The following is a 113,835-nucleotide window of genomic DNA, read 5'->3' as shown; positions in this document are numbered from 1 at the left end:
GTCAACCTGGGCATCAAGCAGCCGGTCTCGGCGATCCTGGACGCCGCCCAGGAGCACCGGGCGGACGTCATCGGGATGTCCGGACTGCTGGTGAAGTCCACCGTGATCATGAAGGAGAACCTGGAGGAGCTGAACCAGCGCAAGCTGGCCGCGGACTACCCGGTGATCCTCGGCGGCGCCGCCCTGACCCGCGCCTACGTCGAGCAGGACCTGCACGAGATCTACGAGGGCGAGGTCCGCTACGCCCGGGACGCCTTCGAGGGCCTGCGGCTGATGGACGCGCTGATCGCGGTCAAGCGCGGCGTGCCCGGCGCGACCCTGCCGGAGCTCAAGCAGCGCCGGCACGCCAAGGTCGAGGTGGAGGAGCCGGAGCCCGAGGTCAACCTCGGCCAGATCCGCTCGGACGTGGCGCTGGACAACAAGCTGCCCACCCCGCCGTTCTGGGGCGACCGGATCGTCAAGGGCATCCCGTTCGCCGACTACGCCACCTGGCTGGACGAGGACGCGCTGTTCAAGGGCCAGTGGGGCCTGAAGGCCGCGCGCAGCGGCGAGGGGCCGTCCTACGAGGAGCTGGTGGAGACCGAGGGCCGGCCGCGGCTGCGGGCCTGGCTGGACCGGCTGCAGACCGAGGGCTGGCTGGAGGCGGCGGTGGTCTACGGCTACTACCCGGCCAACTCCAAGGGCGACGACCTGATCGTCTTCCACGAGGACGGCTCCGAGCGGACCCGCTTCACCTTCCCCCGCCAGCGGCGCGGCCGCCGGCTCTGCCTGGCGGACTTCTTCCGCCCGGAGGAGTCCGGCCAGCGGGACGTGGTCGGCCTCCAGGTGGTCACCATGGGCAACCGGATCTCGGAGGCGGCCAACGAGCTGTTCGCCGGGAACTCCTACCGCGACTACCTGGAGCTGCACGGCCTCTCGGTGCAGCTGGCCGAGGCGCTGGCCGAGTTCTGGCACGCCCGGGTCCGCTTCGAGCTGGGCTTCTCCGGCGAGGACCCGCAGGACGTCAAGGACATGTTCGCGCTCAAGTACCGGGGCGCCCGCTTCTCGCTCGGCTACGGGGCCTGCCCCGAGCTGGAGGACCGGGCCAAGATCGCCGACCTGCTGCGGCCGGAGCGGATCGGCGTGGTGCTCTCCGAGGAGTTCCAGCTGCACCCGGAGCAGTCCACCGATGCGATCGTGATCCACCACCCGGAGGCGAAGTACTTCAACGCCCGGTAATCCGCACGTCCTTCTCCGTTCGCTCTTTCCGGGCGAAGCGGGCGTATCCTTGATGATCCTGAACGGGCCGGTCCGCCTACCAGCGGGCCGGCCCGCGCCATCCCCGGGGGACCCCTGGGCCAGTACGGAAGGACCCGCCATGACCACCAGCTCCACCGCCGCCCCGGCACTCGACCTCGGGGACGACCGCGGCCTCCAGGCGGTGCTGCTGGACATGGACGGCACGCTGGTGGACACCGAGGACTTCTGGTGGCAGGCCGAGGTCACGCTCTTCGCCGAGCTGGGCCACCAGCTGGACGAGCAGGACCGGACGCACGTGGTCGGCGGCCCGATGACCCGGGTGATGGACTACCTGGTCGCCCGCACCGGGGTGGACATCGCCCCGGCCGACCTCGGGGTGCTGGTCAACCAGCGCTTCGTCGACCTGCTGGCCGGCGGCGTGCCGCTGATGCCGGGTGCCGAGCGGCTGCTCAACACCCTTGCCGCGCACGGCGTTCCGGCCGCGCTGGTGTCCGCCTCGCACCGGCACGTGATCGACATCGTGCTGCGCTCGCTGGGCGCCGAGCGGTTCGCCTTCACCATCGGTGGGGACGAGGTGCCGCGTACCAAGCCGTTCCCGGACCCGTACCTGGAGGCGGCCCGCCGGCTGGGCGCGGAGCCGGCCCGCTGCGTGGTGGTGGAGGACACCCCGACCGGGGTGCGGGCGGGCGAGGCGGCCGGTTGTCCGGTGATCGCGGTGCCCTCGGTGGCGCCGATCGAGCCGGCCCCGGGGCGGCTGGTGCTGCCGTCGCTGGAGCGGGTCGACCTCGAACTGCTGCGCTCGTTGGTCGCTTCGCGGGTGTGATTGTCATCTCATTGTAGGCGGGGCCTACTCGCCGGTAAGCGCCTCGTCGCGAGGGCTCCGGGGGAGAAAACGGGCATTGGCTGACAACTCGTCGGGCGCGCCGGGATTCCCTCAACCACCGTGTCCCAAACGTCATCTGCACGGGTATCGGTCGTGCGTGTTCGATATGGCACGCTACTCGGGTTCGCGACACCCCCGAAGGACGCTCCCGTGAAGACTTCAGCTGAACGCCTGGCAGCTCTCGGCTGCGCCGGACTGGTCGCCGTGACGGTGGCCGGGTGCGGATCGGTCACCGATGCCGTCAAGGGGGACAGCGGCGGCAAGTCCATCACCATGGGGACCTCACAGCTGACCGGCTCGCTCGACCCCGCGGTCGCCTACGACCTGGGCTCCTGGCTGGTGCTGCGCAACACCTTCCAGTCGCTGCTGACCTTCCCGGCCGCCGCCAGCACGCCCTCCCCGGACGCCGCGAAGTCCTGCGAGTTCACCAACGGCGAGGCCACCGAGTACCACTGCACCCTGCGGCCCGGCCTGAAGTTCTCCAACGGCCACCCGCTGACCGCCGAGGACGTGGTGTTCTCGATCCAGCGGACCAAGAAGATCGACGACAAGAACGGCCCGAACGGCCTGCTCTCCTCGATCAAGGGCGTCGAGGCCAAGGGCGACAGCGAGGTGGTCTTCCAGCTGTCGACCCCCGACGCCACCCTGCCGGCCAAGCTGGCCGGCCCGGCCGGCGCCATCGTCGACCACCAGGTCTACCCGGCCGACAAGGCGCTGCCCAACGACAAGCAGGTCGGCTCCGGCCCGTACCGCTTCGACTCGGTCGAGGCCCTGGCCGGCAGCAAGCAGCTGGGCAAGGTCGTGCTGGTGCCCAACGACAAGTACAGCGGCGACGCCAAGCTGCGGAACAGCAAGTTCACCGTCCGGTACTTCGACAAGCCCACCGACCTCAAGGCCGCGCTGGACAAGGGCGACGTCGACCTCACCGACAACAGCCTGGAGCCGAACACCGCCGCCCAGATCCAGTCCGAGCAGCAGGGCGGCAAGACCGACCTCCAGGTGGTCGAGGGCGACAGCAACGACACCCGCTCGCTGGTCTTCAACACCAAGGACCCGGGGGTCGCCAACGTCGGCGTCCGCCAGGCCGCCGCCGCGCTGCTGGACCGCAAGGCGCTCGCCCGCGACGTCTTCGCCCGTACCGTCCAGCCGCTGTACGCGATGGTGCCGGCCGGCGTCACCGGCCACACCACCGCCTTCTTCGACCGCTGGGGCGACCAGGACGTGGCCAAGGCCCGCAAGGCCCTGACCGACAACAAGGTCCAGATCCCGGTCAAGCTCACCCTCACCTGGTCCCGTTCGCGGGCCGGCAGCGGCGAGGCCGACACCCTCAAGAAGCAGCTGGAGACCGGCGGCCTGTTCCAGGTGACGGTCCAGCAGGAGCCGGACTGGGACGCCTTCCGCAAGGGCTGGGTCGACGGCAAGTACCAGGCGTACATCATCGGTTGGTTCGCCGACTACCCGGACCCGGACAACTACACCGCCCCGCTGCTGGTCGACGGCGGCGCCTACCACACCGGCTGGGACGACCCGAAGATCAGCCAGAAGCTGATCCCGGACGCCCTCAAGCAGACCGACCGCAGCGCCGCCTCGGGCGCCTACGCGCAGATCCAGCAGATCGTCGCCGACAACGTGCCGCTGATCCCGCTGTACCAGAACAAGGCCTTCTACGCGGCCCGTTCGAACATCACCGGCGTCGAGTCCACCGTCGACACCACCGGCTTCTTCCGCTTCTGGGAGATCAGCCGCAGCAGCAAGTAGCGCACCACGTAAGGCGGCCCGCCCGCTTCCCCCGTACCGTCGGGGGAAGCGGGCGGGCCGCCGTCACGTCCGCGCCCGCCGCAGCGCTACAGCGCGCCCGGCCGCACCAGTCCGCTCTCGTAGGCGTACACCGCCGCCTGCACCCGGTCGCGCAGCTGGAGCTTGGTCAGCACATGGCCGACGTGGGTCTTCACGGTGGTCTCGCTGACGAACAGCTCGGCAGCGATCTCCGCGTTCGACAGCCCGCGCGCCACCAGCTTCAGCACCTCCAACTCCCGCTCGGTCAGCGCGCTCAGCGCCTGCGGCGGCGCCTCCTCGCCCGAGGGCAGCTTGGTGGCGTACATGTCCAGCAGCCGGCGGGTGATGCTCGGCGCCAGCATCGCCGCGCCGTCCGCGACCACCCGGATCGCCTGCACCAGCTCCTCCGCCGGGACGTCCTTCAGCAGGAAGCCGCTGGCGCCCGCGCGCAGCGCCTCCACCACGTACTCGTCCAGGTCGAAGGTGGTCAGCACCAGCACCTTGGCCGGGCCGTCCCGGCCCGGGCCGGCGATCCGGCGGGTCGCCTCGACGCCGTCCATCCGCGGCATCCGGATGTCCATCAGCACCACGTCGGGCTGCAGCGCCCGCACCTGGTCCAGCGCCTGCTGGCCGTCGCCGGCCTCGCCGACCACCACCAGGTCGGACTCGGCCTCCAGGATCATCCGGAAACCGGTGCGCAGCAGCGGCTGGTCGTCGACCAGCAGCACTCGGATCGTCACTGGGACTCCTTGCTCATCGGATCCCCCGTGGGATCGCTCTCATCCGACGTACGGGCCAGCGGCAGCGGGTACGGCGGCGGGGTGCCGCCGAACTCCGGGCAGCTGGCCTGGTGGTCGCACCAGTCGCAGAGCCGGTTGCGGGTCGCCGGGAAGTCCCCGGTGGCCACCGCCTCGGCGATCCGCTCCCACAGTGCCTGCAGCTTGCGCTCCACCGCGAGCAGGTCGGCCTCGTCCGGGTCGTAACTGACCACGTCCCCGCCGCCGCCCAGGTAGACCAGCTGGAGGCGCTTGGGGATCACGCCCTTCCAGCGCCACACGACCAGTGCGTAGAACTTCATCTGGAACATCGCCTTGCCCTCGAAGTCCCGCGAGGGCGCCCGGCCGGTCTTGTAGTCCACCAGCCGGACCTCACCGGTCGGGGCGACGTCGACCCGGTCGATGTAGCCGCGCAGCAGCAGCCCCGACTCCAGGGCCGTCTCCACGTAGAGCTCGCGCTCCACCGGGTGCAGCCGGGTCGGGTCCTCCAGCCGGAACCACTGGCCGACCAGCTTCTCGGCGTCCGCCAGCCAGCGGGTCAGCGCCGCGCCGTCCGGGTCGTCCGGGAACAGCGAGGCCAGCTCCGGGCGCTCGCCCAGCAGCCGCTCCCACTGCGGGCGCAGCAGGCCCAGCGCCCGGTCCGGGGTCCGCTCGGCCGCCGGGCTGTCGAACAGCCGCTCCAGCACCGCGTGCACCAGCGTGCCCCGGGTCGCCGCCGCGCTCGGCGGCTCGGGCAGCCGGTCGATCACCCGCAGCCGGTACAGCAGGGGACAGGTCAGGAAGTCCCCCGCTCGGGACGGGGACAGCCCGGTCGGGGGCGCCGCCGGGCGCGCCGGGGCCCCGGCGGCGCGGCTGGTGTCGGTCTGCTGCATGGCTACGACCCTATTGCCCTTTCCTGTCATCCCGCTGCCACGGTGCTGCCACACCGCTCCGTGCGGCCCCGCCCGGGCCGGTCCCGGAGCCGGTCCAGTGGGTATGAAGGCCGACAGAGGGGCGCGCGGCACCAAGTGGCCGCGATCACGTAGCGTGGGCGCACCGGGGGCACCACGGGCGGGACGACCGAAGGGAACACGGTGAGCGACACCAGGGGGCAGCAGACCTCCGACCAGCCACCGCAGGACGGCGGGCGCCCGACCGGGCCGCCCCCCGAACGCGGCGGCGGCCTCCTGATGGGGCGCCCGTTCGGCGTGCCCATCTACGTCACCCCGTCCTGGTTCGTCATCGCCGCCCTGATCACCTGGGTGTTCGGCGGGCAGCTCGGCGACGTCCTGCCCGAACTCGGCAGCGGCCAGCGCTACCTGCTCGCGTTCTTCTTCGCGGTCGCCTTCTACGCCTCGGTGCTGGTGCACGAACTCGCCCACACCCTGGTCGCGCTCCGCTACAAGCTCGGGGTGCGGCGGATCCAGCTGCAGTTCTTCGGCGGCGTCTCCGAGATCGAGAACGAGGCCGAGAGCCCCTGGCGGGAGTTCTGGCTGGCCTTCGTCGGCCCGCTGCTGTCGCTGGTGCTCGGCGGGGTCTTCTACCTCGCGCTGCGCGCCGTCGAACTGTCCAGCGTGCCCGGGGTGCTGCTGACCGGCCTGATGGTCTCCAACCTGGTGGTCGCCGCCTTCAACCTGCTGCCCGGGCTGCCGCTGGACGGCGGCCGGATGCTGCGCGCCCTGGTCTGGGCGCTCACCGGCCGGGCGATGACCGGCACGGTGGCCGCGGCCTGGATCGGCCGGGCGCTGGCGGTCGCGGTGCTGTTCGGCCTGCCGCTGATCAGCGCCTCCCGGGGCGACCAGCGCACCACCACCGACACCCTGGTCGACGCGGTGCTGGCCGCGGTGCTGGCCGCGATCATCTGGAACGGCGCCACCGGCAGCCTGCGCAACGCCCGGCTCAAGGAGGCGCTGCCCGCGCTGCGGCTGCGCGACCTGGCCCGCCGCACCGTCGAGGTCACCGCCGACACCCCGCTCGGCGAGGCGATGCGCCGCGCCCGCGAGGCCCAGGCCGGCGCGGTCGTGGTGGTGGACGGCCGGGGCGAGCCGATCGCCATCGTCCGGGAGTCCGCGGTCCGGGCGGTGCCCGAGCACCGCCGCCCCTGGGTGGCCGTCGGCCCGCTCGCCCGTGACCTCGAACCCGGCCTGCGACTGGACGCCGACCTCGGCGGCGAGGACCTGCTGCGGGCCATCCAGGCCACCCCGGCGGGGGAGTACCTGGTGGTCGAGGCGGACGGCCGGGTCTACGGCGTGGCCGCGCTCAGCGACATCGAGCAGCGCCTCACCGCCGCCGTCTCCGGCCGCTGAACCGGCCCCGGCGGCCCTGGTGAGGCGGTGCGCTCCGCTTCCCTTAGGATTGGCCGCATGTCCGAACCGACCGGTGCCGCCCGCCGACGCGGGCCCTTCCAGGTCGGGGACCAGGTCCAGCTGACCGACCCCAAGGGTCGCCACTACACGTTCACGCTCCAGGCCGGGAACCAGTTCCACACCCACAAGGGTGCGTTCCCGCACGACGAGCTGATCGGCGCTCCCGAGGGCACGGTCGTGCGCACCACGGGGAACGTCCCGTACCTCGCGCTGCGCCCCCTGCTCCCCGACTACGTCCTGTCCATGCCGCGCGGCGCGGCCGTGATCTACCCCAAGGACGCGGGGCAGATCCTGGCCATGGCCGACATCTTCGCGGGCGCCCGCGTGATCGAGGCGGGTGTCGGCTCGGGCGCGCTCAGCATGTACCTGCTGCGCGCCGTCGGCGAGCACGGCATGCTGGCCTCCTACGAGCGCCGACAGGACTTCGCGGACATCGCCCAGGGCAACGTCGAGCGCTACTTCGGCGGCTCCCACCCGGCGTGGAAGCTGACCGTCGGCGACCTCCAGGACAACCTGGTGGAGACCGACGTCGACCGCGTCATCCTGGACATGCTGGCCCCCTGGGAGTGCCTGGACGTCGCGTCCAAGGCGCTCGTCCCCGGCGGCCTGATCTGCTGCTACGTGGCCACCACCACGCAGATGTCCAAGACCGTCGAGGCGCTGCGCGACCACGGCACCTTCACCGAGCCGCAGGCCTGGGAGACCATGGTCCGCACCTGGCACCTGGAGGGCCTGGCGGTCCGCCCGGACCACCGGATGATCGGCCACACCGGCTTCCTGCTCACCGCCCGCCGCCTGGCGGACGGCGTCGAGCCGCCGCTGCGCCGCCGTCGCCCGGCCAAGGGCGCCTACGGCGAGGACTACGACAACGGGGCGCCCGAGCCGTCCCTGCAGGAGCGCGCCGCGGCCCGCAAGGCCGCCCGCGCCGACGAGTCCGAGCAGCCCGACCTGGGCTGAGCCCGAATTCCGGACAAGGGGTGGTGCGAGCGCCGAGCTCGCACCACCCCTTTCGCTTTCCGTGCACCGGCGTGTGGGACGATGCACGCACACGCAGACCAGCTCCTGGAGCTCTGGAGGGGACGCCTGGTGGAGACCGCGGTCGGGACGACGGCGACGGCTGGACAGCAGACACCGCGGGGCCGTTCCCGGCCCGGTCACGCGCGCACCGCGCCCTGGCACTGGGCCCTCGCCCTGGCCGGCTGCGGCGCGGTGGTGGCCGCCGCCCTGGCCGCCTCCCCGGCGACCGGCACCCCGCTGCCGACCCGTGCCGCCGGCACCCCCAAGGCCCTCGCCGCGAGCGCCGCCCCCGACCCGGCCAAGGCCCAACTGCCCATGGACTGCGGCCCGTTCCCGGTCCGGACGGTGCTCAGCGTGCCCGCCGATCTGGGTGACGGACAGCCCGGTACGGTCGTCGCCGCCCAGTGCGCCGCCGACACCGGCAACCCGCCGGAGTCGGTGTACCTGCTCGGATTCGGCAGCGGTGGACGCCCGGTGGTGGTCGCCACCCTGCTGACCGAGCGCGAGAACCTCACCCTGAGCCGGCTCGCGGTGCGCTCCGACGGCGCCATCACCGGCCGCGCGCAGGGGTATTCGAGCGACGAGGTGCCGCGCTTCCGGCCCGACCTCTCGCTCGACCTCACCTGGACGCACCGGGGCGGCGGCTGGGAACGCTCCCAGACCGCCGCCCCGGCCGCCGCGACCTGACCGGTCGCGGTTGCCCCAACCGCTAGTCCGCGTCCGGCCCGTAGACCTCGACCCGGTCGGCGACCCGGCGCACGTGGATGCAGTCGCCGGGGCACTCCTTGGCCGAGTCCACCACGTCCTGAAGGAGCGTCAGCGGCACCGGGGCGGTCTCCCCGGGCTGCTGGCGCAGTTCGTCGTCCGCGCCCTTCACGTACGCGAGTCCGTCGATGTCCAGCTCGAAGACCTCGGGCGCGTACTGGACGCAGATGCCGTCACCGGTGCACAGATCCTGGTCGATCCACACCTCCAGTTCCTCGGTCGCTGCCGCGCTCTGCTCGCTCACCGACATGGTCCCCTGCCGTTTCTGTCCCGGGTCGCCCCTATTCCTGGAGCAATCCCGCCATTCGTACAACGATCGGAGCCGGCACCGCCGGTCGCGATCGGATATCACTTCGCTCGACGATACATCTGGCCCGCTTTGGGTGGTGCGCGGTGGGTATCCCCTTAGCAGAGGGGAAGCACGCTGGGGCGAAGATCGGACACGCCCGTTCCATCTTTCTTGATCTAGGGGTTTACGGACCCCTGGTCCCAGGTAGGGTCTGGAAGCGTCCAGCTCCCCGGAGGAGGTGAGGACCGTGGCAGCCCACGATGACGACTACAACCGCAGCACCGGCAGGCCCGCTCGTGGTTCCGACGAGGCCGCTCAGGTCTCGTACCTTGAGCAGGAAATCGCCGTTCTGCGCCGCAAGCTCGCCGACTCGCCGCGCAATTCGAGGATCCTCGAAGAGCGGATCGTCGAGCTCCAGACCAACCTGGCGGGCGTGACCGCCCAGAACGAACGACTCGCCTCCACCCTGCGCGAGGCCCGCGACCAGATCGTGGCCCTCAAGGAGGAAGTGGACCGGCTGGCACAGCCCCCGGCCGGATTCGGCACCTTCCTGGTGGCGAACGAGGACGGTACCGCCGACATCTTCACCGGCGGTCGCAAGCTCCGCGTCAACGTCAGTCCGAACGTCGCCCTCGACGAACTGCGGCGCGGCCAGGAAGTGATGCTCAACGAGGCCCTCAACATCGTGGACGCGATGGACTTCGAGCGCATCGGTGAGATCGTCACCCTCAAGGAGATCCTGGAGGACGGCGAACGCGCCCTGGTCGTCGGCCACACCGACGAGGAGCGGGTGGTGCGCCTCGCCGAACCGCTGCGCGAGGTCACCATCCGGGCGGGGGACGCACTGCTGCTGGAGCCCCGCTCCGGCTACGTGTACGAGGTGGTGCCGAAGTCCGAGGTCGAGGAGCTGGTCCTCGAAGAGGTCCCGGACATCGACTACCGCCAGATCGGCGGCCTGAGCAACCAGATCGAGCTGATCCGCGACGCGGTCGAGCTGCCGTACCTGCACGCCGACCTGTTCAAGGAGTACGAGCTGCGCCCGCCCAAGGGCGTGCTGCTGTACGGCCCGCCCGGTTGCGGCAAGACGCTGATCGCCAAGGCGGTCGCCAACTCGCTGGCCAAGAAGGTCGCCGAGGTCACCGGCCGCCCCCAGGGGAAGAGCTACTTCCTCAACATCAAGGGCCCCGAGCTGCTCAACAAGTACGTGGGCGAGACCGAGCGGCAGATCCGTCTGGTCTTCCAGCGGGCCCGGGAGAAGGCGAGCGAGGGCACGCCCGTCATCGTCTTCTTCGACGAGATGGAGTCCCTGTTCCGCACCCGCGGTTCCGGCGTCAGCTCGGACGTGGAGAACACCATCGTCCCGCAGCTGCTGGCCGAGATCGACGGCGTGGAGGGCCTGGAGAACGTCATCGTCATCGGCGCCTCGAACCGCGAGGACATGATCGACCCGGCGATCCTGCGGCCCGGCCGGCTGGACGTCAAGATCAAGATCGAGCGCCCGGACGCCGAGGCCGCGAAGGACATCTTCTCCAAGTACCTCAAGGACTCGCTGCCGTTCCACCCGGACGACCTCAAGGAGCACGACGGCTCCGTCGAGACGACGGTGGCGGCGATGATCCAGTCGGTCGTGGAGCGGATGTACTCCGAGACCGAGGAGAACCGCTTCCTGGAGGTCACCTACGCCAACGGTGACAAGGAGGTCCTGTACTTCAAGGACTTCAACTCCGGTGCCATGATCCAGAACATCGTCGACCGGGCGAAGAAGATGGCCATCAAGGACTTCCTCGACCACGGTCAGCGCGGTCTGCGCGTCTCCCACCTGCTCGCCGCCTGCGTGGACGAGTTCAAGGAGAACGAGGACCTGCCGAACACCACCAACCCGGACGACTGGGCCCGCATCTCCGGCAAGAAGGGCGAGCGGATCGTCTTCATCCGCACGCTGGTCACCGGGAAGCAGGGTGCCGAGTCCGGCCGCTCCATCGACACTGTCGCCAACACGGGGCAGTACCTGTAAGCACGCGGTTGTCCGGGCCGGCGACGGTCCCCGGAGCTGTACGCACACCGTCCGGCTGTGGCGCCTCGCGGCCCCGCAGCCGGACGGCGCGTCTCCGGGCCCGTCGGTCGGCGCCGGGAAATAGGCTCGACCCACCGTCCGCGGGCAGACGTCCGGCGCCGGTGTTGTTCAGCGGTACGTCAGCGTGTTCCGCCCGTCGGGGGCGGGGCACCGGGCAAGGAGGGCCGCATGACCGTACGGCGCGTGATGGGCATCGAGACCGAGTACGGGATCTCCGTGCCCGGGCACCCCAACGCCAACGCCATGCTCACCTCGTCCCAGATCGTCAACGCGTACGCGGCGGCGATGCACCGGGCACGGCGGGCCCGCTGGGACTTCGAGGAGGAGAACCCGCTGCGCGACGCGCGGGGCTTCGACCTCGCGCGCGAGGTGGCGGACGCCAGCCAGCTGACCGACGAGGACATCGGCCTCGCCAACGTCATCCTGACCAACGGGGCCCGGTTCTACGTGGACCACGCGCACCCCGAGTACAGCTCGCCCGAGGTGACCAACCCGCGCGACGCCGTGCTCTGGGACAAGGCCGGCGAGCGGATCATGGCGGCCGCCGCGCAACGCGCGCTGGAACTGCCCAACGGGCAGACCATCCACCTGTACAAGAACAACACCGACAACAAGGGCGCCTCCTACGGCACCCACGAGAACTACCTGATGAAGCGGGCGACGCCGTTCGCCGACATCGTCCGCCACCTCACCCCGTTCTTCGTCTCCCGCCAGGTGGTCACCGGCGCCGGCCGGGTCGGCATCGGCCAGGACGGCTCGGCCAACGGCTTCCAGATCAGCCAGCGGGCGGACTACTTCGAGGTCGAGGTCGGCCTGGAGACCACCCTCAAGCGACCGATCATCAACACCCGGGACGAGCCGCACGCCGACGCCGAGAAGTACCGCCGGCTGCACGTGATCATCGGGGACGCCAACCTCTCCGAGATCTCCACCTATCTCAAGCTGGGCACCACCTCCCTGGTCCTGTCGATGATCGAGGACTCCTTCATCGCCTCCGACCTCGCCGTCGACCAGCCGGTGCGCACCCTGCACCGGGTCTCCCACGACCCGACGCTCAAGCACCTGATCACCCTGCGCAACGGGCGCAAACTCACCGCCGTCCAACTGCAGCTGGAGTACTTCGAGCTGGCCCGCAAGTACGTCGAGGACCGCTTCGGCACCGACGCCGACGAGCAGACCGTGGACGTGCTGACCCGCTGGGAGGACGTCCTGGGGCGGCTGGAGCGCGACCCGATGTCGCTCTCCAAGCAGCTGGACTGGATCGCCAAGCGGGAGATCCTGGAGGGCTACCGCAGCCGGGACGCCCTGGAGTGGGACAACCCGCGGCTGCACCTGGTCGACCTCCAGTACAGCGACGTACGGCCCGAGAAGGGGCTCTACAACCGCCTGGTGGCCCGTGGCCGGTTCGAGCGGCTGCTGACCGAGGAGGAGGTCGAGCGGGCCGTCACCAAGCCGCCGGAGGACACCAGGGCGTACTTCCGCGGGCGCTGCCTGGAGCAGTACGCGGAGCACGTCGCGGCGGCCTCCTGGGACTCGGTGATCTTCGACCTGCCGGGCCGGGACTCGTTGCAGCGCGTGCCCACCCTGGAGCCGCTGCGCGGCACCCGCAACCACGTCAAGGAGCTGCTGGACCGCTGCCGCACGGCCGAGGACCTGCTGCGCGTGCTGTCCGGCGGGTAACTTTTCGATCACCACGGGTGAACGTCCGCCGAATGGGAATCATTCGGGGTGGCGGCGGGTGTTGGACAGGAAGCGCCACCGGCAAACCGGGAGCGGCAGTCGCACCTTGTGTATAGGGTCGGTGCCAACCGGCAACGACCGACCGACCAAACCGTGCCAGACGATTCGAGCGGGGTGAGGGAAATGGCGAGCAAGGACACCGGCGGCGGCCAGCAGCGGGCAAACCGCTCCTCCGAGGAGGTCGAGGAGCAGGTCGCGGAAACCCAGAATTCCGACGACCTCAAGGAGCGCCAGGAAAAGCTGAGCGACGACGTCGACGCGGTCCTGGACGAAATCGACGAAGTGCTCGAGTCGAACGCCGAGGATTTCGTCCGCGGATTCGTGCAGAAGGGCGGGCAATAGCCCCTCCCCGGCGAACGGGAATTTCACGGTCGCGACCGTTCCGGGCGGTCGGGCGGCATTGTCCGCCCGGCCGCCCGGCACCGGCCCCTCCACGCGTGGACAGTGATCGTCGGCGGGTAGGGTGCGGGCAATGCGCGCTTCAAGCTACCTGGAAGGAATCGTGTGGAAGCCAACATCCGTGGCACCGGGCGTCTACCGGCTGCCTTCCTGACCCCGGGGTCCTCCTCGTTCCTGGACTTCCTCGCCGAGCACAAGCCGGAGCTGCTGCCCGGCCACCACGGGCTCCCCGAGGGAACCGTGGTCGAGGCCCCGCACGGGACGACGATCGTGGCGGCGATCTTCGACGGCGGCGTCGTGATCGCCGGTGACCGCCGGGCGACCATGGGCAACGTCATCGCCCAGCGCGACATCGAGAAGGTCTTCCCGGCCGACGAGTACAGCGCGGTCGGCATCGCCGGCACCGCCGGGCTCGCGATCGAGATGGTCCGGCTGTTCCAGCTGGAGCTGGAGCACTACGAGAAGATCGAGGGCACCACGCTCTCCCTGGAGGGCAAGGCCAACCGGCTCACCAGCATGATCCGGGGCAACCTCGGCATGGCGATGCAGGGCCTCGCGGTGGTGCCGGTCTTCGCCGGCTACGACGTGGACCTCGGCCGCGGCCGGATCTTCAACTACGACGTCACCGGCGGGCGCTCCGAGGAGCGCGGCTTCGCCGCCACCGGCTCCGGATCGGTCTTCGCCCGGGGCTCGTTGAAGAAGCTGTACCGGGACGACCTGACGGCCGAGCAGGCCGTCACCCTGGTCGTCCAGGCGCTCTACGACGCGGCGGACGACGACTCCGCCACCGGCGGACCGGACCTGGCCCGCAAGATCTTCCCGATCGTCTCGCTGATCACCGAGGACGGCTTCCGCCGGCTCACCGACGCGGAGGTCGCGGAGACCGCGGTCGCCATCACGGACGAGCGCCTGAGCCGGCCCAACGGCCCGCAGGCCCCGCTGATCTAGCCATCACCTCACAGGAAAGGGACGACCGCCGGTGTCGACACCGTTCTACGTCTCGCCCCAGCAGGCCATGGCGGACCGCGCGGAGTACGCCCGCAAGGGCATCGCGCGAGGCCGCAGCGTGGTCGTGCTCACCTACGCCGACGGCATCGTCTTCGTCGCGGAGAACACCTCCCGGGCGCTCCACAAGGTCTCCGAGATCTACGACAAGATCGCCTTCGCGGCGGTCGGCCGCTACAACGAGTTCGAGAACCTGCGGATCGGCGGCGTCCGCTACGCCGACCTGCGCGGCTACTCCTACGACCGGGCCGACGTCACCGCCCGCGGCCTGGCCAACGTGTACGCCCAGACCCTGGGCACCGTCTTCTCCTCGGTCGGCGAGAAGCCGTACGAGGTCGAGCTGATCGTCGCCGAGGTCGGCCGCGGCGCCGACCAGGACCAGATCTACCGGCTCACGCCGGACGGTTCGGTCGTCGACGAGAAGAACTACGTCGTGGTCGGCGGCAACGCCGACTCGATCGGCAACTACCTGGGCCAGCGCCACCGGGTCGGCCTCAGCCTCACCGAGGCGGTGAAGGTCGCGGTCGACTCGCTCGCCCGCGACCCCAACGGGGGCAGCCCGCGGGCCCTCACCCCGGAGCAGCTGGAGGTCGCGGTCCTCGACCGTCAGCGGTTCCAGCAGCGCAAGTTCAAGCGGATCCTGGGCAACCAGCTCGGCCGGTTGCTCGACGGGGACCAGTCCGCCGAGGCGGACGACGAGGACGACCCGGCGGCCAGCGCGCCGGAGTAGCAGTGCCTGCGGAATCCCGTACGGCGGCCGGACCGCCGTCGTGCGGGGTTCCGGTGCCCCTGCGGCGGCCCAGTCGTCGTGGAGGCGGTTTCGGACAGCTCCGACAAGAATGGAGTGCTCATGGACCGCCGGATCTTCGGGCTGGAGAACGAGTACGGCGTGACCTGTACGTTCCGCGGGCAGCGGAGGCTGTCGCCGGACGAGGTCGCGCGGTACCTGTTCCGCCGGGTCGTCTCCTGGGGCCGCAGCAGCAACGTCTTCCTGCGCAACGGTGCCCGGCTGTACCTCGACGTCGGCTCCCACCCCGAGTACGCCACCCCCGAGTGCGACGACGTCACCGAGCTGGTGACCCACGACAAGGCGGGCGAGCGGATCCTCGAAGGACTCCTGGTGGACGCCGAACGGCGGCTGCACGAGGAGGGCATCGCGGGGGACGTCTACCTCTTCAAGAACAACACCGACTCGGCCGGCAACTCCTACGGCTGCCACGAGAACTACCTGGTGGCCCGGCACGGCGAGTTCTCCCGGCTGGCCGACGTGCTCATCCCGTTCCTGGTGACCCGCCAGCTGATCTGCGGCGCCGGAAAGGTGCTGCAGACCCCGCGCGGCGCGGTCTACTGCGTCAGCCAGCGGGCCGAGCACATCTGGGAGGGCGTCAGTTCCGCCACCACCCGCTCCCGCCCGATCATCAACACCCGGGACGAGCCGCACGCGGACGCCGAGCGCTACCGCCGGCTGCACGTGATCGTCGGCGACTCCAACATGTCGGAGACCACCACCCTGCTCAAGGTCGGCTCCACCGACCTGGTGCTGCGGCTGATCGAGGCCGGCGTGGTGATGCGCGACCTCACCCTGGAGAACCCGATCCGGGCGATCCGCGAGGTCAGCCACGACCTCACCGGCACCCACCAGGTGCGCCTCGCCAACGGCCGGGAGGCCAGCGCGCTGGACATCCAGGAGGAGTACTACACCAAGGCCCTGGAGTTCGCCGACCGCAAGGGCATCAACACCGGCACCATCGCTCAGGTGCTCGACCTGTGGGGCCGCACCCTGGAGGCGGTCCGCAGCGAGCGGCTGGACGGGGTGGCCACCGAGATCGACTGGATCATGAAGTACAAGCTCATCGAGCGCTACCGCGAGAAGCACCAGATGAGCATGTCCAACCCGCGGGTGGCCCAGATCGACCTGGCCTACCACGACATCCACCGTCGCCGCGGCCTGTTCTACCTGCTCCAGGGCAAGAACCAGGCGAAGCGGGTGACCACCGACCTCAAGACCTTCGAGGCCAAGTCGATCCCGCCGCAGACCACCCGGGCCCGGCTGCGCGGGGACTTCATCCGCCGGGCGCAGGAGCAGCGCCGGGACTTCACGGTGGACTGGGTGCACCTGAAGCTGAACGACCAGGCGCAGCGCACGGTGCTCTGCAAGGACCCGTTCCGTTCGGTGGACGAGCGGGTGGAGAAGCTGATCGCGGGCATGTGACCGTGCGGCGTGTGCCGTGCCCCACGCGTTGACCGGCCCCGGTGGTGTCTACCGGGGCCGGACGCATGCCGGGCATACGCTGTCGCTCGATTCGGGGGGAGCCGAGTTCGACCGACAGTTAGGACCACCGTGCGCCGCACCGCCGGTTTGCTTCTCACCCTGCCGCTGTTGCTCGCCGTCGCGTGCACCAGTTCGCCCAAGGCGGCCGGACCGGCGACGCCGTCCACGGCGAGTGCCGCTCCGACGGTGCCCGCACCGGTGGGTGAGGCGTCCCCGATGCCCACTCTTTCGGGTGGCGGTTTCGGCAGCAAGGCCACCATCACCATCCCCGAGGGGCAGCAGCCCAGCGGCCAGTTCGTGGTGAACACCGTGGTCGACGGGGAGCGCTCGACGGTCGGCAAGGGCGACTGGGTGACCGTCAACTACACGGCGAAGGACTGGACCACCGGCAAGGACCTGGCCAGCTCGTACGACCCGAGCGGCAAGCCGCAGCTCTACCAGGCCGGCAGTGGGCAGTTGGTGCCCGCGTTCGACCAGACCGTGATCGACAAGAAGGTGGGCACCCGGCTGCTGGTGGTGGCGCCGCCGGCGGCGGCCTTCGGCGAGCAGGGCTCCAGCCAGCTGGGCGTGAACAAGGGCGACACCGTGGTCTTCGTGCTGGACATCGTGGAGAGCCTGCCGCAGGACTCCACGCTGACCGGCGCCATGACCCAGGCGGCCGCGACGCTGCCGCAGGTCAAGGACAACGGCAAGGCGCCGGTGGGGATCACCGTGCCGGCCGGGCAGGCCGCGCCCACCGACCTCCAGCAGGCGGTGCTGATCAAGGGCGAGGGCAAGCAGGTCAAGAGCGGACAGACCCTGGTGGTGCAGTACACCGGGGTGCTGTGGAGCAACGGGCAGCAGTTCGACGCCTCCTGGACGCACGGCGGCGCGCAGGCGGTGCAGATCGGCACCGGCAGCGTGATCGAGGGCTGGGACAAGGGGCTGGTCGGGCAGACCGTGGGCAGCCGGGTGCTGCTGGTGGTGCCGCCGGCGCTCGGGTACAAGGACCAGGCCCAGGGGGCGGTTCCGCCGAACTCCACGCTGGTCTTCGTGATCGACATTCTGGAAGCCGTCTAGCAGACGGTCTAGGAAGTCGTCGGGAGGATTCCGTACGCTTGGGCGGACGCTCGTACAACGAAGCGTCCGCCCTCATCCTGAGCTGTCATACTGCCCTCGCACTGTGGCAGGCGCCGCCCGGCGCCGAGGTCCGGGGGCGGACCGTGCGGCGGCAGACCGGCGGGAACCACGCCGGTCGCAGACCTGGAAGACCTCGTGGCGAGATGGATGGGGAGTCATGACTGAGAAGACGCCGAGCCCGGGCGGGGCCGGCACCGCGGCGAACGACAGCCCTGCGGGTGACCCGGCCGCCTCCCGCCCCGGCGGCCAGGTCGCCGCGGACCGTGAGTCGATCGTCGTCCCCCCGGCGATCCTGGCGCAGCAGGCCGGCTGGGCACAGCCCGGCGAGAAGCCGCGGCCGGCCGGCGGGACCAAGACGGACGAGGACGACGCCCCGCAGATCTTCGCCAGCAACGTCCGCAAGGCCGACAGCTCGGAGGCCGGGTACGACGAGAACCCGCCCGGCGTCGGCCGGCTGGGCGTGATCCTCGGCACCGTGATCGCCCTGCTGCTGGTCGGCAGTGGCGTCACCCTGTACATGGTCAACAAGGACGGCTCCAAGGACGACGCGGCGGCGGCCAAGCCGGACGCCACCAAGAGCGCGCCGCCCACCCCGACCGCCGAGCCGGTGCCGCCGATCAAGGACAGCGCCAAGGTGCTGCCGACCGTGGTCGGGGACTTCGGCAAGAAGGCCGACATCCAGGTGCCGGGTGAGGCCTCCGACGGCTCCTTCGTGGTGAAGGTGCTGTCCGAGGGCAACGGCCCCAAGGTGGACAAGAACACCTGGACCTCGGTGGACTACACCGCCAAGGACTGGAACACCGGCAAGGACATCCCGAGCTCGTACGACGACAAGGGCAAGCCGCAGATCTTCCAGGCCGGCACCGACTCGCTGATCCCGGCGCTGGACCAGGCCGTGATGGGGAAGAAGGCCGGCAGCCGGGTGCTGGTGGTGGCCCCGCCGGCCGCCGCCTTCGGCGCCCAGGGCAAGCCGGACATGTCGATCGGCGCCAAGGACGACCTGATCTTCGTGATCGACATCCGCAACGCCAGCGCGCCCGACGCCGTGGTGAGCGGTACCGTCACCCCGCCGCCGGCGGACTTCCCGCAGGTCAAGGACAACGGCAAGAAGCCGGCCGAGATCACCCCGGTGGCCGGCGCCAAGGACCCGACCGAGCTGAAGACCCACGTCCTGATCAAGGGCACCGGGCCGGCGGTGGAGAAGGGCGAGAAGGTCGTCGTCCAGTACACCGGCGCGCTGGCCAAGGACGGCAAGGTCTTCGACTCCTCGCTCAGCAAGGGCCAGGCGTTCTCCTTCCCGGTCGGCGGCGGCCAGGTCATCCAGGGCTGGGACCAGGGGCTGGTCGGCCAGACCGTCGGCAGCCGGGTCGAGCTGGTCATCCCGGCCTCGCTGGGCTACGGGGACAAGGGCCAGGGCGACATCCCGCCCGGCGCGACCCTGGTCTTCGTGGTGGACATCCTCGACGCCGGTCAGGGCTGATCCGCTTTTCGGGTGACAATGGTGGGCGTGTGACCTTCGGGACCGGCCGCGTGGCCGGTCCTGACGGGCGGCGGGCGCCCGTACCGTGGTCCTGACCGGACCTGGTGCGGGCGCCCGCCGCTTGGTCGTGTGTGGAATTGCGAACGTGAGAAGAGGGACCATGGCTGTGAACCTGAACGAGAAGCCCGAGATCGACTTCCCGATCGGCGACGCCCCGACCGAGCTGCAGATCCGCGACATCGTCGTCGGTGACGGCGACGAGGCCAAGTCGGGCCAGATGGTCAGCGTCCGCTACGTGGGCGTGACCTTCGAGACCGGTGAGGAGTTCGACGCGAGCTGGAACCGGAGCCCGAACGAGTTCCGCTTCCCGCTGGGCGGCGGCCGGGTCATCAAGGGCTGGGACCGGGGCGTCGTCGGCATGAAGGTCGGCGGCCGTCGCGAGCTGACCATCCCGTCGCACCTGGCGTACGGCGCCCAGTCGCCGACCTCGGCCATCCCGCCGCACTCGACCCTGATCTTCGTGGTCGACCTGCTGGCCGTCTGAGCCCGCCGGAACGGTGCCCCGAACCCCGCCCGGGGTCCGGGGCACCGGTGTTTCGGGACGCGGCTTTTGCAGTGCGTACCGCTACCGGTACGGTCGGTCCCGCCGGGTGAGGATCTCCCGGTTGGCGCACCCCGCGCGCGGCGCGGCACACCGGAAGGGTCAGCGATGGCGATCGCCAAGGCAGAGCGGCTGATGAATCTCGCCCTGTGCCTGATGAACACCAGACGTCCGCTCTCCAAGAAGGAGCTGCGGGAATCCATCGAGGCGTACCGCGAGGCCTGGCAGAACAGCAGCGAGGACGCCTTCAACCGGATGTTCGAGCGGGACAAGGACGACCTGCGCGAGCTCGGCCTGGTGATCGACGTCGACGAGAGCACGCTGGACGGCGAGCTCGGCTACCTGGCCCGCGCCGACCGCAACCGGCTGCCGGAGATCGCGCTGGACGCCGAGGAGGCCGCCGCGCTGACCCTGGCGGCCCGGGTCTGGCAGCAGGCCAAGATGTCCGGCGCGGCCAGCGGCGCGCTGCAGAAGCTGCGCGCGGCCGGGGTGCCGTTCACCGAGGCCGAGGGCCGGACCGCCCTGGAGCCGCGGATCCCCGCCCGGGAGGCCGCGTTCGAGCCGCTGCTCACCGCCGCCCGCGACCGCCGTCCGGTCACCTTCGAGTACCGCAAGGCCGGTGCCGCCGCCGTCGAGCAGCGCAGCGTCGAGCCGTGGGCGCTGGAGTGCTGGCGCGGGCACTGGTACCTGGCCGGGTACGACCGAGACCGCGGCGACGCCCGGGTGTTCCGGCTCAGCCGGATCACCGGCAGGGTGAAGGCCAGGACCGGGGCCTTCCTCGGCACCGTGCCGGAGCACGTGGACGTCCGCGCCACCGTGGCCAAGTTCGCCGGTGAGGGGGCCACCGCCACCGCGACCGTCCGGGTCCGCCGGGGCGCCGGCTTCCCGCTGCGCACCAAGGCGCTGAGCAGCGCCCGGGTGGACGAGGGCTGGGACGAGCTGGAGATCCCGTACGGCAACGGGCTGGGCGCCGATCTCGCGGAGTTCGGGCCGGACGTGCTGGTGCTCGGGCCGGAGGAGCTGCGGGCGGATGTGGTCGACCGGCTGCGGGCGGTCGCGGGGCTTGAAGGAGCGGACGCATGAGCAACGCCATCGACCAGACGCGACGGATGCTGTCGTTGGTCACCTACCTGCGCGAGCGGCCGGGGGCCGAGGTCGCCGAGGTGGCCCGGGCGTTCGGGATCAGCGAGCGCGAGCTGATCGGGGACCTCAACGTGCTGCCGATGTGCGGCACCAGCTTCCGCGGCGGCGACCTGCTCGACATCGACACCGACGGCGAGCGGATCTGGTGGCACAACGTCGACGACGTGGCCCAGCCGCTGCGGCTGGCCGCCGACGAGGCCACCGCGCTGCTGGTCGCCGCACGGGCGGTGGCCGGGCTGCCGGGCCTGCGGGCCGGGGACCGGGAGGCGCTCACCCGGGCCGTCGCCAAGATCGAGAACGCGGCGGGGGAGAGCGCCGAGGGCAGCGCCCGGGTCGGCGTGACCTTCGAGGCCGAGAGCCACGTCTTCGCCGACATCGACCGCGCGCTCAGCGAGGGCCGCCGGCTCTGGCTGCGCTACTACTCGCACGGGCGCGGCGGGATGACCGAGCGCGAGGTCGACCCGATCCGGCTGCTCACCGAGGGCCACACCTACCTGGAAGCCTGGTGCCGCACCTCGGAGGACCACCGGATGTTCCGGCTGGACCGGGTCGCCGAGATCCGCGTCCTGGACGTCCCGGCCGACCCGCCCCGGCGCGAGCCGCGCGACCTGAGCGGCGGGCTGGTCAACCCGGCGGCGGACGACCCGGAGGTGGTGGTGGAGGTCTCCTCCGGCGGCCGCTGGGTCGCCGAGTACTACACCCACGACCGGGCCGAGGAACTGCCCGACGGCGGACTGCGGATCACCCTGCGCAGCGCCGACCCCTCCCAGCTGCGCCCGCTGGCGTTGCGGCTGGGCCGGGACGGCCGGATCGTCTCGCCGCCCGAACTGGCCGAGCAGGCGCGCTCGGCCGCGCGGGAGGCGCTGGCCGCCTACGGGGAGGGGCGGGTCTGAGCGGTGGAGCCCGGGACGAGATTCAAGGTGTACTGCTCGCAGTGCCGGGAGAAGATCGAACTCCCGGCCGAGGAGTTCCGGCTGACCCTCGGCCGGACCCCGGCGCAGGCCCACTACAGCTTCGGCTGCCCGCTCTGCGGGGCGGCGGTGCGCAAGCCGGCCGGGGAGAAGATCGTCGAGGCGCTCACCGCGGCGGGCGTGCGCACCATGCGGCTCGTTCCGGCGGAGGGCTAGGGCCTGTCCGGCCGGACAGGCCCTGGCGTCCGTGGGGGCCGTTTTTCCGGCCCGTATAGGGTGGGCGCATGTCCTGGATGCTCGTCGCCGCCGTCCTGCTCGCCACCGCGGGCCTGCTGGTCCTCGGGGTCCTCGCGATCCGGCTCTGGCTGGACGTGCGGGCGCTCGCCAAGGGCGTGGACGCGGCCGCGCGGGCGCTGACCGAGGCGGCGGGGGAGCTGGCCTCGGCGGTACCGGCGGCGCAGCCGAACCGCTAGGGCCGGTCCGGCACGACGTGCTGTTCGGTCCGGCACGGCGGAACCGTTAGCACAGCGAGGACGTCGGCGGTACGGGGGCTGCTGCTCGGAGGTAGGGGCGGGTTACGCTCTCAAGTGGCTCCTGAACTGCGAACCGGGGGCCGCTGTCCTGTTCGGGCGGCCTTCGTCGGGACGTCACCCGCAGCGGTTACCATCCGCGACGGGCGGCCCTGCCGGGCCGCGGATGCAGAAGGTGGTCGGCGCATGCGCTTCTCGATGACCGCGATCGTGGTGGTCGTGGTGGTTGCCATCGTGCTGTTCGGAGCCAAGCGGCTGCCCGAGCTGGCACGCTCGTTGGGGCAGTCGATGCGGATCCTGAAGAGCGAGGCCAAGGCGATGCGCTCGGAGAACGAGCCGGACGGCGGCGCGCAGTCCGCGCCGCCCGCCCAGCCGCAGGTCTCGGCGGAGCCCACGGCGAGGACCGTCCAGTCCGCTCCGGGGGCCTCGGCCACGGCCCGTCCGGTGGCCGAACCCGGCAGCGGTCCGGGAACGCCCGGCGGCGACCGCCCGCACTGAGCGTGCCGCGGGTGAGGTGCCCGACGTACCCGAAGCACCTGGCGCACGCGGCGCACGCGACGTACGCGACCACGGAGGCCCGTCGACCGGCGGGCCTCGACGCACGAGTTGAGGACCGGGGTTGAGCAAGCTCTCCAAGGCGCCGCAGAAGGCGCCCAAGGATCCTGAGGGGCGGATGGCCCTCGCCGACCACCTGCGGGAACTGCGCAACCGCGTGGTCAAGTCGGTCCTGGCGATCGTGGTGATCACCATCATCGCGGCGATCTACCACAAGCAGATCGAGGACTTCCTGCTGGAGCCGCTGCCGCGCTGCACCGTGGAGACGGCGAGCCAGTACCACGGCAAGTGCGCCCAGGTCTCCAACATCGGTCTGACCGCCGGTTTCACCTGGATGTTGAAGGTCTCGCTGACGGCCGGCGTGGTGGCGACCGTGCCGATCTGGCTGTACCAGGTGTGGGCCTTCATCGCGCCCGGGCTGCACAAGCACGAGAAGAAGTACGCGATCGTCTTCATGGCCTGCGGGGCGCCGCTGTTCCTGGCCGGTGTGTCCGTGGCGATCCTGGTGCTGCCGACCACGGTCGACGTGCTGATCTCGTTCACCCCGAACAACACCACGCCGATCCTGCCGCCCGAGGACTACCTCGACATCGCGACCCGGATGGTGCTGGTCTTCGGCCTGGCCTTCGAGTTCCCGCTGCTGCTGGTGATGCTGAACCAGGTCGGGATGATCACCGGCAAGCGGCTGCTCGGCTGGTGGCGCGGCATGGTCATGGGCATCACGGTGTTTGCGGCCTTCGCCACCCCGAGTGCCGACCCGGTGAGCATGCTGACGCTGGCCGCGCCGATCTGGGCGCTCTACTTCGTCGCGGTGGGCATCGCGATCATGAACGACCGGCGCAAGCGCCGGAACAACCCGGACGCCGACCTGGACGACGAGGAGGCCTCGCACGTGGACCTGTCGGTGCAGCCGGTGGCCGGTGCGGAGCTGGTCCAGGCCTCCTCGACCCCGGCGGCGGGTGCGGCCCCGGTGCCGACCGCGCGCCGGGAGCAGATGGACGACATCACCTGAGCCGGGTGACCGGGTGACCGGTTGGGTCCGGCGGCCCCGGTCCTTCGCCTCGTGCGGAGGGCCGGGGCCGTTTCCGTCTCCCGGGCTTCCTGCTCCCGGGAGGGCGGTTCCTTTGGGGTTCATTTCGGGGGATCTGTGCTCTTGGCACGGTGGATGGCATGTGACATATTACTGACGTGCTGAAGACCCACAGACCTCCCCTGGACGTCGTCGTGGTCGGCGCCGGAGTGGTCGGCGCCGCCTGCGCCTACTACGCCGCCCGCGCCGGGCTCGCCGTCGCCGTCGTCGACCGCGGGCCGGTGGCCGGGGGCACCACCGGGGCGGGCGAGGGCAACCTGCTGGTCTCGGACAAGGAACCCGGCCCCGAGCTCGACCTCGCCCTGCTCAGCACCCGGCTCTGGCGCGAACTCGCCGAGGACCTCGGCCCGGCGATGGAGTACGAGGCCAAGGGCGGCGTGGTGGTCGCCTCGACGGCCGCCGGGCAGCAGGCGCTGCGGAGCTTCGCCGCCGGACAGCGGGCGGCCGGGGTCGAGGCCGAGGAGGTCCCGGCCGAGCGGCTGCGCGAGCTGGAGCCGCACCTCGCCCCCGGACTGGCGGGCGGCTTCCGGTACCCGCAGGACGCCCAGGTGCAGCCCGCCCTGGCCGCCGCCCACCTGCTGCGCGAGGCCCGTCGGATGGGCGCCGAACTGTTCACCGGGGAGAGCGTGACCGCCGTCGACCGGGGGCCGGACGGCGCGGTGCGCGGGGTGCGGACCGACCGGCGCCGCCTGGCCGCGCCCGCCGTGGTCAACGCGGCCGGCACCTGGGGCGGTGAGCTGGCCGCGCTCGCCGGGGTGCGGCTGCCGGTGCTGCCCCGGCGCGGCTTCGTCCTGGTCACCGAGCCGCTGCCGCGGCTGGTCCGGCACAAGGTGTACGCCGCCGACTACGTGGCCGACGTGGCCAGCGGCTCGGCCGGGCTGCAGACCTCCGCCGTGGTCGAGGGGACCCCGGGCGGTCCGGTGCTGATCGGCGCCAGCCGGGAGCGGGTCGGCTTCGACCGCACCCTCTCCCAGGAGGTGCTGCGCCGGCTCGCCGTCCAGGCCGCGGAGCTGTTCCCGGTGCTCGCCGAGGTCGTCGTGATGCGCACCTACCGGGGCTTCCGCCCGTACCTGCCGGACCACCTGCCGGCCGTCGGGGAGGATCCCCGGGTGCCCGGGCTCCACCACGCCTGCGGGCACGAGGGCGCCGGGATCGGGCTGGCGCCGGCCACCGGGCTGCTGATCAGCGAGCAGCTGACCGGGAAACGGCCGGAGCTCGACCTCGCGCCGTTCCGGGCGGACCGGTTCCCGGCCGCCTGAGACCCCTCGTACCGTTCCATGGATTGGAGAAGCCGGTGACGCGTCGCCGCACCCCCGCCGGGCTGGTCGAGGCCGCACCCGGCCCCGCCCACCACATCGAGTTCGACGGGAGGCCCGTCCGGGCCCTGCCCGGGCAGTCGATCGCCGCCGCGCTCTGGGCCGACGGCGTGCTCGCCTGGCGCACCACCAGGGTCGGCGGGCGTCCGCGCGGGGTGTTCTGCGGGATCGGGGCCTGCTTCGACTGCCTGGCCACCGTGGACGGCCGGCCCAACCAGCGCACCTGCCTGGTGCCCGCCGAGCCGGGCACCGTCGTTACCACCCAGGAGGGCCACGGCCGTGCCGACCTCGCCGTCTGAGTCGTTCGAACCGTCGGAGCCGTCCGGGCTGTTGGAGCCGTCCGGGCCGTCGGAGTCGTCCGGGCCGTCGGGGGCCTACGACCTCGCCGTGGTGGGTGCCGGGCCCGCCGGGCTGGCCGCCGCCGTCACCGCCGCCGACCTGGGGCTGCGCTGCGTCCTGCTGGACGGCGGGCAGAGCACCGGCGGGCAGTACTACCGGCACCCGGCGCCGGGCCTGGGCGCGGCCCGGCCGGACCGGCTGCACCACGGCTGGTCGGTCTACGCCGGGCTGGCCGGGCGGCTGGCCGCCCACGACCGGGTGGACTTCCGCGGCGGCCACCAGGTGTGGGCCCTGGAGCGGACCGACGACGGCTTCGCGGTGCACGTCACCCGCGGGCCGGAGAGCGGCGACCGGGCCACCGTCCGGGCCCGGACCGTGCTGCTCGCCACCGGGGCCTACGAGCGGCAGCTGCCGTTCCCCGGCTGGACCCTGCCCGGGGTGGTCACCGCGGGCGGCGCCCAGGCCATGCTCAAGGCCGGGCTGGTGCTGCCCGGTCGGCGGATCGTGGTGGCCGGCAGCGGGCCGCTGCTGCTCGCGGCCGCCTCCTCGCTGGTCACGGCCGGGGCCGAGGTCCCGGCCGTGGTCGAGGCGACGGACTACCTCGGGTACGCCCGGCGCCCCGACGTGCTGGCGGCCGTCCCCGCCAAGCTGGTCGAGGGCGCCGGGCACGGCCGCGCGCTGCTGCGGCACGGCGTCCGGCTGCGGCCGCGCAGCGCGGTGGTGGAGGCGCACGGGACGGACCGGGTCACCGGCGTCACGGTGGCCCGGCTGGACGCCGACTGGCGACCGCTGCCCGGCACCGAGCGGCGGATCGACTGCGACGCGCTCGCCGTCGGCCACGGGCTGCTGCCGCAGATCGACCTGGCCACCGAACTCGGGGCGGCCACCGTCACCGGGGCGGACGGCGCGGTCGCGCTGCGGGTCGACGCCCGGCTGCGCAGCTCGGTGCCCGGCCTTTGGTCCGCGGGGGAGACCAACGGCGTCGGCGGCGCGGACCTCGCGCTCGCCGAGGGGGAGTTGGCCGCGCACGCGATCGCCGCGGAGCTCTCCGGGCGGGTCGGGGAGCCGCCCGAGCGGTCGTTGCTGCGCCGCCGGGCGCGGCTGCGGGCCTTCGCCGCGCTGATGGCGGCGGCGCACCGGCCGGGGCCCGGCTGGACCGGGTGGCTGCGGCCGGACACCGACGTGTGCCGCTGCGAGGAGGTGCCGGTCGCCCGGATCCGGGAGGCCGTGGAGGAGCTGGGCGCGGGCGACCCCCGCACCGTCAAGCTGCTCACCCGGGCCGGGATGGGCTGGTGCCAGGGGCGGATGTGCGGTCCGGCCGTGGCCTGCCTGTCCGGCTCGGGCGAGCCGGGCGCGGACCGGCGGCCGTTCGCCTGCCCGGTGCCGCTCTCCCAGCTGGCGGCGGGGGTCGCTGACTCCGCCCCCGCCGCCTCCGGCCCTTGCCCGGCCACGGACGTCTAGGCCTCCTCGGGGGCGTCCCGGGCCGACCCGGGACGGCCCGTCGAACGCGCGGGCCGGGGACTCTTGTCTCCGGCCCGTCTCCTCTAATAAAATGTCACACCTCACCAAGGAGTACACCGTGTCCATCACCCCCCGTGACACCACCCGTCCCTGGCGCGGCATCATGGTCGCCACCACGATCCCGCTGCGCCCGGACCTCTCCGTCGACTACGAGGCCTACGCCGAGCACGTCCGCTGGTTGATCGAGTCCGGCTGTGACGGCGTCGTGCCCAACGGCTCGCTGGGCGAGTACCAGACGCTCACCGCCGAGGAGCGCGCCCGGGTCGTCGAGGTGGCGGTCGAGGCGGCCGGCGACGGCGCCCGGGTCATGCCCGGCGTCGCCGCGTACGGCAGCGCCGAGTCCCGCCGCTGGGCCGAGCAGGCCGCGGAGGCCGGGGCGGGCTCCGTCCTGCTGCTGCCGCCGAACGCCTACCGGGCCGACCACGACTCGGTGCGCGCCCACTACGCGGAGGTCGCCAAGGCGGGCCTGCCGGTCGTCGCGTACAACAACCCGATCGACACCAAGGTCGACCTGGTGCCCGCGCTGCTCGCGCAACTGCACGGCGAGGGCTCGATCGTGGCGGTCAAGGAGTTCAGCGGGGACGTCCGCCGGGCGTACGAGATCGCCGAGCTGGCCCCCGGGCTGGACCTGCTGATCGGCGCCGACGACGTGCTGCTGGAGCTGGCGATCGCCGGGGCCGTCGGCTGGATCGCGGGCTACCCCAACGCGCTGCCGGAGGCCTCGGTCGCGCTCTACGACGCCGCCGTCTCGCGGGACCTGGAGACCGCGCTGCCGCTGTACAAGTCGCTCCACTCGCTGTTCCGTTGGGACTCCAAGACCGAGTTCGTCCAGGCCATCAAGCTCTCCATGGACATCGCCGGCCGCCCCGGCGGGCCGGTCCGGGCGCCGCGTCAGCCGCTGCTCCCGGAGATCGAGGCGGCCGTCCGTGCGGCCACCGAGAAGGCGCTGGCCGAGGGTCTGGCGTAGCCTTCCCCCGTCCGGGCCGGCTGTGCGGGCAGCCGGCCTCAACCGACCGTTCATCAGAGGGAGTTGTGAGGCCATGCGGAGCCGTCACGTGTTCCACGCCGTCGACTCGCACACCGAGGGCATGCCGACCCGGGTGATCACCGGCGGCTTCGGCGTCATCCCCGGGGCCACCATGGCCGAGCGCCGGGTGCACTTCCAGCAGCACCTGGACCACTTCCGCACCCTGCTGATGTACGAGCCGCGCGGGCACGCGGCGATGAGCGGCGCGATCCTGCAGCCGCCGACCCGGCCGGACGCCGACTTCGGGGTGCTCTACATCGAGGTCTCCGGGCTGCTGCCGATGTGCGGGCACGGCACCATCGGAGTCGCCACCGTGCTGGTCGAGACCGGGATGGTGCCGGTGGTCGAGCCGGTCACCACGGTGCGGCTGGACACCCCCGCCGGGCTGGTGGTCGCCGAGGTGCGGGTCGAGGGCGGCGCCGCCAAGGCGGTCACCATCCGCAACGTGGCCTCGTACTCCGTCGCACTGGACCGCAAGATCGAGGTGCCCGGCTACGGCACGGTCCGCTACGACCTCGCGTACGGCGGCAACTTCTACGCGATCCTGCCGCTCGCCGAGTTCGGGCTCCCCTTCGAGCGCGAGCGCAAGCAGGAGATCCTGGACGCGGGCCTGGCCATGATGGACGCGATCAACGCGGGCCCGGACCGGCCGGTGCACCCGGAGGACCCGTCCATCCACAGCTGCCACCACGTCCAGTTGCTCGCCCCCGGCTCCACCGCCGAGCACTCCCGGCACGCGATGGCCATCCACCCCGGCTGGTTCGACCGCTCGCCCTGCGGCACCGGCACCTCGGCGCGGATGGCACAGCTGCACGCCCGCGGCGAACTGCCGCTCGGGCGCGACTTCCGCAACGACTCCTTCATCGGGACCACCTTCACCGGGCGGCTGGTCGAGGAGACCGAGGTCGCCGGGCGGCCCGCGGTGGTGCCGACCGTCACCGGACGGGCCTGGGTCACCGGCACCGCCCAGTACTTCCTCGACCCGGACGACCCGTTCCCGGCGGGCTTCCTGCTCTGACCCCCGCTGTCCAACCTGCTGTGAACTCGCTCTGAAGGGCTGGTAGTTGTGAGCATCACCTCGTACAACCCCGCCGATCCGACCGACCTGGTGGTCGCGGTCGGGGCACCCGGCGCCGAAGCCGTGCGGGCCGCCGTCGGACGGGCCCGGGCCGCCCAGGGCGGCTGGCTCGCGGCCGGGGCGGGGGCCCGGTCGGCGGCGCTGGGGCGGCTCGCGGAGGCGGTCGAGGCGCACGCCGGGGAACTGGCCGCGCTGATCGTGCGCGAGGTCGGCAAGCCGCTCGCCGAGGCGCGCGGCGAGGTCGCCCGGACCGCGGCGATCTGGCGGTACTACGCGCAGGCGCCGTACGCGCCGTCCGGGGCGGTGCACGAGACCGCCGCCGGGCCCGGGCTGCTGCTCACCCGGCGGCGCCCGTACGGGGTGGCCGGGCTGATCGCGCCGTGGAACTTCCCGCTGGCGATCCCCAGTTGGAAGGCCGCGCCGGCGTTGGCGGTCGGCAACACGGTGGTGCTCAAGCCGGCCCCCGAGGCGACCGCGTGCGCGCTGCGGCTGGCGGAGCTGGCCGGAACGGCCGGGCTGCCCGCGGACGTGTTCACGGTGCTGCCCGGCGGGGCCGAGGAGGGCGAGGCGCTGGTCGACGCCGCGGACGTGGTGTCCTTCACTGGTTCGACCGGGGTCGGGCGTGCGGTGGTCCGCGCCGCCACCGGGCGCGGGGTGCCGGTGCAGGCCGAACTCGGCGGCCTGAACGCCGCGTTGGTGCTGCCGGATGCGGACGTGGAGCTGGCCGCCGGGCACATCGCGGCCGCCGTCGCCGGCTACGCCGGGCAGAAGTGCACCGCCACCAGCCGGGTGATCGCGGTCGGTGCGGCGTACCAGCCGCTGCGCGAGGCGCTGGTCAAGGCGCTGGCATCGGTCGACGACGCGGTGTGCGGGCCGGTGATCAACGCCGCCGCGCGGGAGCGGCTGACCGTCGCCGTCGCCTCGGCGGTGGCGGCCGGGGCCGAGCTGCTGACCGGCGGGCGGGTGCCCGAGCGGGACGGCTGGTACCTCGAACCCACCCTGCTCGCCGACGTGCCGGCCGAACACCCGCTGGCCCGTGAGGAGTTCTTCGGACCGGTCGCGGTGCTGCACCGGGCGGCCGACCTGGACGAGGCGATCGCGCTGGCCAACGACACCCCGCACAGCCTCGCCACCTCGGTGCACACCCGCAGCCTGGACGTGGCGCTGGCCGCCGCCGACCGGTTGGACGCGGGCATGATCCGGGTCAACGCCCCCTCCAGCGGCGTCGACTTCCACCTGCCCTTCGGCGGGGCCAAGGGCGCCGGCCACGGCGACCGCGAACAGGGCCAGGCCGCACTGGACTTCTACACCGTCAGCCGTACCGTCAGCGTGCTGCCGGGCGGGGGCGCGTGATGGGCGCCCGCACGGTGGACCTGCTCGACACCGTCGACGCGGTCGACTACCACACGGCCGGCGAGCCGTTCCGGATCGTGCTGGGCGGGCTGCCCCCGATCCCCGGCGACAGCGTCGCCGAGCGCCGGGCGATCGTGCTCGGCGCGGGCGGCAGTGCCACCGCGCCCCGGCCCGGTGCGCTGGACACCGTCCGGCAGCTGCTGGTCCGGGAGCCGCGTGGGCACGCCGGGATGTACGGCGGCTTCCTGGTGCCGCCGGACGACGACGAGGCGCACCTGGGCGTGCTGTTCTGGCACAAGGACGGCTACTCGACGGCCTGCGGGCACGGCACCATCGCGCTCGGCGCCTGGGCGGTGGACTCCGGGCTGGTCAAGGCGCCCGCCGACGGCACGGCCCGGGTGCGGATCGACGTGCCCTCCGGGCGGGTCACCGCGCTGGTGCACCGGGCCGGCGGGCGGACCACCGGGGTCACCTTCCGCAACGTGCCCAGCCGGGTCAGCGCCCTGAAGCTGCCGCTGACCACCTCGCGCGGGGTGGTCGAGGTCGCGGTGGCGCACTCCGGTGCGTGCTACGCCTCGGTGCCGGCGGCCGCGCTCGGCCTCGCGGTCGAGCCGGCGCAGCTGCCCGAACTCACCGCTGTGGGGCGGGAGATCAGGGAGCTGCTGGCCGGCACCGAGGCGGTCGTCCACCCCGAGGACGGGCGGCTGTCCGGGGTGTACGGGGTGGTGCTGTACGACGAACTGCCCTCCGTCGACGGTGTGTTGAGCCAGCGGAACGTCACCGTGTTCGCGGACGGGCAGATCGACCGCTCGCCCTGCGGCTCCGGCACCTCCGCCCGGCTCGCGGTGCTCGCGGCCGAGGGGCGGCTCGCCCCGGGGGAGGAGCTGCGGCACGAGTCGATCATCGGCACGGTGTTCACCGGGCGGGTCCTGGCCGGCGGGGACCCGCTGGCGGAGGGCGTGGTGACCGAGGTCAGCGGGACGGCGCACCGCACCGGGGAGCACCGGTTCGTGCTGGAGTCGGGGGACGGGCTGGGGACGGGGTTCCTGCTGTGAGTGCTGCTGTGTCGTCCGGTTCCGTTGCGTCCGGTGTCGTTGCGCCCGGTTCCGACCTGACCGGTACTGATCTGCCCGGCGCGGCGGCTGAGCCGCTCCAGTACGCCGTGCCGGGGGTCGGCGGTGTCGGGCCCGCCGACGCGGTGCGGGCGATCGAGCGGGTGCTGCTGGACGGGTTCGACCCGGAAGCGGCACCCGCCCGGTCGGCCGTACCGGTACCGGCCGGGGAGCTGCTGATGATGCCGGCCGCCGCCGGGCCCTACGCGGGGGTCAAGATCGCCGGGGTGGCGCCGGCCAACCCCGCGCTCGGACTGCCCCGGATCACCGGCAGCTACCTGCTGCTGGACGGACCGACCCTGCAGCCGCTGGCCGTCCTGGACGGCGCGGCCCTCACGGCCCTGCGCACGCCCGCCGTGACGGCGGCGGCGCTAGCGCGGCTTGCGGTGCCGGAGGCCGAGCACCTGGTGGTGTTCGGCTCCGGGCCGCAGGCGTACGGGCACCTGGACGCGCTGCTGGCCGTCCGGCCGCTCCGGCGGGTGACGGTGGTGGCGCGCGACGCCGGTCGGGCGGCCGCACTGGCGGCGTACGGACGCGGGCTCGGGCTCTCGGCGGCCGTGGGCGCGCCGGAGGCCGTCGCCGGGGCGGACCTCGTGGTCTGCTGCACCACCGCGCGCACCCCGCTGTTCGACGGCGCGCTGGTGCCCGGGCACGCGGCCGTCGCGGCGGTCGGCTCGCACGAGCCGGACGCCCGTGAGGTGGACGAGGTGCTGGTCGGGCGGGCCGAGCTGTACGTGGAGGCGCGCGGCGTCGCGGCCCGGGAGGCCGGGGACCTGCTGATGGCGGGTGCGCTGGGGCAGCGGCAGGTGTGGAACCTGGCCGAGCTGGTGCGCGGCGACGCGCTGGTGCCGGACGGGCGGCCGCGGTTCTTCAAGAGCGTCGGGATGGCCTGGGAGGACCTGGCGGTGGCGGCCGAGGTCTACCGGTCCGGGCGGTCCCAGTCGCCGTAGTGGGTGAGTCGGCTGCCGGGGGTGTCGCCCCCGGCGGAGGTCGGCAGTCGTGGAGCCGGAGTCGGCTCGGTGGGAGGGGATCCCCCACCGGGCCGGCTCCTTCGCGTTTCAGGCGTCCGGCGCGGTCCGGTCGTAGGTGGAGAGGATCGGCGAGCTTCACGTCGCTGGTGGGGAGGTTCCGGGCGGCGTAGCCAGATCGTGTGCCGTCGGCCGTTGTCAGGGCCGACGGCCGCTGCCACGATGAGCATCGGCGGGGTTGACGGGGCGTCCGGATCCCGGATTGTTGCGCGCTCAACGTAACGTGACATTGTACGCTGGTGTTCTGCACCCACCCGGAGGAACACCATGGCCGAGCTCAAATCCCGCACCCTGATCTCCGTGCAGGAGCGGCTCCGCGACCAGGTCGCCCACGCCCTCCGGGCGGCCCTCATCTCCGGCGAACTGCGCCCCGGAGTCGTCTACTCCGCGCCCGCGCTCGCCGCCGACTTCGGCGTCTCGGCGACCCCCGTCCGCGAGGCCATGCTCGACCTCGCCCGCGAGGGGCTGGTCGAGGCCGTCCGCAACAAGGGCTTCCGGGTCACCGAGCTCACCGAGCGCGACCTCGACGACTACACCGGGATCCGCGCCCTGATCGAGGTCCCGACCGTCGGCCTGGTCACCCGGACGGCGACCAAGGAGCAGCTGGAGCGGCTGCGCCCGGAGGCCGAGGCGATCGTCGCGGCCGCGCGCAAGCACGACCTGATCGGCTACCTGGAGGCGGACCGGCAGTTCCACCTCGACCTGCTGGGGCTGGCGGGCAACGCCCGGCTGGTGGAGGTGGTCGGCGACCTGCGCAAGCGCTCCCGGCTGTACGGGCTGACCCGGCTGGACGAGCTGGGGCAGCTGGTGTCCTCGGCGGAGGAGCACGTGGAGCTGCTGGACCTGATGCTCACCGGCGACGCGGAGGCGGCCGAGGCCTGCATGACCCGGCACCTCAGCCACGTCCGGTCGCTCTGGGCGGGCCAGGACGAGGAGGCCGAGCCGGAGCGCCCGGCTCTGCGGCTGCGGGCTCGGTAGGGGCTAAACCACCCATTTGGGTGAAGAGTGGGAATCGGGGGACGGAAGGCGCCCGCGTTCTACGATGATGATCTCGACATCGGCAGCCAGGAGGAACTCCATGTCCGCCGCAGCAGTGGAAGAGCCCTTTGAGCAGCGCCCGCTGCTCAGAGCCGTTGAGCAGCCGACGCTGCTTGAGGCCGCCGAGCTGATCTCCAACCAGTTCGTCGGGCACCGGGTCGAGATCGTCGGGAGCCAGATCACCGTGACGCCGCCGCCGAATGCTTCGCACGGTAAGTCGCTGAGCCGCCTCATGCGTGTGCTGTTCGCGGCCGGCCTCGACGGGGACGAGGTCGACGTTCTGCAGAACGTCGGTATCTGGTTGCCGAGCGGACCTTCGGACTACGCGGTACCGGACCTGTCGATCGTTGACGCCGACATCGACGACCATGTGATCGAGTACAACTGCTACGACCCGGAAGTCTTCCGTCTCGTGCTTGAGGTCACGTCATCGAATCTCAGCGACGACCTGAAGAAGAAGCCGGCCGCCTACGCCTCGGCCGGCGTGCCGGTCTACGTCATCGTGGACCGGACGAATCAGCGGGTCATGATGCTGACCGAGCCGCAGGACGACGAATACCAAGTGCACGTCGTCCACCACCCGGGGCAGTCGTTCACACTGCCGGAGTCGATCGGGGCGTCGGTGACGCTTTCGGTGGACGACGTGCTGGCGGCGAAGAAGTAGCTCAGGCCACCGCCGCCGGGAGCGTCAGGCGGCCGTCGTGGACCTCGGCGATCTGGTCGACGGCCGTCAGGTGGGTGCGGTCGTGGGTGACCAGGACGGTGGCCGTGGCCCGGCGGTGGGTGAGGTCGGTGATCAACTCCAGGACGGCGGCGCCGCGTTCGTGGTCGAGGGCGCTGGTGGGCTCGTCGACGAGCAGCACGGTGGGGTCGTTCATCAACGCCCGGGCGATGTTGACCCGTTGGCGCTGGCCGCCGGACAGCTGGTGCGGCCGGCGGGCGGCCTGGTCGCGGAGGCCGACGGCGTCGAGGAGTTCCAGGGCGCGGCCGCGGGCCTCGCGGGGGGAGCGGCCGTCCAGGTGGGCCATCACCTGGAGCTGTTCGGCGGCGGTGAGCGAGGGCAGCAGGTTGGCCTGCTGGAAGACGATGCCGATCCGGTCGCGGCGCAGTGCGGTGAGCTCGGCGCGGCTCAGGCCGGTGGTGTCGGTGCCGTCGACCACGACCCGGCCGGAGTCCGGGGTGATCAGGGTGGCGGCCACCGCCAGCAGGCTGGACTTGCCGGAGCCGGAGGGGCCGACCACGGCGGTGATGGAGCCCTCGGGGACGGTCAGTGAGACCTCGTCCAGGGCGGTCAGCCGGCCGTCGCCGTCGGGGTAGGTGAGGGTGATGCGGTCGAGGGTCAAGCTCATCGGGCGCTCCCCAGGGCGGTCAGCGGGTCGACGGAGGTGATCCGGCGGATGGACAGGGCCGCGCCGACCGCGCCGAGGGCGATCATGACGACGGCGGGCAGCAGGACGGTCGGGGCGTCCAGGACGAAGGGGACGGCGGAGCCGATCAGCGCGCCGAAGCCGGCGGCGATCGCGGTGCCCACGGCCGTACCGAGCACCAGCAGCAGCACCGCCTGGCCGAGGGCGTCCCGCAGCAGGTAGCGGGTGGAGGCGCCGAGGGCCTTCAGCACGGCGATGTCGCCGCTGCGCTGGATCGTCCAGACGGTGAAGAAGGCGCCGATCACCAGGGCGGAGATGGCGAACAGGAAGCCGCGCATCAGCTGCAGCGAGCCGTTCTCGGAGGTGTAGGAGCCGATCGCGGCCAGCGCGTCGTCGCGGGTGCGGGTGACGGTGCCGTGCCGGGCGTCGGCGGCGGCGAGGTCGGCGCCCTTGGCGGTGTGCAGGGCGATGACGGTGGCGTGGCCGGTCCCGCCGGGGGCGAACCGCTGCCAGTCGGTGAGGCTGGTCCAGATCACCGGGGTGTGGCTGTACGCGGCGTCGCCCTCGACGGCGGCGACGTGCAGCGGGTGCCCGGCCATGGTGAAGTCGGCGCCGGCGGTGAGGTTGCCGAGCTTCTCGGCGGCGGTGCGGGAGAGCACGGCCTGGCCGGGGGCGATCCGGTCGCCCTGCGGGGCCAGGTCGGAGCCGTCCGGGACGCCGAAGGCGGACAGCGCGGCGGTGCGGGTGCCCGCGGCGGCCTTGGTGGTGGTGATGCCGAGCGGCTGGGCGGAGGTGACGCCCGGCTCGCGGGACCAGGCCTGCCACTGGTCGGGGGTGAGCTGGGAGTCGGTGAAGCTCAGCTGCTGCCCGTCGGCGGGCTTGGAGAACACCAGGTGGTCCGCGGGCAGGCCGGTGATCGCGGAGATGTTCTGCCGGCCGAGCCCGGCGGTCAGGCCGGACAGCAGGCCGACCAGCACGGTGATCAGCACGATGACGGTTCCCATCAGGGCGAACCGCCCCTTGGCGAATCGGAGATCCCTCCAGGCGACGAACACGGTGGGCCTTCCTGCGGCAGCGGGACTGGTGACGCTGCCAACATTCGTCGAACCGGGGGGCCGCGGGCATCGCGCCGGGGATTGCATCCTGGGCATCGAAGGGCAGAAGCGGAGTTCAACCTTTTGATTGATGCCGCCGTGCGCGGGCGGAACCTAGGCTGGAGGGATGGCGACCGAACGTTCCCGAATCACCCCCGTCGCCCGCGTCCTCCGGCTCTGCCTGCACCTGCTCGTGGCGGGCCTGCTCGTCCTCGCCGTCGCCCGGGCCGCCTCCGTCGACCGGGGCGGCGATCCGGCGGCCGTGGCCGCCGCGGCCTCCGCGATGGCCGCCGTGTACGCCGTCGGGCCGAAGCTGGCCGCCGTGCACCGCTCCCGCCGGGGCGCCGCGCTCTGGCTGGCGCTGCTCGGCGTCACCTGGGCGGGCCTGCTGGTCGCCACCCAGGACGGGGTGTGGCTGGCCTTCCCGCTGTACTTCCTGGAACTGCACCTGCTCGGGCGGCGCGGCGGGCTGACGGCCGTGGCCCTCACCGCGGCCGGGGCGATCGCCGCCTGGTCCTGGCACCAGCACGCCTTCAACCTGGCCGCCTCGATCGGGCCCGCGCTCGGCGCCGCCGTCGCCACCGCCACGGTGCTCGGCTACCAGGCGCTGTACCGGGAGAGCGAGGAACGGCGCGGGCTGATCGACGAGCTGACCGCCGCCCGCGCCGACCTCGCCGCCGCCCACCACGCGGCCGGGGTGCTCGCCGAGCGCGAGCGGCTCGCCCGGGAGATCCACGACACCCTGGCGCAGAGCCTCAGCTCGATCCAACTGCTGCTGCGGGCGGCCCAGCGGGCGCTGCCCGAGCGCACCGAGGCCGCCGCCGGGTACGTCGAACAGGCCCGGCAGGCCGCCCAGGACAACCTGGACGAGGCCCGGCGGTTCGTCCGGGCGCTCACCCCGCCCGCGCTGGACGGCGATCCGCTGCCGGTCGCCCTGGAACGGCTGTGCGCGACCACCACGGCGCACAGCGCCTTGCCCGTCCACCTGCACGTCTCCGGGCACCAGGTGCGGCTGCCGGCCGCGCAGGAGGTGGCGCTGCTGCGGATCGCGCAGTCGGCGCTCGGCAACACCGTGCGGCACGCCGAGGCCTCGCGGGCCGAGGTGACACTCAGCTACATGGAGGGCGAGGTGGCGTTGGACGTGTTCGACGACGGGGCCGGGTTCGACCCGGCGGCGGTGGCCGGCCGCACCGGCGGGGACGGCGGCTTCGGACTGCCCTCGATGCGGGCCCGGGCCCGGGCGCTCGGCGGCAGCTTCACCGTGGAGTCCGCGCCCGGCGAGGGCACCGCGCTGGCCGTGCAACTGCCGATCACCCCGGAGGCCGGCTCGTGATCCGGTTGCTGATCGCCGACGACCACCCGGTGGTGCGGGCCGGACTGCGGGCGGTGCTGGAGAGCGAGCCGGACTTCGCCATCGTGGCGGAGGCGGCCACCGCGGAGCGGGCCGTCGAGCTGGCGACCGAACCGGGTGTCGACGTGGACGTGGTGCTGATGGACCTGCAGTTCGGTCCCGGCTCGGCGATGAACGGGGCGCAGGCCACCGCGGCGATCACCGCCCGGGCGGGCGCGCCGCGGGTGCTGGTGGTCACCACCTACGACAGCGACGCGGACACCCTGCCCGCGCTGGAGGCGGGCGCCACCGGGTACCTGCTCAAGGACGCGCCGCCGGAGGAACTCGCCCAGGCCGTCCGCTCGGCCGCGGCGGGGCGCAGCGCGCTCGCGCCGAGCGTGGCGGACCGGCTGCTGGAGCGGATGCGGACGCCCGCGGCGGCGCTCAGCGCGCGGGAGACCGAGGTGCTGGGGCTGGTCGCGGACGGGCTGACCAACCAGCAGATCAGCCAGCACCTGCACCTGAGCCAGGCCACCGTGAAGTCCCATCTGGTGCACATCTACACCAAGTTGGGGGTCGACTCGCGTACCGCGGCGGTGCGGGAGGCACGCGGGCGCGGGCTGATCCGCTGAGCCCGCCGGGCGTAGGGTGGGGGCGTTCCGTGCCCGCGGCAATGTGAGGAGCGCCCGATGACCGTACGCCTCGCCGACCTGGACCTTCCGGTGATCGGGGCCCCGATGGCGGGCGGCGCCTCGACGCCCGCGCTGGTGGCCGCGGTCAACCGGGCCGGCGGGCTGGGGTTCCTGGCCGCCGGCTACCGCAGCGCCACCGGGATGGCCGAACAGATCGCCGAGGTACGGAAGTCGACCGACCGGCCGTACGGCGTGAACCTCTTCGTGCCCGGCCCGCCCGGGGATCCGGCGGCGGTCGCCGCCTACCGGGAGCGGCTGCGGCCCGAGGCCGAGCGGTGGGGGGTGGAGCTGCCGGAGCTGATCGGGCCGGACCGGGACGACTGGGAGGCCAAGCTCGACGTGCTGCTCGCCGACCCGGTGCCGGTGGTCTCGTACACCTTCGGGCTGCCGACGGCCGGGCAGGCCGCCGCGCTGCGGGCGGCGGGAGTCCTCCAGATCGGCACGGTGACCACGCCGGAGGAGGCCCGGGCGGCCCAGGCGGTCGGGATGGACGCCCTGGCCGTGCAGGGCCCGGAGGCCGGCGGGCACCGCTCCACCCACCGGATCACTGACCTGCCGGGCGAGCTGCCGCTGCCCCGACTGCTGGCCGCGGTACGGGCGGTGACCTCGTTGCCGCTGATCGCCGCGGGCGGGCTGGGCGACGGCCCGGCGATCGCGGCGGCGCTGCGGGCCGGGGCGGACGCGGTGCAGCTGGGCACGGCGCTGCTGCGCTCCGACGAGTCCGGCGCCTCGGCCGCCCACCGGGCCGCGCTCACCGAACTGCCGGAGACCGTGGTCACCCGCGCCTTCACCGGCCGCCCGGCCCGCGGCCTGCGCAACGCCTTCATCGACCGCCACGGCCCGTACGCCCCGCCCGCCTACCCCGAGGTCCACCACCTCACCGCCCCGCTGCGCGCGGCCGCCACCCGCCGCGCCGACACCACCGCCATGCACCTCTGGGCGGGCACCGCCCACCACCTGGCCCGCACCGGCCCGGCGGCGGCGATCGTCACGGACCTGTGGCGGAGCGCGCGGGAGGGCTGAGCGGGGGCTCACCCCAGGAGGTCGGCCATCCAGGACTCGATGGCGGGGGCCGTGCGGGGGAGGGCGGCGGACATCAGGTGGGCGCCGTCCTCGGTGATGACCAGGTCGTCCTCGATGCGGATGCCGAGGCCGCGGAGTTCGAGGGGGAGGGTTTCGTCGTCGGGCTGGAGGTAGAGGCCCGGTTCGACGGTGAGGACCATGCCGGGTTCCAGGGTGCCGTCGAGGTAGCGGTCGGCGCGGGACTTGGCGCAGTCGTGGTAGTCGAGGCCGAGCATGTGGCCGCTGCCGCAGAGGGTGTAGCGGCGGTAGAGGCCGTTGTCCTCGTCGAGGGCCTGCTCGGCGGGGATGCGCAGGACGCCCCAGTCGGCGAGGCCTTCGGCGATGACGCGCATGGCGGCGCGGTGGAAGTCCCGGAAGCGGGCGCCGGGGCGCAGGGCGGCGATGCCGGCGCTCTGGGCGGCGAGGACGAGGTCGTAGGCCTGGCGCTGGACCGGGGTGAAGGTGCCGCTGAGCGGGAGGGTGCGGGTGATGTCGGCGGCGTAGAGGGTGTCGGTCTCGACGCCGGCGTCCAGCAGGAGCAGGGAGTCGGGGTCGAGGGCGCCGTCGTTGCGGATCCAGTGCAGCACGCAGGCGTGGGCGCCGGAGGCGGCGATGGTGGTGTAGCTGGTGCCGTTGCCCTCGGCGCGGGCGCGCAGGTCGAAGACACCCTCGATCCAGCGTTCGCCGCGGTGGTGGCGCAGTGCGGTGGGCAGGGCGCGGACGACGTCCTCGAAGCCGGTGACGGTGTGGTCGACGGCGAGTTGCAGCTGTTCGACCTCCCAGGTGTCCTTGACCAGGCGCAACTCGGAGAGCACGGCGGCGAGTTCGGTGTCCTGGGGGAGGGTGCCGCGGCCGGTGGCCCGGTCGACGGCGGGGTCGGTGCCGGCCAGTACCCGGGTGGGCGGCTGCGGTCCGGTGAAGAGCTTGCCGAGGTCGTCGAGGTGTGCGGTGCGGATGCCGGTGAGCTGCGCGGCTTCGGCGAGGTCGGGGCGGCGGCCGACCCAGAACTCGCCGTAGCGGCGGTCGCGGTAGAACTCGCCGCCGCTGCGCGGGGACCGGGGGTGGACGTGGAGCACCGGTTCGTGGCCTTCGGGGCCGGCGGGTTCGAGCACCAGGACGTGGTCGGCCTGGTCCTCGCCGGTGAGTCCGGTGAGCCAGGCGTACGCGCTGTGCGGACGGAAGCGGTGGTCGAGGTCGTTGCAGCGGACCTTGAGGCGGCCGGCCGGGATGACCAGCCGCTCGCCGGGGAAGGCGGCGGAGAGCCGGGCGCGGCGGCCGGGGAACCGGTCGTGACCGGGGACGCGGTGGTCGGCGGGGAGCGGGGTGGCGGCCCAGCTGGTGCCCATGAAGGCCGCCAGGGCGGGGGAGACCGGGAGGTCGTGGCTCCCGGTGTTGAGGCCGGTCTGCGGGTGGGTCACCGGTGAACTCCTAAGCGGCGCGGGGGAGGTGAGGTGCACGGACACAGCTGGGTAACGGACGGCGTCACCCCTTGTGCAGTGCAATTTCACATTACTATGTTACGGGTCACACAGCGGAGCGGCCGGAGCAGGCCCCCCACAGCGGAGTTGCACATGACCAGGCGCACCCATGCCGCCCTCGCGGCGGCCCTCGCGGCGACCCTCACCCTCGGACTCGGGGCCTGCAAGAACGACAAGAGCGACAGCGGCGGCGACGCCGGACCCGCCAACAGCCAGGGCCCGGGCGCCGCGTCCGGCTCGATCGTCGGCGGCACCCCGGTCAAGGGCGGCACCCTCGACATCCTGACCAACCAGGACTTCGCCCACCTCGACCCGGCCCGCAACTGGACCGTGCCGCACATGGACTTCGGCACCCGGCTGATCTACCGCACCCTGACCACCTTCAAGTCCGAGCCGGGCGCCGCCGGCAGCGAGATCGTCCCGGACCTCGCCACCGACCTCGGCAAGTCCTCCGAGGGCGGCAAGGTGTGGACCTTCACCCTCAAGGACGGCCTCAAGTACGAGGACGGCAGCCCGATCAAGTCCGCCGACATCAAGTACAACGTCGAGCGCTCCTTCTCCCCGGACCTCACCGGCGGCCCCGACTACGCCGTCCAGTACCTGGCGGGCGGTGAGAACTACAAGGGCCCGCTGACCGGCGAGCACCTGGCCAGCATCGAGACCCCGGACGAGAAGACGATCGTCTTCCACCTCAAGCGCCCGGTGGCCGAGTTCTCCGACACCGTCACCCTGCCGACCTTCTCCCCGGTGCCGCAGGCCCAGGAGAAGGGCACCCTGTACGACTCCCGGCCGTTCTCCTCCGGGCCGTACAAGATCGAGACCTACGACCGGGGCAAGCAGCTGGTGCTGGTCCGCAACACCAGTTGGGACCAGGCCACCGACTCCGTCCGCAAGGCGTACCCGGACCGGATCGTGGTCACCGAGGGCATCAAGGGCGGCCAGGCCGACGACCGGATCATCGCCAGCGACGGCGCCGACGCCAACGCCATCAACATGCCCTGGATGCAGCACGAGTCGGCCGCCAAGGTGCTGCCCAAGCCGGACGTGAAGGCCCGCATGGTGGCGGAGTCGACCGGCTGCACCGACATGCTCTACCTGAACACCGCCAAGGCGCCGTTCGACGACCCGAAGGTGCGCGACGCGATGATGTGGGCGGTCGACCGGGAGGCCCAGGTCACCGCGTTCGGCGGCCCGGCGATGACCGACACCGCCACCTCCTTCCTGCCGCCCTCGCTCACCGGCGGCGTCAAGTCCGACCCGCTGAAGATCCCGCCGGCCGGCGACCCGGAGAAGGCCAAGGCGCTGCTCAAGGAGGCGGGCAAGACCGACCTCAAGGTCTCGCTGCTGGTCTCGCTCAACGACAAGACCCGCGGCGAGGCGATCCAGCAGTCGCTGTCCAAGGTCGGCGTCCAGGTCACCGTCAACACCGTGGACCCGTCCGCCTTCACCGACACCCTGGGCGACACCAAGAACGCCCCCGAGCTGACCATCAACGGCTGGTGCCCGGACTACCCGTCCGCCGCGACCTTCTTCCCGTTCCTGTTCGACGGACGGACCATCAAGGAGAAGGGCAACCAGGGCAACTACAGCCAGTTCCGGGACCAGGCCACGATGGACCGGATGGACCAGATCGCGGCCATGACGGACGTCGACGAGGCCAACAAGGCCTGGCAGCAGCTGGACGCGGACCTGATGAAGAAGGCCCCGGCCGTCCCGCTGATGTGGCAGCGCCGCCCGCTGCTGGTCGGCACCAACGTGGCCGGCGCCTTCGGCAACGTCGGCTTCGCGGGCATGATCGACCTGGCCACGGTCGGCCTCAAGGACCCTGCCAAGGGCAAGGGCTGAGGGGCCGGCACCGATGAGTGCAACCACTGAGCCTGTCGCTATGGCGGCGGCGGGCCCCGCGAAGGGCGCCGGGCGCGGGCCGTGGCGGCTGGTCTGGGACCAGCTGTGGGCCCGCGGCTCGGCCCGGTTCGGGCTGATCACGGTCGGCGTGCTGATCCTGGCGGCCGCGCTGGCCGGCCCGCTCAGCTCGCTCGGCGGCTGGTCCCCCGAGGAGTTCGACAAGCGCGCCGTGGACCCCTACCTGGGCGGCATGCCCCGCGGCGACTTCGGAGGCATCAGCACCCGGCACTGGCTGGGCGTCGAACCGATCACCGGGCGCGACCTGTTCGCCCGGGTGCTGCACGGCGGCCAGGTGTCGCTGCTGATCGCGTTCACCGCGACCGCGGTCGTCGTGGTCACCGGCACCCTGGCCGGCATCGCGGCGGGCTACTTCGGCGGCCGCACCGACACCGTGCTGTCCCGGCTGATGGACCTCACGATGTCCTTCCCCTCGCTGATCTTCATGATCGCGATGATGTCGGTGGCCAAGGACGTCAACCGGATCCTGCTGATCACCCTGGTGATCGGCCTGTTCACCTGGCCCGGCATCGCCCGGGTGGTGCGCGGCCAGACCCTCTCGCTCAAGCACCGCGAGTACGTCGAGGCCGCCAAGGTCGGCGGCGCCCGCTCCTGGCGCATCCTCACCCGGGAGATCCTGCCGAACGTCTCCGGGCCGGTCATCGCGTACACCACACTGCTGATCCCCGGCATGATCGCCACCGAGGCCGCGCTCAGCTACCTCGGCGTGGGCGTGCGCCCGCCGACCGCCTCCTGGGGCCAGATGATCGCCGAGAGCATCGTCCACTACGAGACCGACCCGACGTACTTCCTCATCCCGACGGTCTTCCTGTTCCTCGCCGTGCTCGCCTTCACCCTGCTCGGGGACGCGCTGCGCGACATCCTCGACCCCCGGGGAGGCCGGTCGTGATCCTCTACCTCGGCCGCCGACTGCTCGGCGTGGTGGGCATCCTGCTCGCCATCTGCGCCATCACCTTCACCATCTTCTACCTGCTGCCCAACGACCCGGCCGCGGCCGCCTGCGGCAAGACCTGCAGCCCCGAGCGCCTCGCCGACGTCAAGGCCGCGATGGGCCTGGACAAGCCGGTCTGGGACCAGTTCCTCGCCTACCTCGGCGGCATCTTCGCCGGACGCGACTACGGCAGCGGCTCCAGCGCCGTGCACTGCGGCTTCCCCTGCCTCGGCTACTCCTACGAGTACGGGATGCCGGTCTGGGACCTGCTCACCGACCGCCTGCCGGTCTCGATCTCGCTGGCCCTCGGCGCGGCCGTGCTCTGGCTGGTCCTCGGCCTCGGCGCGGGCGTCACCTCGGCGCTGCGCAAGGGCCGTCCGCTCGACCGGATCCTGATGGTGTTCTCGGTCGGCACCGCCTCGCTGCCGGTCTACTTCACCTCGGTGATGCTGATCTGGGGCGTCGTCCGGACGGCCGGGTTGCTGCCCTACCCGGCGTACCACCAGTTCACCGAGAACCCCTTCGCGTGGGCCTCCAACCTGCTGCTCCCGTGGATCGCCCTGGCCCTGCTGTACGCGGCCATGTACGCCCGGCAGAGCCGCAATTCGATGATCGAGGCGATGGCCGAGCCGTACATCCGCACCGCCCGCGCCAAGGGACTGCCGCCGCGCACGGTGACCGTCAAGCACGGGCTGCGCTCCGCGACGACACCGATCCTGACCATCTTCGGGATGGACCTCGGCGGCCTGCTGGCCGGCGCCGTCATCACCGAGTCCATCTTCGGCCTGCCCGGCGTCGGCCGGCTGTTCTACGACGGCCTGCTCCGCTCGGACCAGCCCGTCATCCTCGGCGTCACCCTGCTCGCGGCCTTCTTCATCGTCGTGGCGAACCTGCTGGTCGACCTGCTCTACGCGTTCGTCGACCCGAGAGTGAGGTACTGATGGCCCTCCTGGAGGTGGAAGACCTCGGGGTCTCCTTCGACACCCCGCGCGGCACCGTCCGCGCCGTCGACGGCCTCTCCTTCGCGGTCGAGGCCGGGCGCACCCTCGGGCTGGTCGGCGAGTCCGGCAGCGGCAAGTCCGTCACCTCGCTCGCCGTCATGGGCCTGCACCGCGGCGCCGCCGTCAGCGGCTCGATCCGGCTCCACGGACAGGAGCTGAACGGGCTGGGGGAACGGGAGTTGGGCACCGTCCGGGGCCGGCGGATCGCGATGATCTTCCAGGACCCGCTGTCCAGCCTGCACCCCTTCTACACCGTCGGCGAGCAGATCGCCGAGCACTACCGGGTGCACTTCAAGGCCGGCCGCAAGGCCGGACGGGCCCGGGCGGTGGAGATGCTGGCCGAGGTCGGCATCCCGGAACCGGCCCGCCGGGTCGACGAGTACCCGCACCAGTTCTCCGGCGGCATGCGCCAGCGCGTCATGATCGCGATGGCGCTCGCCTGCGAACCCGAACTGCTGATCGCCGACGAGCCGACCACCGCCCTGGACGTCACCGTCCAGGCGCAGATCCTCGACCTGATCGCCCGGATCCAGCAGGAGCGCGGCCTCGGCGTCGTGATGATCACCCACGACCTGGGCGTGGTCGCCCGGGTCGCCCACGAGGTGCTGGTCATGTACGGCGGCCGGGCGGCCGAACAGGCCCCGGTGGACCGGCTGTTCGCCCGGCCAGCGCACCCGTACACCCGCGGCCTGCTGGACTCGCTGCCGCGCCTGGACGACACCGACGACGCCCCGCTGCGGGCCATCCCCGGCAGCCCGCCGTCGCTGATCGCCCCCGCCCCCGGCTGCTCCTTCGCCCCGCGCTGCGCCCGCACCACCGCCGCGTCCGCCGAGGAGCACGCCCGCTGCCGGGCCGAACGACCCACGCTCGGCCCGCTCGCCCCCGGCCACCAGGCCGCCTGCCACCTGCCGCTGGTGCCGGAAGGGGTGTCGTGATGACCGAACCACTGCTGTCGGTACGGGACTTGGTGAAGACCTTCCCGGGCCGGCGGAGTCGCACCGGCCGGGCCGGCGCACCGATCCGGGCCGTCGACGGGGTCGGCTTCGACCTCGGCGCGGGCGAGACGCTCGGCCTGGTCGGCGAGTCCGGCTGCGGCAAGTCCACCACCGGCCGGATGATCGTCCGGCTGCTCGACCCGACCTCGGGCACCGTCACCTTCGACGGCACCGAGATCGGCGGCCTCTCGCAGAGCCGACTGCGGCCGCACCGGCGGAACCTGCAGATGGTCTTCCAGGACCCGTACTCCTCGCTCAACCCTCGGCAGACGGTGGCCCGGATCATCTCCGAACCGCTGCTGGTCCAGGGCGGGAGCGCGGCGGACGCGCGCAAGCGGGCCGCCGAGCTGATGGAACTGGTCGGGCTGATCCCCGAGCACCTGGACCGCTACCCGCACGAGTTCTCCGGCGGCCAGGCGCAGCGGATCGGGATCGCCCGCTCGCTCGCCACCTCGCCGAAGCTGGTCGTCGCGGACGAGCCGGTGTCCGCGCTGGACGTCTCCATCCAGGCCCAAGTGGTCAACCTGATGGAGCAGTTGCAGCGCGAGCTGGGGCTGGCGTACGTGTTCATCGCGCACGACCTCTCGGTGGTCAAGCGGGTCTGCGACCGGGTCGCGGTGATGTACCTGGGCCGGATCGTCGAGATCGGCGACAAGGCCGAGGTGTACGGCGGCCCGGCGCACCCGTACACCAGGGCGCTGCTGTCCGCGGTGCCGCTGCCGGACCCGGCGGCCGAGCGGGCCCGGGAGCGGATCGTGCTGCTCGGCGACCCGCCGAGCCCGGCCGACCCGCCGCCCGGGTGTAGCTTCCACCCGCGCTGCCCGAAGGCGCAGCCGGTGTGCCGGACCGAGCGGCCGCTGCTGCGGATCGTCGGGACGGGCGGGCGGGAGGCCGCCTGCCACTTCCCGGAGGCCTGACGGCCGACCCGAAACCCCCGGTCGGGCGCGGCGGGGAACCTCACGAGGGCCGCGTCCGACCGGGTTCCACCGTGCTCACTGCTCGTCGGTCGGCAGCAGCAGGCGCGGGCCGGGGCCCTCGGTGGCCAGCTCGTCGCCCGGGTTGAGCACCCGGCAGCGGCGCAGTGACACGCAGCCGCAGCCGATGCAGCCGGTCAACTCGCCCTCCAGCCGCTCCAGTTCGGTCCGCCGGGCGCGCAGTTGCTCGGCCCAGCGGCGGGAGATCCGCTCCCAGTCGTGCTTGCCGGGCATCCGGTCCTCGGGCAGGCCGGTGAAGACCTCGGCGACCTCGGCGAGCGGGATGCCGAGCCGCTTGGCGACCAGGATCAGCGAGATCCGGCGCAGCACGTGCCGCCGGTAGCGGCGCTGGTTGCCGGCCGAGCGTTCGGAGGAGATCAGCCCCTGGTCCTCGTAGAAGCGCACCGCGGAGGTGGCGATGCCGGCCCGCCGGGCCACCTCCCCGACGCTCAGCAGGTCGACCGGTGCCGCGCTGTCGCCGCTCATGGCTGCTCCTCGCACTCCTTGACTTCAAGTTCTGTTGAAGTCCTAGCGTACCGGACGTGACCGAATCTTCCGCCGTCAAGGCCCCCACTGCCCTTGCTGACCAGCCGAGTTACGCTCCGGAGTCACCGCCGGACGGCACCGGCGGCGGCTGGGGCGAACTGTTCTCCCGCCGATTCGCGGCCGCCGCGTCGATCCTCGCCGGGGGCGTCGCGCTGTACGCGATGAACCTGTACTTCACCGCGGCGCTGATGCCCTCGATCGTGGCCGACATCGGCGGCGAGCGGTACTACGCCTGGGTGGCCACCGGCTTCCTGATGGCCGCCGTGATCGCCTCGATGCTGGTCAGCCGGCTGCTGGCCCGGCTGGGCGCCGCGCGGGCCTATGTGCTGGGCTTCCTGGTGTTCGGCGCCGGCGCGGTGCTCAACGCGGCCAGCCCGTCGATGATCGCGCTGATCCTCGGCCGGGTGGTGCAGGGCCTCGGCGGCGGGCTGGTGGCCGGGCTCGGCTACGCGGTGATCCGCAGCGCGCTGCCGGAGCGGCTGTGGACCCGGGCGGCCGGGCTGGTCTCCGCGATGTGGGGCGTCGGCACCCTGGTCGGGCCCTCGCTGGGCGGGCTGTTCGCCCAGTTCGGCGCCTGGCGCTGGGCGTACGTCCTGCTGCTGCTCGCCGCGCTGGTGCTGGCCGTGCTGGCCCGCCGGGTGCTGCCCGGCCCGTCCGGCCCGGGGGCGGGTGCGGGGCCGGTGCCGCTGCCGTCCCTGCTGCTGCTCACCCTGGCCGCGGCCGTGTTCAGCATCAGCTCGACCGTGCCGGTCGGCTGGGCGACGGCGGCCTGCATAGTCGCCGGCCTGGTGCTGCTGGCGGGCTTCGTGGCGGTCGAGCGGCGCGGCGCCGCGACCGTCCTGCCGCACCGGACGTACCGGGCCGGGAACGGCCTGAAGTGGCTCTACCTGACCGTCGCGGTGCTCTGCGCGGGCGTGGTGGCGGAGAACTTCATCCCGCTGTTCGGCCAGGGGCTGGGCGGGCTTGGCCCGCTGGTGGCCGGTTTCCTCGGCGCCGCGACCTCGGCGGGCTGGACCACCGCCCAGCTGTTCAGCGTGGGCATCGAGTCCGCCCGCGGCCGGGCCCGGGCGATCCGGACCGCGCCGGTGGTGCTGGTGGCGGGCCTGGTGGTGTACGCGCTGACCCAGACCGCCCATGCCTCCGGGCCGCGGGTGGTGGTGTGGGCGGTGGCGCTGTTCGTGGCCGGCACCGGGATCGGGCTGGCGTTCCCGCACCTGAGCGTGGCCGCGATGCGCAGCAGCACCGACCCGGTCGAGGGCGGCAAGGCGGCCGCGGCGATCAACACCACCCAGCTGATCGCCTTCTCGGTCACTTCGGCGCTGGCCGGGACGCTGGTGAACCTGGGCGGGGACAGCCTGCTGGCGTCGGCCCGGTACATGACCTTCGGGATCGCCGCGATCACCGTGCTCGGGGTGGGCACGGCGGTGCTCACCGCCCGCCGCCTCGGGCGGTGAGGCGGGCTCGGACCGGCCCCGGATCCCTTTTCGTCGGGGGGATCCGGGGCCTTCGCGCCGCCCCGACGGGGTCGGTTCGAAGGATCACCCCAAAGACGCCCGCAGGAAGGCGAGTTCGGCCATGGTGACCTGCTCGTTCGTCCCGCCCGGGGTCATGTGGGTGACGCCCGGCAGCGGTAGCACGCTGTGCGGCCGCCCGGCCCGGGTGAGCGCCTGGGAGAGCAGCAGGGTGTGCGAGGGGTGGACGTTGTCGTCGGCCAGCCCGTGGATCAGCAGCAGCGGCCTGGTCAGGCCCGGGGCGTCGGTGAGCAGGCAGTCGTCGGCGTAGCCCTCCGGGTTGCCCTGCGGCAGGCCGAGGTAGCGCTCGGTGTACGCGGTGTCGTACTGCCGGAAGTCGGTGGGCGGGGCGCCCGCGCAGGCGGCGTGGAAGACGTCCGGGCGGCGCAGCACGGCGAGTGCGGCGAGGTAGCCGCCGTACGACCAGCCGCGCACGCCGACCCGGCCCAGGTCGAGGTCGGGGTGGTCGGCGGCGAGCGCGTGCAGGGCGTCGACCTGGTCGTCCAGGCCGACCTGGGAGAACCGCCGGAAGATCGCCCGGGTGAACCCGGGGGAGACGAAGGGGGTGCCGCGGTTGTCGGTGGTGACCACGGCGAAGCCCTGGTCGGCCCACCACTGGCGGAGCTGCCAGCGGCGCGGCTCGGCGACCACGGCCTGGAAGCCGGGCCCGCCGTAGACGTCCAGCAGCACCGGCAGCCGGCGGCCGGGGACGTGCCCGCGCGGGTACACCACGGCGGTGGGCAGTGCGCGGTCGGTGACCCGGGCGAGCCGGGGGCGGACGACGTACGGGAGGGCGGCGCTGAGGTCGGTGACCCGGTGGCCCTGCGGGAGCAGTCGGCGGGTGACCCCCTCGGCGGTGGCGGAGGTGAGCAGCACGGTGTCGGCGGCGGCGAGTGCGGAGTGCACGCCCGGTCCGGTGCTGAGGAGTTCGGGCGCGCCGCCGTCCGGGTCGATCAGGTGGACGTACTGGTCGGCCGGGTCGCCCCGGCCGGTCTCGCAGAGCAGTCGGTCGCGGTGGCGGCCGACCACCCGGCGGATCTGCAGCCCGGTGGTGTCCAGCGGCTTGCCGTCCACGGCGAGGCCGCGGGCCTGCGGGGTGTCGTGGACGGTGAGCAGCCGGCCGTCGGGCAGCCGGGCGGGGGTGCCGGGCAGCTCGTCCACCCAGAACTCGTCGGTGGTGCGCGAGAGTTCACGGGTCTCGCCGGTGGCCGGGTCGGCACCGAGCAGCAGGACGCGCTGCTGCAGCCGGTCGGCGACGGTGAGCAGCACCTCGTCGTCGGAGGCCCAGGAGGCGGCGCAGAGGTACGGGAACTCGGCGCTGTCCCAGCGCAGTCGGACCCGGCTGCCGTCCAGGCCGAGCACCCAGAGCCGGACGTCCGCGTTGGGGCCGCCGGCCTGCGGGTAGGCGAAGTCCTCGCCGGGTTCGCCGGGGCGGGCCGGGTCGGCGAAGTACCGCCGGGGGAGGGCGGATTCGTCCACCCGGGTGGCCAGCAGCGCGCCGCCGTCGGGGCGCCACCAGTGGCCCCGGGAGCGGCCGAGCTCCTCGGCGGCGGCGAACTCGGCCACGCCCCAGCGGGCGCCGTCGGCGGGGGAGAGTGGGGTCGGGTCCGGGGTGACGTACAGGGCGTCGTCGGCGACGTAGGCGACGCGCCGGCCGGTGGCGTCCGGGCGGGGGTCGAACGCCGGTCCGGCGACCGGGAGTTCGTCGGTGGTGCCGGTGGCGGTGTCGGTGCGGAAGAGCCGCCCGTCGAGGGTGAAGACCGCGACGGCCAGGTCGGCGGTGGCCGCGTAGCCGCCGATGCCGGCCGCGACCAGCCGGGTGCGTTCGCGCAACCGCCGCTCCAGGACCGGCAGTCGGTCGCGGTGGCCGGTGCGGCCGGGGAGCAGTGCGGCGGGGTCGGCGACCAGGCGTTCCGCGCCGGTGGTGGTGTCCAGCAGGTGGAGGCGGTCGACCGGGTCCTCCGGACCGGTCGAGCGGAGCAGCAGCAGCCGGGTACCGTCCTCGGCGAGGATGTACGCGCGCGGGGCGCCGTGGCCGAACCGGCCGGTGCGGGCGCTGAGGGCAAGGAGGGCGTCGGTGATGGTCACGGCCCGATGGTGGTCGTGCGGTGCGTGCCCCGACCAGTATTCTGCCATGTGAAATGTCACACACCACGACGTGTCGCCATGCGTCGCGACCAGGGGAGGAACCTCATGAACCGCGTGAACGGCATGCCCGAGGACCTGTGGACCGCCGAGCCGCCGACCCCGCTCGCCGCCGCGGACGGCCTGTTCGCCGTCTCACCGGACGCCGCCCACCTGAACCACGGCTCGTACGGGGCCGTGCCCCACCCGGTCCGCCGGGTGCAGGAGGAGCTGCGGACCGCGCACGAACTCGACCCGGACGGCTTCTTCGCCGACCTGCCCGCCCGGGTCGGCGCGGCCCGGACCCGGATCGCCGCCGAGCTGGCCGTCGACCCCGACCGGCTCGCCCTGGTCTCCAACGTCACCGAGGCGGTCGCGATCGCCCTGGACAGCATCGTGTTCTCCCCCGGCGACCGGATCCTGGTCACCGACCACGGCTACGGCGTGGTCAACCGCGCCGCCGAGCGGCGGGCCGCCGAGACCGGGGCCGAGGTGGTCACGGTCGAACTGCCGCTGGACGCCCCGGACGAGCGGGCCGTCCGGGAGGCGGTGCTCGCGGCCGTCGACGACCGCACCACCGTCGCGGTGCTGGACCAGATCACCTCGCCCACCGCCCGGCTGGTGGCCGGCCCGGCCCTCCTCGCCGAGCTGCGGGCACGCGGGGTGACCACCGTCGTGGACGGCGCCCACGCCCCCGGCATGCTGCCCGACCCGATCGACCCGAACGCCGACTTCTGGTTCGGCAACCTGCACAAGTGGGCCTTCGCCCCGCGGGCCACCGGACTGCTGGCCGTCCGCCCCGAGTGGGTCGGGCGGGTCCGGCCGCTCACCTTCTCCTGGGAGCACGACCGGGGCTTCCCCTGGCACGTGGAGTGGCGCGGCACCTGCGACTACACCGCCTGGCTGGCCGCCCCGACCGGCTTCGAGCTGCTGCGCGAGCTCGGTCCGGCGGCGGTGGCCGCGCACAACGCCGCGCTCGCCGCCTACGGGCAGCGGGCCCTGGTCGAGCGGGCCGGCCTGCGGGCGCTGCCGGCGACGCCCGGGGTGTCGATGCGCACCGTCCGGCTGCCGGTCGGCTGGGCCGAGGCGGAGGAGGACGTGCGGCCGCTGATGGGCGAGGTGTGGCGGCGGCTCGGCACCCGGATCGCGGTCCGGCCGTGGGACGGCGGCGGGCTGCTGCGGATCAGCGCCCAGCTGTACAACCGGGCGGCGGAGTACGAGCGGCTCGCGGACGGGCTGGCGGAGCTGCTCAAGGAGTGACGCGAGGAGTGACACGAGGTGTGGCTCAAGGTGTGACGCGAGGTGTGACCGGCCGGTGCGCGGCGCGGCCCGGCGCTCCCGGGAACGGCTGCTCCCCGGCCGTCCCCGGGAACGGCTGCTCGCCCGCCGCCCGGAGCTCGGCGAGCAGCACGCTCCGGTCGGCGAGCAGCCCGGTGAGGATCCGCCGGGCCGCCCGCAGCAGGTCGGCGACGTCGGCGCCGGCCAGCGCGTACACCACCGTGCTGCCCTCCCGGGTCGCGGTGACGATGCCCGACCGGCGCAGCACCGCGAGCTGCTGCGACAGGCTGGAGGGCTCCACCTCCAGCTCGGCGAGCAGGCCGCGGACGGGCGTCGGCCCGTGCTGGAGCAGCTCCAGCACCCGGATCCGGACGGGATGGCCGAGCATCCGGAAGAACTCGGCCTTGACCTGGTAGAGCTCCCCCAGCCGGCGGCCGGGAGGTACTCCCGTCGTCACGGGTCCCCCCTTCCCTGGTGTCGGTGGGCTCAGATCTCCAGCGCGAGTTCGATCCGCCGGAGCTGGTGGCGGGCCATCGCCAGGTTGGCGCGGCTGCGGTGCAGCACCATGAAGAGGAACAGGCCGCGTCCGCTGGGCGTCGTGATCGGCCGGACCATGTGGTACTGGTGGGTCAGCGTGATCAGGATGTCCTCGATCTCGTTGTCGAGCAGGTTGAGCGCCTCCATCGCCCGCATCTTGGCGCGGACCACGTCGGTGTTCCCGGCGGCGGCGACGTTGAGGTCCAGCTCGCCGCCGTCGCCGAGGGTGCCGAGGGCCATGCCGCTGCCGTAGTCGACCAGGGCGACGCCGATCGCGCCGTCGATCGACATGGCCTCCTTGAGGGACGTCTCCAGGTTCGCCATCGTCGCTGTCCTCCCGTGAGTTGGTGGCTGTGGCACCCGAAGGTAGGGAGCTCCCGGTGTGCTCCACCGGGAATGACCGGAGACGTTCGAAGCTGGTCGAAGTCCGATCAGTTGAAGACATTTGCAACTATGGATCTGAGAGGGGAGTGTTCCCGTGACGATCCCCGGGCGACCGTTCGCCGATCCGGCGGCGACCGCCCGGCGCTCCCGCGGCGACCCTTCGGCCCGGAAAAGGGTGCTATCGATGTCACTCCTCCCGGGTAACCTCTCGCTGAGATGCGAGATCACACCAACCACACCCGGACGGCGATGAACACCCCCGATCCAGAGCCCCAGGACGTCCAGGAGCTCAGCCCCGCCGAGGCGTACGCGGCCAGCCGTCGCCGGGCCAAGGAGGAGGCGGCCGCCCTCCACGGCTTCCGGCAGCTGTACGACTTCCCGCTGGACGACTTCCAGGTGGAGGCCTGCGAGGCGCTGGAGGCCGGATCCGGCGTCCTGGTCGCCGCCCCGACCGGCTCCGGGAAGACCATCGTCGGCGAGTTCGCCGTGCACCTGGCCCTGGCCGCCGGGCGCAAGTGCTTCTACACCACGCCGATCAAGGCCCTCTCCAACCAGAAGTACGGGGACCTGGTCAAGCGCTACGGCGCCGCCAAGGTCGGCCTGCTCACCGGTGACAACACCGTCAACGGCGACGCCCCCGTGGTGGTGATGACCACCGAGGTGCTGCGCAACATGCTCTACGCGGGCTCCAGCACCCTCGACGGCCTGGGCTACGTGGTGATGGACGAGGTGCACTACCTCGCCGACCGCTTCCGCGGCGCCGTCTGGGAGGAGGTCATCATCCACCTCCCCGAGTCGGTCACCCTCGTCTCGCTCTCCGCGACCGTCTCCAACGCCGAGGAGTTCGGCGACTGGCTGGACACCGTCCGCGGCGGCACCAAGGTGATCGTCTCCGAGACCCGCCCGGTGCCGCTGTGGCAGCACGTGATGGCCGGCAACCGGATGTACGACCTGTTCGCCGACCCCGACCGGGACGGCCGCCCCAAGGCGGGCCAGCGCAACCCCGGCAAGCTGGTCAATCCCGAGCTGGTCCGGCTCGCCCGCTCCGAACTCGACCGCAACCCGCGCGACCGCTTCGGCCGCGGCCGGGGCCGCTCGATGCCCAACGGCCGTCCCGGCCGGGTCTGGACCCCGGGCCGGGTCGACGTCATCGACCGGCTCGACGCCGAGGGCCTGCTGCCCGCGATCACCTTCATCTTCAGCCGGGCCGGCTGCGAGGCCGCCGTCCAGCAGTGCCTCAGCTCCGGCCTGCGGCTCAACAAGGACTCCGACCGTGCCCTGGTCCGGGCCGTCGTCGAGGAGCGCTGCGCCGACATCCCCGACGAGGACCTGCACGTCCTCGGCTACTTCGAGTGGCTGGACGGGCTGGAGCGCGGCATCGCCGCCCACCACGCCGGGATGCTGCCCCGGTTCAAGGAGGTCGTCGAGGAGCTCTTCGTGAAGGGCCTGGTCAAGGCCGTCTTCGCGACCGAGACCCTGGCGCTCGGCATCAACATGCCCGCCCGCTCGGTGGTCATGGAGAAGCTGGTCAAGTGGAACGGCGAGACCCACGCCGACATCACCCCAGGCGAGTACACCCAGCTCACCGGCCGGGCCGGGCGGCGCGGCATCGACGTCGAGGGCCACGCCGTGGTGCTCTGGCAGCGCGGCCTCGACCCGGAGGCGCTGGCAGGCCTGGCGGGCACCCGGACCTACCCGCTGAAGTCCTCGTTCCGGCCCTCGTACAACATGGCCGTCAACCTGGTCTCCCAGTTCGGCCGGCACCGCTCCCGCGAGCTGCTGGAGACCTCCTTCGCCCAGTTCCAGGCGGACCGCTCGGTGGTCGGCATCGCCCGCCAGGTGCAGCGCAACGAGGAGGGGCTGGAGGGCTACCGCGAGTCGATGACCTGCCACCTCGGCGACTTCGACGCGTACATGGAGCTGCGCCACCGGCTCAAGGACCGCGAGAACGAGCTCGCCCGCGAGGGCAGCAGCCAGCGCCGGGCCGCCGCCGTCGAGTCGATCGAGCAGCTCAAGCCGGGCGACGTCATCCACGTCCCCACCGGCAAGTTCGCCGGCCTCGCCCTGGTCCTCGACCCGGGCCTGCCGCCGGTCAACCGCTCCGGGCGGGGCGGCCCGCGCCACCCCGACTTCCAGGACGGCCCGCGCCCGGTGGTGCTCACCGCCGAGCGGCAGGTCAAGCGGCTCGCGATGATCGACTTCCCGCACCCGGTCGCCGCGATCGAGCGGGTCCGGATCCCCAAGTCCTTCAACCCGCGCAGCCCGCAGTCCCGGCGCGACCTCGCCTCCGCACTGCGCACCAAGGCCGGCCACCTCGAACCCGAGCGGTTCCGGCGCGGCCGCGCGGCCGCCGCCGACGACCCGGAGATCACCCGGCTGCGCACCGAACTGCGCCAGCACCCGTGCCACGGCTGCTCCGACCGCGAGGACCACGCCCGCTGGGCCGAGCGCTACCACCGGCTGCACCGCGACACCGAGCTGCTGGAACGCCGGATGCGCTCCCGCACCCACACCATCGCCCGCACCTTCGACCGGGTCTGCGGGCTGCTCACCGACCTCGGCTACCTCCGGGGCGACACCGTCACCGACGACGGCAAGCGGCTCGGCCGGCTCTACGGCGAACTCGACCTGCTCGCCTCGGAGTGCATCCGCGAAGGCGTCTGGAGCGGCCTCGCCGCCGCCGAACTCGCCGCCTGCGCCTCGGCGTTGGTCTACGAGTCACGCCAGTCCGACGACGCCGGCGCCCCCCGGGTGCCGGAGGGCGCGGCCAAGGAGGCGCTCGGCAAGATGATCCGGATCTGGGGCCACCTGGACGCCCTGGAGGAGCAGCACCGGATCAACACCGCCGAGGGCGTCGGCCAGCGCGAACCCGACCTCGGCTTCGCCTGGGTCGCCTACCGCTGGGCCCTCGGCCACAGCCTGGACCAGGTCCTGCGCGAGGCCGAGATGCCGGCCGGCGACTTCGTCCGCTGGACCAAGCAGCTGATCGACGTCCTGGGCCAGATCCAGGACGCGGCCGGCGAGGACGGCGACCTCCGCAAGACCGCCCGCAAGGCCGTCGACGGCCTGCGCCGCGGCATCATCGCCTACTCCTCGGTGGGCTGAGCCGCACGACGAGGGGCCCGCACGTTCGCGTCGAACGTGCGGGCCCTTCGGTGTTTCTGGCAACCTTCTGGAGATGAGCAGGGGGTAGTAGCGGCCAGGCCCGAGGTCGTGGCGGCTACCACCCCCCACCCCCCACCCCCACCCCCCACCCCCGTGCGGCTTCGGCTTCGCCTCGCTGCTGGGGTTCCACGACGTTGCGCAGGAAGTCGGCCCAGCTGACTTCCTGCGCATCAGAATGCCTATGCCCCCGTCATCGGCGGGGGCATACGCATTCTGATGACAGAAGAGATATTCCAAGCCGTTGCCGCTTCGGCGCGGCCGAAGCGGCAACGGAATTGTGCGGGTGGCGAAGGAATTTGGTTCGGCCGAGGTCGATCAGTCATGTGAGTGAATGAGGGTCAGCGTGAGACCGCATATTTCCCCTGACGCGGGTATCCCGAGGGCGGTCCCTGATGCCGCACCTTGCCGGATCGAACACATGTGGCCCGAATATTTCATCGATACTCGTAATAAATTTTGAAACATTCTTCGCGGAAGTCAACCGCGCGCGAACCTGTCCTTGTTTGCAGGCAATCTGCACCTTAGTCTCCTGTGTGTCCAATGAGATGGAAGGGGGTCTGCGGTAATGAGCGTGGATGTTTTCGAGGAAGGGCAAAATTCGCGCGAGTATCGGCGAATTGCGACGCCAGAGCAAGAGCATTTCCTGCAAGAGGATTACCGACGGAGGGTCAAGGAATTTGACCAGCTGGAGGTGGATCTCCGAGGGTCGAGGATCACCCAGCGGGTCTTCCTGCTGACCATGCTCGGTGCGATCGGGCTGGTTCTCCTGCTGGGCTATGCCGTGATCGTCGGAGTTTGGGATGCGAAGCCAGTGATCGCGAGGTATGTGGGGCTGGTGACGGTCGGAGCGTTGGCGGTCGCGATGGCCCGACTCTTCATGGTCGGCCGTAAGGAGATTGCCGCCAAGTCTGGCGAGCTGCGCAATGCGCTGCAGGATCGCCAGACCGCCGCAGCTCGACTTCCACTCGACTCACCGTCCGGGCTGCGGATCTATCGCGAAGCATCGCTGGAGATCGTCGACCAGTACAGGAAGAGTGCCAATCGGAATCGCAGGGTCCACAACTTCTTCCAGGTGATTATCATCACCGGGGCAATCGTCACATCATCCCTCACTGCAATGAATACTGGCGAAAGCGTTGTGCTCAGGCTTGGAACTGCATTCCTTAGTGGATTTGTGGGAGTGTCGGCGGGCGTGACCGGGTATTTCAAGTTCCGGGAGCGAGGTTACAACCTCCAGTCGACTGCCGATGAGATTGAGAAGCATTACAATGCTTCTCAATTTATGCTCGACGAATACGCTGGGAGTGACCCGAGCAAGCCTCTCTCCGAGGATGATCGGTTGCGAATGTTTGCTCGATATGTCGAGCGCCTGAAGGAAGAGCAGCGGAAACGGGAGCTGCAGCTTGAGCAATCAAGCTCAGCGAGCGAGGAGCATGGCGGCTGATGAGCTCGGGGCGCAGAGCGATCTGGCCGGACTCACGTTTCCTGCTTGCACCGATCCAGCATTGGCGTACTCGGCGGTTGATGGGGGCGCACGGCTCGATCTCGTACGCGACCGCCTGGTGCCTGGTGGAGCTGGCCCGATCCCCATACGAGCTCCCGTATGTTCACAACGTCGCTGTTCGGATGGGGCTGTTCGGTATACCGATGCAAGGAGTCTCTCTCGATTCCTGGGATGCCCTGGACTCAGTAGAGCAGCGTCGCCGCCTCGCTTGGCTGGAGCGTCATGGTGCAACTCCGCTTGCCGCACTGGGTGTGACGCGCGGAGCGGTCGAACGGGCGAAACTACACGTTGTGGAGTGGGGCCTGCCGGCCGGGCATCAGGCCATTGCGGTCGCGGCTAGCCGGGGCTCAAGGTCGGAGTAGTGGGGGTGGATGTGGGACTTGTGGTTGATGAGCCTGGAACGGGAGCTGGGTGGTCGTTTCTTGTGGGCTCGAATCCGTGGCCAACGACCTCTCGTGACCTCGTTGGGTTGAGATGGATACGCGAAGGGGCCCGCACGTTCCGTTGGAACGTGCGGGCCCCTGTTGCGCCCGGCGCCTACTTGAGGGTGGGCAGGGCGGAGTAGCAGCCGTAGTAGTCCTTGGTCGCCTCGATCATGACGTCTCCGGTCTTCGGACCGACGACGCCGTCCGGGTCCAGACTCGCCCACTTCTGGATCGCGACGATTGCCCCGTAGGTGTCCTTGCCGAACGCGCCGTCCACCGTGACCGTGTGGTAGCCAGTCTGGTAGTGCAGGCTGTTGGATATCTCCTGCACGCACTTCACGCTGGCGTACGTATTGCTCTTGCCGTAGCCGACCCACAGCGAACCGGAGTTGGGCACGGCCTGGGCTGTACCCGCGACCCCGACCGTGGCCAGGGCGGCGGCCGCGAACAGGAATGTGCCGCGCCGCTTGATGGAGATGCTGCTCAATGGGACCCCGGTTTCGGAACGCAACTGATCGTCAGTTCCACGAACCATACCGCCGCCCACTGACAGGTCGCCGGTGGTCCGCTGGCTGGCCGGCAGGCGTGGAGCGGGATCAGCGGGTGGCCAGGACCTCCAGGACGCGGTGGAGGGAGGTGCCGAGGCCCCAGCGGGCGGAGAGGTGTTCGAGGGTCATCGGGTCGACGGGCTCGCGGGGGAGGGCCGGGTCGAAGGCGGGCAGCGGGGCGTCGTCGGCGACGCGGACGACCTTGGGGGCGACGTCGAGGTAGCCGGCGCCCTCGACGATGTTGCGGCGGCGGGCCGGGGTGAGCCTGGAGCCGACGTCGAGGGCGGCGGCGCGGATGGCGGCCAGGTCGCCGTACTCGTTGATGAGTTGGGCGGCGGTCTTCTCACCGATGCCCTTGACGCCGGGCAGGCCGTCGGACGGGTCGCCGCGCAGGGCGGCCATGTCGGCGTACTGGGCGCCGCGCACGCCGTACTTCTCCAGCAGCAGCGCGTCGTCGGTGACCTGGAGGTTGCCCATTCCCTTGACCGGGTACAGGACGGTGATCTGCCGTGCGTCGTCGACGAGTTGGAAGAGGTCGCGGTCGCCGGTGACGATCTGCACCGGGCCCTTCGCCCGGGCGGTGAGGGTGCCGATGACGTCGTCGGCCTCGTAGCCGGGGGAGCCGATCCGGGCGATGCCGAGGGCGTCCAGTACCTGCTCGATCACCGGGACCTGCGGGGCGAGGGTGTCGGGCACCTCCTCCTCGCCGGCCTCGGCGGCCTCCTGCTCCTCGGCGACCCGGTGGGTCTTGTACGAGGGGATGAGGTCCACCCGCCACTGGGGGCGCCAGTCGGCGTCCATGCAGGCGACGAGTTCGTCGGGCCGGTGGTCGTGGACCAGCCGGGCGATGAAGTCCAGCAGGCCGCGGACGGCGTTGACCGGCTCCCCCTGGGGGGAGCGCAGGGAGTCCGGTACGCCGTAGTAGGCCCGGAAGTACAGGCTGGCGGAGTCGAGGAGCATCAGTCGCGGTGCGGTCACGCGTCAGATCATGCCGCACCGCGCTGACGAAGGCCCGGTTCTCAGTGCTCGTGCGGGCCGGCGCGGTGCACCGGGCCGTGGGCGTCGGCGCAGTGTTCGGCGCCGGGCTCGCCCGGGCCGGCGATCTGCAGCAGCGCCCCGGCCTCGTCCTCGCCGACGTGGTCGACCTGGAGGGTGCTGTGGGTGATGCCGTACTCCTTGGCCAGTCGGCGCTGGAGTTCGCGCCGGACGGCGTGGCAGTCGCCGCCGGGGGTGACCAGGATGTGCGCGGACAGGGCCGGCTGGTTGGAGGTGATCTCCCAGATGTGCAGGTCGTGGATCTCCTCGACCAGCGGCTCGGTGACCAGCCGGTCGGCGACCGTGTCCGGGTCGATGCCGGCCGGGGCGGCCTCCAGGAAGATCCGTCCGGAGTCCCGGACCAGGCCGATGCCCGCCTTGAGCATCAGGACGACGACGATCAGCGAGGCGATCGCGTCGGCCCGGGCGAAGCCGGTGACCAGCATGACCGCACCGGCGACGGCGGTGGCGATGAAGGCGTACAGGTCGGTGAGGACGTGCTGGAAGGCGCCCTCGACGTTCAGCGAGCTGCGGTTGGCCTTCGACATGCACCAGGCGGCGGCGAGGTTGACCACGATCCCGATCAGCGCGGTGATCAGCACCAGTGAGCCGGTGACCTCGGGCGGCGAGATCAGTCGACTGACGGCCTCGTAGCCCAGCCAGGCCGACAGCACCAGCAGGGTCACGCCGTTGGCCTGGGCGGAGAGGATCTCGGCGCGCTTGAGCCCGTAGGTGTAGCCGCCGCGGGCCGGTCGGGCCGCGAGCCGCATGGCGACCAGGGCCAGCACGATCGAGGCGGCGTCGGTGAGCATGTGCGCCGCGTCGGAGATCAGGGCCAGGGACTGGGCGGCGAAGCCGACGACGACCTCGCCGGCCATGAAGACGACGATCAGGGCGAGGGCGCTGACCAGCCAGCGGCGGTCGGCGTCGGCGGCGACGCCGTGCGAGTGTCCGCCGTGGCCGTGGCCGTGGCCGTGGCCGTGGCCGTGACCGCCGCCCCCGTGTTCATGTTCGTGGCCGGGCGAGTTCTGGTGGTCATGCGCATGATCATCGTGGGAATGCTCGTGCCCGGCCATCGAAGTCCTCTCTGGACGCACGGGGTGGAAGGTGGCAGGGGGCGATCGCCCCGCACTCGAAGTGAACCGCAGAATCGACAAAGATCCAAAGGCTGTACTGGTGACCGTTGTCGTTGCCGAACAGGGGCTCCGCCGGACGGCCCGATCGACCTCAGGACAGCGGCCGGCGCCCCGGTGCATCCGGGGCGCCGGCCGACGAGCGGGCCTGCGGGAGGGGGAGGGTCGGGGCTCAGCCCAGGGCCACCGAGTCCAGGGCGGCCGCGGTGGCGGCGCGGACGAGGGCCTGCATGACGCGGAGGTCGGTGCCCTGTTCCGGGTGCCACTGGACGCCGACGGTGAAGCCGGCGCCCTCGACGGCCTCGATCGTCCCGTCCGGGGCGAGGGCGCTGACCCGCAGGCCGGTGCCGAGGCGGTCGACGGCCTGGTGGTGGAAGGTGGGGACGCGGAGTTCGCTCTCCGGCAGGAGGCCGCCGACCAGGGTGCCGGGGACCGGCCGCACCACGTGGCTGCCGTAGCAACCCGGCGTCCCCGCATGGACGTCGACGTCGAGCACGTCGGGCAGGTGCTGGACGAGCGTGCCGCCGCAGACCACGTTGAGGACCTGCATGCCCCGGCAGATGCCGAGCACCGGCATGCCCGCCGCCAGGGCGCCGCGCAGCAGGGCGACCTCCCAGGCGTCGCGCGCCGGGGAGTCGACGTCCGTCAACGGGTGGGCGGGCTCCCCGTAGTAGGCCGGGTCGATGTCCGGGCCGCCGGCGATGACGAGGGCGTCGAGCCGGGCGAGGACTTCGGGTGCGCGCTCGGGGGCGTCCGGCGGGAGGAGGACGGCGATGCCGCCGGAGTCCTGCACGTAGGCGGTGTACTCCTCCGGCACCAGGGCGACGCGACGGCCCCGCCAGTCGCTCCAACTCACGTCCACCAGGTAGGTGCTGACGCCGATGAAAGGCCTGCGATCCATGGCGGGCATTCTCCTCCCGTACCGTCCGGTACCCCGTCAAACACGCGCATCGGCGCGCCACACCCGTCCGCCCTCTTCCGCCCCGTGAGGCGCAGGCCGTACGGTTCGCTGTGTACATGAAGCTGTGATCGCTTGATCTCGAAGAGTGATCGAAGAGTGAGCAGAGTGATCGAGGAGGAGGGTTCGGCATGTCCGAGAACGCCCCCGCGGGTTCGCGGCCCCGGCCGCCACTGACCCTGGACGAGCTGCGCACCCTGGTGGACGCGGGCGAGGTGCACACCGTCGCGCTCTCCTTCACGGACATGCAGGGCAGACTGCAGGGCAAGCGGTTCGCCGCCCGCTTCTTCCTGGACGAGGTGGCGGAGAACGGCGCCGAGGCCTGCGACTACCTGCTGGCCGTGGACGTGGACCTCAACACCGTGGACGGCTACGCCTTCTCCTCCTGGGCCACCGGCTACGGCGACTTCGCGATGCGCCCCGACCTCGCCACCCTGCGGCTGACCCCCTGGCAGCCCGGCACCGCCCAGGTCACCGCCGACCTCGCCCGGCACGGCGGCCACCCGGTGGACGCCGCCCCCCGCCAGCTGCTGCAGCGGCAGATCGCCCGGCTCGCCGAGTACGGGCTGGCCGCGGACATCGGCACCGAACTGGAGTTCCTGGTCTTCCGCGACACCTACGAGCAGGCCTGGCTGGGCGGTTACCGCGGGCTGACCCCGGCGAACCTCTACAACGTGGACTACTCGATGCTGGGCACCGCCCGGATCGAGCCGCTGCTCTCCCGGATCCGCAACGAGATGGCCGGCGCCGGGCTGACGGTCGAGTCCGCCAAGGGCGAGTGCAACCTCGGCCAGCACGAGATCGCGTTCCGCTACTCGGACGCCCTCACCACCTGCGACCAGCACAGCGTCTACAAGACCGGCGCCAAGGAGATCGCCGCCCAACAGGGCTGCGCGCTCACCTTCATGGCCAAGTACGACGAGCGCGAGGGCAACAGCTGCCACATCCACCTGTCGCTGCGCGACGCCGTCGGCGCCCCCGCCTTCGCCGACCGGGACGGCCGGATGACCGACACCATGCGGCACTTCCTGGCCGGACAGCTGGTCGCACTGCGCGAGTTCAGCGTGCTGTACGCGCCGAACATCAACTCCTACAAGCGCTACCGCCCGGGCTCCTTCGCCCCGACGGCCGTGGCCTGGGGCCGGGACAACCGCACCTGCGCCTACCGGGTGGTCGGCCACGGCCCGGGCCTGCGGATGGAGAACCGGGTGCCCGGCGGCGACGTCAACCCGTACCTCGCCGTGGCCGGGATGATCGCGGCCGGACTGTACGGCCTGCAGCACAAGTTGGACCTGCCGACGCCCTGCCTGGGCAACGCCTACGCGGCCGAGGAGTACGCCCGGGTGCCCGGATCGCTGCGCGAGGCCGCCGCGTTGTGGGCGCAGAGCGAACTGGCCCGGACGGCCTTCGGGGACGACGTGGTCGAGCACTACCTCAACATGGCCCGGGTCGAGCAGGCCGCCTACGACGGGGCGGTCACCGACTGGGAGCGCTACCGATCCTTCGAACGGATGTGAGCCATGAGCGACCCGACCAGCAGCGAGGTCCGCAACCCCGCCACCGGTGAGCTGCTCGCCACCGTCCCGGACACCACCGCCGAGCAGTTGGACGCGGCCGTCCAGCGCGCCGTGAAGGCCCAGACCGGCTGGGCGGCCCTGGCGCCCGCCGACCGGGCCCGGCTGCTTCGCCGCTTCGCCGACCAAGTCGAGGTGCACGTCACGGAGTTGGCCGAACTGGAGGTGACCGAGGCCGGCCACACCCTGGGCAACGCCCGCTGGGAGGCCGGAAACGTCCGCGACCTGCTGGAGTACGCGGCCGGGGGAGTGGAGCGCCTGACCGGTCGTCAGATCCCGGTCCCGGCGGGCCTGGACGTCACCTTCCACGAACCGATCGGCCTGGTCGGGGTGATCGCGCCGTGGAACTTCCCGATGCCGATCGCCGCCTGGGGCTTCGCCCCCGCCCTCGCGGCCGGCAACGCCGTGCTGCTCAAGCCCGCCGAGGCGACCCCGCTGACCGCGCTGCGACTGGCCGAACTCGGGCTGGCGGCCGGACTTCCCGAGGGACTGTTCCAGGTCGTCCCCGGGGCCGGCGGCACGACCGGGCGGGCGCTGGTCGACCACCCGGCGGTGCGGAAGATCGTCTTCACCGGGTCGACCGTGGTCGGCAAGGAGGTCGCCGCCCGCTGCGCGGCCCGGGCCAAGCGGGTCACCCTGGAACTCGGCGGCAAGAGCCCCAACATCGTCTTCGCCGACGCCGACCTGGCCCGCGCCGCCGACCCGATGTCCTTCGCCGACAACAGTGGCCAGGACTGCTGCGCCCGCAGCCGGATCCTGGTCCAGCGCGAGGCCTACGACGACTTCCTGGCCCTGCTGCTGCCCGCCGTCGAGGCGCTGCGCACCGGGGACCCGCACGACCCGGACACCCAGCTCGGCCCGCTGATCTCGGCCGCCCAGGTCCGCCGGGTCGCCTCCTACGTGACCCCCGACCTGCCCGTGCTGGCCCGCGGCGAGGTGCCGGACGGGCCCGGCTACTGGTACCCGCCGACGGTGCTCGCACCCGCCGCCCCGGAGGTCCCGGCGGTCACCGAGGAGATCTTCGGCCCGGTCGCCGCCGTGCTGCCGTTCACCGACGAGGCCGACGCCCTGCGCCTGGCCAACGCCACCCGCTACGGCCTCTCCGGCTCGATCTGGACCAGGGACGTCGGCCGGGCACTGCGGCTGGCCCGGGGCGTCCAGGCGGGCAACCTGTCCGTCAACTCGCACTCCTCGGTGCGCTACTGGACGCCCTTCGGCGGCTTCGGCGAGTCCGGGGTGGGCCGCGAGCTGGGGCCGGACGCGCTGCGCCACTTCACCGAGACCAAGAACGTCTTCATCCACAGCGAGGAGTGACAGTCCATGACCGGACCGGACGAGATGGTCTGCCGCCGCCTGGTCGGCCGCACCGCCGTGGTCACCGGCGCGGGCAGCGGGATCGGCCTGGCCGCCGCCCGCCGGCTCGCCGCCGAGGGCGCGAAGGTGGTCTGCGCGGACCTGGACGAGGAGACCGGCCGGGCGGCCGCCAAGGAGGTCGGCGGGCTGTTCGTGCACACCGACGTCACCGACCCGTACATGGTCGAGGCGCTGTTCGACGAGGCCTACGAGACCTACGGCGGCGTGGACGTCGCGTTCAACAACGCCGGCATCTCGCCGCCGGAGGACGACTCGATCCTGACCACCGGCCTGGACGCCTGGCGCAAGGTCCAGGAGGTCAACCTGACCTCGGTCTACCTGTGCTGCAAGGCCGCGCTTCCGTACATGCGCCGGCACGGGCGCGGCTCGATCATCAACACCGCCAGCTTCGTGGCCCGGATGGGTGCGGCCACCTCGCAGATCTCGTACACCGCCTCCAAGGGCGGGGTGCTGGCGATGTCCCGCGAGCTGGGCGTGCAGTTCGCCCGGGAGGGGATCCGGGTGAACGCGCTGTCGCCCGGGCCGGTGGACACCCCGCTGCTGCGCGAGCTGTTCGCGGCGGACCCGGAGCGGGCCGCCCGCCGGCTGGTGCACATCCCGCTCGGCCGGTTCGCCCGGGCCGAGGAGATCGCCGCCGCGGTGGCCTTCCTGGCCAGCGACGACTCCTCGTTCATCACCGCGAGCGAGTTCCTGGTGGACGGCGGCATCTCCGGGGCGTACGTCACGCCGCTGTAGGCCGGTGGGCCGCCGCTGTGGGGCTTCTCACCGTAATCTCATCGAAAACACCCCGAATTCCCGGCTGCGCTGATTTCGCGTTTATCCGGCTACCTTTAGATTCTTTGCTGTGAGTGAGCAGATCCCCGCCGGGTGGTACCCGGACCCGAAGGACACCACCGGCGACCCGAGGCAGCAGCGCTGGTGGGACGGCAAGGGCTGGACGGCCGACACCCGGCCCGCACCCTCGGACGCCCCGCAGCCGGAGCCCCCGGCCGCCGCGGCTCCGGGGCCGGAGACGTCCGAGCAGCCCCGGGTGCTGGAGGGCGAGGTCCTGGACAGCGGACCGACGGTCCGGTACCCGGAGCCGCCGCCCTTCGGGGCCGCGTACGGCGCGCCCGGCGGGCCACTGCCGCGCAAGCCCCGGCGCAAGCCCTCCAAGCTGGTGGTGGCCACCGTGGTCGCCGCCGTGCTCGGTCTGGGCGCGGGCTCGGGCATCACCTACCTGGCGATGGACGGCCACAACGACTCCCGCCCGCAGAGCAGCGCCCGGCAGCAGCCCGCGCCGAACGACGGCGGCGGACTGTTCGGCTTCCCCGGCCTCGGCGGCGGGAACGGCGGTGACGGCAGCAGCGGCGGCGGTGGCAACGGCGGCGGTACCGGTGGCGGTACCGGTGGGAACGGCGGCAGCGGCGGCGGAAAGGCGAGGCCGGGCGCCAACAAGGCGATCGACCTGGTCAACGGCCTCACCCTGCCCACCCCCTCCGGCTGGCAGGCCGGCACCACCAACGACGGCTACGCCGCGCTGTCCATCGGCGCCTACAAGTGTCCGGACGGCAGCGACAACTGCACCCTCGGCGGGGTGAACACCGGCCGGATCACCGGAGGCGGCACGGACGTCCAGGCGGCGGCCAAGGCGGACATGGACGCGGCCGTCAAGAGCTCCTACGGTGACGTCAGCGGACACCAGGAGCTCAAGTCCGAGGCGGTGAAGGTCAACGGCCAGGACGGCTACCTGATCCGCTGGAAGGTGAACGCGGCCAAGGGCAACAGCGGCTACGTGCAGACGGTGGTCTTCCCGACCACCGACGGCAAGGCGCTGGTCTCGGTGCACTTCGGCTTCGACATCGCCGACAAGGCGCCGGACGTCTCCGTGATGGACAGCATCGTGAAGGGCATCGCCGACTTCAAGGGCAAGATCCCGGGCATCCCCGGCCTGCCGGGCACCGGCGGTGGCGCCGGGTCCGGCTCGTCGGGTTCCTCCGGCGGCTCGGCCGGCCCCGACGGCTCCGGGACGTCCAGCACCTGAGCCGCCCCGCTCCTCACACCACGACGGCCCGCCCGGGAGACCTCCTCCCGGGCGGGCCGTCGCCGTTGCCTTCGGCACTACTGGGGTCGCGGAGCCGGACCGGACGGGGGTGGGGCCGGTCCGGCCCCGCGTCGTCCGGCGTCAGGCGTCGCGTCGAACAGCCTCGATGCGACGGCGCCGGAGCACCATGCCCGCCCAGCCGACGCCGAGCGCGGCCGCACCGGCGAGCAGCAGCGGACCAGTGGCGGAGGAGGGGGCCACCGCCGCGGAACTGGTCGGGATCGGCTGGCCCGCCGGGGCGTTCGGGTCCCCGCCGTGCCCGTGGTGGGCGACCGTGGACTTCGACGCGTCGGCGGCGATCTGGGCGTCGCTGGGCGCGGCCGGGGCGGCGAGCGAGGACACCGCCGGGGCGCCGGCGGTGGTGGCGGCGCCGAAGTCGACGTCCGAGCAGCTGTAGAACGCCTCCGGGCTGTCGCTGCGCTGCCAGACCGTGTACAGCAGCTGGCGGCCGGTGCGCTGCGGCAGGGCGCCCGAGTAGGTGTAGTACCCGTTGACGGCGCTGCGGTCGGTCTGCACCTGGGCGACCGGGGTCGGGTCGAGGTCCGACCACTTCAGCGGCTTGGTGGGGTCGTAGCCCGGCTTGGTGATGTAGACGGTCTGGGTGCCGGCGTGCGGCGCGGTGGTGCGGAACTGGAAGGTGAAGTTGCCCGCGCTGACCGGGGTGGCCGGCCAGTCGGTGCGCGGCCAGTCCAGGGCCGCGTACTTGTCGCGGTTGGCCGAGCAGAGCTTGCCGTCCGGGATCAGGGCCTGGTGGTTGCCGTTGGCGTTGGCGATGTTGACCTCGTTCCAGTCGTACAGCGGCTGGGTGCCGCTCGCGGCGACGAGGTCCTTGCACACCTGGGACACCGGGTACTCGGGGCCCTCGGCGTAGCAGGCGCCGACCCGGCTGACCGGGCCGGTCATGGTGCCGTGGGCGCTGGCGGTGCCGGCGGTGGTCGCGGCCACCGCGAGGACCGCGGCGCCGACCACGCCGACGGACAGGGCGCTTCGCTTGATGGACATGGGGTGGGGACTCCTTGACCGTCGTTCCGGGCGGGTGTGGGGGAGCGGACACGCCTGCCCGTTCGGGGGCCGCCGGCCCGGATCGCGGCCCCCGGGCAGAGCGTAGGATTGGTCTGGACCAGATGGCAATAGCCGCGCGTGATGCGGTTATTGACGGACTGTAGGCCCCCGAACAGCGCAAAGGCCCGACGGGACACCGGGGTTAGGTGTTCCATCGGGCCTGCTTAAGGCTGGGGAAAGGTCAGAAGTTCAGATCACCGTTGATCGTCTCGACCTGGGCCACCTTGCCGTGGCCGACCTGGATGACGGTGCCGTGGACCGTCATGTCCTTGAGCTCGTTGTGGTAGACGGTGGTTCCCGGCTCGGCCTGCTTGGGGCCGAACTCATCGAGGATGGATCGGAGTTCGGCGACCAGAGCCGGGTCGGCGGCCAGTAGCCGGCGCAGCTTCGGCTCCCACTCGCCCTGTGCGCTGAGAGCGGCGGACTCGGTGTCGCCGGGCTGGGCGGCGACCAGTTCGTCCCGGGTCGCGTCCAGTTCCTCGGAGACCGACTCCGCCTTGCGGCCGAACATCGCGGCGACGCGCGGCTTCACCCGCTCCCAGGCCGAGGTGACCATGAGACCGGCCAGAGCCGTCGCGCCCCTCGTTGCAATCTCGGTGATCTCGGCGTCCATGCCACCCCTCCGTCAACGTCCCCGGTACTGGCACCACGGTAGGGCAACAGCGGACGAACCGTCAGAGAAACGTCTTCCCCTCACCCCGGTACGTCGGCACCGTCCGCACCACCCGGTCCCCCTCGATCAGGTGCAGCTCCGCGAAGCGCTCGCACAGCTCACCCGCCTTGGCATGCCGGAACCACACCCGGTCGCCGATCAGCAGGTCGTCGGCCGCCGGGCCGATCAGCGGGGTCTGCACCTCGCCCGCGCCCTCCATCGGGTCGTAGTGCAGCCCCGGCGGCAGGTACGGCACCGGGGAGCGGTCCGGTCCGGCCGCGCCGGAGGCCGGGTAGCCGCCGCCCAGCACCGTGACCACCCCGACGCCGGGGCGCCGCACCACCGGCTGGCCGAAGAGTGCGGCCGGACGGCCCCGGAACCCGCGGTAGTTGTCGAACAGTTGCGGCTGGTAGAGCCCGGAGCCGGCGGCCACCTCGGTGACGGCGCGTTCGGCGGCGGTGGACTCCACACTGCCGGTGCCGCCGCCGTTGACGAACTCCAGCTCCGCCACCTGCCGCAGCCGCCGCACCACCGCGGCGCGCCGCTCGGCCAGTTCGGTCCGCGCCTTGGTCTGCATCAGCCGGATCACCTGCGAGCGGACCGGCCGCCCGGGCACACGGTCGCCCACCCCGGCGACGTGTCCCTCGTACGCCATCAGCCCGACCACCCGGAACCCCGGGCGGCGCTGGACGAGTTCGGCGAAGGCGCTCAGCTCCTCCGGGGTGCGCAGCGGCGAGCGCCGGGCGCCGACCCGGACCCTCCCGCCGAACAGGTGCAGGGCGGTGTCCAGTTCGAGGCAGACCCGCACCTCGGCGTCGCCGCTGCGCGCCTTGTCGATCAGGTCCAGCTGGGCCGGGTCGTCCAGGACGACGGTGACCCGGTCGGCCAGCTCGTCGTCGGCGGTCAGTTCGGCGTAGCCGGTGCGGTCGGCGGAGGGGTAGGCGAGCAGCACGTCGCGGATGCCGGTGCGGGCCAGCCAGAGCGACTCGTCCAGGGTGAAGCTCATCACCCCGAGGAAGCCGTCCACCGCCAACGCCCGCTCCAGCAGGGCCCGGCAGCGCAGCGACTTGCTCGCCACCCGGATCGGCTTGCCGCCCGCCCGGCGGACCAGGTCGGCGGCGTTGGCGTCGAAGGCGGCGAGGTCCACGACGGCCACCGGCCCGTCCAGGTGGGCGGTGGCCCGGTCGTACCGGTGCCGGTCCGTGACAGGGGTGCGCGATACGAGGATGACCATGCGCGCAGGCTGCCACAGCGCGGTACCGCCCGGTAGGGGGCGCGTGCGGGGAAATGCGGGCGGCGACGTCCGGTGGCATAGGGTCGGCCGGGTGGACCGCAAAGACTTCTCCAACCCGGCGTTCGTCGGCAAGAGCATCCCGAACCCCGGCTTCTCCGACGACGACGGCACGGCGGACCCGGCGTTGACCGCGGCCCTCGCCCGCTGGTCGCAGGACCGCGCGGTCGAGCCCGAGGTGCTGGCGGCGCTGACCCCGACCCGGCTGATGGTCCCGATCGTGGCCGTCCTCGGCGAGGTCGAGGTGGACGAGCACGGGCACAAGCACGACAAGACCAGTGACATGGCCGTCCCGGTGCTGGAGGCCCCGGACGGGCGCCGCGCGCTGCCCGCCTTCACGTCGCTGGAGACGCTCACCCGCTGGCGCGCCGACGCCCGCCCGGCGCCGACCGCGGCGCCGCAGGCCGCGATGGTCGCCTTCTCCGAGCGCGCCGACACGCTGCTGATCGACCCGGCCGGGCCGGTCCCCTTCCTGCTGACCGGGGCCCGGCTGCGGGCGCTGGCGGAGAACCGCCGCTACCTGCCGCCGGTGCGCGACCCGGAGGTGCGGGAGGCGGTGCGGGCGCTGCTGGCGGCCGAGCCGCAGGTGGTCAGCGGGCTGCTGGCGCCGTCGGAGGACTCGGACGGGGTGCTCGCGGTGGTCCTCGACCCGGCGCTGGACCAGTCGGGGCTGCAGGAGGCGGCCCAGCGGGTCGGCCGGGCGGTGGCCGGTGACCCGGTGCTGCGGGTCCGGCTGGACCGGGGGCTGGACCTCGCGGTGCTGCCGGCCGACGCGCAGCTGCCGGGGGAGGCGCTGTACCGGCGGTAGTCGACACGAAAAAGACCACCTACGAAATTTCGTAGGTGGTCTTTTTGATCTCGACTAGGAGTAGACCGGCCCGGTGAACTTCTCGCCCGGCCCGGTGCCCGGGGCGTCCGGCACCAGCGAGGCCTCGCGGAACGCCAGCTGCAGCGAGCGCAGCCCGTCCCGCAGCGGGGCCGCGTGGAAGTTGCTGATCTCCGGGGCGCCGGCCGTGACCAGCCCGGCGAGCGCGGTGATCAGCTTGCGGGCCTCGTCCAGGTCCTTGTCCTTCTCGCCGCCCTCGGCCAGGCCGCACTTGACCGCGGCCGCGCTCATCAGGTGCACCGCGACGGTGGTGATCACCTCGACGGCCGGGACCTCGGCGATGTCGCGGGTGAGGTCGTCGAAGCCGATCGCGTGGTCGTCCGCGTCGGGGGTCTGGGTGGGCTCGCTGCTCAAGGGGGGCTCGTTCCGTCGTGCGGTGTGGGTACAGGTGGAGCGTACAAGGGGCCCGGGAGGCGGACGGAGGGCAGTGTGCGGGGGCGGAATGGCGTTCGACCCCGTGACGCTGTAAGCTTCGAGACTGACCGGCCGGGATCCCGCATGGGCGCTCGGCCAGCAAGTGGAGGCTCCACTGCGAGGAGGCCCGAGAGGGCAACCGCGAAAGTCTCCCACCTGAGCGGCCTCACGGTCGACGGGTCCGGTCCGCGACGGGCGCCACGGCGCCGAGTCGCCCGCAGCGTCCCTCACCGGATGCCGCCCCCGGTTGTGTGGAGCCCCGCTTGTACCGAGCGGGGCTTTTTTCGTGTCGCGGGTGCCCGCGGTGCCGACAGGTACCGGGCAGCGCAGCACGAATGAAGCCCCGCCCAGTGGTCGAGTCCACTACGTGCGTCCGCCGTCCGACGGCCGCATCGCAGAAGGTGCAACCGAGGAGGCCCCATCAGCACCGAGCCCCGCATCAACGACCGGATTCGCGTTCCGGAGGTGCGACTCGTCGGTCCCAGCGGCGAGCAGGTCGGCATCGTGCCGCTTGCCAAGGCGCTGGAGCTCGCGCAGGAGTACGACCTCGACCTGGTCGAGGTCGCGGCGACCGCCCGGCCGCCGGTGTGCAAGCTCATGGACTACGGCAAGTTCAAGTACGAGTCGGCCATGAAGGCCCGTGAGGCGCGCAAGAACCAGGCGCACACGGTCATCAAGGAGATGAAGCTCCGGCCGAAGATCGACCCGCACGACTATGACACCAAGAAGGGTCACGTCGTCCGGTTCCTCAAGCAGGGCGACAAGGTCAAGATCACGATCATGTTCCGCGGTCGTGAGCAGTCCCGCCCCGAGCTGGGCTTCCGTCTGCTGCAGCGGCTCGCCGACGACGTCCAGGACCTGGGCTTCGTCGAGTCCTCGCCGAAGCAGGACGGCCGAAACATGATCATGGTTCTTGGCCCGCACAAGAAGAAGACCGAGGCCATGGCCGAGGCCCGCGCCCTCGCCGACGCCCGTAAGGCCGAGCGGCTCGGCCGGACCCCCGGGTCCGACGACGCCGCCGCCGCGGACGACGCCGACCTGATCGACGACGTCGACGTGATCGACGACGACGCCGACGTGATCGACGAGGTCGCCGAGGTGCAGGACGCCCCGGCCGAGGTCGAGGCCCCCGAGGCCGAGGCTCCGGTCGAGCAGCCGGCCGCCCCCCAGGGCGCCTGAGCCGCAAGGCTCACGGCAGTCCGGGGTCGGCCCCCACGGTGACGGGGCACCCGCCCGGTCACCGCAGATCCATCCAGTTCACGCCCGCCGGCGCAGGCCGAGCGGGCGTGAACGGGACCGACGAGGAGATACGGCGAAATGCCGAAGCAGAAGACGCACAGTGGCGCCAGCAAGCGCTTCAAGATCAGTGGCTCTGGCAAGGTGCTGCGCGAGCGCGCCGGTCGCCGCCACCTCCTGGAGCACAAGCCCTCGACGCTGACCCGCAAGCTGGCCGGGACCGTCGAGCTGGCCCCCGCTGACGCCAAGAAGATCAAGAAGCTTCTCGGCAAGTGATCGCCCTCCCGCCCGGCGCGAGCCGTGTGCGGGGCAGCTGATCCTTCCCGACCCATTCGAATGACGGACCACGTGAAGTAGTCCGTGGTCCAACCCAAGGAGTAATCAAGTGGCACGCGTCAAGCGGGCAGTCAACGCCCACAAGAAGCGCCGGGTCATCCTGGAGCGCGCCAGCGGCTACCGGGGCCAGCGCTCGCGCCTGTACCGCAAGGCCAAGGAGCAGGTCACCCACTCGCTGGTCTACAACTTCAACGACCGCAAGAAGCGCAAGGGCGACTTCCGTCAGCTGTGGATCCAGCGCATCAACGCTGCGGCCCGTGCCAACGGCATCACCTACAACCGCTTCGTGCAGGGCCTGAAGGCCGCCAGCGTCGAGATCGACCGCAAGATGCTGGCCGACCTGGCCGTCAACGACCCGGGTGCGTTCGCCTCCCTGGTCGAGGTCGCCCAGAAGGCGCTGCCGGCCGACGTGAACGCCCCGAAGGCCGCCGCCGACGCCGCCTGATCTTCCGAGATCGGTTGAGCTCTGACCGGACCCGCAGGCTCTCCTGCGGGTCCGGTTCTGCGTTCGCCCCCACAGCACCACCAGCGTCAGCACCTCCAGAGTCAGCGCCTCCAGAGAACGAGACCATGCCGAGCACCGAGACCCCCCTGCTCACCTCCCTGCGCTCGCCGCGCGTCGTCGCCGCCCGCCGGCTGGCCAAGCGGAACCAGCGGACCAAGGAGCGCCTCTTCCTGGCGGAGGGCCCGCAGGCCGTCCGGGAGGCCATCGCGTTCGGCAAGCTGCCGGGGACGGCCGAGCACGCCGTGGTCGAGGTGTACGTGGGCCTGGAGGCCGCCGAGCGGCACGCGGACATCGTCGAGGCCGCGCTGGCCGAGGGGCTGCCGGTGCTGACCGCCACCGACGAGGTGATCGCCGACATCTGCGACACGGTGACCCCGCAGGGGATCGTGGCGCTCTGCCGCTTCATCGACACCCCGTTCGCCGAGGTGCTGGCGGCCCGGCCGAAGCTGGTGGCGATCCTCGCCCACGTGCGTGACCCCGGCAACGCCGGCACCGTGCTGCGCACCGCCGACGCGGCCGGCGCGGACGCCGTGGTGCTCACCGACGCCTCGGTGGACCTGTACAACCCCAAGGCCGTCCGGGCCTCCGTCGGCAGCCTGTTCCACCTGCCGGTGGCGGTCGGCGTGCCGGTCGAGGAGGCGGTCGGGCAGCTGCGCGCGGCCGGCGTCCGGGTGCTCGCCGCGGACGGCGCGGGGGAGCGCGACCTGGACCAGGAGCTGGACGAGGGCACCCTGGGCGCCCCCGGCGCGTGGGTGTTCGGCAACGAGGCCTGGGGGCTCCCGGAGGAGACCCGCGCGCTCACCGACGAGGTCGTGCGCGTCCCGATCCACGGCCACGCGGAGAGCCTCAACCTGGCCACCGCCGCCGCCGTCTGCCTGTACGCCTCGGCCCGGGCCCAGCGTTCGCCCGGCGGCTGCCGCGCCGACGGCTGACCCCTCCGGCCCGAACGGTCGACCCGTACCGATCGAACGGCCGACACGCCCCCGGGCGCGCCGGGATCACCACGTTGCAAGCCCTACTGCCGGGGCCTGCGAGGCGCTAGGGTCTGCCTCGGTGGGGGGAACGGCACGGTGGGTAATCGGGGAGGCAACCCATGGTCGGCAGCGGACCCGAGCTCGACCCGGACGACCTGCCGGACGGCCTGGTGGTCGCCGACGCGCTGGGCCGGGTGGTCTGCTTCAACCGGGCCGCGGCCCGGCTCACCGGTGTGCTCCCGGCGGCCGCGCTCGACAGCGCCCTGGAGGACGTCCTGCCGCTGGAGGACCTGGACGGCCGCCGCTGGTGGCAGCTGACCGACCCGTACGGCGGCCTGGCGATCCGTACCGGCCAGCCCGAGCGCAACCTGCTGCTGCCCGGCGGCCGTGAGGTGCTGGTCTCCGCCCGGTACGTGCGGGCGGTGCCGCTCGGCCCGCTGGAGCGCCTGGTGGTCGCCCTGCGCGGCACCGAGGCCCGGCGCCGCACCGAGCGCAGCCACGCGGAGCTGATCGCCACCGTCGCGCACGAGCTGCGCTCCCCGCTGACCAGCGTCAAGGGCTTCACCGCGACGCTGCTGGCCAAGTGGGAGCGGTTCACCGACGGCCAGAAGCGGCTGATGCTGGAGACCGTGGACGCCGACGCGGACCGGGTCACCCGGCTGATCGCCGAGCTGCTGGACATCTCCCGGATCGACGCCGGCCGGCTGGAGCTGCGCAAGCAGGTGGTCGACCTGGCGGCCGCGGTGCGCCGGCACGTCGAGCGCAAGGTCGCCACCGGCATCCCCGAGGAGCGCTTCGACATCCGGATCACCGAGCCGCTGACCGTGCTCTGGGCGGACCCGGACAAGGTCGACCAGGTGCTGGCCAACCTGCTGGAGAACGCGGTCCGGCACGGCGAGGGAACCGTCACCATCGAGGTGGCACCGGCCAAGGAGGTCGTCGAGGCCCCCGTCTGGGAGCGCCCCGGCACCCCGCCCCGCATCGTCGAGGGCACCGCGGTCACGGTGAGCGACGAGGGAAGCGGCATCCCCGAGGAGTCGATCCCGCGCGTCTTCACCCGCTTCTGGCGGGGCTCCAAGCGCGGCGGTACCGGCCTGGGGCTCTACATCGTCAAGGGCATCGTGGAGGCCCACGGCGGCTCGATCAGGGTCGACCGCGCGCCCGGCGGCGGGGCCCGGTTCCGGTTCATCCTGCCCGCCGGGGTGCCCGACTTCATGCTCTGAAAGAGCATGGACGACAAGCGCAGCATGCTCTGAAAGAGCATGGACGACAAGCGCAGCATGCTCTGAAGGTGCTCCGGGGTCCCGCCGGACGGGCGTCCCGCCGGTGGCGCTACACGCTGCGACTACACTCGACCTTTGGCGTTGGCCCACAGACCTGAGCACGGACGAGCAGGAGCACGGGAAAGATAGAGATGTCGGCACCCAACAAGTCGTACGACCCGGTCGAGGTCGAGGCCCTCAAGCCCGAGGTGGTGGAGCAGGCGCGGGACGAGGCGATCGCCGCCTTCGCCGCCGCCGGCTCCCTGGACGAGCTGAAGCAGGTCAAGGTCGCGCACACCGGCGACCGTTCCGCGCTCTCGCTCGCCAACCGCGAGATCGGCGCCCTTCCCCCGCACGCCAAGGCCGCGGCCGGCAAGCTGATCGGCCAGGCCCGCGGCGCCGTCAACCAGGCGCTCGCCAAGCGGCAGGCCGAGCTGGAGGCGGAGCGGGACGCCCGTGTGCTGGTCGAGGAGGCGGTGGACGTCACGCTGCCGTACGACCGCACTCCGCGCGGCGCCCGGCACCCGCTGACCACGCTGGCCGAGCGCATCGAGGACACCTTCGTCGCGATGGGCTACCAGGTCGCCGAGGGCCCCGAGGTCGAGGCCGAGTGGCTGAACTTCGACGCCCTCAACCTGGGCCCGGACCACCCGGCCCGCTCGATGCAGGACACCTTCTTCGTCCAGGCCCCGGACGGTTCCGCCGACTCCGGCGTGGTGCTGCGCACCCAGACCTCCCCGGTCCAGGCCCGCACCCTGCTCGACCGCGAGCCCCCGGTCTACGTGGTCTGCCCCGGCCGGGTCTACCGGACCGACGAGCTGGACGCCACCCACACCCCGGTGTTCCGCCAGGTCGAGGGTCTCGCGGTGGACGAGGGCATCACCTTCGCCGACCTCAAGGGCACCATCGAGGTGCTGGTCGAGAAGCTGATCGGCGGCGGCCTGGAGCTGCGCTGGCGCCCCTCGTACTTCCCGTTCACCGAGCCGAGCGCCGAGATCGACCTGCAGTGCTTCGTGTGCCGCGGCGAGAGTGTCGGCAACCCGGACCGCCCGTGCCGCACCTGCTCCTCCGAGGGCTGGATCGAGCTCGGCGGCTGCGGCGTGGTCAACCCGCGGGTGCTGGTCGCCTGCGGCGTGGACCCGAACCGCTACAGCGGGTTCGCCTTCGGCCTGGGCCTGGAGCGGATCCTGATGAATCGTCACAACGTCGCCGACATGCGCGACATGGTCGAGGGTGACGTCCGCTTCACCCTCCCGTTCGGGATGGAGATCTGATGCGCGTCCCGCTTTCCTGGCTGCGCGAGTACGTCGACCTTCCGGCCGGGGAGACCGGCCGCGACGTGGCCGAGCGCCTGGTCCGGGCCGGCCTGGAGGTCGAGACCGTCGAGCAGATCGGCGCCGACCTCAAGGGCCCCCTGGTGGTCGGCGAGGTGCTCTCCATCGAGGAGCTGTCCGGCTTCAAGAAGCCGATCCGGCACTGCTTCGTGAACGTCGGCGACGCGAACGGCACCGGCGATCCGCAGGAGATCGTCTGCGGCGCGACCAACTTCGCCGTCGGCGACAAGGTCGTGGTGGTGCTCCCGGGCGCGGTGCTGCCCGGCCCGTTCCCGATCGCGGCCCGCAAGACCTACGGCCAGACCTCGGCCGGCATGATCTGCTCCGCCCGCGAGCTCGGCATGGGCGACGACCACGCCGGCATCATCGTGCTCCCGCCGGAGTTCGAGGCCGGTACGGACGCCATCGAGCTGCTCCAGCTGGTCGACGACGTGCTGGACATCGCCGTCACCCCGGACCGCGGCTACTGCCTGTCGATGCGCGGGGTGGCCCGTGAGGCCGCCGCCGCGTACGGGCTGCCGCTGGCCGACCCGGCGCTGCTGGACGTGCCCCCGGCCAACTCCTTCGGCTACCTGGTCAAGGTCAACGACCCGGTCGGCTGCGACCGCTTCGTGGCCCGTACGGTCGTCGGCGTGGACCCGGCCGCCAAGTCCCCGATCTGGCTGCAGCGCCGGCTGCAGAAGGCGGGCATCCGGCCGATCTCGCTGACCGTCGACATCACTAACTACGTGATGCTGGAGGTCGGCCAGCCGCTGCACGCCTACGACAAGCAGCGGGTCTCCGGCCCGATCACGGTCCGCCGGGCGGCCGAGGGCGAGACCCTCACCACCCTGGACGGGGTCGAGCGCAAGCTCGCCGCCGAGGACCTGCTGATCTGCGACACCAGCGGCCCGATCGGGCTGGCCGGGGTCATGGGCGGCGCCTCCACCGAGATCCTCGACCCGGCCGCCGGCCCGGGCACCACCGAGGTGATCATCGAGGCCGCGCACTTCGACCCGGTCGTCATCGCCCGCACCGCCAAGCGGCACAAGCTGCCCTCCGAGGCGTCCAAGCGCTTCGAGCGCGGCGTCGACCCGGAGGCCGCCCGCGCCGCCGCGCAGCGCGCCGTCGACCTGCTGGTGCTGATCGCCGGCGGCACCGCCGAGGCCGGGGTCACCGACATCGCGGCCCCGCACCCGGTGCGCACCATCACCATCGCGGCCGACCTGCCGGACCGGGTGGCCGGTACGGCGTACGGTCGCGAGACCGTCACCCGGCGGCTGCAGGAGATCGGCTGCTCGGTCTCGGGCGCCGACGTCCTGGAGGTCACCCCGCCGACCTGGCGCCCGGACCTCACCGACCCGTACGACCTCGCCGAGGAGGTCATCCGGCTGGAGGGCTACGACAACGTCCCCGCCCGGATGCCGAACGTCCCGCCGGGCAAGGGCCTGACCGAGGCCCAGCGGGTGCACCGCCGGATCGGCGTGGCGCTGGCCGGGGCCGGTTACGTCGAGGTCAACAACTACCCGTTCCTCGGCGAGTCCGCCTTCGAGGCGCTCGGCCTGGAGCCGGAGGACCGCCGCCGCCGTACGGTCAAGCTGGTGAACCCGCTCAACGACGAGGAACCGTCGCTGCGCACCACCATGCTGCCGGGCCTGCTCGGCGCGCTGCGCCGAAACGTCGGCCGGGGCAACACCGACCTGGCGGTCTTCGAGACCGGCACCGTCTTCCTGCCGAAGGACGAGCGGACCGTGGCCCCGCGCCCGGCCGTCGACCGCCGGCCGAGCGACGCGGAGCTGGCCGAGCTGGACGCCGCGCTGCCGGACCAGCCGCGCCGGGTCGCCGTCGCCCTCGCGGGCGAGCGGCTGCCCTCCGGCTGGTGGGGCAAGGGCGACCAGGCCTCCTGGGCGGACGCGATCGAGGCGGCCCGCACGGTGGCCCGCGCGGCCGGCGTCGAGCTGACCGTCCGTCCGGGCCGGCTGGAGCCCTGGCACCCGGGCCGCTGCGCCGAGCTGGTCGTCACCGGCACCGACCGGGTGGTCGGCCACGCCGGTGAGCTGCACCCGCGGGTGGTCAAGGCGCTCGGCCTGCCGGCCCGTACCGCGGCGATGGAGCTGGACGTCGACCTGCTGACGGCGGACGGCTCGCGGCCGGTCGACGGCCCGGCGGTCTCCGGCTTCCCGGTGGCCACCCAGGACGTCGCGCTGATCGTCGACACCGCCGTCCCGGCCGCCGAGGTGGAGGCCGCGCTGCGTTCGGGCGCGGGCGAACTGCTGGAGGCCATCCGGCTGTTCGACGTGTTCACCGGCGAGCAGGTCGGCGAGGGCAAGAAGTCGCTGGCCTACGCGCTGCGCTTCCGCGCGGCCGACCGCACCCTGACCGCCGACGAGGCCACCGCCGCCCGCGAGGCGGCCGTCGCCGAGGCCGTCAGCCGCACCGGAGCGGTGCTCCGCGGGGCCTGATCCCGTAGCGGGCCCGGTCCCGTCGCACCCGACAGCGGGCCCCGTCCCTGCCGAGAGGCAGGGGCGGGGCCCGTTTCCGTTGTGCCTGGAGTTCGTCGTGCTTGACGTCGTCTTTGAAGTGTTTTGTCAAAACCCTTGCGCGGTACCGGAGTCGGGGCGTTAATTCCTGGTTAGGAAGGTTTCCTAACCCTCAGGAAACGGAGCGTCCCCATGCGTCCCCAGCCCTGTCGTGCCCTCCGGATCGCCCTCGTCGCCGCCTTGCTGGCCGCGCCCCTCACCGTCGCGGCCACCACGGCCGCCCAGGCCACCCCCACGGCCGCAACCTCCGTCCAGGCCAAAGGAGTCGGCCTCGACGACCCGCACAAGAAGGACATCGCGATGCAGCTGGTGTCCAGTGCCGAGAACTCCTCGCTGGACTGGCGGGCCCAGTACGGGTACATCGAGGACATCGGCGACGGCCGCGGCTACACCGCGGGCATCATCGGCTTCTGCTCCGGCACCGGCGACATGCTCGACCTGGTCCGGCACTACACCGACCTCAAGCCCGGCAACATCCTCGCGAGGTACCTGCCCGCGCTGGAGAAGGTCAACGGCAGCGCCTCGCACTCCGGCCTCGGCACCCCGTTCGTCCGGGACTGGGCCAAGGCCGCCAAGGACGCGACCTTCCAGCAGGCCCAGAACGACGAGCGCGACCGGGTGTACTTCGGCCCCGCCGTCCGGCAGGCCAAGGCCGACGGCCTGCGCGCCCTCGGCCAGTTCGCCTACTACGACGCGATCGTGATGCACGGACCGGGCGACGGCTCCGACAGCTTCGGCGGCATCCGCGCGGCCGCCATGAGGAAGGCCAGGACGCCCGCCCAGGGCGGCGACGAGGCGACCTACCTCAAGGCCTTCCTGGACGCCCGCAAGGTGGTCATGAAGAAGGAGGAGGCGCACTCCGACACCAGCAGGGTCGACACCGAGCAGCTGGTGTTCCTGAAGGCGAAGAACTTCGACCTCACCCCGCCGCTCAAGTGGAAGGTCTACGGCGACAGTTACAGCATCAGCAGCTGACCCGGAAACGTCGGGGCCCGGGAGCCGTGTTCGGCTCCCGGGCCCCGACGCACCCGCCCGACGGCGTCAGGCGCTCGCGGTGTAGTCGTAGAAGCCGCGACCGGACTTGCGGCCCAGCAGACCGGCGTCGACCATCCGGGACAGCAGCGGGGGAGCGGCGTACAGCGGCTCCTTGTACTCGTCGTACATCGACTCGGCGATCGAGACGATGGTGTCCAGGCCGATCAGGTCGCACAGCCGCAGCGGGCCCATCGGGTGGGCGCAGCCGGCCTCCATGCCCTTGTCGATGTCGGAGGCGGTGGCCACGCCCGACTCGAACATCCGCACCGCGGAGAGCAGGTACGGCACCAGCAGCGCGTTGACCACGAAGCCGGCCCGGTCGCGGGCGCGGATCGGCTCCTTGCCGAGCACCTGGGTGGCGAAGGCCTCGACCCGCTCGGTGGTGGTCGCCGAGGTGGTCAGGGTCGGGATGACCTCGACCAGCTTCTGCACCGGCGCCGGGTTGAAGAAGTGCAGGCCGATGACCTGCTCCGGGCGGGAGGTGGCGGCGGCCAGCTTCACGATCGGGATCGAGGAGGTGTTGGAGGCCAGGATCGCGTCCCGGCGCTGGACCACCTGGTCCAGCGTCTGGAAGATCCGGACCTTGATGTCCTCGCGCTCGGCGACCGCCTCGACCACCAGGTCGCGGTCGGCGAAGTCGGACAGCTCGACGGTGAAGGAGAGCCGGGACAGCGCGTCGTCCCGCTGCTCGGCGGTCAGCTTGCCGCGCTTGACCGCGGTCTCCAGCGAGTTGGTCAGCCGGGTGCGCCCGAACTCCAGCGCCTCGCCGCTGGCCTCGGCCACCAGGACGTCCAGCCCGGCCCGGGCGAAGACCTCGGCGATGCCCGACCCCATCAGGCCGCAGCCGATCACTCCGACGCGCGCGATGTCAGTCACTCAGTTGCCCTTCGGTGGTGCTGGGGGTCGCCCAGCGAACTGGTCACCCAGCGAGCTGCTGGTCAACGGGCCGGTGCGCCGGAACGGGTGCACCGGTCACCGCCCCCGACGACGTTACTACTCCGTACTGGCCAGTAGGTCACCCCCTCCCCGGTGGGGTGTCACCGGCGGCACGCCCCCGATCGGGTGAGGCCGGGCGGCCCGCGCGTGTGCCCGGGCCCGCCGCCGCCCGGCGCCGGACAGAATGCCGCAGACGGGGGCCGGGGACGGGAAGGGAGCACGAGGTGCCGACGGGATCGCTCACAGGACAGGTCGCCCTGGTCAGCGGCGGCGGCCGGGGCATCGGCCGGGAGATCGCCATCGGCCTGGCCGCCGAGGGCATGGCCGTCGGCCTGGTCGGCCGCACCCACGAGACGCTGACCGACACCCTCAAGGAGTGCGTCCGGCGCGGCACCCGGGGCGTCGCCGTCACCGCCGACGTCTGCCGTCCCGGCTCGGTGCGCGAGGCCGTCCGGCTGGTCGAACGCGACCTCGGCCCGATCGACCTGCTGGTCAACAACGCCGGACTGGTCGACCGCGCCGAGGTGCCGCTCTGGGAGACCGACCCCAACCAGTGGTGGCAGGTGATCGAGACCAATCTGCGCGGCCCCTACAACCTGCTGCGCTGCGTCCTGCCCGGCATGGTCGCCCGCCGCCGCGGCCGGGTGGTCAACCTCAACTCCGGCTTCGCGCTGCGCCCGGACGGCCACTACACCGCGTACGCGACGTCCAAGGGCGCGCTGCTCCAGCTCTCCGACAACATGGCGGACTCGCTGGCCGACCACGACGTGGTGGTGCTCGACATCAGCCCCGGGGCGGTGGCCACCGACATGACGGCCGCGATGCCGATGTTCAGGGACATGAAGGCCTGGGGCTCGATCCCGTACGTGGTCGCGGTCACCGTGGACGCCGCCCGCGGCCGCTTCGACGCGCTGCACGGGCGGTTCATCCACGCGGGCCGGGACGACCTGGAGGAGCTGGTCGCCCGGGCCGACGCGATCCGGGCGGCGGACGCCAGGACGCTGCGGCTGCGGCCGTACAAGGAGGACGACCCGATGGCCTGAGCCGCCTCCGCCCAACCGCCTGAGCCCAGCCGCCTGAGCCGCCTGATCGGCGGCTCAGGCGCAGAGCTGGCTGGCGGTGACCGGCTTGAGCCCCGCCTTGGTCAGCCCGTCCAGGATCGCCGGCAGCGCGTCGATGGTGCACTGGTGGCTCATGTGCAGCGCCACCACCGAGCCGCCGCGCACCGCGTTCAGCACCCGGCGCTGCAGCTCGGCGGCGCTCGGGTCGTTGTAGTCGCGCGGGTCGACGTCGAAGGAGAGCACGTGCTCGTAGCCGACCGCCTTGGCCTGCTCGCGCACCATCGAGGTGGCGTACTGGGCGGCGGAGGGCCGGAACCAGCGGCCGATCGAGCCGGTCAGCCGCTGCAGCCGCTCGGCGCACTGGGCGATCTCGGCGCGGGCCTGGTCCGGGCTCATCGCGGAGATGTCGAGGTGGTTCTGGGTGTGGTTGCCCAGTTCGTGGCCGGCGTCCAGGATCCGCCGGACCATCTGCGGCTGCTGGTCCAGCCAGCTGCCGACCGCCATCACGGTGAGTTTGACGCCGCGTTGCTCGGCGGCCTCCAGCAGGGCGGTGGCGAGCTTCGGGTCGCCGCTGCCGTGACAGGTGAGCGCCACGAGCTTGCCGGTGCGCGAGCCGTGCACCACCTCGTACGGGGTGCCGGCCGCCAGCGGGGGCAGTACGGGCGGGGTCGGCGGGGCGGGGGCGGTGGCCGTGGCGGCGGCCGGGGCCGCTTCGGCCGGGGTCGCCTCGGCGGTGGCGGTCGGGCTGGGGGAGGCGGGTCCCTCGCCGCCGTTCCAGGCCGGGTCGGTGGTGTGCTGGGGGTCGATACTGCCGGGGTGCGCGGCGAACGTCCCGGTCTCGGCGCGCCGGGGCGTGCCGGTGCCGCAGGACGAGAGGAGCCCGCCGGCGGCGGTAAGGGCGGCCAGCTTGGCGGCGGTGCGCAGTACGGTGCGGCGGTCGGCAGTCATCGGCAGTCAGCATAGAGAGGCCGGACCCGCCGGGCGATCCGGTGCCGCCATCCGGTGCCGCGGTCCGGGATCGGGACCGGGGGCCGGCCCGGGCCGCGCCCGACACCCTCCTTGACGTGCACACATCCTGCTCCTCGGGTGTTGCGGAAACCTGAACTACCGCTGTTTCCACGGCGTGTCCTTGGATACGATCACCGCGCACCGCGTGTTACGGGGCAGTAGGCACATTCCGGCATTGCGCATTGGGGGCGGAACAGGATGCACGAGGACACCGCGGCCATCGACCAGGACACCCGCACCGGCTGGGAGTGGGCCAGAGCCGACGACTGGCAGCCGCCGAGCGAGCTCGACACCGGCATCCCGCACACCGCCCGGATGTACGACTACTACCTGGGCGGCAAGGACAACTTCGAGGCGGACCGCAAGGCCGCCCAGGCCGCGATAGCCGCCTACCCCGCGCTGCCGCTGCTGGCCCGCACCAACCGGCAGTTCCTCGGCCGGGCCGTCGAGTTCGCGGCGGGCCGGGGGATCCGCCAGTTCATCGACATCGGCACCGGCATCCCGGCCGTGGGCTCCACCAACGAGGTCGCCCAGCGGGTCGCCCCGGACGCCCGGGTGGTCTACGTGGACAACGACCCGATCGTCGCCACCCACGCCCGCGCCCTGCTGGCCGGCCACCCGGCCGGGCACACCTCCGTGATCGAGGCCGACCTGCGCGACCCGGAGGCGATCCTGGGCCACCCCGCGCTCGCCGCCGCCGTCGACCTCGGCCGGCCCGTCGCGCTGATGCTGGTCGCCGTCCTGCACTTCATCCGGGATGAGGAGGGCGCCCAGCGGATCGTCCGCACCCTGCGCGAGGCGCTCGCCCCCGGCAGCGCCCTGATCCTCTCCCACGGCAGCCCCGACTTCGCCTCCCGGGAGAGCGCCGCCGAGGGCACCCGGATCTACCGGAGCGCCAGCGCCCCGCTGGTGCTGCGACCCCGGGCCGACGTCGAACCCTTCTTCGGCGACTTCGAGTTCGTCGGCCCCGGGCTCGTCCAACTCCCGCTCTGGCGCCCCGACGCGGGCCACATCCGCACCACCGAGCTGCCCGAGGGCTGGCAGGACGTCTCCGCGTACGCGGGCGTCGCCCTCAAGCCGTGAGCGGGCCCGGTCCCGGCGCCCCCCTCCGGCGCCGGGACCGGTGACCGCACCCTACGTCCGGGTACTGACAGTCCGGCACCGCCGCGGATACCCTGCGGCGTGACCACCACCCGGCCGCCGCTGCCGTCCCTGCCCCCGCTGCCGTCCGACGTCGCCGAACTGCTGCGGGCCGTCGACGCCCCGCCCCGACTGGTCGCCCACCTCGCGCTGGTGGCCGAAGTCGCGGAGCGGATCGCCGAGTTCTGGGTCGGGCAGGGACTGGACCTCGACCGCGCGGCCGTCCGGTTCGGCGCCGCCACCCACGACATCGGCAAGGCCGTCCACCCCGAGGAGCTCTCGGCGCCCGGCTCCGCGCACGAACCCGCCGGGTACGCCCTGCTGCTGGCCCACGGCGTGCCCGAGCCGCTGGCCCGGTTCGCCCGCAGCCACGCCACCTGGGGCGAACCCGGCACCACCACCGAGGAGTTGCTGGTCAGCCTGGCGGACAAGGCCTGGAAGAACCAGCGCGTCCAGGACCTGGAGGACCGGGTGGTCGACCGGCTCGCCGCCGCCACCGGCCGGGAGCGCTGGGAGGCCTTCCTCGCCCTGGACGACCTGCTCACCCGGATCGGCGAGGACGCCCCGCGGCGGCTCGCCCTGCAGGCTGCGCACCCGGTGCGCACCGGCCGGAATTGACGCGACAGGGTGCGCCGGGCGGTGTTAGTTTCCGCCTCATGGAACCACTCGGCGACCTTGAGATCCGCGCGTCCTTCGTCAACTGCTCCAAGGGCGAGGCCCGTCGGCTCAACCTGCCCCGGGGCCTGGCCGAACTCCCCTGGGGGGACTTGGACTTCCTCGGCTGGCGGGACCAGGGCGCACCCGATCGGGCGTACCTGGTGGCGCCGCACGGCGGCGAGCTGGTCGGCGTGACGCTGCGCTCGCCGATGGTCCGGCGCAGCCTGACCAAGACCAACGTCTGCTCGCTGTGCATCACCGCGCACGCCGGGTCGGGCGTCGCCCTGCTGGCGGCCCGCCGGGCCGGGGTGTCCGGGCGCGAGGGCAACACCGTCGGTACGTACATCTGCGCGGACCTCGCCTGCTCGCTCTACGTCCGCGGGGTGAAGAAGTCCACCCTGGTGACCAGGCCGGACGAGTCGCTGCCACTGGAGCGGCAGATCGCCCGGACGGTGGACAACCTCGACGCCTTCCTCGCCAAGGTGCTCACCGACACCGCGGCGTAGCGCCCGGGCGGCGCAGCGACACAGCGCCGTAGCGGCCCGCCCTAGCGGTGGCGCAGCTGGTCCAGGTCCCGGCGCTCCCGCTTGGTGGGGCGCCCGGCGCCGCGGTCCCGCTCGAAGACCGGTGCGACGAACTCGCGCGGCGGCCGCGGCGGGCTGTTGTCGGTCAGGCACTCCGCCGCCACCGCGGCGCCGACCCGCTTGCGGATCAGCTGCCGCACCACGACCACCCGCTCGTACCCCTCCTCGCGGACCCGGACCTCGTCCCCGGCCTTGAGCGTCTGCGCCGGCTTGGCCCGCTCGCCGTTCACCCGCACGTGCCCGGCCTTGCAGGCGGCCGCGGCCAGCGCCCGTGTCTTGGCCAGCCGGACCGACCAGATCCAGGCGTCCACCCGCACGCTTCCCTCGTGTTCAGCCATCCCCGGAGCCTACATAGGGCGTGTCTGACAATTCCCGCCGCGCGCTGATCCGACGCGAATTGTCAGACGCGCCCTAAGCCGCTGCGGGGACCTCCTGGACCGCCCAGCCGTTGCCGTCCGGGTCGTTGAAGAACACGAAGTTGTTCCAGGCCTCGCCGTGCCCGTTCACCCGCGCACCCGCGACGAAGTGCTGGACCGGGCTGACCACCACGCCCCGGGCGGCCAGTTCCGCGTGCGCCTTCTCGATGTCCGGCACCACCAGTTGGAGGCCCTTCACCGAGCCGGGCGCCGCCTCGATCACCCCGGTGCCCACCACGATCGAGCAGGGCGAGCCCGGGGGAGTCAGCTGGACCACCCGGACGCCGTCCCGCAGCCGGGTGTCGTGGTCGACCCTGAAGCCGGCCTGCTCCTCGTAGAAGAGCTTCGCGCGGTCCACGTCCGCTACCGGGACCACCACGACTTCGAGCTTCCAGTCCATCGCCCTCACCCCTCTCGGTCAGGCTCTTCCAGTATCTGCCGAAACCGTTCCCCGGCGGACCTTCGGATAGCCTGAGAACACGATGAATCCGCAGACCACGCCCGCCTCGTCACCGTCCGCAACCACCTTCGCGACCCCCTGGGGCACCCTCGACCTCACCCGCTTCCCGGTGGATCCGCGCGAGCGGCTGCGGGCCTGGGACGCCGCCGACGAGTACCTGCTGCGCCACCTGGCCGGCGAGACCGACAGTGCCGGGGGCGCCGCCACCGAGCTGGCCGGCCGCCGGATCGTCGTCCTCGGCGACCGCTGGGGTGCGCTGACCACCGCGCTGGCCACCGCGCCGTCCGCCGAGTCGGCCACCGAGCCGTCCACCGGACCCGCGCCCGCGCCCGCGCCGTACGAACCGGTGCAGATCAGCGACTCCCACCTCGGCCGCCAGGCCACCCGGGAGAACCTCGCCCGGGCCGGCGCCGCCGTCGACGAGGCCAGGCTGCTGACCACCCGGGACACCCCGCCGGAGCGGATCGACGTCCTGCTGGTGCGCGTCCCCAAGAGCCTGGCCCTGCTGGAGGACCAGCTGCACCGGCTCGCCCCGGCGATCCACCCCGGCACCGTGGTGATCGGCACCGGCATGGTGACCGAGATCCACACCTCCACCCTCCAGCTCTTCGAGAAGGTCCTCGGCCCGACCCGCACCTCGCTCGCGGTCCGCAAGGCCCGGCTGATCCTCTGCACCCCCGACCCGGCGCTCGACCGCGGCCCCAACCCGTGGCCGCACCGCTACGCGCTGCCGTCCGACATCGGCGCCGCCGCCGGCCGCACCGTGGTGAACCACGCGGGCACCTTCTGCGCCGAGCGGCTCGACATCGGCACCCGCTTCTTCCTGGCCCACCTGCCCACCCCGGCCCCCGGCGACCGGGTGGTCGACCTGGGCTGCGGCAACGGCGTGGTCGGTACGGCCGCCGCGCTGGCCGGTCCGGGCGCCGAGCTGCTGTTCGTGGACGAGTCGCACCAGGCGGTGGCCTCCGCCGAGGAGACCTTCCGCACCAACCTGGGCCCGGACGCCCCGGCCGAGTTCCGCACCGCCGACGCGCTCGACCCGGCGGTGTTCGCTCCCGGCTCGGTGGACCTGGTGCTCAACAACCCGCCGTTCCACTCCCACCAGGCGACCACCGACGCCACCGCCTGGCGGATGTTCACCGGTGCCCGACGGGCACTGCGGCCGGGCGGCGAGCTCTGGGTGGTCGGCAACCGCCACCTCGGCTACCACGTGAAGCTGCGCAAGCTGTTCGGCAACTGCCAACTCGTGGCCGGGAACCCGAAGTTCGTGGTGCTGCGGGCGGTCAAGCGCTGACCGGCCCGGTCGCCGGCCGGCCCGCCCCACCCGGGCGGGCCCCGGCCCCGCCATGGACTCCTTGCATGGATTTTCCCTCACGCGTATATTCATGCCACGACAAAGGAGGAACGCCATGGCATTGCGAGTCGCCGTCGCCGGCGCGAGCGGGTACGCGGGCGGCGAGGTGCTGCGCCTGCTGCTCGGCCACCCGGAGGTGGAGATCGGGGCGCTGACCGGCGGCTCGAACGCGGGGACCAGACTGGGTGAGCTGCAACCGCACCTGATCCCGCTGGCCGACCGCGTCCTCCAGCCCACCACCCCCGAGGTGCTGGCCGACCACGACGTGGTGTTCCTGGCGCTGCCGCACGGGCAGTCCGCCGCCGTCGCCGAGGCCCTCGGTCAGAACGTCCTGGTGATCGACTGCGGCGCCGACTTCCGGCTCAAGGCCGCCACCGACTGGGAGCAGTTCTACGGCAGCGCCCACGCCGGCACCTGGCCCTACGGCCTGCCCGAACTCCCCGGCCACCGCGCCGCGTTGATGGGCAGCAACCGGATCGCCGTGCCCGGCTGCTACCCGACCGCCGTCTCCCTGGCGCTCTTCCCGGCCTACGCGGCCGACCTCGCCGAGCCGGAGGCCGTGGTGGTCGCCGCCTCCGGCACCTCCGGCGCGGGCAAGGCCGCCAAGACCCACCTGCTCGGCAGCGAGGTCATGGGCAACGTGAGCCCGTACGGCGTCGGCGGCGTGCACCGGCACACCCCCGAGATGGTGCAGAACCTCAGCCCGGTCGCCGGTCAGCCGGTCACCGTCTCCTTCACCCCCACCCTGGTCCCGATGCCGCGCGGCATCCTGGCCACCTGCTCCGCCAAGGCGAAGCCGGGCGTGACCGCCGGGAGCCTGCGCGCCGCGTACGCCGAGGCGTTCGCCGACGAGCCCTTCGTCCACCTGCTGCCCGAGGGGCAGTGGCCGCAGACCAGCAGCGTCTACGGCGCCAACACCGCCCTGGTCCAGGTCGCCCTGGACGCCACCGCCGGGCGGATCATCGCGATCAGCGCGATCGACAACCTGGTCAAGGGCACCGCCGGCGGCGCGGTGCAGAGCATGAACATCGCCCTCGGTCTCCCCGAGGAGCTGGGCCTTCCGCTGAACGGAGTCGCACCGTGACCACCCCGAACACCGGCGTGACCGCCGCCCAGGGCTTCCGGGCCGCCGGCGTGACCGCGGGCATCAAGGCCTCCGGCACCCCGGACCTCGCCCTGGTGGTCAACGACGGTCCGTCGTTCGCCGCGGCCGGCGTCTTCACCTCCAACCGGGTCAAGGCCGCGCCGGTGCTCTGGTCCCAGCAGGTCCTCAAGGGCGGCCGGGTCTCCGCCGTCGTCCTCAACTCCGGTGGCGCCAACGCCTGCACCGGCCCGGCCGGTTTCCAGGACACCCACGCCACCGCGGAGAAGGTCGCCGCCGAGCTGGAGCTCAACGCCGGCGAGGTCGCCGTCGCCTCCACCGGCCTGATCGGCGTCCGGCTCCCGATGGACATCCTGCTGCCCGGTGTCACCCTGGCCGTCGGCGAGCTCAGCGGGACCGGCGGCGAGGCCGCCGCGATCGCCATCAAGACCACCGACACCGTGCACAAGACCGCCCAGGTCACCAGCCCGGCCGGCTGGACGGTCGGCGGGATGGCCAAGGGCGCGGGCATGCTCGCCCCCGGCCTGGCCACCATGCTGGTCGTGCTCACCACCGACGCCGACCTGGACAGCGCCGCCCTGGACGCCGCGCTGCGCGGCGCCACCCGCACCACCTTCGACCGGATCGACTCCGACGGCTGCATGTCGACCAACGACACCGTGCTGCTGCTCGCCTCCGGCGCCACCGGCACCACCCCGGACCCGGCCGAGTTCGCCGAGGCCGTCCGCACCGTCAGCGCCGACCTGGCCCGCCAGCTGATCGGCGACGCCGAGGGCGCCAGCAAGGACATCCGGATCGACGTCACCGGTGCCGCCACCGAGGACGAGGCGGTCGAGGTCGCCCGCACCATCAGCCGCAACAACCTGCTCAAGTGCGCCATCCACGGCGAGGACCCCAACTGGGGCCGGGTGCTGTCCGCGATCGGCACCACCGCCGCCGCCTTCGACCCCGACCGGCTCGACGTGGCCATCAACGGCGTCTGGGTCTGCAAGGACGGCGGTGTCGGCGAGGACCGCGAGCTGGTGGACATGAAGGGCCGCGAGGTGGTCATCACCGCCGACCTCAACGCCGGTACGGCGAGCGCCTCGGTGTGGACCAACGACCTCACGGCCGACTACGTCCACGAGAACAGCGCCTACTCCAGCTGAACCGCGACGGCCGGCACCGCACGGCCGATCCGCGACATCCCCCCGGCCCGCGGCCGGGGGGACCCCATCGACGAGGGAATCCCGTGCAGATCGCACCCAAGGGCGAACAGGCCCGCAACAACACCGCGCTGCCCAAAGCCCTGACGCTGATCGAGGCGCTCCCGTGGCTGGAGCGCTTCCACGGCAAGACCGTGGTGATCAAGTTCGGCGGCAACGCCATGGTCGACGAGAGCCTCAAGTCCGCCTTCGCCCAGGACGTCGTCTTCCTCCGGTACGCCGGACTGCACCCCGTCGTGGTGCACGGCGGCGGCCCGCAGATCAGCGCCCAGCTGGAGAAGCTCGGCCTGGAGTCCAGCTTCACCAACGGCCTGCGGGTCACCACCCCGGAGACCATGGACGTGGTCCGGATGGTGCTGGCCGGCCAGGTGCAGCGCGAGCTGGTCGGCCTGCTCAACGAGCACGGCCCGTTCGCCGTCGGCATGACCGGCGAGGACGCCCACACCATGACGGCGGTCAAGCGCTACGCCGTGGTGGACGGCGAGCCGGTCGACATCGGCCTGGTCGGCGACATCGTCAACATCGAGGCCGGCGCGGTGAAGGCGCTGATCGCCGACGGCCGGATCCCGGTCATCTCCTCGATCGCCCGCGGCGCCGACGGCCACGTCTACAACATCAACGCCGACACCGCCGCGGCCGCCCTGGCGGTCGCCCTGGGCGCCGAGATGCTGGTGGTGCTGACCGACGTCGAGGGCCTGTACAAGGACTGGCCGAACTCCGACGACGTGATCAGCCAGCTCAACGCCACCGAACTGGAGGGGCTGCTGCCGACCCTGGCCAGCGGCATGCTCCCCAAGATGGAGGGCTGCCTGCGCGCCGTCCGCTCCGGCGTGGGCACCGCCCGCGTGCTGGACGGCCGGGTGCAGCACAGCCTGCTGCTGGAGATCTTCACCGACGAGGGCATCGGCACGATGGTCGTGCCCGACGACGAGCCGACCGTGACCGGGGGACTGGCATGACGCACAACGAGCAGCTCACCGACCGGTGGCAGCACACCTTCACCGACAACTACGGCACCCCGCGGATCCCGCTGGTGCGCGGCGAGGGCGCCAAGCTCTGGGACGCCGACGGCAAGGAGTACACCGACCTGCTCGGCGGCATCGCCGTCAACGCCCTCGGCACCGCCCACCCGGCCGTGGTCGAGGCGGTCAGCCGGCAGATCGCCACCCTCGGCCACGTCTCCAACCTCTTCATGGCCGAGCCGACCATCGCCCTCGCCGAGCGGCTGCTCCGGCTGGACGGCCGGGACGGCGGCCGGGTGTTCTTCTGCAACTCCGGCGCCGAGGCCAACGAGGCCGCTTTCAAGATCAGCCGGCGCACCGGCCGCACCCACCTGGTCGCCCTCCAGGGCGGCTTCCACGGCCGGACCATGGGCGCCCTCGCGCTCACCGGCCAGCCCGCCAAGCAGGACCCGTTCCGCCCGCTGCCCGGCGACGTCACCCACGTCCCGTTCGGCGACGTCGAGGCGCTGCGCGCGGCCGTCACCACCGAGACCGCCGCCGTCTTCCTGGAGCCGATCCAGGGCGAGAACGGCGCGATCCCGCTGCCCGACGGCTACCTGAGGGCGGCCCGCGAGATCACCCGGGCCACCGGCACCCTGCTGGTCCTGGACGAGATCCAGACCGGCGTCGGCCGCACCGGTCACTGGTACGCCCACCAGGCCTTCGAGGGCGTCGAGCCGGACGTGGTCACCCTGGCCAAGGCGCTCGGCGGCGGCCTGCCGATGGGCGCGGTGCTGGCCTTCGGCCCGGCCGCCGACCTGCTCACCCCGGGCCAGCACGGCACCACCTTCGGCGGCAACCCGGTGGCCGCCGCGGCCGGGCTCGCGGTGCTGGACACCATCGAGTCCGAGGGCCTGCTGGAGCACGTGCGCAAGATCGGCGACCGGCTGCGGCACGGCGTCGAGGCGATCGGCGACCCGCTGGTCTCGCACGTGCGGGGCGCCGGACTGCTGCTCGGCATCGTCCTCACCCAGCCGGTCGCGGCCCGGGTGCAGGCCGTCGCCCAGCAGGCGGGCTTCCTGGTCAACGCCGCCGTCCCGGACGCCGTACGGCTCGCGCCCCCGCTGGTGCTCACCGAGCAGGAGGCGGACGCCTTCCTCGCCGCGCTGCCGGGCATCCTCCGGACGGTCCGCGAGAGCGCCCCGGCCGATGCGAGCTGACCGTCGTCCGGGAGAATAATCACATGACCGATTCCCGCTCCGGCCCCTCCGCCGCCGGCCCGACGCCGCAGGTCCCGCAGACCCGCACCGCGCGCCACCGGCGGATCGTGGACCTGCTCACCCGCCAGCCCGTGCGTTCGCAGAGCCAGCTCGCCAAGCTGCTCGCCGACGACGGACTCGTGGTCACCCAGGCCACCCTCTCCCGGGACCTGGACGAGCTGGGCGCGGTCAAGATCCGCAACCGGGACGGCGCACTGATCTACGCCGTCCCCGCCGAGGGCGGCGACCGCACACCGCGCGCCCCGATGGGGGAGTCGGCCAGCGAGGGCCGGATGGCCCGGCTGGCCGGCGAGCTGATGGTCTCCGCGACCGCCTCCGGCAACCTGGTGGTGCTGCGCACCCCGCCCGGGGCCGCCCAGTTCCTCGCCTCGGCGATCGACCAGGCGGAGGTGTTCGAGATCATCGGCACCATCGCGGGCGACGACACCGTGCTGCTGATCAGCCGCGACCCGGCGGGCGGCCAGGCGCTGGCCGACCACCTGATGCAACTCGCCCAGGCCAAGGCCCAGTAGGGCCGCGGCCACCGGAACCCCGGTCGAAGGATCCCCTTCGACCGGGGTTTTGTGTTTCATACGGTGTGATGCATACTTATGCCACCCACCGTACATGTGTGAAGGAGCCACCGCGATGACGGCCCAGCAGTCCTCCGACGTCCGCCTCTGGGGCGCGCGCTTCGCCGACGGCCCGTCCGAGGCGCTGGCCCGGCTCTCCGCCTCGGTCCACTTCGACTGGCGGCTCGCGCCGTACGACATCGCCGGCTCCAAGGCCCACGCCCGGGTGCTGCACAAGGCCGGACTGCTCTCCGACGAGGAGCTGGCCGGCATGCTGGCGGGCCTCGACCAGCTGCTCGCCGACGTCCAGGCCGGCACCTTCGTCGGCACCGTCGCGGACGAGGACGTCCACACCGCCCTGGAGCGCGGCCTGCTGGAGCGCCTCGGCGCCGAACTCGGCGGCAAGCTGCGGGCCGGGCGCTCGCGCAACGACCAGATCGCCACCCTCTTCCGGATGTACCTGCGGGACCACGCCCGGACCATCGGCGGCCTGCTGCTCGACCTCCAGCACGCCCTGGTCGGCCTCGCCGAGGCCCACCCGGACACCGCGATGCCGGGCCGCACCCACCTCCAGCACGCCCAGCCGGTGCTCTTCGCCCACCACGTCCTCGCGCACGTGCAGGCCCTCGGCCGGGACGCCGAGCGGCTGCGCCAGTGGGACGCCCGCACCGCCGTCTCCCCGTACGGCTCCGGCGCGCTGGCCGGCTCCTCGCTCGGCCTCGACCCCCAGGCGGTCGCCGCCGACCTCGGCTTCGAGGGCGGCTCGGTCGGCAACTCCATCGACGGCACCGCCTCGCGCGACTTCGTCGCCGAGTTCGCCTTCGTCACCGCGATGATCGGGATCAACCTCTCCCGGATCGCGGAGGAGGTGATCATCTGGAACACCAAGGAGTTCGGCTTCATCACCCTGCACGACGCCTTCTCCACCGGCTCCTCGATCATGCCGCAGAAGAAGAACCCGGACATCGCCGAGCTGGCCCGGGGCAAGTCCGGCCGGCTGATCGGCAACCTGACCGGCCTGCTGGCCACCCTCAAGGCGCTGCCGCTCGCCTACAACCGGGACCTCCAGGAGGACAAGGAGCCGGTCTTCGACTCCTGCGACACCCTGGAGGTGCTGCTGCCCGCGTTCACCGGGATGATGGCCACCCTCACCGTGCACCGCGAGCGGCTGGAGGAGCTGGCCCCGGCCGGCTTCTCGCTCGCCACCGACATCGCCGAGTGGCTGGTCAAGCAGGGCGTGCCGTTCCGGGTCGCGCACGAGGTGGCCGGCGCCTGCGTCAAGGTCTGCGAGGGCCAGGGCATCGAGCTGTCCGACCTGACGGACGAGCAGTTCGCCTCGATCTCCGAGCACCTGACCCCCGACGTCCGGTCGGTGCTCAGCGTGCACGGCGCCATCGCCTCCCGCAACGGGCGCGGCGGCACCGCCCCCTCGGCCGTCGCGGTCCAGCTTGCCGAGGTGAAGGCGGACCTGGCGCGGCAGCAGGAGTGGACCCAGAACTGACGCCTGGAGCAGCGTGTGAGGGGCGCGGCGGTCCGACCGGCGCGCCCCTGCCGCGTGCGCGCCCCGGTCCGGGCGTAACCGGCTCCGCCCGGGCCCGTCAAGCACGGTGTGTGCACCCCCCTTCCGCCCGTCCCCTCCGCCGAGGACGTCTACCTCGCCGAACGCCGCCGCCGCGTGGTCCGGGAGACCGTCGCCGCGCTGCCCGGCCGCTGCCCGCAGCTGGTCGCGGCCCTCGCCGAGGATCCGCCGCCCACCTACCGCGAGCTCTCCGAACGCCTCGGCATGCCACGCGGCTCCATCGGCCCCACCCGCTCCCGCTGCCTGGCCTGCCTGCGGCTCCTCCTGCGCGCCGAGCGCTACCCCTGACCGGGCGGCCCCGCCCGTCCGCGGCCGCCCTCACCCGGGCGCCCCACAGCAGCAGCCGCCCCGCGCCCGGCGCGTCGCCCCCGCCGCCACTCCGGCGTGACCCTTGCCACGTCTGGCCCTCCGAAGGTTGAGGGAAGCTGACACCCGGGTAGCACGCTGGCGAACGTCACTCTTGACGGTGGCGCGTCCACTCGGATACTGAGCGTGAGCGCGCCACCCTCTGCGCGCCGGGCACGACGACTGGGGAGGCCCCTCCACATGGGCATGAGCGTGATCATCTCGGCCGCGGCGGCCGAGGACGCGGAGCAGATCCTCAAGCTCCAGTACCTGGGCTACCAGCCCGAGGCGGAGCTGTACGGCGACTGGGCGATCGAGCCCCTGACACAGAGCCTGGAGAGCCTGCGCGCCGAACTGACCGAGCAGCACGTCCTGGTCGCCCGGCTGGGCGACGAGGTGGTCGGCGCCGTCCGCGGCCACGTAGACGCCGAGGGCATCGGCCGGATAGGGCGTCTGGTGGTCCACCCCCGGATGCAGCGGCACGGCCTGGGCGGCCGCCTCCTGGACGCGCTGGAGCGCCGGATGGCCGAGGACGGCCGCCCGGTGACGGTCTTCCGGCTGTTCACCGGCCACCGGAGCCTCGGCAACCTGCGGCTCTACGCCCGCCAGGGCTACCGGCAGACCGCCGTCGAGCCCGTCACCAGCCGGCTGAGCGTCGTGCACCTGGAGAAGCCGGTCGCCACCCCGCTCGCCAGGACCGCCTGAGCGCCGCCCGCACCCGGGCATCCTCGACCGACCTCGACGCCGCCGCCATCCGGACCCCGGGTGGGCGGCGTCGAGGCGTTCCACCCCGGTCCCCGTAGGCCGGTGTCCGCAATGCGGACAGTCGGGCCCGAACAGTTGGGCGGGAATCGACCCATCTGTTTTACTGGCTCACATGACTGCGACGACGAACTGGACCCCCACCGGCACGCTGCCGGCAGGTGAGCGTGCCATGTGCCGTCGAATGTGTCACTGCTGAGGGCCACCGCCCCCGGCACCCACTGAGGGTGCCACCCCCTCGCGCCCCGAAGCGAGACTCCGGCGCCGCTCCCGCCCGTGCGAGCGCGCCCCTCCCGGAAACCGGAAGTCCCGGACCCTCTCCTCCGGCGTGCCCGCCCGCGGCCGTCGATGACTCGTTAGGGCCACGCCGTCGCGCGGCCCGGCCGTTCTGCGGCCACGATCAAGGGGTGGCAGGTCCGGATCCTCCTGGTGAGGCGTCGTGGAACGCCGCCGACCGCACCGCGGTCGGTCGGCCGACACCGCCGCCCGCCCCCGACCCACGGAAGCAGCTGTGATCACCACCACGGACCTGACGAAGGTCTACCGTTCCCGAGGCCGCGAGGTGACCGCCCTCGCCGGCGTCGACCTGCACGTCCGCCCGGGCGAGGTCTACGGAGTCGTCGGCACCAGCGGTGCCGGCAAGTCCACCCTCATCCGCTGCGTGAACATGCTGGAGCGCCCGACCTCCGGCACGGTCACCGTGGACGGGGTCGAACTCACCGCGCTGTCCGGCGGCGAGAACCGGGCCGGCAAGGACCTGCGCGAGGCGCGCCGCCGGATCGGCATGGTCTTCCAGCACTTCAACCTGCTCTCCTCCCGCACGGTGCAGCAGAACGTCGAGCTCCCGCTGGAGATCATCGGCCTGGACCGCACCCAGCGCCGCCGCAAGGCCGCCGAGCTGCTCGACCTGGTCGGCCTCGCCGACAAGGCCCGCAGCTACCCCAACCAGCTGTCCGGCGGCCAGAAGCAGCGGGTCGGCATCGCCCGCGCCCTGGCCGGCGACCCCAAGGTGCTGCTCTCCGACGAGGCCACCTCGGCGCTCGACCCGGAGACCACCCGCTCGATCCTCAAGCTGCTGCGCGACCTCAACCAGCAGCTGGGCCTGACGGTCCTGCTGATCACCCACGAGATGGACGTCATCAAGTCCGTCTGCGACTCCGCCGCCCTGATGCGCGGCGGCCGGGTGGTGGAGTCCGGCGAGCTGACCGACCTGCTGTCCGAGCCCGGCTCCGAACTGGCCCGCGAGCTGTTCCCGCTGAGCGAGTTCGGCACCGGCCACCCGGGTGCGACCGTGCTGGAGATCACCTTCCAGGGCGACACCCCGGCGCAGCCGTTCGTCTCCCAGCTGGCCCGCACCTACCAGATCGACATCAACATCCTCGGTGCCGCGGTGGAGACCATCGCCGGCCGGATGGTCGGCCGGATGCGGGTCGAGCTGCCCGGCGGCCACCAGGACAACGTGGTGCCGATCGGCTACCTGCGCGAGCAGGGCCTGCAGGTGGACGTGATCGGCGCGGCGGACGGAGCGGTGGCATGAGCGGTCTGAGCTGGGACCAGATGCAGGAACTGATGTGGCCCGCCACCCAGGAGACCTTCCAGATGGTCGGGGTCTCGACCCTGTGCACCGTGCTGATCGGTCTGCCGCTCGGCGTGCTGCTGGTGCTCACCTCCAAGGGCGGCGCGCTGCAGAACCAGCCGGTGAACAAGGTGCTCGGCGCGGTGGTGAACCTCACCCGCTCGCTGCCGTTCATCATCCTGATGATCGCGCTGATCTCCTTCACCCGCTGGCTGACCGGCAACTCCCTGGGCTGGCAGGCCGCGACCGTCCCGCTGACCGTCGGCGCGATCCCGTTCTTCGCCCGACTGGTCGAGACCTCCGTCCGGGAGGTCGACCGCGGGCTGATCGAGGCCGTCCAGGCGATGGGCGGCAGCACCTGGACGCTGGTCCGCAAGACGCTGGTGCCCGAGGCGCTGCCCGGCATCGTCGCCTCCGTCACCACCACGGTCATCGCCCTGATCGGCTACTCGGCGATGGCCGGCACGGTCGGCGGCGGCGGCCTGGGCGACCTCGCCTACCGGTACGGCTACCTGCGCTTCGAGACCGCCTTCATGTGGATCATCGTGGCCGAGATCGCGATCATCGTCACGATCATCCAGCTGGCCGGCGACTACGCCGTGCGCCGGCTGGCCAACCGGGGCCGCGGCGGCGGACGCACCCGCCTGCTCCGCCCGCGCGCCACCGCCCCCGACGACGAACTCGTCGCCTCCTAGACCTCCCCCGTCCGACCTCCGGACGCGGCTCCCCGCATCACGCAGAAAGGCACTTTTCGTGCGCAACGTTGTGAAGTCCCTCAGTGTCCTCGCCACCGCCGGCCTCGCCCTGTCGCTGGCCGCCTGCGGCAGCTCGGGTTCCTCCTCCTCGGACCCGAACGCGCCGCTGAAGGTCGTGGCCAGCCCGACCCCGCACGCGCAGATCCTCAAGTTCGTCAAGGACAACCTCGCGGCCAAGGCGGGCCTCAAGCTCGACATCAAGGAGGTCACCGACTACGTGACCCCCAACACGGCGGTGCAGGACGGTTCGGCCGACGCCAACTACTTCCAGCACCTGCCGTACCTGGAGGACTTCAACAAGAAGAACGGCACGGACATCGTGTCGGTCGAGCCGGTGCACCTGGAGCCGCTGGGCGTCTACTCCAAGAAGGTCAAGTCGATCAACGACCTGCCGAACGGCGCCACCATCGGCCTGCCGAACGACGCCACCAACGAGGGCCGGGCGCTCAAGCTGCTCGCCGACAACAAGCTGATCACCCTCAAGGACGGCGCCGGCACCGCCGCCACCCCGGCGGACGTCACCGGCAACCCGAAGGGCTTCAAGTGGAAGGAGCTGGAGGCCGCCCAGGTGCCCCGCTCCCTCGCCGACCTCGACGCCGGTGTGATCAACGGCAACTACGCGATCGACTCGGGCCTGAAGCCGACCACCGACGCGCTGGTGCTGGAGAAGGCCGAGGGCAACCCGTACGCCAACATCCTCGCCGTCAAGAAGGGCAAGGAGAACGACCCGCGGGTGAAGAAGCTGGCCGAGCTGCTGCACTCCGACGAGGTCAAGAAGTACATCGACGACACCTTCCAGGGCTCGGTCATCCCGGCCTTCTGACCGACCCGACCGACCTGACCGTCGTACGGTCACACCTCGCGCAGCGCCCGACCGGGCCCCCGCCGCACCTCGGCGGGGGCCCGGTCGGGCAGTATGCACCAGGGACACCACGGCAGACCGGGTTCTGACGTACCGTCGTGCGGGCGGCGCACCGCGTGATGGCCGGTGCGCGACGGAGGCGTACGGTGTTGTGTTCACGACCCGGCGAGGAGAGACGGCATGGCAGCGAGCTTCCCCGAGACCGCCATCAGCACCGAGCGGCTGCTGCTGCGACCCCTTGCGGAGGACGACGCCCCCGGCCTGGCCACCATGATGGCCGACGAGCTCGTGCTGGCCTGGACCGACCTCCCGCACCCCTTCACCGAGGACTACGCGGCCGAACTCGCCCGCACCCTCGCCCCCGCCCACCGCGCCGAGGGTCGCGGCATCGTCTTCGCCGTCACCGAGCACCTCACCCAGCGCCTGGTCGGCTTGGTCGAACTGCGCAACACCGACTGGCGGCTGCGCAGCACCGAGATCTCCTACGTCACCGCCGTCTGGGCACGCGGCGAGGGCTACGCCCCGGAGGCCGTCCTCGGCGTCGCCCAGTGGCTGTTCGAGGACCGCGGCTTCCTGCGCCTGGAACTGCGCACCGCCGCCGGGAACACCGCCGCCCAGCAGGTCGCCCAGAAGATCGGCGGCATCAGCGAGGGCGTGCTGCGCAGCGCCTGGATAGTCCGCGGCGAGTCCGGCGAGGTCGTGGTGGACAGCCGCAGCGACCTGATCCTGTGGAGCCTGCTCCCGGAGGACCTGGAGTCGCCCGAACTGCACCGCGACGGCTGGCACGGCGACCACCGCTACGTGCTGCGCGACTGATCCCCCGCTGGTCACCCGCCCGGCGCGGACATGTGTGCGAGTTGTCGTCCTCCGGACGACCGCACCCGGTAGCCTCTCACCGGTGCCACCCAACGGGCCCCGCGGAGCCGACGCAGCGCCACCGACGCGGCGGGCCGCCCCGGACCGCCGGCACCGACCCGTCGGCACCTGTCCGCCGGCACCGAGCCGCCGGCGCGACGAGCCGCGCACCGAGTCGAGGGAGAACGGCCGCAGATGGCTGACCGGATCACGGTCATCGGATGGGACGGTACGCCGCTGACCGAGGCCGCCGGTGCGGCCCTCGCCGCGGCGACCCTGGTGGCCGGAGCGCCCTACCAACTGGACGCCCTCCCGGTACCGGAGGCGGCGGAGCGGCTCGCCCTCGGCAACGTCCAGCAGGCCGCCCGCACGATCGCCGAGCACCGCGGCGCCGCCGTCGTGGTCGCCGAGGGCGACCCGGGCTTCTTCGGCGTGGTGCGCACCCTGCGCCGCCCCGAGTACGGCCTCGAACTCGAAGTCCTGCCCGCCGTCTCCTCCGTGGCCACCGCCTTCGCCCGGGCCGGCATGCCCTGGGAGGACGCCCAGGTGGTCAGCGCCCACGGCGGCCGGCTGCGCCGCGCCGCCAACATCTGCCGGGCCCACCCCAAGGTCGCGGTGCTCACCGCCCCGGGCGCCGGTCCCGGCGAACTCGCCCTGATGCTGCGCGGGGTGCACCGGACCTTCGTGGTCTGCGAGGCCCTCGGCACCCCGGAGGAGGACGTCACCGTCCTCACCTCCGACCGGATCGCCGACCACGTCTGGCGCGACCCCAACGTGGTGCTGGTGATCGGCGGCGGCGCCCAGGCCGGCCCGCTCGGCGAGGCGGCCGGCTGGCTGGCGGGGCGCCCGCTCGGCTACCCCGGCGCGGACCGCGGCTGGGCGCTCCCCGGCGACGCCTACGCGGGCGCCGGGCGCACGGAGGGTCAACCGGGCGCGTCGGAGGCGCTCCCCGCGCACGTGCGCGCCCTGGTGCTGGCCCGTCTGGGTGCGCGTCCCGGGGACCTGGTCTGGTCGGTCGGCGCCGGCAGCGGCGCCCTCGCCGTGGAGGCGGCCCGGTTCGGCGCCGCCGTGGTCGCGGTCGAGTCCTCCCGCTCCGCCTGCGCCCGGCTCACCGTCAACGCCCGCCGGTACGGGGTCGAGGTGGAGACCGTCCACGGGCAGGGCCCCGAGGTGCTCGGCGGACTGCCCGAGCCGGACGCCGCGGTGGTGGAGTCCGGCGGGCTGGACGTGGTGCGGGCGGTGCTGGCCCGCAAGCCGGAACGCTTCGTCGCGGTGGCCCGGACCTTCGCCGAGGCCGAGGAGATCCACCGGGCCATCGCCGGGGCCGGCTACCGGGCGGACGGCGCGCTGCTGCAGTCCACCCCGCTGCGGTCCGCCGAGGAGGGCGGCGCACTGACGCTCGGAACGGGCGCGGACGGCGCACTGCTGCTCTGGGGTGAGCAGATCGTGTGAAGGCCTCGGGTGCGCGGCGGAGCCGCGGATGGACCCTGCGGTGATCCAGGTCGCATCCGGACACCGATTCGAGAGGTCACCGCGCCGGGCCGGTAGTGTGGCGTCCCAGGCAGCTGCAGCCGCCAGCGACCCACCCGATTCGGTCGGTTTGTCACCTTTTTGACGTGGTGCAACCCGGTTCCGCTCGGAGTGTGGGCAATTCGACGGGCCGCGTGCCGGACCTGGAGAATGCCGTAGGGTCCGGAGCGGTCGTACCGGTTGCCCCGGGTCGTCGTTGATTCGGACGGCACACCGTCCGTACGGGCGGGGCCCGGACCGGGGTGCCGCAGCGCGCCGGAAGGACTTGGGCCGCAGCGCCACGGCGCGGCGGCCGCGTGTGGTTGAGGGGCGGGTCGGTGCAGGCGCGGCCCGTGCGGATGGGCGCTGCGGTCGGTGATCGCGTCGCCAAGGGGCGCGGCAGCGGCCTGGAAGGAGCTTTGACAATGACCGATGGCGGCCATGTCCCGGGCGAGGGACAGCCGGAGCACCTGCACGTCGGGCCCGGCCCGCTCGGCGGACCGGAGGGCGTCGCGGGCGTTGCACCCCTGCAGGGCGTCGCGACCGACGGCGGCGTGATCCCCAACCCGGCGGCGCCGGTCGGCGGCCTGCCCGGCGCGGTGCCCCCCGGCGCGGGCGTGATCCCGCCGCAGGGCCAGCCGGCCTTCGAGGGCCAGCCGACCTTCACCGTCCCCGGCGTGCCCGCCCCGGCCGCCCCGGGCGAGGGCTGGACCGTCGACCAGGGCGCCCCGCGCCCGGCCTTCCACTTCGTCGACCAGCCGGACGGGCTGGACGACGAGGACGACGTCCTGCTGATGCCCGGCCCGCAGGGCTCCTGGGGCGCCGAGCAGGCACCGTTCGCGGCGCAGCCGGACGGCGTCCCGGTCGAGCCGTCCTGGCCGCCGGTCGACCCGCCGGTGCTCGGCGGTGACCACGCCCAGCAGCCGCCGCTCCAGGCCGGCCCGGCGCAGCCGCACGCGCAGCAGCCGATGACGCAGGCTCAGCAGCCGCGCCGCCCGCTGCACGCCGGCCCGCCGATCCCGGACCCCTCGCTGATGACCGGCCAGGTGCCGGTCCGTTCGCTGGCCGACCGCGGCCCCTCGCAGGGCGGCACCCCGGCCCACGGCATCCCGGTCGTCGGCCGGCCGCCGATGGGCGAGGCCGTCGCGCCGCAGGCCGTACCGATGACGCCCACCGCACCGGTTCCCCCGGTGACCACCACGGTCGAGGCCGGGCCGGAGGTTCACCAGGTGCCGCAGGGCCAGGGGTACCAGCAGGTGCCGCTGGCCTCGCAGCCGGTCGAGGGGATGCTGGCCGTCGAGACGGTCGGGGCCATCGAGGTGATCGAGGTCGTCGAGCTTCCGGAGGTGGTCCAGGCGGTCCAGGCCGGCCAGGCCGTGCCGGTCGCCGAAGCCGTGCTGGTCCCGCCGGTGGCCGAGGTCGCTCAGGCCGTCGCGGTCGAGCCGGTGCCGACGGAGGCCGCCGCCCAGCCGGTCGTCGAGGCTCCCGCGGTGGAGGGCGCCGCGGTCGAGACCGTGGTCGTCGACGCCGCCGTGGAGGCCGCGGTGGTCGAGCCCGCGGTGGTCGAGGCCGCTGCCGAGGCCGTCGCCGCGGAGGCCACGGCCCCCGTCGAGCAGCCCGAGGCCGCCGCCCCGGCCGGTCAGCCGCGCCGGATCTCCGCCTTCCTCGCCGCGCCGACCCCGCACGGCCTGCCCAAGGTCGAGGCGGCCCAGCAGGCGCCGGTGGCCGAGGAGGCGGTTCAGGAGCAGCCCGTCCCCATAGCGGCCGCTGACGCGCCGCAGGCCGTCGAGCCGGTCCCGGCCGTCGAGGTGGTTCCGGGGGCCGAGCAGGTCGTCGAGGTCGCCGAGGTCGTGGAAGCCGTGACGGTGGATCAGGCCGCCGTGGTCGAGCCGGTCGCCGAGACCGCCGCCGGCACCGGTGAGATGCCCTCTGGTCAGGCCGTCGCCGAGACCGCCGAGCAGCAGCCCGCCGCCGAGCCCGTTGCCGTCGAGGCCGTCGTCGCCGAGACGGTCGAGGCCGTCGCCGAGGCCGTCGCCGTTGCCGTCGTGGAGGCCGTCGCCGAGGGTGAGCAGCCGGAGGCCGTCCCGGCCGAGTCGCCCGCCGAGTCGACTGTCGAGGCCCCGGCCGAGCCGGTCGCGGAGCAGGGCGAGCAGCCGGAGCAGCCCGTCGAGGCCGCGGCCCAGCAGCCGACCGAGCAGTCCGTCGAGGCCGTCGCCCCGGAGACCGAGCAGCAGCCGGCCGCCGAGTCGACCGTTGAGCCTGCCGACCCCGCCGCCGAACAGCCCGCCGAGGCCTCGGCCGAGCCGGCTGCGGACCAGGCCGAGCCGGTCGCCGACCAGGCCGAGGCCGCCGTCGCGCCGGAGGCCGTCCAGGAGGAGGCCCCCGCCGCCGAGCAGGCCGCGGAGCAGTCGGTCGAGCAGCCCACCGAGCAGGTCACCGAGCAGCCCGAGGCCCCCGCCGAGCAGCCCGTCGAGGCGTCCGCCGCCGAGGAGGCCCAGCCCGAGCAGCCCGAGGCCCAGCCCGAGCAGCCTGCCGACCAGCAGCCCGAGCAGCCCGCCGAGCCGGTGGAGCCGACCGAGGCCCCGGTGGAGGCCCCGACCGAGCTCCAGGCCGAGGCCCCGGCCGCCGAGGACGAGCAGCCCGTCGAGCCCACCGAGCCCGAGCAGCCCGCCGAGCCCCGCGGCCCCGCCGCCCCCGGCTACGACGAGGCCGGCCGCGATGCCGTCCACCAGGTGATCCGCGAGCGGCGCGACATCCGCAACGGCTTCCGCCCCGACCCGATCCCGCACGAGGTGCTGATCCGGGTCCTGGAGGCCGCCCACACCGCGCCCAGCGTCGGCTACTCCCAGCCGTGGGACTTCGTGGTGATCCGCTCCGCGAAGACCCGCAAGCGGATGCACGCCCTGGCCGAGCGCCAGCGCGAGGCGTACGCGGACTCGCTGCCGAAGGGCCGGGCCAAGCAGTTCCGGGAGATCAAGATCGAGGCCATCCTCGACACCCCGGTGAACATCGTGGTCACCGCCGACCGCACCCGCGGCGGCCGGCACACCCTCGGCCGGCACACCCAGCCGCAGATGGCCCCGTACTCGGCCGCCCTGGCCGTGGAGAACCTCTGGCTGGCCGCCCGCGCCGAGGGCCTGGGCGTCGGCTGGGTGAGCTTCTTCGACGACGAGCAGCTGGTCCGCGAGCTGGGCCTGCCCGAGCACCTGGAGGTCGTCGCCTACCTGTGCGTCGGCTTCGTCGACGAGTTCCCGGACGAGCCCGAGCTGGAGCAGCAGGGCTGGGCGAAGAAGCGCCCGCTCGCCTGGGTCGTCCACGAGGAGCAGTACGGCAACCGCGCCCTGCCCGGCGAGGAGCCGCAGAGCCTGCTCGCCGACACCCTGCGCGGCATCCGCCCGCTGGACGCCAAGGCGCTCGGCGAGGCCTGGGACCGCCAGAAGCGGATGACCAAGCCGGCCGGCTCGCTCGGCATGCTGGAGATCATCTCCGCCCAGCTGTGCGGCCTGTCCCGCAAGTGCCCGCCGCCGATCCCGGAGCCCGCCTGCGTGGCGATCTTCGCGGGTGACCACGGCGTGCACGCCCAGGGGGTCAGCCCGTGGCCGCAGGAGGTGACCGCCCAGATGGTCGGGAACTTCCTGGCCGGGGGAGCGGTGATCAACTCCTTCGCCAAGCAGATCGGCACCGAGGTCTGCGTGGTGGACGTCGGCGTCGCCGCCGAGCTGCCGCAGGCCGTCCAGCAGGGCCGCGCCACCGGCCTGCTGCCGCGCAAGGTCCGGCCCGGCACGGCCGACATGACCCAGGGCCCGGCGATGACCCGCGAGGAGGCCCTGCAGGCCGTCGAGGTCGGCATCGAGACCGCCCGCGACCTGGTCGCGGCGGGCAACAAGGCACTGGTCACCGGCGACATGGGCATCGCCAACACCACCGCCTCGGCCGCCCTGATCTCGGTGTTCACCGGCCTCGACCCGGCCGAGGTCACCGGCCGCGGCACCGGCATCGACGACGAGACCCACGCCCGCAAGATCGAGGTCATCCGCGCCGCGCTGGCCCTGCACCAGCCCGACCCGAACGACCCGATCGGCGTCCTCGCCGCGGTCGGCGGCCTGGAGCACGCGGCCATCGCCGGCTTCCTGCTGGGCGCCGCCTCGCTGCGCACCCCGGTGGTGCTGGACGGCGTGATCGCCGGTTCGGCCGCGCTGGTCGCCAAGGCGATCGCCCCCGAGGTGCTGGCCGCCTGCATCGCCGGCCACCGCTCCGCCGAGCCCGGCCACCAGGCCGCGCTGGCCAAGCTGGGCCTGCGTCCGCTGATCGACCTGGACCTGCGGCTCGGCGAGGGCACCGGTGCCCTGCTGGCGCTGCCGCTGGTGCAGAGTGCGGCCCGCGCGATGCACGATGTAGCCACCTTCGACTCCGCCGGGGTCACCGAGAAGGCCTGACGCACCACCCCACCCGCTCCGCGGACCGGCCCGAGGGCGCGCCGGCCCGCGGAGCGGCGTACCACCGCACCGCTTCGAACCCCTCATCCCCGATCAGGAGCACCGCCGATGAGCGCGCCCACCCCGCACCCCGGCACCGAGGGCCGGACCCCGTACCCGGTCGGTCTGCTGCTGGCCGGTCGTCGCGTCGTCGTGGTCGGCGGCGGCCAGGTCGCGCAGCGACGGCTGCCGGCCCTGATCGCCTCCGGCGCCGAGCTGCACCTGATATCCCCGGGCACCACCCCGGCCGTCCAGGCCATGGCCGACGCGGGCGAACTCACCTGGCACGCCCGCCCGTACGCGGACGGCGACCTGGCCGGCGCCTGGTACGTGCTGGTCGCCACCGACGACCCGGCGGTCAACGCGGCGGTCAGCGCCGAGGCCGAGCGCGAGCGGGTGTTCTGCTCCCGCAGCGACGACGCCTCCGCCGCCACCGCCTGGACCCCGGCCAGCGGCCGCGACGCCGGCGCCACCGTCGCCGTGCTCACCGGCGACCCGCGACACTCCGCCGCCCTGCGCGACGCCATCGTCGGCGGCCTGCGGGACGGCTCGCTGGCCACCCGCGCGTACCGCTCGCACGGCGCCGGCGTGGCCCTGGTCGGCGGCGGCCCCGGCGACCCGGACCTGATCACCGTGCGCGGCCGCCGGCTGCTCGCCGACGCCGACGTGGTGGTCGCCGACCGCCTCGCCCCGCGCGAGCTGCTCGCCGAGCTGCCCGAGCACGTCGAGGTGATCGACGCCTCGAAGATCCCGTACGGCCGCCAGATGGCCCAGGAGGCGATCAACGAGGCGCTGATCGAGCACGCCAAGGCCGGGAAGTTCGTGGTCCGGCTCAAGGGCGGCGACCCGTACGTCTTCGGCCGCGGCGGCGAGGAGCTGCTGGCCTGCGCCGAGGCGGGCATCCCGGTCACCGTGGTGCCCGGCATCTCCAGCTCGATCAGCGTCCCGGAGACGGCCGGCATCCCGGTCACCCACCGCGGGCTGACCCAGGAGTTCACCGTGGTCTCCGGCCACGTCGGCCCGGACGACCCGCGCTCGGTCACCAACTGGACGGCCGTCGCCGGGCTGACCGGCACCCTGGTGCTGCTGATGGCGGTGGACAAGATCGGCGCGATCGCCGCCACGCTGGTCGAGCACGGCCGGGCGGCCGACACCCCGGTCGCGATCGTCCAGGAGGGCACCACCGCCGCCCAGCGCCGGGTGGACGCCACCCTGGCCACCGTCGCCGCCGTGGTCGAGGCCGAGGGCGTCAAACCCCCGGCGGTGATCGTGGTCGGCGACGTCGTGAACGTGCTGGACGCCGCCTTCCGGCGCTGAACCCCGGGAGCGGGAGGTCGGCCGGTCCGACTTCCCGCTCCGCGTTCACTCCAACGGCTGCTCCGTCCAGATGACCTTCCCGGTCGCCGTGTAGCGCGTCCCCCAGCGGTCCGCGAACTGCGCGACCAGGAACAGCCCGCGCCCGCCCTCGTCCTCGGTCGCCGCGTACCGCAGGTGCGGCGAGGTGCTGCTGCCGTCCGACACCTCGCAGATCAGCGAACGGTCGCGGAGCAGCCGCACCTGGATCGGCCCGGAACCGTACCGGATCGCGTTGGTCACCAGCTCGCTGAGGATCAGCTCGGTGACGAACGCGGCCTCGTCCAGCCCCCAGTCCGCCAGCCGCCGTGCCACCTGCCCCCGGACCGCCCCGACCGCCGCCGGATCGGGGGGCACGTCCCACTGGGCGACCCGGTCCGGCGCCAGCACCCTGGTCTCCGCGACCAGCAGCGCGATGTCGTCCTCCGGATGCGCCGACAGCATCACCCCCAACACGTCCGCGCAGGTCTGCTCGGGCGTGCGCGGCGGCCCGCTCAGCGCCGCGCGCAGCAGCTCCAGGCCCTCGTCGATGTCCCGCTCGCGGTTCTCCACCAGCCCGTCGGTGTACAGCACCAGCCGACTGCCCTCGGCCAGTTCCAGCTCGACGCTCTCGAACGGCAGCACCGCCAGCCCCAGCGGCGGCCCGGTCGGCAGCTCCGGGAAGGTCACCCGGCCCTGCGGGTCCACCACGGCCGGCGGCGGGTGCCCGGCCCCGGCCAGCGTGCAGCGCCGCGACACCGGGTCGTAGATCGCGTACAGGCAGGTCGCCCCGGTCAGGCCCGCGTTCCCGGCGTCGCCCGCCTCCTCCTGGTCGATCCGGTTCACCAGCTCGTCCAGATGGCCCAGCAGCTCGTCCGGCGGCAGGTCGAGGGTCGAGAAGTTGTGGATCGCGGTCCGCAGCCGCCCCATCGTCGCCGCCGCGTGCAGCCCGTGGCCGACCACGTCGCCGACCACCAGCGCCACCCGCGCGCCCGGCAGCGGGATCACGTCGAACCAGTCCCCGCCCACCCCGGCCTGGGCCGGCAGATAGCGGTGCGCCACCTCCAGCGCGCTCTGCTCCGGCAGGCTGCGCGGCAGCAGACTGTGCTGCAGGGTCACCGCCATGGCGTGCTCGCGGGTGTACCGGCGGGCGTTGTCGATGCACACCGCCGCGTGCGCCACCAGATCCTGGGCCAGCGTCAGGTCCTCCGGCTCGAACGGTTCCGGCCGCTCCGCCCGCCAGAACCGGACCACCCCCAGCAGCACCCCGCGGGCCCGCAGCGGCACCCGCACCAGCGAGTGCACCCCGTACGCCAGCACCTGCGCCGAGCGCTCCGGGTCCTGCGCCCGCCAGTCCTGCGACCGGGCCAGATCCGGCTCCAGCCACGGCAGCCCACTGTCCAGCGTCCCCGCCAGCGGGGTGGCCGGCACCACGTCCAGGGCGGTGCCCACCGGATGGAACGGCGGGTCGTCCCGGACGCCCGCCAGCGCGACCCGGCGCATCCGCTCCAGCGAACCGCCCGGCGGCAGCTCCTCACCGGCCGGCACCTGCTCGGCGAGGTCCACCGTGACGAAGTCCGCGAACCGCGGCACCGCGACCTGCGCCAGCTCCTCCGCCGTCCGGATCACGTCCAGCGAGCTGCCCACCGTCATCCCGGCGTCGTACAGCAGCCGCAGCCGCCGCTGCGCGCCCTCGGCCCGGCCGGTCAGCGCCCGCAGCTCGGTCGAGTCGCGCAGCGTGGCCACGCAGCCGGGCGGGCCGCCGTCCCGGTCGGTCAGCCGGACGTTCACCGCCAGCAGCCGCTCCCCGGCCAGCACCACCTCGTCGCTCACCGGACGGTTCGCGGTCAGCAGCTCCAGCGGGGCGGGCTCCAGACCCAGCTCGGCCACCGGACGGCCCTCGGCGTCCGGCGGCAGGTCCAGCAGCCGGCGCGCCTCGTCGTTGCAGAGCAGCAGCCGCCCGTCCCCGCCGACGATCATCACGCCCTCGCGCACCGCGTGCAGCACGGCCGCGTGGTGCTCGTACATCCTGGTCATCTCGACCGGGCCCAGCCCGTGGGTCTGCCGCCGCAGCCGCCGGCTGATCAGGGCCGTCCCCAGGGTCGCCAGCCCTATCGCGCCCGCCGCCGCGCCCAGGACGACCGGCAGCTGCCGCTCGCTCGCGGTGGTGACGTTGCCCAGGGTCACCCCGGCCGACACCAGCCCGACCACCTGGCCGCCCGGCGCGTACACCGGGACCACCGCCTGGACCAGCGGGCCGAGCGTCCCGGTGAGGTGCTGGGTCACCACCTGCCCGTGCAGCGCGGGCTCGTAGTCACCGACGAACTTCCGGCCGATCCGGTCCGGGTCGGGGTGGGTGTAGCGGATGCCCTGGTCGTTCAGCACGACGATGAAGTCCACGCCCGAGGAGACCTCGGCGGCCTGCGCCCTCGGCTGCAGCACCGCGGTCGGGTCGGGGGAGCGCAGCGCCGCCACCATCCCCGGCGCATTGGCGAAGGACTGGGCGACCGCCACCGACCGGTTGCGCGCCTCCCGGTCGGCGTCGTTGCGCGACTGCACCACCAGTGCCACCGCGGCCCCCGCCACCAGCAGCAGCACGATCAGGATCTGCAGCGCGAACACCTGCCCGGCCACCGACCGGTGCCGTGCCGGGCGGGGCCGCTCGGCGCGGGGCAGCTGTTGCCGACCGTGTGGGCGCCCACCGGAGGAGCCGGCGTCGCCGGTGGCACCAGAGGCCGACGGAGCCCAGGATCGGCCCGGAAATCGGGCCATACGGTCATATTTGCACTCGGGCTAGCCCGGGACCACCCCGTCCACTCGGCCGTTTGGCCTTCCCCGCCCGGGCTTGGCAAGATCGCAGGGTGTCCGAACCCAGCACCATCACCGACCCGGCCGACCCCCGCCTCGCCGACTACACCGGCCTGACCGACGTCGAACTGCGCCGCCGCCGCGAACCCGCCGAGGGCCTGTTCATCGCCGAGGGGGAGAAGGTCATCCGCCGCGCCCTCGCGGCCGGCTACCGGATGCGGTCGATGCTGCTGACCGCCAAGTGGCTCGACGTCATGGCCGACGTCATCGCCGAGGCCGACGCCCCGGTCCACGTCGTCGAACCCGGGCTCGCCGAAGCCGTCACCGGCTACCACGTCCACCGCGGCGCCCTCGCCTCGATGGAACGCAAGCCCCTCCCGGACGCCGCCGAACTGCTCACCGGGGCCCGCCGGGTCGCCGTCCTCGAAGGCCTGGTCGACCACACCAACCTCGGCGCCATCTTCCGCAGCGCCGCCGCCCTCGGCATGGACGCCGTCCTGCTCTCACCCGACTGCGCCGACCCGCTCTACCGCCGCGCCGTCAAGGTCTCCATGGGCGCCGTCTTCGCGGTCCCCTACGCCCGCCTCGACCCCTGGCCCGGCAGCCTCGACACCGTCCGCGACGCCGGCTTCACCCTCCTCGCCCTCACCCCCGCGGACACCGCCGTCGACCTCGCGACGCTCGCCCCCCACACCCTCCCCAAGACCGCCCTGCTGCTCGGTGCCGAGGGCGACGGCCTCACCCCGCGCGCCATCGCCGCCGCCCACCACCCCGTCCGGATCCCGATGGCCCACGGCATCGACTCCCTCAACGTCGGTGCCGCGGCCGCCGTCGCCTTCTACGCCGTCACCACTGCCTGAACACCCGCGACCATGAGCCGCGGTCAGCGGCTCCGCCGTGCGGCGCCCGTCCCGCTCAGCCCGTCGGGGCCGTCGGCGGGGCCGGCGCGGCGGCCGGGGGAGGCGTGGTGAGACCGGTGCCGCCGGAGGCGCCGGCGCCGGGCCAGGACTCGTCGAGGGTGCCGTCCGCGCGCACGGTGTAGCGGGTGGAGATCACCGCGCCGGTCGCGGCCACGCGCTCCTCGCGGACCACCGCGCTGCCGTCCAGGCGCCAGCTGGCCGTGGCCTGCGGGTCGGCGGTCGAGGCGCGGGAGGCGGTGGTGACCGGGGTGTCCCCGGTGAAGGTGTAGAGCTGGACGAGGTCGACCGGCACCGACCCCTCCGCCCGCCGCAGCACCACCACCGCGGCCGGCTGACCCTTGTACCGGGCCGGCAGCGCCGCGCTCAGCGTGACCTGCGGCCCACCCGGTACGGAACGCCCGTCCTTCAGCGTGACGCCCGCCCCGCCCGCCGGGTCGGGGTAGCCGCGGTTGGGCCAGTCGACCACCGGCCCGGGCCCCTGCGCGGGCGCCAGCGCACTGTCCGCGGTGCCGCGCGCGGCCGCCGGGAGCGGTGACGCCGAGGCCTGCGGCAGGACGTCCACCGAGGTCCGGGGCGCCCCCTGATCGCCCCCGGCACCCGCCGTCGCGGTCTGCCCGACCACCGGCCGCGCTCCCTGGTTGCTCCGGTTCTCGCAGCCCTGCGCCGCCGCGATGGCCAGTGCGACGCCGATCGTGACGGTGACGAAGACCACCAGCCGCTGCCGCAGCAGCCGCTGACGCGCCGTACCGGGCCGCCCGCCGGGGACGGGGGTGTGCTGCCGGTCCCGGGGCCGCGGTCGGCCGGGCGGCGGGGTCTGCGACCGGTCGCGCGGCGGACGGGTGACGGGAGTGGCCTCCGGCCGGGGGAGCGGGGCACCCTGCGGGCGCCGCGCCTGGCCCCCGGCGGCCGGCCCGCCCGGTCGGCCCGCCGCGGCCCGGGCCCGCGACGCCGGTGCGGCGGGTTCCGGCGAGCGCCCGGGCGCGGGGACACCCCGGCCGCCGTCCGGCTGCGCCGCCCGCGGAGCGTCCGGAGCGGCGGCCGGGGCAGCGGCGGCGGCCGGAGCCGTGCCCCGCCGCGCCCCGCGCCCGCTGCCGGCCGCCGCCGCGCCGCGGGCCGCCAGCTCGCTGAGCCGCTCGTGCAGCGCGGCCGCGCCGGGCCGTTCGGCGGGCTCCTTCGCCAGGCAGGCCCCGATGAGCGGGGCGAGCTGCGGCGGGACGGCGGACAGGTCGGGCTCCTCGTGGACGACCCGGTAGAGCATCACCTCGGAGGAGGCCCCGGAACCGAACGGGGTGTCCCCGGTGAGCGCGTAGGCGAGGGTGGCCCCGAAGGCGAACACGTCGGTGGCCGGGGTGACGGCGGCGCCGCGCACCTGCTCGGGGGCGAGGAAGCCGGGGGAGCCGACGGCGGTGCCGACGTGGGTGAGGGTGCTGGCGCCGCGCGACCAGGCGATGCCGAAGTCGATGATCCGCGGACCACGGGGGGAGAGCAGGATGTTGGAGGGCTTGAGGTCGCGGTGGACGACCCCGGCCTCGTGCACCTTGACCAGCCCGTCGGCCAGCGCGGCGCCGATCCGGGCGGCCTCCGGCCAGCTCAGCGGCCCCTCGTCGCCGACCCGCTTGTAGAGGGACGGCCCGGGGACGTACGCGGTGGCGAGCCAGGGGCGGTCGGCCTCGATGTCCGAGCCGACGACGCGGGCGGTGCAGCCGCCGCGGATCCGGGAGGCGGCGGCGATCTCGCGGGCGAAGCGGGTGCGGAACTCCTGGTCCTCGGCGAGTTCGGCGCGGATCAGCTTGAGGGCGACGCGCTGTCCCCGCCGGTCGGAGCCGAGGTAGACCACGCCCATCCCGCCGGCCCCGAGTCGCCGGTGCAGGCGGTACGGCCCGACGATGCGGGGGTCCTCACGCCTCAGCCGCATCATCGCCATGTCTTGTTCCCCGTCAGCCTGTGGGTGAGGCCCCGTCGGTTGGGGCATCGTCAGTTCCTGTCTGGCACAGCTTACGGACTGCCCGCTGCGGTGTGCTGATACGCAACACCTCAAGCCACCGTGCGATTGTCGGATCTTGCGCTGAGCTGCAGGTCACAGGGGTGTCGAATCGCTTCTCGGGGTTGCCCCTCAGGGTTCCCCCGGGGGCGGGGCCGGACCTTCCTCCCCCTCCGGTAGTACGCCTTGAGTCTGAGCGTCATCCTCCGGGATGCCCGAGGAACGGTACGACGGCATGACGCCCGGAAGGCCCCCTGACCAATAGCGTTGTGCTCAGCGGTGGACGGGGAGCTCGTCCCCCGAGGTAAGCCGTCCACCGCGCCAACTCGACCGGATCAGGAGCAGGGCCATGGCATCGCAGCAGACGGGCACCACCCGCCGCCGTCGACCGGCCTTCACCCAGCCCCAGTCCGCCGAGCAGCCCACCCGGCACCCCGCCGTCGCACTGGCCATGGCGCTGCCGTGCGCCGTGCTGCTGGTGCTGCTGTTCGGTGGGTGGGAGCAACTGGCGAACCAGGCCGAGGCCCTGGCCGACCTGATCGGCCGCTGAAGGAAACACCAGAACGGGCACTGCTTCCCTGGGGACGGGGAGCAGTGTCGCCGGGGAGGCCGCGGCCGTGCTGACACGCGGACGGGCGAGGAGCGGTGCGCAGAGCACCCCGGCAGGCGGAGACGCCGCGTACGGACGTCGGTGAGGGCGACCGTACGCGGCTCTTCTCTTTCCCGTGCCCCTCGAACCCCTCGAACCCCTCGGATCCCACGGCACCGGAACGACGAAACGGCCGAGGCCGCGACCCTGACGGATCGCGGCCTCGGCCGTTACTGTGCGCGATACTGGGATTGAACCAGTGACCCCTACCGTGTCAAGGTAGTGCTCTCCCGCTGAGCTAATCGCGCCTGGTGTGGCGGTTGTGCAGCGAACCCCGAGGGGCTCGTTACTGTGCGCGATACTGGGATTGAACCAGTGACCCCTACCGTGTCAAGGTAGTGCTCTCCCGCTGAGCTAATCGCGCCTGGTGTGGCGGTTG

The 113,835-nt window shown here is 72.9% G+C and carries 101 protein-coding genes, 2 tRNA genes and 1 pseudogene (1 of these 104 running past the window's edge); 78 read left to right on the top strand and 26 right to left on the bottom strand.

Annotation, left to right across the window (positions count from 1 at the left end; genetic code table 11):
* From metH to ACIP4P_RS22735, 3 genes are all read left to right on the top strand, one after another.
* On the top strand, window positions 1-1,218 hold the end of the coding sequence (gene metH, locus ACIP4P_RS22745; protein ID WP_400921045.1) for a methionine synthase. The gene continues 2,292 nt to the left of window position 1, outside the view; 1,218 of the gene's 3,510 nt are visible here — the last part of the coding sequence; its start codon lies off the left edge, out of view; its stop codon occupies window positions 1,216-1,218.
* A 139-nt stretch (window positions 1,219-1,357) separates the two neighbouring features.
* Window positions 1,358-2,062 (top strand): HAD family hydrolase, encoded by a 705-nt coding sequence (locus ACIP4P_RS22740; RefSeq protein ID WP_400921042.1) that lies wholly within the window; start codon window positions 1,358-1,360, stop codon window positions 2,060-2,062.
* A gap of 210 nt (window positions 2,063-2,272) precedes the next feature.
* Window positions 2,273-3,880 carry an ABC transporter substrate-binding protein gene (locus ACIP4P_RS22735; protein ID WP_400921040.1) on the top strand — a complete coding sequence of 536 codons (1,608 nt, stop codon included), beginning with the start codon at window positions 2,273-2,275 and terminating at the stop codon, window positions 3,878-3,880.
* Between the two features lie 86 nt (window positions 3,881-3,966).
* Here the strand turns inward: ACIP4P_RS22735 and ACIP4P_RS22730 are convergent, their stop codons facing one another.
* Complete coding sequence (locus ACIP4P_RS22730) at window positions 3,967-4,638, bottom strand: response regulator transcription factor (protein ID WP_063346919.1); 672 nt, start codon at window positions 4,636-4,638, stop codon at window positions 3,967-3,969.
* On the bottom strand, window positions 4,635-5,546 hold the full coding sequence (locus ACIP4P_RS22725; protein ID WP_350517258.1) for a RecB family exonuclease: 912 nt from the start codon (window positions 5,544-5,546) through the stop codon (window positions 4,635-4,637). Before ACIP4P_RS22725 ends, ACIP4P_RS22730 begins: the two co-directional genes overlap by 4 nt.
* 201 nt (window positions 5,547-5,747) lie before the next feature.
* Here ACIP4P_RS22725 and ACIP4P_RS22720 point away from each other — a divergent pair, with 201 nt between their 5' ends.
* The 3 genes from ACIP4P_RS22720 (at window position 5,748) to ACIP4P_RS22710 (ending at window position 8,723) form a co-directional block, all read left to right on the top strand.
* Window positions 5,748-6,959, top strand: a complete 1,212-nt coding sequence (locus tag ACIP4P_RS22720) for a site-2 protease family protein (protein ID WP_400921038.1) — start codon at window positions 5,748-5,750, stop codon at window positions 6,957-6,959.
* 57 nt (window positions 6,960-7,016) lie between these two features.
* On the top strand, window positions 7,017-7,976 hold the full coding sequence (locus ACIP4P_RS22715) for a tRNA (adenine-N1)-methyltransferase (RefSeq protein WP_400921036.1): 960 nt from the start codon (window positions 7,017-7,019) through the stop codon (window positions 7,974-7,976).
* 81 nt (window positions 7,977-8,057) lie between these two features.
* A complete protein-coding gene (locus tag ACIP4P_RS22710; protein ID WP_400921034.1) occupies window positions 8,058-8,723 on the top strand; it encodes a hypothetical protein in 666 nt (221 codons plus the stop codon).
* A 22-nt stretch (window positions 8,724-8,745) separates the two neighbouring features.
* On the opposite strand, the gene ACIP4P_RS22705 is transcribed toward ACIP4P_RS22710, so the two are convergent.
* Window positions 8,746-9,051, bottom strand: coding sequence for a ferredoxin (locus ACIP4P_RS22705; RefSeq protein WP_350517254.1), 306 nt, complete (start codon window positions 9,049-9,051; stop codon window positions 8,746-8,748).
* 286 nt (window positions 9,052-9,337) lie between these two features.
* On the opposite strand from ACIP4P_RS22705, the gene arc reads away from it, so the two are divergent.
* The 25 genes from arc to ACIP4P_RS22580 all read left to right on the top strand — a co-directional run bounded on the left by arc (window position 9,338) and on the right by ACIP4P_RS22580 (window position 34,485).
* Window positions 9,338-11,104, top strand: a complete 1,767-nt coding sequence (arc, locus tag ACIP4P_RS22700) for a proteasome ATPase (protein ID WP_350517253.1) — start codon at window positions 9,338-9,340, stop codon at window positions 11,102-11,104.
* A gap of 228 nt (window positions 11,105-11,332) precedes the next feature.
* Window positions 11,333-12,844 (top strand): depupylase/deamidase Dop, encoded by a 1,512-nt coding sequence (gene dop, locus ACIP4P_RS22695; RefSeq protein ID WP_400921031.1) that lies wholly within the window; start codon window positions 11,333-11,335, stop codon window positions 12,842-12,844.
* A 183-nt stretch (window positions 12,845-13,027) separates the two neighbouring features.
* Window positions 13,028-13,246, top strand: coding sequence for a ubiquitin-like protein Pup (locus ACIP4P_RS22690; protein ID WP_030286125.1), 219 nt, complete (start codon window positions 13,028-13,030; stop codon window positions 13,244-13,246).
* Window positions 13,247-13,408: 162 nt separating this feature from the next.
* Window positions 13,409-14,251 (top strand): proteasome subunit beta, encoded by an 843-nt coding sequence (gene prcB, locus ACIP4P_RS22685; protein WP_400921029.1) that lies wholly within the window; start codon window positions 13,409-13,411, stop codon window positions 14,249-14,251.
* Between the two features lie 31 nt (window positions 14,252-14,282).
* Window positions 14,283-15,038, top strand: a complete 756-nt coding sequence (prcA, locus tag ACIP4P_RS22680; protein ID WP_400921027.1) for a proteasome subunit alpha — start codon at window positions 14,283-14,285, stop codon at window positions 15,036-15,038.
* Window positions 15,039-15,158: 120 nt separating this feature from the next.
* Complete coding sequence (gene pafA, locus ACIP4P_RS22675) at window positions 15,159-16,520, top strand: Pup--protein ligase (RefSeq protein WP_350517249.1); 1,362 nt, start codon at window positions 15,159-15,161, stop codon at window positions 16,518-16,520.
* A 276-nt stretch (window positions 16,521-16,796) separates the two neighbouring features.
* Complete coding sequence (locus ACIP4P_RS22670; protein ID WP_350517248.1) at window positions 16,797-17,639, top strand: FKBP-type peptidyl-prolyl cis-trans isomerase; 843 nt, start codon at window positions 16,797-16,799, stop codon at window positions 17,637-17,639.
* Between the two features lie 217 nt (window positions 17,640-17,856).
* The gene (locus ACIP4P_RS22665; protein WP_350517247.1) at window positions 17,857-19,179 is read left to right on the top strand and encodes an FKBP-type peptidyl-prolyl cis-trans isomerase; all 1,323 of its coding nucleotides are present in this window, start codon (window positions 17,857-17,859) and stop codon (window positions 19,177-19,179) included.
* 160 nt (window positions 19,180-19,339) lie between these two features.
* On the top strand, window positions 19,340-19,723 hold the full coding sequence (locus tag ACIP4P_RS22660; RefSeq protein WP_350517246.1) for an FKBP-type peptidyl-prolyl cis-trans isomerase: 384 nt from the start codon (window positions 19,340-19,342) through the stop codon (window positions 19,721-19,723).
* A gap of 165 nt (window positions 19,724-19,888) precedes the next feature.
* A complete protein-coding gene (locus ACIP4P_RS22655) occupies window positions 19,889-20,863 on the top strand; it encodes a WYL domain-containing protein (protein WP_350517245.1) in 975 nt (324 codons plus the stop codon).
* Entirely contained in the window at window positions 20,860-21,816 is a 957-nt protein-coding gene (locus ACIP4P_RS22650; protein ID WP_270148208.1) for a YafY family protein, read from the top strand. The genes ACIP4P_RS22655 and ACIP4P_RS22650 overlap by 4 nt, the downstream gene beginning before the upstream one ends.
* 27 nt (window positions 21,817-21,843) lie before the next feature.
* Complete coding sequence (locus ACIP4P_RS22645) at window positions 21,844-22,050, top strand: hypothetical protein (protein WP_350517243.1); 207 nt, start codon at window positions 21,844-21,846, stop codon at window positions 22,048-22,050.
* 68 nt (window positions 22,051-22,118) lie between these two features.
* The gene (locus tag ACIP4P_RS22640) at window positions 22,119-22,307 is read left to right on the top strand and encodes a hypothetical protein (RefSeq protein WP_350517242.1); all 189 of its coding nucleotides are present in this window, start codon (window positions 22,119-22,121) and stop codon (window positions 22,305-22,307) included.
* 243 nt (window positions 22,308-22,550) lie between these two features.
* Window positions 22,551-22,862 (top strand): Sec-independent protein translocase subunit TatA, encoded by a 312-nt coding sequence (tatA, locus tag ACIP4P_RS22635; protein ID WP_400921019.1) that lies wholly within the window; start codon window positions 22,551-22,553, stop codon window positions 22,860-22,862.
* A gap of 175 nt (window positions 22,863-23,037) precedes the next feature.
* On the top strand, window positions 23,038-23,931 hold the full coding sequence (gene tatC / locus ACIP4P_RS22630; RefSeq protein WP_400921089.1) for a twin-arginine translocase subunit TatC: 894 nt from the start codon (window positions 23,038-23,040) through the stop codon (window positions 23,929-23,931).
* A 176-nt stretch (window positions 23,932-24,107) separates the two neighbouring features.
* On the top strand, window positions 24,108-25,268 hold the full coding sequence (locus ACIP4P_RS22625) for an NAD(P)/FAD-dependent oxidoreductase (protein ID WP_400921017.1): 1,161 nt from the start codon (window positions 24,108-24,110) through the stop codon (window positions 25,266-25,268).
* Between the two features lie 35 nt (window positions 25,269-25,303).
* The gene (locus tag ACIP4P_RS22620; RefSeq protein ID WP_350517238.1) at window positions 25,304-25,624 is read left to right on the top strand and encodes a (2Fe-2S)-binding protein; all 321 of its coding nucleotides are present in this window, start codon (window positions 25,304-25,306) and stop codon (window positions 25,622-25,624) included.
* A 31-nt stretch (window positions 25,625-25,655) separates the two neighbouring features.
* Window positions 25,656-27,125: an NAD(P)/FAD-dependent oxidoreductase gene (locus ACIP4P_RS22615; protein WP_400921087.1), complete on the top strand. Its 1,470-nt coding sequence runs from the start codon at window positions 25,656-25,658 to the stop codon at window positions 27,123-27,125.
* 91 nt (window positions 27,126-27,216) lie between these two features.
* A complete protein-coding gene (locus ACIP4P_RS22610) occupies window positions 27,217-28,152 on the top strand; it encodes a dihydrodipicolinate synthase family protein (protein WP_400921015.1) in 936 nt (311 codons plus the stop codon).
* A 73-nt stretch (window positions 28,153-28,225) separates the two neighbouring features.
* Window positions 28,226-29,230, top strand: coding sequence for a proline racemase family protein (locus ACIP4P_RS22605; protein WP_350513004.1), 1,005 nt, complete (start codon window positions 28,226-28,228; stop codon window positions 29,228-29,230).
* Window positions 29,231-29,278: 48 nt separating this feature from the next.
* A complete protein-coding gene (locus tag ACIP4P_RS22600; RefSeq protein WP_400921013.1) occupies window positions 29,279-30,643 on the top strand; it encodes an aldehyde dehydrogenase family protein in 1,365 nt (454 codons plus the stop codon).
* Entirely contained in the window at window positions 30,643-31,698 is a 1,056-nt protein-coding gene (locus tag ACIP4P_RS22595; protein ID WP_400921011.1) for a proline racemase family protein, read from the top strand. The genes ACIP4P_RS22600 and ACIP4P_RS22595 overlap by 1 nt, the downstream gene beginning before the upstream one ends.
* Complete coding sequence (locus ACIP4P_RS22590; RefSeq protein ID WP_400921009.1) at window positions 31,695-32,705, top strand: ornithine cyclodeaminase family protein; 1,011 nt, start codon at window positions 31,695-31,697, stop codon at window positions 32,703-32,705. The genes ACIP4P_RS22595 and ACIP4P_RS22590 overlap by 4 nt, the downstream gene beginning before the upstream one ends.
* A 345-nt stretch (window positions 32,706-33,050) precedes the next feature.
* Complete coding sequence (locus ACIP4P_RS22585; protein ID WP_400921007.1) at window positions 33,051-33,761, top strand: GntR family transcriptional regulator; 711 nt, start codon at window positions 33,051-33,053, stop codon at window positions 33,759-33,761.
* 100 nt (window positions 33,762-33,861) lie between these two features.
* The gene (locus ACIP4P_RS22580) at window positions 33,862-34,485 is read left to right on the top strand and encodes a Uma2 family endonuclease (protein ID WP_400921005.1); all 624 of its coding nucleotides are present in this window, start codon (window positions 33,862-33,864) and stop codon (window positions 34,483-34,485) included.
* 1 nt (window position 34,486) lies between these two features.
* Here the strand turns inward: ACIP4P_RS22580 and ACIP4P_RS22575 are convergent, their stop codons facing one another.
* Window positions 34,487-35,170 (bottom strand): ABC transporter ATP-binding protein, encoded by a 684-nt coding sequence (locus ACIP4P_RS22575; RefSeq protein ID WP_400921003.1) that lies wholly within the window; start codon window positions 35,168-35,170, stop codon window positions 34,487-34,489.
* Window positions 35,167-36,243, bottom strand: coding sequence for an ABC transporter permease (locus ACIP4P_RS22570; protein WP_400921001.1), 1,077 nt, complete (start codon window positions 36,241-36,243; stop codon window positions 35,167-35,169). Before ACIP4P_RS22570 ends, ACIP4P_RS22575 begins: the two co-directional genes overlap by 4 nt.
* Window positions 36,244-36,409: 166 nt before the next feature.
* Here ACIP4P_RS22570 and ACIP4P_RS22565 point away from each other — a divergent pair, with 166 nt between their 5' ends.
* Genes ACIP4P_RS22565 through ACIP4P_RS22555 form a run of 3 tightly spaced genes read left to right on the top strand, consistent with a single transcriptional unit; the run spans window position 36,410 to window position 39,327 of the window.
* The gene (locus tag ACIP4P_RS22565; RefSeq protein ID WP_400920999.1) at window positions 36,410-37,615 is read left to right on the top strand and encodes a sensor histidine kinase; all 1,206 of its coding nucleotides are present in this window, start codon (window positions 36,410-36,412) and stop codon (window positions 37,613-37,615) included.
* Window positions 37,612-38,244, top strand: coding sequence for a response regulator (locus ACIP4P_RS22560; RefSeq protein WP_400920998.1), 633 nt, complete (start codon window positions 37,612-37,614; stop codon window positions 38,242-38,244). The genes ACIP4P_RS22565 and ACIP4P_RS22560 overlap by 4 nt, the downstream gene beginning before the upstream one ends.
* A gap of 57 nt (window positions 38,245-38,301) precedes the next feature.
* A complete protein-coding gene (locus ACIP4P_RS22555) occupies window positions 38,302-39,327 on the top strand; it encodes a nitronate monooxygenase (RefSeq protein WP_400920996.1) in 1,026 nt (341 codons plus the stop codon).
* A gap of 8 nt (window positions 39,328-39,335) precedes the next feature.
* Here ACIP4P_RS22555 and ACIP4P_RS22550 read toward each other — a convergent pair whose 3' ends face one another.
* On the bottom strand, window positions 39,336-40,784 hold the full coding sequence (locus ACIP4P_RS22550) for an aminopeptidase P family protein (RefSeq protein ID WP_400920994.1): 1,449 nt from the start codon (window positions 40,782-40,784) through the stop codon (window positions 39,336-39,338).
* Window positions 40,785-40,937: 153 nt separating this feature from the next.
* Here ACIP4P_RS22550 and ACIP4P_RS22545 point away from each other — a divergent pair, with 153 nt between their 5' ends.
* From ACIP4P_RS22545 to ACIP4P_RS22525, 5 genes are read left to right on the top strand one after another with little or no spacing between them, the layout of a single operon-like run.
* Window positions 40,938-42,689: an ABC transporter substrate-binding protein gene (locus ACIP4P_RS22545; protein ID WP_400920992.1), complete on the top strand. Its 1,752-nt coding sequence runs from the start codon at window positions 40,938-40,940 to the stop codon at window positions 42,687-42,689.
* 40 nt (window positions 42,690-42,729) lie between these two features.
* A complete protein-coding gene (locus ACIP4P_RS22540) occupies window positions 42,730-43,656 on the top strand; it encodes an ABC transporter permease (RefSeq protein ID WP_400920991.1) in 927 nt (308 codons plus the stop codon).
* Window positions 43,653-44,639, top strand: coding sequence for an ABC transporter permease (locus ACIP4P_RS22535; protein ID WP_350512988.1), 987 nt, complete (start codon window positions 43,653-43,655; stop codon window positions 44,637-44,639). Before ACIP4P_RS22540 ends, ACIP4P_RS22535 begins: the two co-directional genes overlap by 4 nt.
* Window positions 44,639-45,634 carry an ABC transporter ATP-binding protein gene (locus ACIP4P_RS22530; protein WP_350512987.1) on the top strand — a complete coding sequence of 332 codons (996 nt, stop codon included), beginning with the start codon at window positions 44,639-44,641 and terminating at the stop codon, window positions 45,632-45,634. The genes ACIP4P_RS22535 and ACIP4P_RS22530 overlap by 1 nt, the downstream gene beginning before the upstream one ends.
* Window positions 45,634-46,611, top strand: coding sequence for an ABC transporter ATP-binding protein (locus ACIP4P_RS22525; protein WP_400920988.1), 978 nt, complete (start codon window positions 45,634-45,636; stop codon window positions 46,609-46,611). The genes ACIP4P_RS22530 and ACIP4P_RS22525 overlap by 1 nt, the downstream gene beginning before the upstream one ends.
* Window positions 46,612-46,686: 75 nt before the next feature.
* Here the strand turns inward: ACIP4P_RS22525 and soxR are convergent, their stop codons facing one another.
* Window positions 46,687-47,154 (bottom strand): redox-sensitive transcriptional activator SoxR, encoded by a 468-nt coding sequence (gene soxR, locus ACIP4P_RS22520; RefSeq protein ID WP_400920986.1) that lies wholly within the window; start codon window positions 47,152-47,154, stop codon window positions 46,687-46,689.
* 56 nt (window positions 47,155-47,210) lie between these two features.
* Here soxR and ACIP4P_RS22515 point away from each other — a divergent pair, with 56 nt between their 5' ends.
* Window positions 47,211-48,668 carry an MFS transporter gene (locus tag ACIP4P_RS22515; protein WP_400920984.1) on the top strand — a complete coding sequence of 486 codons (1,458 nt, stop codon included), beginning with the start codon at window positions 47,211-47,213 and terminating at the stop codon, window positions 48,666-48,668.
* A gap of 84 nt (window positions 48,669-48,752) precedes the next feature.
* Here the strand turns inward: ACIP4P_RS22515 and ACIP4P_RS22510 are convergent, their stop codons facing one another.
* A complete protein-coding gene (locus tag ACIP4P_RS22510) occupies window positions 48,753-50,813 on the bottom strand; it encodes a prolyl oligopeptidase family serine peptidase (protein ID WP_400920981.1) in 2,061 nt (686 codons plus the stop codon).
* 105 nt (window positions 50,814-50,918) lie between these two features.
* On the opposite strand from ACIP4P_RS22510, the gene ACIP4P_RS22505 reads away from it, so the two are divergent.
* Window positions 50,919-52,109 carry an aminotransferase class V-fold PLP-dependent enzyme gene (locus ACIP4P_RS22505; protein WP_400920979.1) on the top strand — a complete coding sequence of 397 codons (1,191 nt, stop codon included), beginning with the start codon at window positions 50,919-50,921 and terminating at the stop codon, window positions 52,107-52,109.
* A gap of 25 nt (window positions 52,110-52,134) precedes the next feature.
* Here the strand turns inward: ACIP4P_RS22505 and ACIP4P_RS22500 are convergent, their stop codons facing one another.
* On the bottom strand, window positions 52,135-52,554 hold the full coding sequence (locus ACIP4P_RS22500) for a metalloregulator ArsR/SmtB family transcription factor (RefSeq protein WP_350513017.1): 420 nt from the start codon (window positions 52,552-52,554) through the stop codon (window positions 52,135-52,137).
* A gap of 59 nt (window positions 52,555-52,613) precedes the next feature.
* On the bottom strand, window positions 52,614-52,988 hold the full coding sequence (locus ACIP4P_RS22495) for a hypothetical protein (RefSeq protein ID WP_350512981.1): 375 nt from the start codon (window positions 52,986-52,988) through the stop codon (window positions 52,614-52,616).
* A 309-nt stretch (window positions 52,989-53,297) separates the two neighbouring features.
* On the opposite strand from ACIP4P_RS22495, the gene ACIP4P_RS22490 reads away from it, so the two are divergent.
* A complete protein-coding gene (locus tag ACIP4P_RS22490; RefSeq protein WP_400921084.1) occupies window positions 53,298-56,153 on the top strand; it encodes a DEAD/DEAH box helicase in 2,856 nt (951 codons plus the stop codon).
* A gap of 625 nt (window positions 56,154-56,778) precedes the next feature.
* Entirely contained in the window at window positions 56,779-57,657 is an 879-nt protein-coding gene (locus tag ACIP4P_RS22485) for a DUF4231 domain-containing protein (protein WP_400920977.1), read from the top strand.
* A 597-nt stretch (window positions 57,658-58,254) separates the two neighbouring features.
* Here ACIP4P_RS22485 and ACIP4P_RS22480 read toward each other — a convergent pair.
* The 4 genes from ACIP4P_RS22480 to ACIP4P_RS22465 all read right to left on the bottom strand — a co-directional run bounded on the left by ACIP4P_RS22480 (window position 58,255) and on the right by ACIP4P_RS22465 (window position 61,759).
* Window positions 58,255-58,629, bottom strand: coding sequence for a peptidoglycan-binding protein (locus tag ACIP4P_RS22480; RefSeq protein ID WP_400920975.1), 375 nt, complete (start codon window positions 58,627-58,629; stop codon window positions 58,255-58,257).
* Between the two features lie 109 nt (window positions 58,630-58,738).
* On the bottom strand, window positions 58,739-59,650 hold the full coding sequence (locus ACIP4P_RS22475) for a 5'-3' exonuclease H3TH domain-containing protein (protein WP_400921082.1): 912 nt from the start codon (window positions 59,648-59,650) through the stop codon (window positions 58,739-58,741).
* A gap of 59 nt (window positions 59,651-59,709) precedes the next feature.
* Window positions 59,710-60,801 (bottom strand): cation diffusion facilitator family transporter, encoded by a 1,092-nt coding sequence (locus ACIP4P_RS22470; protein ID WP_400920973.1) that lies wholly within the window; start codon window positions 60,799-60,801, stop codon window positions 59,710-59,712.
* Between the two features lie 229 nt (window positions 60,802-61,030).
* Window positions 61,031-61,759, bottom strand: a complete 729-nt coding sequence (locus ACIP4P_RS22465) for a gamma-glutamyl-gamma-aminobutyrate hydrolase family protein (protein ID WP_400920971.1) — start codon at window positions 61,757-61,759, stop codon at window positions 61,031-61,033.
* 188 nt (window positions 61,760-61,947) lie between these two features.
* On the opposite strand from ACIP4P_RS22465, the gene ACIP4P_RS22460 reads away from it, so the two are divergent.
* From ACIP4P_RS22460 to ACIP4P_RS22445, 4 genes are all read left to right on the top strand, one after another.
* Window positions 61,948-63,333 (top strand): glutamine synthetase family protein, encoded by a 1,386-nt coding sequence (locus tag ACIP4P_RS22460; RefSeq protein WP_400920969.1) that lies wholly within the window; start codon window positions 61,948-61,950, stop codon window positions 63,331-63,333.
* Between the two features lie 3 nt (window positions 63,334-63,336).
* Window positions 63,337-64,704: an aldehyde dehydrogenase family protein gene (locus ACIP4P_RS22455; protein WP_400920967.1), complete on the top strand. Its 1,368-nt coding sequence runs from the start codon at window positions 63,337-63,339 to the stop codon at window positions 64,702-64,704.
* A 6-nt stretch (window positions 64,705-64,710) separates the two neighbouring features.
* On the top strand, window positions 64,711-65,499 hold the full coding sequence (locus tag ACIP4P_RS22450) for a 3-oxoacyl-ACP reductase (RefSeq protein ID WP_350512976.1): 789 nt from the start codon (window positions 64,711-64,713) through the stop codon (window positions 65,497-65,499).
* A 109-nt stretch (window positions 65,500-65,608) separates the two neighbouring features.
* Complete coding sequence (locus ACIP4P_RS22445; RefSeq protein ID WP_400920964.1) at window positions 65,609-66,787, top strand: DUF2510 domain-containing protein; 1,179 nt, start codon at window positions 65,609-65,611, stop codon at window positions 66,785-66,787.
* Window positions 66,788-66,928: 141 nt separating this feature from the next.
* Here ACIP4P_RS22445 and ACIP4P_RS22440 read toward each other — a convergent pair whose 3' ends face one another.
* From ACIP4P_RS22440 to ACIP4P_RS22430, 3 genes are all read right to left on the bottom strand, one after another.
* Window positions 66,929-67,849: a lytic polysaccharide monooxygenase gene (locus ACIP4P_RS22440; protein WP_400920962.1), complete on the bottom strand. Its 921-nt coding sequence runs from the start codon at window positions 67,847-67,849 to the stop codon at window positions 66,929-66,931.
* Between the two features lie 241 nt (window positions 67,850-68,090).
* Window positions 68,091-68,522: a hypothetical protein gene (locus ACIP4P_RS22435; protein WP_400920960.1), complete on the bottom strand. Its 432-nt coding sequence runs from the start codon at window positions 68,520-68,522 to the stop codon at window positions 68,091-68,093.
* 61 nt (window positions 68,523-68,583) lie between these two features.
* Entirely contained in the window at window positions 68,584-69,795 is a 1,212-nt protein-coding gene (locus ACIP4P_RS22430) for an amino acid deaminase/aldolase (RefSeq protein ID WP_400920958.1), read from the bottom strand.
* A gap of 91 nt (window positions 69,796-69,886) precedes the next feature.
* Here ACIP4P_RS22430 and ACIP4P_RS22425 point away from each other — a divergent pair, with 91 nt between their 5' ends.
* On the top strand, window positions 69,887-70,660 hold the full coding sequence (locus ACIP4P_RS22425; RefSeq protein WP_400920956.1) for an SseB family protein: 774 nt from the start codon (window positions 69,887-69,889) through the stop codon (window positions 70,658-70,660).
* A gap of 54 nt (window positions 70,661-70,714) precedes the next feature.
* Here the strand turns inward: ACIP4P_RS22425 and ACIP4P_RS22420 are convergent, their stop codons facing one another.
* Complete coding sequence (locus ACIP4P_RS22420) at window positions 70,715-71,092, bottom strand: DUF1844 domain-containing protein (RefSeq protein ID WP_350512970.1); 378 nt, start codon at window positions 71,090-71,092, stop codon at window positions 70,715-70,717.
* A gap of 480 nt (window positions 71,093-71,572) precedes the next feature.
* Between ACIP4P_RS22420 and infC the strand changes: the two genes are divergently transcribed.
* The 8 genes from infC (at window position 71,573) to ACIP4P_RS22380 (ending at window position 80,293) form a co-directional block, all read left to right on the top strand.
* Window positions 71,573-72,331 carry a translation initiation factor IF-3 gene (infC, locus tag ACIP4P_RS22415; RefSeq protein WP_350513014.1) on the top strand — a complete coding sequence of 253 codons (759 nt, stop codon included), beginning with the start codon at window positions 71,573-71,575 and terminating at the stop codon, window positions 72,329-72,331.
* A gap of 138 nt (window positions 72,332-72,469) precedes the next feature.
* Window positions 72,470-72,664, top strand: coding sequence for a 50S ribosomal protein L35 (gene rpmI / locus ACIP4P_RS22410; RefSeq protein WP_030055648.1), 195 nt, complete (start codon window positions 72,470-72,472; stop codon window positions 72,662-72,664).
* Between the two features lie 109 nt (window positions 72,665-72,773).
* Window positions 72,774-73,169, top strand: a complete 396-nt coding sequence (gene rplT, locus ACIP4P_RS22405) for a 50S ribosomal protein L20 (RefSeq protein ID WP_030055649.1) — start codon at window positions 72,774-72,776, stop codon at window positions 73,167-73,169.
* Between the two features lie 125 nt (window positions 73,170-73,294).
* Window positions 73,295-74,161, top strand: a complete 867-nt coding sequence (locus ACIP4P_RS22400; RefSeq protein ID WP_350512969.1) for an RNA methyltransferase — start codon at window positions 73,295-73,297, stop codon at window positions 74,159-74,161.
* Between the two features lie 161 nt (window positions 74,162-74,322).
* Complete coding sequence (locus ACIP4P_RS22395; RefSeq protein WP_350512968.1) at window positions 74,323-75,426, top strand: ATP-binding protein; 1,104 nt, start codon at window positions 74,323-74,325, stop codon at window positions 75,424-75,426.
* 191 nt (window positions 75,427-75,617) lie between these two features.
* The gene (gene pheS, locus ACIP4P_RS22390; RefSeq protein ID WP_350512967.1) at window positions 75,618-76,739 is read left to right on the top strand and encodes a phenylalanine--tRNA ligase subunit alpha; all 1,122 of its coding nucleotides are present in this window, start codon (window positions 75,618-75,620) and stop codon (window positions 76,737-76,739) included.
* Window positions 76,739-79,240: a phenylalanine--tRNA ligase subunit beta gene (gene pheT, locus ACIP4P_RS22385; RefSeq protein WP_400920952.1), complete on the top strand. Its 2,502-nt coding sequence runs from the start codon at window positions 76,739-76,741 to the stop codon at window positions 79,238-79,240. The genes pheS and pheT overlap by 1 nt, the downstream gene beginning before the upstream one ends.
* A 210-nt stretch (window positions 79,241-79,450) precedes the next feature.
* Window positions 79,451-80,293, top strand: coding sequence for a chitosanase (locus tag ACIP4P_RS22380; protein WP_400920950.1), 843 nt, complete (start codon window positions 79,451-79,453; stop codon window positions 80,291-80,293).
* A gap of 66 nt (window positions 80,294-80,359) precedes the next feature.
* On the opposite strand, the gene ACIP4P_RS22375 is transcribed toward ACIP4P_RS22380, so the two are convergent.
* Window positions 80,360-81,229, bottom strand: a complete 870-nt coding sequence (locus ACIP4P_RS22375) for a 3-hydroxybutyryl-CoA dehydrogenase (protein WP_350512964.1) — start codon at window positions 81,227-81,229, stop codon at window positions 80,360-80,362.
* A 284-nt stretch (window positions 81,230-81,513) separates the two neighbouring features.
* Between ACIP4P_RS22375 and ACIP4P_RS22370 the strand changes: the two genes are divergently transcribed.
* Entirely contained in the window at window positions 81,514-82,332 is an 819-nt protein-coding gene (locus ACIP4P_RS22370) for an SDR family oxidoreductase (RefSeq protein ID WP_350512963.1), read from the top strand.
* 54 nt (window positions 82,333-82,386) lie between these two features.
* On the opposite strand, the gene ACIP4P_RS22365 is transcribed toward ACIP4P_RS22370, so the two are convergent.
* Window positions 82,387-83,298, bottom strand: a complete 912-nt coding sequence (locus tag ACIP4P_RS22365) for a polysaccharide deacetylase family protein (RefSeq protein ID WP_400920947.1) — start codon at window positions 83,296-83,298, stop codon at window positions 82,387-82,389.
* Between the two features lie 258 nt (window positions 83,299-83,556).
* On the opposite strand from ACIP4P_RS22365, the gene ACIP4P_RS22360 reads away from it, so the two are divergent.
* The 3 genes from ACIP4P_RS22360 to ACIP4P_RS22350 all read left to right on the top strand — a co-directional run bounded on the left by ACIP4P_RS22360 (window position 83,557) and on the right by ACIP4P_RS22350 (window position 85,661).
* A complete protein-coding gene (locus tag ACIP4P_RS22360) occupies window positions 83,557-84,441 on the top strand; it encodes an SAM-dependent methyltransferase (RefSeq protein ID WP_400920944.1) in 885 nt (294 codons plus the stop codon).
* Window positions 84,442-84,540: 99 nt separating this feature from the next.
* A complete protein-coding gene (locus ACIP4P_RS22355) occupies window positions 84,541-85,116 on the top strand; it encodes an HD domain-containing protein (RefSeq protein WP_400920942.1) in 576 nt (191 codons plus the stop codon).
* Between the two features lie 38 nt (window positions 85,117-85,154).
* Window positions 85,155-85,661 (top strand): FBP domain-containing protein, encoded by a 507-nt coding sequence (locus tag ACIP4P_RS22350; protein WP_400920941.1) that lies wholly within the window; start codon window positions 85,155-85,157, stop codon window positions 85,659-85,661.
* A gap of 41 nt (window positions 85,662-85,702) precedes the next feature.
* Here the strand turns inward: ACIP4P_RS22350 and ACIP4P_RS22345 are convergent, their stop codons facing one another.
* Together ACIP4P_RS22345 and ACIP4P_RS22340 are read right to left on the bottom strand one after the other, a co-directional pair.
* Window positions 85,703-86,077, bottom strand: a complete 375-nt coding sequence (locus ACIP4P_RS22345) for a S4 domain-containing protein (protein WP_350512958.1) — start codon at window positions 86,075-86,077, stop codon at window positions 85,703-85,705.
* Between the two features lie 73 nt (window positions 86,078-86,150).
* On the bottom strand, window positions 86,151-86,555 hold the full coding sequence (locus ACIP4P_RS22340; RefSeq protein ID WP_400920940.1) for a VOC family protein: 405 nt from the start codon (window positions 86,553-86,555) through the stop codon (window positions 86,151-86,153).
* 82 nt (window positions 86,556-86,637) lie between these two features.
* On the opposite strand from ACIP4P_RS22340, the gene ACIP4P_RS22335 reads away from it, so the two are divergent.
* The 16 genes from ACIP4P_RS22335 to cobA all read left to right on the top strand — a co-directional run bounded on the left by ACIP4P_RS22335 (window position 86,638) and on the right by cobA (window position 107,083).
* Window positions 86,638-87,909, top strand: coding sequence for a methyltransferase (locus tag ACIP4P_RS22335; protein WP_400920939.1), 1,272 nt, complete (start codon window positions 86,638-86,640; stop codon window positions 87,907-87,909).
* 115 nt (window positions 87,910-88,024) lie between these two features.
* Window positions 88,025-89,053, top strand: coding sequence for an N-acetyl-gamma-glutamyl-phosphate reductase (gene argC / locus ACIP4P_RS22330; protein ID WP_400920937.1), 1,029 nt, complete (start codon window positions 88,025-88,027; stop codon window positions 89,051-89,053).
* 17 nt (window positions 89,054-89,070) lie between these two features.
* Window positions 89,071-90,219 (top strand): bifunctional glutamate N-acetyltransferase/amino-acid acetyltransferase ArgJ, encoded by a 1,149-nt coding sequence (gene argJ / locus ACIP4P_RS22325; protein WP_350513013.1) that lies wholly within the window; start codon window positions 89,071-89,073, stop codon window positions 90,217-90,219.
* 83 nt (window positions 90,220-90,302) lie between these two features.
* The gene (gene argB, locus ACIP4P_RS22320) at window positions 90,303-91,235 is read left to right on the top strand and encodes an acetylglutamate kinase (protein WP_350512954.1); all 933 of its coding nucleotides are present in this window, start codon (window positions 90,303-90,305) and stop codon (window positions 91,233-91,235) included.
* The gene (locus ACIP4P_RS22315) at window positions 91,232-92,437 is read left to right on the top strand and encodes an acetylornithine transaminase (RefSeq protein WP_400920934.1); all 1,206 of its coding nucleotides are present in this window, start codon (window positions 91,232-91,234) and stop codon (window positions 92,435-92,437) included. Before argB ends, ACIP4P_RS22315 begins: the two co-directional genes overlap by 4 nt.
* A gap of 23 nt (window positions 92,438-92,460) precedes the next feature.
* Window positions 92,461-93,009, top strand: a complete 549-nt coding sequence (locus tag ACIP4P_RS22310) for an arginine repressor (RefSeq protein WP_270148298.1) — start codon at window positions 92,461-92,463, stop codon at window positions 93,007-93,009.
* 115 nt (window positions 93,010-93,124) lie between these two features.
* Window positions 93,125-94,549, top strand: coding sequence for an argininosuccinate lyase (argH, locus tag ACIP4P_RS22305; protein ID WP_400920931.1), 1,425 nt, complete (start codon window positions 93,125-93,127; stop codon window positions 94,547-94,549).
* A gap of 108 nt (window positions 94,550-94,657) precedes the next feature.
* A complete protein-coding gene (locus ACIP4P_RS22300) occupies window positions 94,658-94,915 on the top strand; it encodes a hypothetical protein (protein WP_350512951.1) in 258 nt (85 codons plus the stop codon).
* Between the two features lie 258 nt (window positions 94,916-95,173).
* The gene (locus ACIP4P_RS22295) at window positions 95,174-95,677 is read left to right on the top strand and encodes a GNAT family N-acetyltransferase (RefSeq protein WP_400920929.1); all 504 of its coding nucleotides are present in this window, start codon (window positions 95,174-95,176) and stop codon (window positions 95,675-95,677) included.
* Window positions 95,678-96,245: 568 nt separating this feature from the next.
* Window positions 96,246-97,271: an ATP-binding cassette domain-containing protein gene (locus ACIP4P_RS22290; protein WP_350512949.1), complete on the top strand. Its 1,026-nt coding sequence runs from the start codon at window positions 96,246-96,248 to the stop codon at window positions 97,269-97,271.
* 5 nt (window positions 97,272-97,276) lie between these two features.
* Window positions 97,277-98,005, top strand: coding sequence for a methionine ABC transporter permease (locus ACIP4P_RS22285; RefSeq protein WP_400921079.1), 729 nt, complete (start codon window positions 97,277-97,279; stop codon window positions 98,003-98,005).
* 58 nt (window positions 98,006-98,063) lie between these two features.
* Window positions 98,064-98,888 carry a MetQ/NlpA family ABC transporter substrate-binding protein gene (locus tag ACIP4P_RS22280; RefSeq protein ID WP_400920926.1) on the top strand — a complete coding sequence of 275 codons (825 nt, stop codon included), beginning with the start codon at window positions 98,064-98,066 and terminating at the stop codon, window positions 98,886-98,888.
* A 219-nt stretch (window positions 98,889-99,107) separates the two neighbouring features.
* Complete coding sequence (locus ACIP4P_RS22275) at window positions 99,108-99,743, top strand: GNAT family N-acetyltransferase (RefSeq protein WP_400920924.1); 636 nt, start codon at window positions 99,108-99,110, stop codon at window positions 99,741-99,743.
* A 234-nt stretch (window positions 99,744-99,977) separates the two neighbouring features.
* Window positions 99,978-101,234, top strand: coding sequence for a precorrin-6y C5,15-methyltransferase (decarboxylating) subunit CbiE (gene cbiE / locus ACIP4P_RS22270; protein ID WP_400920922.1), 1,257 nt, complete (start codon window positions 99,978-99,980; stop codon window positions 101,232-101,234).
* Between the two features lie 482 nt (window positions 101,235-101,716).
* Entirely contained in the window at window positions 101,717-105,727 is a 4,011-nt protein-coding gene (gene cobT, locus ACIP4P_RS22265) for a nicotinate-nucleotide--dimethylbenzimidazole phosphoribosyltransferase (RefSeq protein WP_400920920.1), read from the top strand.
* A 108-nt stretch (window positions 105,728-105,835) separates the two neighbouring features.
* Window positions 105,836-107,083: a uroporphyrinogen-III C-methyltransferase gene (gene cobA / locus ACIP4P_RS22260; RefSeq protein WP_350512944.1), complete on the top strand. Its 1,248-nt coding sequence runs from the start codon at window positions 105,836-105,838 to the stop codon at window positions 107,081-107,083.
* A gap of 45 nt (window positions 107,084-107,128) precedes the next feature.
* Here the strand turns inward: cobA and ACIP4P_RS22255 are convergent, their stop codons facing one another.
* Window positions 107,129-109,870: a SpoIIE family protein phosphatase gene (locus ACIP4P_RS22255; protein ID WP_400920917.1), complete on the bottom strand. Its 2,742-nt coding sequence runs from the start codon at window positions 109,868-109,870 to the stop codon at window positions 107,129-107,131.
* Window positions 109,871-109,959: 89 nt separating this feature from the next.
* Here ACIP4P_RS22255 and ACIP4P_RS22250 point away from each other — a divergent pair, with 89 nt between their 5' ends.
* Window positions 109,960-110,766 carry a TrmH family RNA methyltransferase gene (locus ACIP4P_RS22250; protein ID WP_400920915.1) on the top strand — a complete coding sequence of 269 codons (807 nt, stop codon included), beginning with the start codon at window positions 109,960-109,962 and terminating at the stop codon, window positions 110,764-110,766.
* Between the two features lie 631 nt (window positions 110,767-111,397).
* Here ACIP4P_RS22250 and ACIP4P_RS22245 read toward each other — a convergent pair.
* A pseudogene (locus ACIP4P_RS22245) lies at window positions 111,398-112,750 on the bottom strand (serine/threonine-protein kinase); the annotation flags it as partial.
* A 406-nt stretch (window positions 112,751-113,156) separates the two neighbouring features.
* On the opposite strand from ACIP4P_RS22245, the gene ACIP4P_RS22240 reads away from it, so the two are divergent.
* Window positions 113,157-113,357, top strand: a complete 201-nt coding sequence (locus ACIP4P_RS22240) for a hypothetical protein (protein WP_350512930.1) — start codon at window positions 113,157-113,159, stop codon at window positions 113,355-113,357.
* Between the two features lie 275 nt (window positions 113,358-113,632).
* Here the strand turns inward: ACIP4P_RS22240 and ACIP4P_RS22235 are convergent.
* Together ACIP4P_RS22235 and ACIP4P_RS22230 are read right to left on the bottom strand one after the other, a co-directional pair.
* Window positions 113,633-113,704 (bottom strand) — tRNA-Val (locus ACIP4P_RS22235).
* Window positions 113,705-113,748: 44 nt separating this feature from the next.
* A tRNA-Val gene (locus ACIP4P_RS22230) sits at window positions 113,749-113,820 on the bottom strand.
* Window positions 113,821-113,835 lie beyond the last annotated feature (15 nt).

The organism is Kitasatospora sp. NPDC089509, assembly GCF_044749365.1.
GTDB lineage: Bacteria > Actinomycetota > Actinomycetes > Streptomycetales > Streptomycetaceae > Kitasatospora.
The sequence above is the reverse complement of the archived record's forward strand: the minus strand, read 5'-3'. Positions and strand labels throughout refer to the sequence as shown.

What these genes read in the sequence shown, in the direction of transcription:
- ACIP4P_RS22740 (WP_400921042.1), top strand. Translation starts at nt 1,358, where the DNA reads ATGACCACCAGCTCCACCGCCGCCCCGGCACTCGACCTCGGGGACGAC.
- ACIP4P_RS22725 (WP_350517258.1), bottom strand. Translation starts at nt 5,546, where the DNA reads ATGCAGCAGACCGACACCAGCCGCGCCGCCGGGGCCCCGGCGCGCCCG.
- ACIP4P_RS22715 (WP_400921036.1), top strand. Translation starts at nt 7,017, where the DNA reads ATGTCCGAACCGACCGGTGCCGCCCGCCGACGCGGGCCCTTCCAGGTC.
- ACIP4P_RS22710 (WP_400921034.1), top strand. Translation starts at nt 8,058, where the DNA reads ATGCACGCACACGCAGACCAGCTCCTGGAGCTCTGGAGGGGACGCCTG.
- ACIP4P_RS22705 (WP_350517254.1), bottom strand. Translation starts at nt 9,051, where the DNA reads ATGTCGGTGAGCGAGCAGAGCGCGGCAGCGACCGAGGAACTGGAGGTG.
- dop (WP_400921031.1), top strand. Translation starts at nt 11,333, where the DNA reads ATGACCGTACGGCGCGTGATGGGCATCGAGACCGAGTACGGGATCTCC.
- ACIP4P_RS22690 (WP_030286125.1), top strand. Translation starts at nt 13,028, where the DNA reads ATGGCGAGCAAGGACACCGGCGGCGGCCAGCAGCGGGCAAACCGCTCC.
- pafA (WP_350517249.1), top strand. Translation starts at nt 15,159, where the DNA reads ATGGACCGCCGGATCTTCGGGCTGGAGAACGAGTACGGCGTGACCTGT.
- ACIP4P_RS22670 (WP_350517248.1), top strand. Translation starts at nt 16,797, where the DNA reads ATGCCCACTCTTTCGGGTGGCGGTTTCGGCAGCAAGGCCACCATCACC.
- ACIP4P_RS22665 (WP_350517247.1), top strand. Translation starts at nt 17,857, where the DNA reads ATGACTGAGAAGACGCCGAGCCCGGGCGGGGCCGGCACCGCGGCGAAC.
- ACIP4P_RS22660 (WP_350517246.1), top strand. Translation starts at nt 19,340, where the DNA reads ATGGCTGTGAACCTGAACGAGAAGCCCGAGATCGACTTCCCGATCGGC.
- ACIP4P_RS22655 (WP_350517245.1), top strand. Translation starts at nt 19,889, where the DNA reads ATGGCGATCGCCAAGGCAGAGCGGCTGATGAATCTCGCCCTGTGCCTG.
- ACIP4P_RS22650 (WP_270148208.1), top strand. Translation starts at nt 20,860, where the DNA reads ATGAGCAACGCCATCGACCAGACGCGACGGATGCTGTCGTTGGTCACC.
- ACIP4P_RS22640 (WP_350517242.1), top strand. Translation starts at nt 22,119, where the DNA reads ATGTCCTGGATGCTCGTCGCCGCCGTCCTGCTCGCCACCGCGGGCCTG.
- tatA (WP_400921019.1), top strand. Translation starts at nt 22,551, where the DNA reads ATGCGCTTCTCGATGACCGCGATCGTGGTGGTCGTGGTGGTTGCCATC.
- tatC (WP_400921089.1), top strand. Translation starts at nt 23,038, where the DNA reads ATGGCCCTCGCCGACCACCTGCGGGAACTGCGCAACCGCGTGGTCAAG.
- ACIP4P_RS22610 (WP_400921015.1), top strand. Translation starts at nt 27,217, where the DNA reads ATGTCACACCTCACCAAGGAGTACACCGTGTCCATCACCCCCCGTGAC.
- ACIP4P_RS22605 (WP_350513004.1), top strand. Translation starts at nt 28,226, where the DNA reads ATGCGGAGCCGTCACGTGTTCCACGCCGTCGACTCGCACACCGAGGGC.
- ACIP4P_RS22595 (WP_400921011.1), top strand. Translation starts at nt 30,643, where the DNA reads ATGGGCGCCCGCACGGTGGACCTGCTCGACACCGTCGACGCGGTCGAC.
- ACIP4P_RS22585 (WP_400921007.1), top strand. Translation starts at nt 33,051, where the DNA reads ATGGCCGAGCTCAAATCCCGCACCCTGATCTCCGTGCAGGAGCGGCTC.
- ACIP4P_RS22580 (WP_400921005.1), top strand. Translation starts at nt 33,862, where the DNA reads ATGTCCGCCGCAGCAGTGGAAGAGCCCTTTGAGCAGCGCCCGCTGCTC.
- ACIP4P_RS22575 (WP_400921003.1), bottom strand. Translation starts at nt 35,170, where the DNA reads ATGAGCTTGACCCTCGACCGCATCACCCTCACCTACCCCGACGGCGAC.
- ACIP4P_RS22565 (WP_400920999.1), top strand. Translation starts at nt 36,410, where the DNA reads ATGGCGACCGAACGTTCCCGAATCACCCCCGTCGCCCGCGTCCTCCGG.
- ACIP4P_RS22555 (WP_400920996.1), top strand. Translation starts at nt 38,302, where the DNA reads ATGACCGTACGCCTCGCCGACCTGGACCTTCCGGTGATCGGGGCCCCG.
- ACIP4P_RS22545 (WP_400920992.1), top strand. Translation starts at nt 40,938, where the DNA reads ATGACCAGGCGCACCCATGCCGCCCTCGCGGCGGCCCTCGCGGCGACC.
- ACIP4P_RS22540 (WP_400920991.1), top strand. Translation starts at nt 42,730, where the DNA reads ATGGCGGCGGCGGGCCCCGCGAAGGGCGCCGGGCGCGGGCCGTGGCGG.
- ACIP4P_RS22530 (WP_350512987.1), top strand. Translation starts at nt 44,639, where the DNA reads ATGGCCCTCCTGGAGGTGGAAGACCTCGGGGTCTCCTTCGACACCCCG.
- ACIP4P_RS22525 (WP_400920988.1), top strand. Translation starts at nt 45,634, where the DNA reads ATGACCGAACCACTGCTGTCGGTACGGGACTTGGTGAAGACCTTCCCG.
- soxR (WP_400920986.1), bottom strand. Translation starts at nt 47,154, where the DNA reads ATGAGCGGCGACAGCGCGGCACCGGTCGACCTGCTGAGCGTCGGGGAG.
- ACIP4P_RS22505 (WP_400920979.1), top strand. Translation starts at nt 50,919, where the DNA reads ATGAACCGCGTGAACGGCATGCCCGAGGACCTGTGGACCGCCGAGCCG.
- ACIP4P_RS22495 (WP_350512981.1), bottom strand. Translation starts at nt 52,988, where the DNA reads ATGGCGAACCTGGAGACGTCCCTCAAGGAGGCCATGTCGATCGACGGC.
- ACIP4P_RS22490 (WP_400921084.1), top strand. Translation starts at nt 53,298, where the DNA reads ATGAACACCCCCGATCCAGAGCCCCAGGACGTCCAGGAGCTCAGCCCC.
- ACIP4P_RS22485 (WP_400920977.1), top strand. Translation starts at nt 56,779, where the DNA reads ATGAGCGTGGATGTTTTCGAGGAAGGGCAAAATTCGCGCGAGTATCGG.
- ACIP4P_RS22475 (WP_400921082.1), bottom strand. Translation starts at nt 59,650, where the DNA reads ATGCTCCTCGACTCCGCCAGCCTGTACTTCCGGGCCTACTACGGCGTA.
- ACIP4P_RS22470 (WP_400920973.1), bottom strand. Translation starts at nt 60,801, where the DNA reads ATGGCCGGGCACGAGCATTCCCACGATGATCATGCGCATGACCACCAG.
- ACIP4P_RS22465 (WP_400920971.1), bottom strand. Translation starts at nt 61,759, where the DNA reads ATGGATCGCAGGCCTTTCATCGGCGTCAGCACCTACCTGGTGGACGTG.
- ACIP4P_RS22460 (WP_400920969.1), top strand. Translation starts at nt 61,948, where the DNA reads ATGTCCGAGAACGCCCCCGCGGGTTCGCGGCCCCGGCCGCCACTGACC.
- ACIP4P_RS22455 (WP_400920967.1), top strand. Translation starts at nt 63,337, where the DNA reads ATGAGCGACCCGACCAGCAGCGAGGTCCGCAACCCCGCCACCGGTGAG.
- ACIP4P_RS22450 (WP_350512976.1), top strand. Translation starts at nt 64,711, where the DNA reads ATGACCGGACCGGACGAGATGGTCTGCCGCCGCCTGGTCGGCCGCACC.
- ACIP4P_RS22440 (WP_400920962.1), bottom strand. Translation starts at nt 67,849, where the DNA reads ATGTCCATCAAGCGAAGCGCCCTGTCCGTCGGCGTGGTCGGCGCCGCG.
- ACIP4P_RS22435 (WP_400920960.1), bottom strand. Translation starts at nt 68,522, where the DNA reads ATGGACGCCGAGATCACCGAGATTGCAACGAGGGGCGCGACGGCTCTG.
- ACIP4P_RS22430 (WP_400920958.1), bottom strand. Translation starts at nt 69,795, where the DNA reads ATGGTCATCCTCGTATCGCGCACCCCTGTCACGGACCGGCACCGGTAC.
- rpmI (WP_030055648.1), top strand. Translation starts at nt 72,470, where the DNA reads ATGCCGAAGCAGAAGACGCACAGTGGCGCCAGCAAGCGCTTCAAGATC.
- ACIP4P_RS22400 (WP_350512969.1), top strand. Translation starts at nt 73,295, where the DNA reads ATGCCGAGCACCGAGACCCCCCTGCTCACCTCCCTGCGCTCGCCGCGC.
- ACIP4P_RS22395 (WP_350512968.1), top strand. Translation starts at nt 74,323, where the DNA reads ATGGTCGGCAGCGGACCCGAGCTCGACCCGGACGACCTGCCGGACGGC.
- pheS (WP_350512967.1), top strand. Translation starts at nt 75,618, where the DNA reads ATGTCGGCACCCAACAAGTCGTACGACCCGGTCGAGGTCGAGGCCCTC.
- pheT (WP_400920952.1), top strand. Translation starts at nt 76,739, where the DNA reads ATGCGCGTCCCGCTTTCCTGGCTGCGCGAGTACGTCGACCTTCCGGCC.
- ACIP4P_RS22380 (WP_400920950.1), top strand. Translation starts at nt 79,451, where the DNA reads ATGCGTCCCCAGCCCTGTCGTGCCCTCCGGATCGCCCTCGTCGCCGCC.
- ACIP4P_RS22365 (WP_400920947.1), bottom strand. Translation starts at nt 83,298, where the DNA reads ATGACTGCCGACCGCCGCACCGTACTGCGCACCGCCGCCAAGCTGGCC.
- ACIP4P_RS22360 (WP_400920944.1), top strand. Translation starts at nt 83,557, where the DNA reads ATGCACGAGGACACCGCGGCCATCGACCAGGACACCCGCACCGGCTGG.
- ACIP4P_RS22350 (WP_400920941.1), top strand. Translation starts at nt 85,155, where the DNA reads ATGGAACCACTCGGCGACCTTGAGATCCGCGCGTCCTTCGTCAACTGC.
- ACIP4P_RS22345 (WP_350512958.1), bottom strand. Translation starts at nt 86,077, where the DNA reads ATGGCTGAACACGAGGGAAGCGTGCGGGTGGACGCCTGGATCTGGTCG.
- ACIP4P_RS22340 (WP_400920940.1), bottom strand. Translation starts at nt 86,555, where the DNA reads ATGGACTGGAAGCTCGAAGTCGTGGTGGTCCCGGTAGCGGACGTGGAC.
- ACIP4P_RS22335 (WP_400920939.1), top strand. Translation starts at nt 86,638, where the DNA reads ATGAATCCGCAGACCACGCCCGCCTCGTCACCGTCCGCAACCACCTTC.
- argC (WP_400920937.1), top strand. Translation starts at nt 88,025, where the DNA reads ATGGCATTGCGAGTCGCCGTCGCCGGCGCGAGCGGGTACGCGGGCGGC.
- ACIP4P_RS22315 (WP_400920934.1), top strand. Translation starts at nt 91,232, where the DNA reads ATGACGCACAACGAGCAGCTCACCGACCGGTGGCAGCACACCTTCACC.
- ACIP4P_RS22310 (WP_270148298.1), top strand. Translation starts at nt 92,461, where the DNA reads ATGACCGATTCCCGCTCCGGCCCCTCCGCCGCCGGCCCGACGCCGCAG.
- argH (WP_400920931.1), top strand. Translation starts at nt 93,125, where the DNA reads ATGACGGCCCAGCAGTCCTCCGACGTCCGCCTCTGGGGCGCGCGCTTC.
- ACIP4P_RS22295 (WP_400920929.1), top strand. Translation starts at nt 95,174, where the DNA reads ATGGGCATGAGCGTGATCATCTCGGCCGCGGCGGCCGAGGACGCGGAG.
- ACIP4P_RS22275 (WP_400920924.1), top strand. Translation starts at nt 99,108, where the DNA reads ATGGCAGCGAGCTTCCCCGAGACCGCCATCAGCACCGAGCGGCTGCTG.
- cbiE (WP_400920922.1), top strand. Translation starts at nt 99,978, where the DNA reads ATGGCTGACCGGATCACGGTCATCGGATGGGACGGTACGCCGCTGACC.
- cobT (WP_400920920.1), top strand. Translation starts at nt 101,717, where the DNA reads ATGACCGATGGCGGCCATGTCCCGGGCGAGGGACAGCCGGAGCACCTG.
- cobA (WP_350512944.1), top strand. Translation starts at nt 105,836, where the DNA reads ATGAGCGCGCCCACCCCGCACCCCGGCACCGAGGGCCGGACCCCGTAC.
- ACIP4P_RS22255 (WP_400920917.1), bottom strand. Translation starts at nt 109,870, where the DNA reads ATGGCCCGATTTCCGGGCCGATCCTGGGCTCCGTCGGCCTCTGGTGCC.
- ACIP4P_RS22240 (WP_350512930.1), top strand. Translation starts at nt 113,157, where the DNA reads ATGGCATCGCAGCAGACGGGCACCACCCGCCGCCGTCGACCGGCCTTC.